Origin of the sequence: Kluyvera sp. CRP (genome assembly GCF_019930565.1) — a bacterium.
In the GTDB taxonomy this organism is placed as follows: domain Bacteria; phylum Pseudomonadota; class Gammaproteobacteria; order Enterobacterales; family Enterobacteriaceae; genus Kluyvera; species Kluyvera georgiana_A.
This window is the reverse complement of record NZ_CP082841.1, coordinates 634388-749730: the sequence shown is the minus strand read 5'-3', so window position 1 is coordinate 749730 and position 115343 is coordinate 634388. Positions and strand designations below refer to the sequence as shown.

The following is a 115343-nucleotide window of genomic DNA, read 5'->3' as shown; positions in this document are numbered from 1 at the left end:
GTGACCTGGCGGAGTGAGTGCATAGTATCCCTCTGATAAAAAACGTTCTCCTTAAGTGTAGCGCGGCAGGAAGAAGCGCTACTGATAAGCATAGAGTCGAAAAATTTCCCCTCTTTATCAGACTCATTTTTATCTGTTGCTGGGGAAAACAGCGAAAAGGTGGCGATAAAAACTAGATCTGGATCACGTTTTTGCGCTATACAGGAATCTCGGCCCAGCGAAAGAGGTGCTAGCTATGACGTCACTGACTCGCCCACGCGTAGAGTTTATCTCCACCATTTTGCAGACCGTGTTGAATTTGGGTCTGCTCAGCCTTGGTCTGATTCTGATCGTTTTTCTCGGTAAAGAGACGGTTCATCTGGCCGATGTGCTATTCGCGCCGGAACGCACCAGCAAGTATGAGTTGGTGGAGGGGCTGGTGGTTTACTTCCTCTATTTCGAATTTATCGCTCTGATTGTGAAGTACTTTCAGTCAGGCTTCCATTTTCCCCTGCGTTACTTTGTCTACATCGGCATTACTGCGATTGTGCGGTTGATTATCGTCGACCATAAGTCGCCGTTGGATGTGCTGATTTATTCTGCTGCGATTTTGCTGCTGGTGATTACGCTATGGCTGTGTAACTCCAAACGTCTGAAGCGAGAGTAGGCCTTATCAGGTCATACGGTAGGCAAAAAAAAGGGCGCTCCGTAGAGCGCCAAACAGTCACAAGTTAGGGTTCGTTCAAGTTGAGGATAATAGCAGTGGCATTGCTGATGAAACTTAGCCCTTCACGCCGCCGGCCGTGAGGCCGTTTACCAGCCAACGCTGCGCGAGCAGGAAGACCACGGTAATAGGGATGGCGGAAAGGACTGCCGCAGCGGCAAAGTCGCCCCACAGATAGTTTTGTGGGTTGAGGTATTGCTGCATACCTACGGCGAGGGTGTAGCTGTTCACATCGCGCAGCAGGAGCGATGCAACCGGTACTTCGGTAATGGCGGCGATAAACGACAGGATAAACACCACCGCCAGAATCGGTACGGACAGCGGCAACAGCACCAGGCGGAAGGCCTGCCACGGGGTCGCGCCGTCCAGCGCGGCCGCTTCTTCCAGCGAGCCGTCGATCGTTTCGAAATAGCCCTTAATCGTCCACACGTGCAGCGCGATACCGCCCAGGTAGGCAAAGATCACGCCGCCGTGGGTGTTGAGGCCGATAAACGGAATGTACTGGCCCAGACGGTCAAACAACGCGTACAGAGCAACCAGTGACAGCACCGCCGGGAACATCTGGAAAATCAGCATCCCTTTGAGCAGCGTGGCCTTGCCCGGGAAGCGCATACGGGCAAAGGCGTAGGCGCAGGTGGTGGACAGCGCCACAATGCCAATCGCGGTGATACCGGCGATTTTCACCGAGTTCCACAGCCACAGCAGCACCGGGAACGGCGGTGGAGTGACGCGGCCATCGGCGTGTTCAACGCTGAAGCCCAGCGCCAGTTTCCAGTGCTCCCAGGAGATCTGTTCCGGGATAAGACTGCCGGTGGCGAAGTTCCCTTCACGCAGCGAGATAGCGATAACCATCAGCAGCGGGAACATGATCGCCGCGATAAAAATCAGCAGCAGCAGATGCGTGGTAAAGAGACGCAGTTTCTGAGATTTGGGTTGTACCATAGCCATGTTCGTTGTCTCCCTTAATCAAACTTCATACGCGTGGCTTTCAGGTTCACGATGGCCAGTGCGCCTACCAGCAGGAAGATCAGCGTGGCAATCGCCGCCGCCAGACCGAAGTCCTGGCCGCCGCCGCCTTCAAAGGCGATGCGGTAGGTGTAGCTCACAAGCAGGTCGGTATAACCGGCTGGCGTGGTGGTGCCGAGACGGTCCGGGCCACCGTTGGTCAACAGCTGAATCAGCACGAAGTTGTTAAAGTTAAAGGCGAAGCTGGCGATCATCAGCGGCGTCAGCGGCTTAATCAGCAGCGGGAACGTAATCTTAAAGAAGTTCTGGAACGGACCGGCGCCATCCATTGCCGAGGCTTCATACAGGTCGTCCGGAATCGCCTTCAGCAGGCCCATGCACAGAATCATCATGTACGGGTAGCCCAGCCAGGTGTTGACGATAACAATCATCGAACGCGCGGTAGTCGGGTCGCTGAACCAGGCCGGTTTGATACCGAACAGGGCGCTCAGCATCATGTTGATTTCACCGAAGCTCTGGTTAAACAGCCCTTTGAAAATCAGAATCGAGATAAACGACGGCACAGCGTACGGCAGAATCAGCAGCACGCGGTAGATGGCTTTGCCCTTCAGCGCTTCCCACTGTACCAGGCAGGCCAGCACCATGCCGACGGCGACGGTCAGGATTACGGTCAGCACCGAGAAGACCACCGTCCAGACGAAGATGGCGACGAACGGCTTCTGGATGCCCTCGTCGGTAAAGACGCGGGTGAAGTTATCCCAGCCGATACCGACGGTGTAGCCTGGGCTTAACTTCTCGGTGCCCCAGCTGCCGTCGGCGTTAACGGTTTGGTAGAAACCAATGTCGTTGTTGGCGCGGTATTTCACACCAGTCTGGTTATTGGTCAGCAAGCCATCGTCGGCCAGCGTGTAGAGCGGCTGGGTGCCGGAGAACTGGCGCAGCGAGCTCATGGTGACTTTGCTTTCATCCGGCAGAACGGCGGTCAGCTGGTTCAGCGCCTGGCGGTTCTGGGTAATCACGCGCAGCTGCGCACGTTCACTGCCCGGCAGCGCTTCGGTTTCTTTTAACTGCAGTTTCTGTTCGCCGCCAAATTTAAAGGCGTCGGAGAGGTAGTTTTTCCCGCTTTCACCGTCGGTGAGGGCCAACTGCCACTCGTCGCCCGCCGGGAAGAGGCTGAAATTATAGGATTTGCCCGCCTGATAGCTGCGGTCCATCAGGACCTGCTGGGCGCGCTCAAAGGTAAGCTGGTTAGTGCTGCTGTAGTTGGTAAAGGCAATGGCGATGGTACAAATCAGCGGGAACAGGACGAACAGCCCCATCCCGGCCATGCCAGGGTAAACGTAGCGCCAGGCGTAGGTCTTACGGTTGGCGAAAATGTACAGGCCCGCTGAGCTTAAGATCAGCGTCATGATGGCAAACAGGTACTCCCCTTGTGCGTACATTAAAACTACAAGGTAACCCACCAGCAGGCCCAGCAGACCAATCACTGACCATTTCAGCGTGTCGCTTTGCCACCAATGATTCTTTTTAATGACATCCATGGGGATCTTCCTCTACAGCGATTTAAACAACCCTCACCCCGTCCCTCTCCCTGAGGGAGAGGGGGAGTGTTTCCCTCTCACCGGGAGAGGGAACGACAGGTATTACTTGGTGATACGACCCTGTGCATCTTTCAGCGCAGCATCGACGGTCTGACGACCGCTGGCGGCGTTGATCACTGCGGTACGAACGGCATACCAGAATGCAGACATCTGCGGGATGTTCGGCATGATTTCGCCTTTCTGGGCGTTATCCATGGTGGCCGCGATACGCGGGTCTTTCGCTAACTGATCCTGGAAGGATTTCAGCGCCACGGCGCCCAGCGGTTTGTCCTTGTTCACTGCATCCAGACCCTGGTCGGTCAGCAGGTAGTTTTCGAGGAACTCTTTCGCCAGCTCTTTGTTCGGGCTCGCGGCGTTGATGCCGGCGCTCAGAACGCCAACGAACGGTTTAGACGGCTTGCCTTTGAAGGTTGGCAGCAGCGTTACGCCGTAGTTCACCTTGCTCTTATCGATGTTGGACCACGCCCACGGACCGTTGATGGTCATCGCAGTGTCGCCTTTGTTGAAGGCTGCCTCAGCGATGGAGTAGTCGGTATCCGCGTTCATGTGTTTGTTTTTGATCAGGTCAACCAGGAAGGTCAGGCCCGCTTTCGCGCCAGCGCTATCAACGCCGACATCTTTCACGTCGTACTTGCCGTTTTCAAACTTGAACGCGTAACCGCCGTCGGCAGCAATCAGCGGCCAGGTGAAGTACGGTTCTTGCAGGTTGAACATCAGCGCGGATTTACCTTTCGCCTTCAGCTCTTTATCCAGCGCCGGGATTTCTTCCCAGGTTTTCGGCGGGTTCGGTACGAGGTCTTTGTTGTAAATCAGCGACAGCGCTTCGACCGCGATTGGGTAAGCAATCAGCTTGCCGTTATAGCGCACGGCATCCCAGGTGAACGGGTAGAGTTTGTCCTGGAACGCTTTGTCCGGCGTCACTTCCGCCAGCAGGCCAGACTGCGCGTAGCCGCCGAAACGGTCATGCGCCCAGAAGATGATGTCCGGGCCGTCGCCGGTTGCCGCAACCTGCGGGAATTTTTCTTCCAGCTTATCCGGGTGTTCTACGGTCACTTTAATGCCCGTATCTTTTTCAAATTTCTTACCGACCTCGGCCAGGCCGTTATAGCCCTTGTCGCCGTTAATCCAGATAACCAGTTTTCCCTCTTCGATTTTTGCCAAAGCCGAGGCGGAAAACATCATCGTAGTCAATGCGGACAGCGCGAGGATGCGAGCGCCAGTTTTGATTTTCATATATCCCGTCCTTTCCAGGTGATGTACTTGTGGATACACAGAGGTGGTTTAACATCGATGAGTTTCCTTTTTTAGCAACCCCTTTCCATCCTCCTGACCTCTACGCCCTCGGGGCTATTAGTGTGATCGCCATAACATAAATCCCAGTTATGCGTCCTGGCGCACAAAAAAAAGCGCCGTTTTTTGTCGCCCCCATCACGATTTTAGTCCTGACCCGAAGTCATCGGGGGCAGAGCGCGCCTTCTCATCCTCCCGTCTCCTCCCCCATAAAAAACAAGGGGGGTGGAGGATTCCCCTCAATGATGTGTAAGGCATAGTCAGCCCATCTTGAATGTGTCTGTTGGTGACAAGTTGTAACGAGGGAGAAGGGCATGGCGAACGTACAGCTACGCAATGTAACGAAAGCCTGGGGCGACGTGGTGGTATCAAAAGATATCAACCTTGATATCCAGGAAGGGGAGTTCGTGGTGTTTGTCGGGCCATCAGGCTGCGGTAAATCTACGCTGCTGCGTATGATCGCAGGCCTCGAAACCATCACCAGCGGCGATCTGATGATCGGCGATACCCGCATGAACGACGTACCGCCAGCCGAGCGCGGCGTGGGGATGGTGTTCCAGTCCTACGCGTTATATCCCCATCTGTCCGTTGCTGAAAATATGTCCTTTGGCCTGAAGCTGGCTGGCGCGAAAAAAGACGTGATTAACCAGCGCGTGACCCAGGTTTCCGAAGTACTGCAGTTAGCCCATCTGCTGGAACGTAAACCGAAGGCGCTGTCCGGCGGCCAGCGTCAGCGCGTGGCGATTGGTCGTACGCTGGTTGCCGAACCGCGTGTATTCCTGCTCGATGAACCCCTTTCTAACCTCGACGCTGCGCTGCGCGTACAGATGCGTATTGAAATTTCCCGCCTGCACAAACGTCTGGGCCGCACGATGATTTACGTCACCCACGATCAGGTCGAAGCGATGACGCTGGCCGACAAAATCGTGGTGCTCGACGCCGGCCGCGTGGCGCAGGTCGGTAAACCTCTCGAGCTGTACCACTACCCGGCTGACCGTTTCGTCGCGGGCTTTATCGGCTCGCCGAAGATGAACTTCCTGCCGGTGAAAGTCACTGCCACCGCCATCGATCAGGTGCAGGTCGAGCTGCCGAACCGTCAGCAGATTTGGCTGCCGGTCGAGAGTAACAACGTGCAGGTTGGCGCCAACATGTCGCTGGGCATTCGCCCGGAACACCTGATGCCGAGCCACATCGCCGATGTGACGCTGGAAGGCGTGGTGCATGTTGTCGAGCAACTGGGCAACGAAACACAAATTCATATCCAGATCCCTGCCATCCGTCAAAACCTGGTTTACCGCCAGAACGACGTGGTGTTGGTCGAAGAGGGAGCCACATTCGCCATCGGCTTGCCGCCAGAGCGCTGCCATCTGTTCCGTGAAGATGGCACCGCATGTCGTCGGCTGCATAAAGAGCTCGGCGTTTAAACGTCCCATAACAAAGCAAACAGGCAGCCCCCACGCCGCCAGCGATAAGGCGATACAGGGGCGAAATGTTGAAAAGAAAAGCAATGATCTCAGGAGATAGAATGATGATTACTCTGCGCAAACTCCCCGTGGCGGTTGCCGTCGCAGCAGGCATTATGTCTGCTCAGGCAATGGCCGTAGATTTTCATGGCTACGCGCGTTCCGGCATTGGCTGGACGGGTAGCGGTGGCGAACAACAGTGTTTCCAGGCAACCGGTGCACAAAGTAAATACCGTCTTGGTAACGAATGTGAAACCTATGCTGAAATTAAATTAGGTCAGGAAGTGTGGAAAGAGGGCGATAAGAGCTTCTACTTCGACACCAACGTGGCTTACTCCGTTGCACAGCAGAACGACTGGGAAGCAACCGACCCGGCGTTCCGTGAAGCGAACGTCCAGGGTAAAAACCTGATCGAATGGCTGCCAGGTTCCACTATCTGGGCCGGTAAGCGCTTCTATCAGCGTCATGACGTTCACATGATCGACTTCTACTACTGGGATATCTCGGGTCCTGGTGCCGGTATCGAAAACATCGATCTGGGCTTCGGTAAACTGTCTCTGGCAGCAACCCGTTCTCAGGAAGCGGGTGGTTCTTACATCTTCACCAGCAATGATATTTACAGCAAATACAAAGACACAGCGAACGACGTATTCGACGTCCGTTTAGCCGGTCTGGAAACCAACCCGGACGGCGTGCTGGAGCTGGGTGTTGACTACGGTCGTGCTAACAAAACCGACGGTTACAGCTTTGCTGACGGCGCAACCAAAGACGGCTGGATGTTCACCGCTGAACATACCCAGAGCATGTTGAAAGGCTACAACAAGTTTGTTGTTCAGTACGCCACTGACGCCATGACCACGCAGGGTAAAGGTCTGTCTCAGGGCTCTTTCACCGGCAACGACTATGACAAAGACGCAGAAATCGGTGCGGTAGATAACAAGATCAATAACAACGGCGACATGTGGCGTGTACTTGATCACGGCGCAATCTCCCTCGGTGAGAAAGTTGATCTGATGTACGTCGGTATGTACCAGAATATCGACCGCGATGATGGCAACGGCACCAAGTGGTGGACCGTCGGTGTGCGTCCTATGTACAAATGGACGCCAATCATGAGCACCCTGATGGAAGTCGGCTACGACAACGTTAAGTCGCAGAAAACCGGCGACACCAACAACCAGTACAAAATCACCCTGGCGCAACAGTGGCAGGCTGGCGACAGCATCTGGTCCCGTCCGGCCATCCGCGTATTCGCAACCTATGCGAAGTGGGATGAGAAATGGGGTTACGACAACGGTATCGCTTACAAAGATACCAGCGCGAAAACCTACAGCCGCGGCGACAACGATGAGTGGTCCTTCGGTGCCCAGATGGAAATCTGGTGGTAATTCAGCACTAACCTGACGTAACAACCGACGAGGGGCGCAAGCCCCTCTGTTCCTTGAGGTTTAGCGCGCTATTGCCTGGCTACCGCTAGAACCACGCTTTCTGAGGTCATCATAATGAAAATGAAAAAAAGTCTCGTTGCTCTCTGCTTATCCGCTGGATTAATGGCGAGCGTCCCGGGCATTAGCCTCGCTGACGTCAACTACGTGCCGCAAAACACCAGCGCCGCGCCGACCATCCCGACCGCTGCCCTCCAGCAGCTGACCTGGACGCCGGTCGATCAATCTAAAGTTCAATCCACCCAAATTTCCACCGGTGGTCAAAGCCTGAACGTTCCGGGAATCACCGGCAACGTTGTGGCCTACAGCGTTCCCGCCAATATTGGCGAGCTGACGCTGACCCTGACCAGCGAAGTGAACAAACAAACCAGCGTATTTGCGCCGAACGTGCTGATTCTTGACCAGAATATGACGCCTTCTGCGTTCTTCCCAAGCAGCTACTTCACCTACCAGGAGCCTGGCGTAATGAGCGCCGACCGTCTGGAAGGGGTGATGCGCCTGACGCCGGCGCTGGGCCAGCAAAAACTCTATGTTCTGGTGTTTACCACCGAGAAAGATCTCCAGCAAACCACGACGCTGCTGGATCCGGCAAAAGCCTACGCTAAAGGCACCGGTAACGCGGTGCCGGATATTCCTGACCCGATCGCTAAACACACCACCGACGGTCTGGTGAAGCTGAAGGTGAAAACCAACAGCAGCTCCAGCGTTCTGGTTGGCCCGCTGTTTGGCTCTTCCGGCCCGGCTCCGGTCACTGTCGGCAACACGGCGGCTCCGGTTGCCAGCGCACCCGCAGCGGCCCCGGTCGTGGCGCCAGTTGCGGCTCCGGCAGCGAAAACTGAACCGATGCTCGACGATACGGAAAGCTACTTCAACAACGGGATTAAACAGGCCGTGGCGAAAGGGGATATCGACAAAGCCCTGAAACTGATGAATGAAGCCGAACGCCTGGGATCTAAATCTGCTCGTTCCACCTTTATCGGCGCTGTAAAAGGCAAGGGGTAAGTTCTCCCCGCAGCGCCGATGTTTAGGCGAAGCCTTTCGGTGTGCCCTGTCGGGCACACCTTTTTTATACGCTTCATCCTTCAAGCTGCGATGATGAACGGCATATAGCGCAAAGCAAACTGTTGCACTGCTGTTGCGCTAATGATCGTATTTGACCATTACTGCACCCCCTCCCGCGGCTTTCTGCGATACAATGGCGAAACGCTTTGTATTGGAGAGACAGGCATGTCGCACCCTGCACTGACGCAACTGCGCGCGCTGCGCTATTTTGACGTCATTCCCCCGCTTGAACCCACTCAGCGCGACTGGCTGATGCTGGAAGATTCGATGACCAAACGGTTTGAGCAGTTTGGGAAACCGGTTAGCGTAACGCTTTTAAACGAGGCGTTTGTCAGCCGCGATGCGCTGGTAGAAGAACAACACCTGTTGCCAGAAGAGTCTCGCTATTGGTTGCGAGAAATATTATTGTGCGTCGGCGGTGAGCCGTGGCTTGCCGGGCGCACCGTGGTGCCAGAGTCGACCCTCTGTGGGCCGGAGCTGGCGCTACAAAACCTGGGGCAGACGCCGCTGGGTCGTTATCTGTTTACGTCGTCGACGCTGACGCGAGACTTTATTGAGATAGGCCGTCATGATGCGCTGTGGGGGCGTCGTTCCCGTCTCCGCCTGAGCGGTAAACCGCTGCTGTTAACCGAGCTGTTTTTACCGGCATCGCCGCTGTACTAAGAGGAAGAAGAAGAATGGAGTGGAGTCTGAAGCAGAACAAGCTACTGGCTTACCATCGACTGATGCGTACGGATAAACCGATCGGCGCGCTGCTGCTGCTGTGGCCGACGCTGTGGGCACTGTGGGTCGCCTCACCGGGCGTACCGCCGCTGTGGATCCTGGCGGTGTTTGTGGCGGGCGTCTGGCTGATGCGCGCCGCAGGCTGCGTGGTCAACGATTATGCGGATCGTAAATTCGACGGCCACGTGAAACGCACGGCCAACCGTCCGCTGCCGAGCGGCGCGGTCACGGAGAAAGAGGCCCGTACGCTGTTTATCGTGCTGGTGGCGCTCTCTTTCCTGCTGGTGCTGACGCTCAACACGATGACCATTCTGTTGTCGGTGGCGGCGCTGGCGCTGGCCTGGGTTTACCCGTTTATGAAGCGTTATACCCACCTGCCGCAGGTGGTGCTGGGGGCGGCGTTTGGCTGGTCAATTCCGATGGCCTTCGCGGCGGTCAGCGAGTCACTGCCGCTGAGCTGCTGGCTGATGCTGCTGGCGAATATTTTGTGGGCGGTGGCCTATGATACCCAGTATGCGATGGTTGACCGTGATGATGACGTGAAGATTGGCATCAAATCCACGGCGATTCTGTTCGGCGATAACGACCGTCTGATTATCGGTATCCTGCAGGCGTGCGTGCTGGCGCTGATGGCGCTTATCGGCTGGTTGAACGGCCTGAACTGGGAGTTTTACTGGTCAATCCTGATCGCCGGTGCGCTGTTCGTCTACCAACAGAAGCTGATCCGCCACCGCGAGCGTGGGCCGTGCTTCCAGGCGTTTATGAACAATAACTACGTGGGTCTGGTGCTGTTTATTGGGCTGGCGATGAGCTACTGGCAGTTCTGAGTTTGGCATGAAACTGTCGCCTGGCCGGCACCCAATAAGCGAATAAAAAAATCCCCGGTACAGACCGGGGATTTTTGTTTTTACTGTGCCGCCTCTTCCTGCGTCACGCTCTCGATCGTCAAGCGCACGTCCGAGGTAATCAGGCCCGCCATCATCTGGTAAACCTTCATCGTCTCTTCCGGCTCGGCGTCGCCGCTGTCGCTGATATAGCCCTCATCGCGGAGCGTCAGTACCAGCGACGAGAACACCGCTTTATCAAAGAACTCCGGCGAGTTGATGCCGTGCAGCACCGACAGACGCTGCGCCAGCGTACGGCTCTCTTTCTCCAGCGTACTGCGGTTCATCGACGGGTTGCCGCTCAGCAGCCAGAAGGTGATCGCGTAGCGTTGCAGTGTCTCGCGCGCCCCGGCCGCCAGCAGTTGAAGCGTGCGGGAGTGTGACGCGTTGATGCGCAGCTCGCCGTTCTGCTCGGTAATCAGCGCCTGACGCGCCATTTCGGCGATCAGCGTATCAATGACTGCCGGCAGCTCTTCACGCGTCCAGCGCAGGAACAGCTCGGCTTTCAGCATCGGATACAGCGTTTCGATCATACTCAACACCTGGTCACGGGAGATCTGGCGATGTTGAGTCATGATGGTGGCCAACAGCGACGGCATAATCAGCATGTGCGCGATGTTGTTGCGGTAGTACGTCATCAGCACCGCCTGCTCGCGCGGCAGAATGATGATGTCGCCGATGGTGTCTTTCTCGACTTCGAACTTGTTCATCTGCAGCGCGTGGTCGATAAGCTCGCTGGCGGAGGCTTTTGGCGCGGTAGCATCCGGCGCGTACGGCGCATTACGCATTAACGCCAGGTAGCATTCCAGCTGCTGCGTCAGCTGTTCGCGGGTCAGCGAACGCTGGCGAGAGGCCAGCAGCGCGGTGCAGCACAGGTTCATGGCGTTGGCGGCACCGGCGTTGTTAATGCGCACCATCAGCTCGCCCGCCAGTTTATTGACGGTCGGCGTCAGCCACGCCGGGCGTACGGCTTCGATCGGGTCGATCGACTCGCGCCACTCCGGCACGTGGTGGTTCAGGTAGGTCATCAGCGGCATGGGTTCGCCGAAGTTGACGTAGCCCTGGCCGAGATTACGCAGCTTGCTCAGACCGCGCAGCATCTGCGGCAGGCTCTCTTTCTCTTTGGTCGCGCCGCGCAGCTCTTTGGCGTAGGTACCCACTTCCATCACGTGCTCGTAGCCGATGTAAATCGGCACTAACGTAATCGGGCGAGTACCGCCGCGCAGCATTGCCTGAATGGTCATCGACAGGGTGCCGGTTTTCGGATCCAGCAGGCGGCCGGTACGGGAACGCCCGCCTTCCACGAAGTATTCAACGGAGTAGCCGCGGCTGAACAGCTCGCCGAGGTATTCGCGGAACACCGTGGAGTACAGCTTGTTGCCCTTAAAGGTACGGCGGATAAAGAACGCGCCCAGGCGGCGGAAAATCGGGCCAGCCGGCCAGAAGTTCAGGTTGATACCGGCAGCAATATGCGGCGGCACCAGCCCCTGGTGATAGAGCACGTAAGAGAGCAACAGGTAGTCCATATGGCTACGGTGGCAGGGCACGTAGACGATTTCATGGCCGTCGTGCGCCAGCTGGCGTACGCGCTCGGCGTTATGGACGTTAATCCCCTGATACAGACGGTTCCAGGTAAAGCTGAGGATACGGTCGGTGAGGCGAATCATCTCGTAGGAGAAGTTCGCCGCAATCTCTTCCATTAGCGCAATGGCGTTTTGCTGCGCCTTCTCGTGCGAGATTTTCTTGCTGCGCGCTTCGTCTTCTACCGCCTTGGCGATGGCTTTCGACGCCAGCAGCTTTTTGAACAGGTCGTGACGCGCCGGCAGACGCGGGCCAACCGCCGCCAGACGCTGACGGGCAAAGTGCATACGCGCGACGCGCGCCAGCTTCTGAGCAATGATTTTGTCCGTGCCGTGTTCGTCGGCCATGCGGCGCAGCGACACGGACGGCGAGAAGCGCACGAAGCTATCGCGGCCCAGCCAGGAGACAGCGAAGAATTTCTGGAAGCCGTTGAGCATTCGCAGCGGCGGGTTTTCCTCGCCTTTTTCGCGGCCAGGCGAACGCCCGAACATCACGGAGACCGGCACCATTTGCACATCCAGATCCGGATTGCTGCGGTGCAGATCGAGGTAGTCGTGGAACAGCTTGATCGACTCTTCTTTCGGCGTGTAGTAGGTGAACACGCGCGGGCCGCCGTGGATAAACACGTAGCGCGGCAGCAGGGTGCCGTCGATTTCCAGCGGTTCAAGCGGGTCAGGTAAATCGTGCGCCAGACATTGGGCGCGCAGCGTCAGCAGGTCGGCCTTAGAATTATAAGGCAGGACGTACATAATCGGACGCGAGGTATCAAGCCCTAATTCCTGTGCAGGCTCTGCGGGAATAGACTTGCTTTTTACCAGTACGCTTAATGGTAAATTCAGTAATTTGTAGTAAATTCGTGGCCAGCCGGACATAAACGATGTAAAGCCTCTGGTTAATCATGCAAATGCGCGGCAAGAATATCAGAAAGTCAGCAGAATTTCTGTTCTACCGCTTCATAACACGCATTGTCATTGACGTAATAACAAAAAAGGTTCTTGAGATGGCCAATAATACCACCGGGCTCACCCGAATCATCAAAGCAGCGGGCTATTCCTGGAAAGGATTTCGCGCGGCGTGGATCAACGAAGCCGCGTTCCGCCAGGAGGGTGTCGCGTCGGTGCTGGCGATTATTATCGCCTGCTGGCTGGATGTCGACGCGATTACGCGCGTGCTGCTCATCGGCTCCGTCCTGTTGGTGATGATAGTGGAAATTCTCAATAGTGCACTGGAAGCGGTGGTGGACCGCATCGGCTCCGAATACCACGAGCTGTCCGGGCGGGCAAAAGACATGGGATCGGCGGCGGTGCTGCTGGCGATTTTCGTCGCGCTCATCACCTGGGGCACGCTGCTGTGGGCGCATTTCCACTAAAGCTGTGAAAACTGCCTGATTTCGTGCGTTTTATGGTTTCAAAATAAACACTAGCTGTATATACTCACAGCATAACTGTATATACACCCAGGGGGCGGAATGAAAGCGTTAACGACCAGGCAGCAAGAGGTGTTTGATCTCATCCGGGATCACATCAGCCAGACGGGCATGCCGCCGACGCGTGCGGAAATTGCTCAGCGCTTGGGGTTCCGTTCCCCGAACGCGGCTGAAGAGCACCTGAAAGCGCTGGCGCGTAAAGGTGTCATCGAGATTGTCTCCGGCGCTTCTCGCGGTATCCGCCTGCTGGTGGAAGAAGAAGAAGGTCTGCCGCTGGTGGGCCGCGTCGCGGCGGGCGAACCGCTGCTGGCGCAGCAGCATATCGAAGGCCATTACCAGGTTGACCCGTCGCTGTTCAAACCGAGCGCCGACTTCCTGCTGCGCGTTAGCGGCATGTCGATGAAAGATATCGGGATTATGGACGGCGACCTGCTCGCGGTGCATAAGACTCAGGACGTACGTAACGGCCAGGTCGTTGTCGCGCGCATCGACGAAGAAGTCACGGTCAAACGCCTGAAAAAACAGGGTAACGTCGTCGAACTGCTGCCAGAAAACAGCGAATTTAAGCCGATCGTGGTGGATCTGCGTCAGCAGAATTTCTCCATTGAAGGGCTGGCCGTTGGCGTTATCCGCAACGGCGAATGGCTGTAAAAACTCCCCCTCTCTAATGGCTGCGATACATCCGCTATCGCAGCCTTTTTTCGTTCTGGTTGATACCCATGTCGCTACTCACTTCCGCTGATAAAGCGCTGTGGCGCCTTGCGCTACCGATGATCTTCTCCAACATTACCGTGCCTCTTCTGGGTCTGGTCGATACCGCCGTCATCGGTCACCTGGACAGCCCCGTCTATCTGGGCGGTGTCGCTATTGGGGCGACGGCGACCAGCTTCCTGTTTATGCTGCTGCTGTTTCTACGTATGAGTACAACCGGCCTGACGGCGCAGGCCTTTGGCGCGAAAAACCCGCAGGCGCTGGCACGCGCGCTGGTGCAACCGTTGATGCTGGCGCTGGGCGCCGGGTTGCTGATCATTGTGTTTAAAACCCCGCTGATTAATCTGGCGCTGTCTATCGTTGGCGGCAGCGGTGAGGTGCTAGAGCAGGCGCGTCGCTTCCTCGCCATTCGCTGGCTCAGCGCGCCTGCTTCCCTGGCGAACCTGGTCCTGCTGGGGTGGCTACTGGGCGTGCAGTATGCGCGCGCGCCGGTGGTGCTGCTCGTGGTGGGGAATGTGCTGAACATTGTGCTCGACCTGTGGCTGGTGATGGGTCTGCACATGAACGTGCAGGGCGCCGCGCTCGCTACGGCGATTGCCGAATACGCCACCCTGCTGGTCGGGCTGGGAATGGTACACAAGGTGATGGCGATGCGCGGCATCTCCTGGGCGATGCTGAAAACCGCCTGGCGCGGCAACATCCGCCGCCTGCTGGCGCTCAACCGCGACATTATGCTGCGTTCCCTGCTGTTACAGCTGTGCTTCGGCGCGGTCACCGTCTTTGGCGCGCGGCTCGGTGGTGAAGTGGTGGCGGTGAACGCGGTGCTGATGACGATGCTCACTTTCACCGCCTACGCGCTGGATGGCTTCGCTTATGCGGTGGAGGCGCACTCCGGCCAGGCGTATGGCGCGCGTGATGGCAGCAAACTGCTTGAGATCTGGCGCGCCGCGTGCCGTCAGGCGGGCGTGGTGGCGCTGGCTTTTGCGCTGGTATACGCCGTGTTTGGCGAAAATATCGTCGCCTTGCTTACCTCGCTGCCCGAACTGCAGCAACTGGCCGACCGTTACGTGCTGTGGCAGGTGGTGCTGCCGGTGATTGGCGTCTGGTGTTATCTGCTGGACGGCATGTTTATCGGCGCCACGCGAGGCGCCGAGATGCGCAACAGCATGGCGGTCGCCGCCGCCGGTTTTGCGCTGACGCTGCTGGCACTGCCGGTGCTTGGCAACCATGGGCTGTGGCTGGCGTTGGCCGTTTTCCTCGCGCTGCGCGGCCTGTCGCTGGCGTATATCTGGCGTCGCCACTGGCGAAATGACAGCTGGTTTTCCTGATGTGATGGTTAAAGATTCCGAATAGTGAATCATGCTCAGAATGACTGACTACAATTAACCTCACGCTTAGCGAAAAAGAGTTCACACTCTCTCGCTATTCATTCACTGACGATCGAGGATTCAATGATGAATAAAGACGAAGTCGGCGGTAACTGGAAGCAGCTTAAAGGTAAAGTGAAAGAGCAATGGGGCAAACTGACCGATGATGACATCACGGTGATCGAAGGTAAACGCGATCAGCTGGTCGGTAAAATCCAGGAACGTTATGGATACGCAAAAGATCAGGCGGAAAAAGAGGTGGATAGCTGGGATAAACGGCACAATCACCGCTGGTAACGCACTCCTCCTGCCCATGCGTACAAGGAGGTACGCTCCCCATCAATCCCGCGTTAGCGGGATTTCTTTTTAATATGAATCGTATGGTCGTGATGGCAATGTTCATGCGCGCGACAGGCTTCAACTTCCACGCAGGCGGAACACAGCCCGTGCGCTTCAATGACGTTGTGGCGCAGCGCAAAGCCCATCTTTGCTGCCAGCGTATGCATGATGTCCTCAACGCCTTCCGCACACTCTTCTTTCACCACGCCGCAGCGATCGCAGATAAACATTGCGGAGGTGTGGGTCGGCTGATCGAACAGGTGGCACAGGACGTAGCTGTTAGCGGACTCGACCTTGTGCACGAAGCCCTGCTCAAGCAGAAACTCCAGCGCGCGGTAGACGGTCGGCGGCTTGGCCTGCGGCTCTTTCTCGCGCAGCAGATCCAGCAGGTCATAGGCGCTGATTGCCCCTTCCTGCAGACTCATCAGGCGCAACACTTCGAGACGTTGCGGAGTCAGGCGCACGCCGCGTTGCGCGCACAGCTTTTCAGCTTGCGCTAACAGTTCTTGCGTGGTGGTCTTATCCATTGGCGTCCTCAGGTTACGGGGAAATAAACCCCTACTTTACCATGTTATGCCGGAAACGCCGAGTTTCCACAGGTGTGCTATAGCTGTGTTATAGCAGGTGCACTTCACACTCAGGATGAAAAATGATGAAAAGACCCGACTGTATTCGCCATTGGCACGATGTTGAAGGACCGGATGACTCTACCTATCCCGACAGCGATGAGCGCTTCTCCATCGGCGCGCCGCTGGCTCGTGCGCTGGGGCTGAGACATCTTGGTATTCACCACGAGCGCTTGCCGCCAGGCCGACGCACTTCCTACCCGCATGCCGAGAGCGACGAAGAGGAGTTTATCTACGTACTGGAAGGTTATCCGCAGGCGTGGATTAACGGCTATCTGTGGAAGCTGGAACCCGGTGACAGCGTGGGCTTTCCGGCAGGAACCGGCGTTTGCCATACCTTTATCAACAACACGTCAGAAGAGGTCCGGCTGCTGGTGGTGGGGGAAGCCAATAAGAAACACAACCGGATTTACTACCCGCTAAATGCCTCGTATGCCGTCACGCGCGACGATCGCTGGGTGGACCATCCGCCGCAGTTTTTTGGCCCGCACGATGGAAAACCTGGGCGAAATTAGCCTCTTCTTCTATAAAGATTAGAGCGCTTATTAAAAATAACGATAACCGAAGAAAATTTCAGTTAGGGGAACAAGACGCTTTTTCCCTCGCTATTCACAGCAACAGTTCGTCTCCATCCAGGTGATAACGGGTGGAGGGTTGTTTCATTACAGACAATAAGACGAGCATACTGTGAATAAAAAAGACAAATTTTCGCTGATGGGGGTGGCTGTCTCCTTTTTTGTGGCGGGACAGGCAGGGGCGGCAAATGGTTGGTCGGAAGCCCGTAACGACGCGATGGGCGGCACGGGCGTGGCCTCTGCGAACTATGGCAGCGGCGTGTTAATTAACCCGGCGCTACTGGCAAAGGCAAAACCGGATGACGATATCACGCTGATTGTGCCGTCAATTGGCGCGCAGATCTCCGATAAGGACGACCTGCGCAACAAAATCGACGATATCAGCGATGATGTTAACAACTATCGGCGGGTGCTGCGCACGATGAATCCCGTCGATCTTCTCAATCCCAATAGCGCGGCATCCCGGCAAGTTTCGGTCGCGGCGGGGGATTTGGCGGATCAGCTCTCCTCGTTAAAGGGCAAGACGGCGAACGCTAAAGCCGGTGCGGGGTTGGCGATCAGCATTCCAAACGATGTGCTGGACGTTGCTTTCGTCACCAAAGCCAGCGCCAGAGCGCGGGTCAGCTCCTATATCGATCAGGGTGATATCAACCTGCTGCACGGCGTTGAAGCGGTGCCGTTAAGTGCGATTGGCGTCAATCCGCAGGATTTGAAGTCTCAGGGCTATGGCCGTGCGGCTATCGTGTCCGACTATGGTGTGGCGATTGCCCGCCAGTTCGATCTCGGCGGTGTGCCGGTTTCGCTGGGCGTGACGCCAAAACTGCAGCAAACCTGGCTCTATAACTACACCGTGTCGATCTACAACTTCAGCAGCGACGACATCAACAGCAGCCGCTATCGCAACGATGATACCGGCTTTAACGTTGACGCCGGGGTGGCCGCTGATTTTGGTGATAACTGGACGGTGGGCTTAAGCGGACAAAACCTCTTCTCGCGCGATATCGACACCAAAGAGGTGGCTGGCGTACGCGATACGTATCAGATTCGCCCGCTGGTGACCGCAGGCGTAGCCTGGCATACCGATCTTGTGACCTTAAGCGCCGATGGTGATTTGACGGAAACCAAGGGCTTTAAAAGTGAAGATACGTCGCAGTACGTCGGCGTTGGCGCGGAAGTACGTCCGCTGGACTGGCTGGCGGTGCGCGCGGGTTACCGTGCTGATGTAAAAAATAACGACAGCAACGTCTTTACCGGCGGCGTCGGCTTTGCGCCCTTTAACCGGGTGCACGTCGACCTGATGGGGCTGTACGGCGAAGACCAAACCTGGGGCGCAGGGGCGCAGCTCAGCGTCACGTTCTAACCAACGACCTTGTAGGCCTGATGGCGCTGCGCGTATCAGGCCTACATCGGCTAACCGTGGGCCGCTCTGGAAAGAGTATCGTTAATCCACTGATTGACGCTCTTGCCAGAAACTTCTGCGGCGATATTGATGGCCGAATGCACTTCGGGAGAGATGCGCAGGCTGATTTTGCCACTGGCCGGACGTAAGGGTTCACGCCCTTGCTCTTTGCAGTAAGCAATATAATCATCCACCGCTTCTTCGAAGGCTTTACGCAGATCTGCTACGTTATCGGCGTGGAAACCAATGACATCTCTGATCCCCGCAACGCGACCGATAAAGCACATGTCTTCGTCACTGTAATCGATTTTTGCGGCATAGCCTTTATACGTCATGGTATTCATCATGGAGTCACTCCTACTGCGATAAGAAATGCCATTGCATCGCGAACCTGATAAACCTTGGCTTCCTTGTCAGGATGAGGGCGATGGAACGAGGCCACCACCTGATTGATTTCGAATCGTACCCGGGATCCCTGTCCTTTTGAAACTTTTGCACCTAAAGCAATAAATAATGCTTCAATTTTTCGCCACTCCAGCGTGGCTGGTGTGGGCATTGAGAAGATCATCCGTAACGTTTTTTGGTGCCTGGCGTTGAGTGATTTCATGCCAATTAATCCTTTGTCATGTTGGCCACCGGACAAGATGATGATATCACTTTTTGATATCATGGCAAGGTGGATCGTATCCCCTCTTTGTCTGTGCTATAGTGGCCGCCCCTTTTTTTCGGATGCTCAAATAATCGCCATGCTGTCAGAATCCTCGACTCCTGCTTTTGCCGCCCACCGTTTCTCCATCGCGCCGATGCTCGACTGGACCGATCGGCACTGTCGCTACTTCCTGCGTCAGCTGTCTCAGCACACGCTGCTGTACACCGAAATGGTCACCACCGGGGCGATTATTCACGGCAAGGGCGACTATCTGGCGTATAGCGAAGAAGAGCATCCGGTGGCGTTGCAGCTGGGCGGCAGCGACCCGGCGGCGCTGGCGCACTGCGCGAAGCTGGCGCAGGAGCGCGGCTACGATGAAATCAACCTTAACGTCGGTTGCCCGTCTGACCGCGTACAGAACGGCATGTTTGGCGCCTGCCTGATGGGCAATGCCCAGCTGGTTGCTGATTGCGTAAAGGCGATGCGTGACGTGGTCTCTATCCCGGTCACGGTCAAAACCCGTATTGGCATTGACGACCAGGACAGCTATGAATTCCTCTGCGACTTCATCGAGACGGTGTCCGGCCGCGGCGAGTGCGAGATGTTTATTATCCACGCCCGCAAAGCCTGGCTCTCTGGCCTGAGCCCGAAAGAGAACCGCGAAATCCCACCGCTGGACTATCCGCGCGTTTATCAACTGAAAAAAGACTTCCCGCATCTGACGATGTCCATCAACGGCGGCATTAAATCGCTGGAAGAAGCGAAAGGGCATTTGCAACATATGGATGGCGTGATGGTGGGCCGTGAAGCCTATCAGAACCCGGGCATTCTGGCCTCCGTGGATCGCGAGATCTTTGGCGCTACCGACGTGGATGCCGACCCGGTGGCGGTGGTGCGGGCAATGTACCCGTACATCGAGCGCGAGCTGAGCAACGGCACCTATCTGGGCCACATCACCCGACATATGCTGGGGCTGTTCCAGGGCATTCCGGGCGCGCGCCAGTGGCGTCGTTACCTGAGTGAAAACGCCCACAAAGCGGGCGCTGATATCAACGTGCTGGAGCACGCGCTCAAGCTGGTGGCCGATAAGCGCTAATTATTTCGCTAAAACCTGGTCAAATTCACCACGCCTCGCTCATTGTAGTGGGGCGTTTTTATTGATAATCAATAAGTTAACTTTGGCACGTTTCTTGTAATAGTCTGCTCAGAGAAAAAGTGATTTCCGGGAGAGAGCAACCATGCTGGAACTGTTATTTGTGATTGGATTTTTCGTGATGCTGTTGGTGACGGGGATTTCCCTGCTCGGCATTATCGCCGCGCTGGTGGTGGCGACGGTATTGATGTTCGTCGGTGGCCTGTTTGCTATTATGCTTAAACTACTGCCCTGGCTTATCCTGGCGGTGGCGGCGGTGTGGATCATCCGGGCGATTAATGCGCCAAAAAATCCGCCGTACCGCGGCAATTACCGGAGGTATTGAGGGGTGTGTCACAACCTCAATAATTTTGCATAAATCTCCGTAGGATTCGCGTAATAAATCTGTCACTATTGCCGCCGATAACGAATTCATCGAGCTGTACCCTACATACAGCCGAACTAAAAAAAGAAAGGGCTTCCTACGGGAAGCCCTAGTCTTTTGTGCGACCGGAACGTTATGGAATCAGCAGGCTTGAACCCTGCGTAGCCCGGCTCTCCAGAATCTCATGCGCGCGACGCGCCTCCTTCAGCGGATACTTCTGACTCTCCGCGACGTCCACCTTGATAATGCCGCTGGCGATCAGCGAGAACAGCTCGTGGCTGGCCTCTTTCAGTTCGTCGTAGGTGGTGATGTAGCCGTAGAGGGAAGGGCGCGTAACAAACAGGGAGCCTTTCTGGTTGAGGATCCCCAGATTGACGCCGGTCACCGGCCCGGACGAGTTGCCGAAGCTCACCATCAGCCCACGGCGTTGCAGGCAGTCCAGCGACGCTTCCCAGGTATCTTTGCCTACCGAGTCGTACACCACCGGCAGCTTTTTCCCACCGGTTATCTCTTTCACCCGTTCGGCGATGTTCTCTTCGCGATAGTTAATCACCTGCCATGCGCCTGCCTGTAGGGCACGCTGCGCTTTTTCTGCGCTACCGACGGTGCCAATGAGCTTCGCACCCAGCGCCTTGGCCCACTGGCAGGCAATCAGCCCTACGCCGCCCGCTGCCGCGTGGAACAGGAACGGTTCGCCGGGTTTGATTTCGTAGGTTTTGCGCAGCAGATAGTAGACGGTTAACCCCTTGAGGAAGGAGGCGGCGGCCTGCTCAAAGGAGATAGCCGCCGGGAGCAGGGCCACTTTATCCGCCGCGACGTTGTGCAACGAGCTGTAAGCGCCAAGGCCGGACTGCGCATACACCACGCGATCGCCCGCTTTAACGTGTTTAACGTTGCTGCCTACCTGGCTGACCACGCCCGCGGCTTCGGTGCCCAGGCCGCTTGGCAGCGACGGCGGCGGGTAGAGTCCGCTGCGGATGTAGGTATCGATGTAGTTGATGCCAATCGCTTTGTTTTCCACCTGCACTTCGTTCTCGGCAGGTGCATTGGGGGTGAATTCGACGGCGTTCAGCACTTCCGGGCCGCCATGTTTGCTAAACTCAATACGGGTTGCCATGCTTCCTCCTGAACAATTATGTGGTAATCTTTCGACCCACTCTTTATCTCGGTAATACCATTCACTATGGCAGCAAATAAACCCTTCAACAAACCGCAAGCCGAACCTCGCGTCCGCGATTTTCAGGTAGACGGGCTGAAAGTACCGCCGCACTCGATTGAAGCGGAACAATCGGTGTTGGGCGGTTTGATGCTGGATAACGAGCGCTGGGACGATGTCGCCGAGCGTGTTGTCGCAGAAGATTTTTATACCCGCCCGCACCGCCATATCTTTACGGAGATGGGGCGTTTGCAGGAGGGCGGCAGCCCAATTGACCTGATTACGCTCGCGGAATCGCTGGAGCGGCAGGGGCAACTGGACAGCGTGGGCGGATTCGCCTATCTGGCAGAACTGTCAAAAAACACGCCAAGTGCGGCGAACATCAGTGCCTACGCCGATATCGTGCGCGAACGTGCCGTTGTCCGCGAAATGATCGCCGTGGCCAACGAAATCGCCGAAGCGGGTTTCGATCCGCAGGGACGTACCAGCGAAGACCTGCTGGATCTCGCGGAGTCTCGCGTTTTTAAAATCGCCGAAAGCCGCGCGAATAAAGACGAAGGCCCGAAAAATATTACTGAAGTGCTCGACGCCACCGTCGCGCGTATCGAGCAATTGTTCCAGCAGCCGCACGACGGTGTGACCGGTGTGAACACCGGCTATGACGATCTCAACAAGAAAACCGCCGGTCTCCAGCCGTCGGATCTGATTATAGTCGCTGCGCGTCCGTCGATGGGTAAAACGACATTTGCGATGAACCTCGTCGAAAATGCGGCGATGTTGCAGGATAAACCGGTTCTGATCTTCAGTCTCGAAATGCCATCCGAACAGATTATGATGCGTTCCCTGGCGTCGCTGTCGCGCGTGGACCAGACCCGCATCCGTACCGGCCAGCTCGACGACGAAGACTGGGCGCGCATCTCCGGCACCATGGGGATTCTGCTGGAAAAGCGAAACATCTACATTGATGACTCCTCCGGCCTGACGCCGACGGAAGTGCGCTCCCGCGCGCGCCGTATTGCCCGTGAACACGGCGGCATTGGCCTTATCATGATCGACTACCTCCAACTGATGCGCGTGCCGTCGCTCTCTGACAACCGTACGCTGGAAATTGCCGAAATTTCCCGTTCTCTCAAAGCATTAGCTAAAGAGCTGCACGTGCCGGTGGTGGCGCTGTCGCAGCTTAACCGCTCTCTGGAACAGCGTGCGGATAAACGTCCGGTCAACTCCGACCTGCGTGAATCCGGCTCCATCGAGCAGGATGCCGACTTAATCATGTTCATCTACCGTGATGAGGTTTATCACGAAAACAGTGACTTAAAAGGCATTGCCGAGATCATTATCGGTAAACAGCGTAACGGCCCAATCGGCACGGTGCGCCTGACGTTTAACGGTCAATGGTCGCGCTTCGATAATTACGCGGGCCCGCAGTACGACGACGAATAACAACATCGATTAAGCAAACACTTATCAAGGAACACAAATGCAAGCGGCAACTGTAGTCATTAACCGCCGCGCTCTGCGACACAACCTGCAACGTCTGCGTGAACTGGCGCCTGCCAGCAAGCTGGTTGCGGTGGTGAAAGCGAACGCTTACGGACACGGCCTCCTCGAGACCGCGCGAACGCTCCCCGACGCCGATGCTTTTGGCGTTGCCCGTCTTGAAGAGGCGCTGCGCCTGCGTGAGGGCGGCATTACTCAGCCGATCCTGCTGCTGGAAGGCTTCTTCAACGCGACCGACCTGCCGACGATTGCCGGGCAGCACCTGCACACCGCCGTGCATAACATCGAACAGCTTGAAGCGCTGGAAACCGCCGTGTTGAGCGAGCCGGTGACCGTCTGGATGAAGCTCGATACCGGCATGCACCGCCTGGGCGTGCGCCCGGAACAGGCGGAAGCCTTCTATCAGCGCCTGAGCGCCTGCAAAAACGTCCGCCAGCCGGTGAACATTGTCAGCCACTTTGCCCGCGCCGATGAGCCGGACTGTGGAGCCACCGAGCGACAGCTGGATATTTTTACCACCTTTACCGAAGGCAAGCCGGGGTTGCGCTCTATCGCAGCGTCGGGCGGCATTCTGCTGTGGCCGCAGTCACATTTCGACTGGGCGCGCCCCGGCATTATCCTCTACGGCGTATCGCCGCTGGAGCAGAAGCCGTGGGGGCCGGATTTCGGCATGCAGCCGGTGATGTCGCTCACTTCCAGCCTGATTGCCGTGCGCGAACACAAAGCGGGTGAGCCGGTTGGCTACGGCGGCACCTGGGTCAGCGAACGCGATACCCGTCTGGGCGTGGTGGCGATGGGCTACGGTGACGGCTACCCGCGAGCCGCGCCGTCCGGTACGCCGGTGTTGGTGAATGGCCGCGAAGTGCCGATTGTTGGCCGCGTGGCGATGGACATGATCTGCGTCGATTTAGGCCCGCAGGCACAGGACAAAACCGGTGATACGGTCATTCTGTGGGGCGAAGGTCTGCCGGTTGAACGCATCGCGGAAATTACGAAAGTAAGTGCTTACGAACTTATTACGCGCCTGACCTCGCGGGTGGCGATGAAGTATATCGATTAAGCCTGTAGCGTGCCGGATGGCGCTTGCGCTTATCCGGCCTACATCGCGCAATGACCGTAGGCCGGATAAGGCGTTTACGCCGCCATCCGGCAATCTTTTCACCAACCGCAACAACCGCTCGATCTTCCTTCCCATCCGGTTTATTGTGTTATTTCCTGCCTTCTGTAAACCCGGAGAACCATCGCGTGTTTCAAAAAGTTGACGCCTATGCGGGCGACCCCATTCTTTCATTAATGGAACGTTTCAAAGAAGATCCGCGCAGCGACAAAGTAAACCTCAGCATCGGTCTGTTCTATGACGAAAACGGCATTGTTCCACAGCTGAAATCGGTCGCTGAAGCGGAAGCGCGCTTTAATGCGCAGCCGCACGGCGCGTCGTTGTACCTGCCGATGGAAGGGCTGAACAGCTACCGTCATACCGTGGCGCCGCTGCTGTTTGGCGCGGACCACCCGGTTCTCCAGCAGCAGCGCGTGGCCACCATTCAAACGCTTGGCGGCTCCGGCGCGCTGAAAGTGGGCGCGGATTTCCTCAAGCGCTACTTCCCGGATTCCGGCGTCTGGGTCAGCGACCCGACCTGGGAAAACCATATTGCGATCTTTGAAGGCGCAGGTTTTACCGTCGACACCTATCCATGGTTTGATAGCGAAACCAACGGCGTGCGTTACGCAGCGCTGCTGGAGAAACTGAACACGCTGCCGGCGCGCAGCATCGTGCTGTTGCACCCGTGCTGCCATAACCCAACGGGTGCCGATCTGACCAATGCCCAGTGGGACGGCGTGGTTGAGGTGCTGAAAGCGCGCGACCTGATTCCGTTCCTCGACATCGCCTATCAGGGCTTTGGCGCGGGCATGGAAGAAGACGCCTATGCGATCCGCGCGATTGCCGACGCGGGCCTGCCCGCACTGGTCAGCAACTCATTCTCCAAAATCTTCTCACTGTACGGCGAACGCGTCGGCGGCCTGTCGATTATCTGTGAAGATCATGAAACCGCGCTGCGCGTGCTGGGTCAGCTGAAGGCGACGGTACGCCGTAACTACTCCAGCCCGCCAAACTTTGGCGCGCAGATTGTGGCGGCAGTCCTCGGCGATGCTGAGCTGAAGGCGATGTGGCTGGCGGAAGTCGAAGGGATGCGTACGCGTATTCTGGAGATGCGTCATGCGCTGGTGAATGTGCTGAAAGAAGAGATGCCAGACGGCAATTTCGATTATCTGCTCAAACAGCGCGGGATGTTTAGCTACACCGGCCTGAGCGCTGCACAGGTTGATCGCCTGCGCGACGAGTTTGGCGTTTACCTGATAGCCAGCGGTCGTATGTGTGCGGCAGGGCTGAACAGTCGCAATGTTCAGCGCGTGGCAAAAGCCTTTGCTGCTGTAATGTAAGTGAGCACTCACTCTGGTCTGGAGGCCGATTCCGGGCCAGAGTCACTCTTCAACGCAAAGTGTGATCCCCCTGGTTTTTTCAGGATTAATCTTAGAAATCCCTTTCATTTGTACCCCTCAGACGGTAAGGTCGCCAGTGGCTTTCTTTGAAGTACCGCCCACTTTATTACAATAACGACTCGACGAATTAAGGGAAAATATGCGCAAGATCACGCAAGCTCTCAGTGCCGTCTGCTTGTTATTTGCACTGAATTCTACGGTGACGGCCCATGCGTCGTCGCCTTCTCCACTTTACCCCGGAACCGATGTTGCGAAGCTGGCCGAACAGGCGCCGATTCACTGGGTCTCCGTGGCGCAGATTGAAAACAGCCTGATGGGCCATCCGCCGATGGCGGTCGGTTTTGATATCGATGACACCGTGCTGTTCTCAAGCCCTGGCTTCTGGCGCGGGCAAAGAACCTACTCCCCGGACAGCCAGGACTACCTGAAAAACCCAGAGTTCTGGGAAAAAATGAACAACGGCTGGGATGCATTCAGCATCCCGAAAGAGGTCGCTCGTTCGCTGATTGCCATGCACGTTAAGCGCGGCGACAGCATTTACTTCGTGACCGGTCGCAGCCAGACTAAAACCGAAACCGTGTCGAAAACGCTGCAGGATGATTTCCTGATCCCGGGCGTTAACATGAATCCGGTGATTTTTGCCGGCGACCAACCGGGCCAGAACACCAAGACCCAGTGGCTAAAAGAGAAGAATATCAGGGTGTTCTACGGTGATTCCGATAACGACATCACCGCCGCGCGTGAAGTAGGCGCCCGTGGTATCCGCGTCCTGCGCGCGTCTAACTCGACATACCGCCCGCTACCGCAGGCCGGTGCGTTTAACGAAGAAGTGATCGTTAACTCCGAGTACTAACGGCCTACCATTCGCACCAATAAATGATGCTTTTTTAGTCAAAATCAGGCGCTGAGAGGTTTATCCTTTCGGCGTCTTGTTGCACACTGAGATGATGCTTTTCTGCACAAGGTGGCTTGCGAGACTAAGGGGTATAACAATGACCAGTTCGGATCTTCTGCTGTACTGCATGGCTAAACGTGGCGCGGAACAGAGCGTGCACAGTGACTGGAAAGCGACGCAGATTAAAGTCGCTGATGTGCTTTTTGCAATGGTAAAGGATGTGGAAGACCGCCCGGCGGTGGCGCTGAAAACCAGCCCCGAACTGGCAGAACTGCTGCGCCAGCAGCATAAAGACGTGCGCCCAAGTCGTCATCTCAACAAAGCGCACTGGAGCACCGTGTATCTCGACGGCTCGTTGCCGAATTCGCAAATTTACTATCTGGTGGACGCGTCCTATCAGCTGGCGGTGGATCTGCTGCCGGAAGCCGTCCGGCAGCAGATGTACTCGTAATTACTGCAACAGCGGTTTCAGGAAGCGCGCAGTATGTGAGGCTTCGCAGTTCGCCACCGTCTCCGGCGTACCGGAAACGAGGATTTCACCGCCGCCGCTGCCGCCTTCCGGACCGAGATCGACAATCCAGTCCGCGGTCTTAATGACGTCCAGGTTGTGTTCAATCACCACGATAGTGTTGCCCTGGTCGCGCAGCTGATGCAGCACTTCCAGCAGCTGCTGGATGTCGGCAAAGTGCAGGCCGGTGGTCGGCTCGTCGAGAATATAGAGCGTCTGACCGGTACCACGTTTTGATAGCTCGCGCGCCAGCTTCACGCGCTGGGCCTCACCGCCGGAGAGGGTGGTTGCCGACTGGCCGAGACGAATGTAGGTCAGGCCCACGTCCATCAGGGTTTGCAGCTTACGCGCCAGCGCCGGCACGGCATCGAAGAACTCACGCGCCTCTTCAATGGTCATATCCAGCACTTCGTGGATGGTCTTGCCCTTGTACTTAATCTCCAGCGTTTCGCGGTTATAGCGTTTGCCTTTGCACTGGTCGCACGGCACGTAGATATCCGGCAGGAAGTGCATTTCCACTTTGATCACGCCATCGCCCTGACAGGCTTCGCAGCGCCCGCCGCGCACGTTAAAGCTGAAACGGCCCGGCGTATAGCCGCGCGAACGGGATTCCGGCACGCCGGCAAACAGTTCACGTACCGGCGTAAACACACCGGTGTAGGTGGCCGGGTTGGAACGCGGCGTGCGGCCAATCGGGCTCTGGTCGATGTCGATGACCTTATCGAAATGCTCAAGCCCCTGGACGTCGCGGTACGGCGCGGGTTCAGCGATAGTCGCGCCATTTAGCTGCGTCTGGGCAATCGGGAACAGCGTATCGTTAATCAGCGTTGATTTACCGGAACCGGAGACGCCGGTGATGCAGGTAAACAGACCCACCGGCAGCGTCAGGGTCACGTCTTTCAGGTTGTTGCCTGATGCCCCCGTCAGCTTCAGCACTTTTTCCGGATTAGCCGGAACGCGTTGCTTCGGCACTTCGATTTTGCGTTTGCCGCTCATGAACTGGCCGGTCAACGACTCTGGCACCGCCATAATGTCGTCGAGCGTGCCTTCGGCCACCACCTGACCGCCGTGGACACCGGCGCCTGGGCCAATGTCGATGACGTGGTCGGCGGCGCGAATCGCGTCTTCATCGTGTTCGACCACGATCACCGTGTTACCGAGGTTACGCAGGTGAATCAGAGTGCCAAGCAGGCGTTCGTTATCGCGCTGGTGCAGGCCGATGGACGGCTCATCAAGCACGTACATCACGCCGACCAGCCCCGCGCCAATCTGGCTCGCCAGACGGATACGCTGGGCTTCACCGCCGGAGAGGGTTTCTGCGGAACGGGAGAGCGTCAGGTAGTTAAGGCCAACGTTCACGAGGAACTTCAGGCGATCGCCAATCTCTTTCAGCACTTTTTCAGCGATTTTCGCCCGCTGGCCGGAGAGCTTCAGGTTATTGAAGAAGTCCATCGCATGGCCGATGCTCATGTCGGAGATGGTCGGCAGCGGCGTGTTTTCTACGTAGACGTGGCGCGCTTCGCGACGCAGACGGGTCCCGTTACAGCTGGCGCACGGACGGTTGCTGATGAATTTTGCCAGCTCTTCGCGCACCGCGCTGGATTCCGTCTCTTTATAGCGGCGCTCCATGTTGTGCAGCACGCCTTCGAACGGATGGCGGCGCACGGAAGTATCGCCGCGATCGTTGATGTATTTGAACTCAATCGACTCTTTGCCGGAACCGTAGAGAATGGCTTTCTGCGCGGTGGCGCTCAGGCTTTGCCACGGCGCTTCCACGTCGAATTCGTAGTGGTCGGCCAGCGATTTCAGCATCTGGAAGTAGTAGAAGTTACGACGATCCCAGCCGCGAATCGCGCCGCCGGCCAGCGACAGCTCCGGGTTCTGGATGACGCGGTCCGGGTCGAAGTACTGTTGTACGCCCAGACCGTCACAGGTCGGGCAGGCGCCCGCCGGGTTGTTGAAGGAGAACAGGCGTGGTTCCAGCTCGCGCATGCTGTAGCCGCAAATCGGGCAGGCGAAGTTGGCGGAGAACAGCAGCTCTTCCGCTTTCGGGTCGTCCATATCGGCGACCACCGCCGTACCGCCGGAAAGCTCCAGCGCGGTTTCAAAAGACTCCGCCAGGCGCTGGGCGAGATCGTCGCGTACCTTGAAGCGGTCAATCACCACTTCAATGGTGTGTTTCTTTTGCAGCTCGAGCTTCGGCGGATCGGAGAGGTCGCAAACCTCGCCGTCGATACGCGCGCGGATATAGCCCTGGCTTGCCAGGTTCTCCAGGGTTTTGGTGTGCTCGCCCTTACGCTCTTTAATGATCGGGGCCAGCAGCATCAGGCGTTTGCCTTCCGGCTGCGACAGCACGTTATCCACCATCTGGCTGACGGTTTGCGCTGCCAGCGGCACGTCGTGATCCGGGCAGCGCGGCTCGCCGACGCGCGCATACAGCAGGCGCAGGTAGTCGTGAATTTCGGTGATGGTGCCTACCGTTGAACGCGGGTTGTGCGAGGTCGACTTCTGCTCAATAGAAATCGCCGGCGACAGCCCTTCAATATGATCGACGTCCGGCTTTTCCATCAACGACAGGAACTGGCGCGCGTAGGCAGAAAGTGATTCTACGTAGCGGCGCTGTCCCTCGGCGTAGAGGGTGTCGAATGCCAGTGAGGATTTGCCAGACCCGGACAGCCCGGTCACGACGATCAGTTTGTCGCGAGGGATGACGAGGTTGATGTTTTTGAGATTATGGGTGCGGGCGCCCCGAACTTCGATCTTATCCATTCACCTTTCCCGGTAGAAGATACACGGCTTGCCTGGTTTGTTTGAAGGACAAACGGCAGAAACGGCTAATTATGACACAACTTAACCTGAATGAATATACAGTATAGGGACGCCGATTCAGGATGCCGATGAAAATTTGCATAGCGGTAAGATGTTTACTGGAATACGCCTCGCAGCTACCAAAATACCGTCTGGAAATGGTACACTCGCGCGTTTACACTTAATCAAGAATCGTATTCAGGAGAGACAATCATGGCCAGCAGAGGCGTCAACAAGGTGATTCTCGTCGGTAATCTGGGCCAGGACCCGGAAGTGCGCTACATGCCGAATGGTGGCGCAGTCGCCAACATTACGCTGGCTACTTCCGAATCCTGGCGTGATAAAGCGACCGGTGAAATGAAAGAGCAGACCGAATGGCACCGCGTTGTGCTGTTTGGCAAACTGGCGGAAGTGGCGGGTGAATACCTGCGTAAAGGCTCTCAGGTTTATATCGAAGGTCAGCTGCGTACCCGTAAATGGACCGATCAGTCCGGCGTTGAAAAATACACCACGGAAGTGGTTGTGAACGTGGGCGGCACCATGCAGATGTTGGGTGGCCGTCAGGGCGGCGGCGCACCGGCCGGTGGCAACATGGGCGGCGGCCAGCAGCAGGGCGGTTGGGGTCAACCTCAGCAGCCGCAGGGTGGCAATCAGTTCAGCGGCGGCGCGCAGTCTCGCCCGCAGCAGCAGTCCGCTCCGGCACCGTCTAACGAACCGCCGATGGATTTCGACGACGATATCCCGTTCTGATTTGCCGCCGTTTCGACGGCGCTCATCAGCACTCTCAAACCCTGCCTCGGCGGGGTTTTTGCTTTTTTAATGCGCACCAACAGCCCACATCAGCACCGCTTCGGTGCGCGAATTGCCCCGCGTTAATCTCTGCTTTTTGAATGTTATTCACATAACCATAAGATAATTAACAAAAATAACAATTGGCACGCTTTGTGCCTACATCCGTGTATACACACATGTAGGCAAGGTGCAGACGATGACTCAAATCCAATCAGCTAAATGTATGCAGGGCATGGCCGTTGCGCCGCACTCGCTGGCCGCCGAAAGCGCGGTCGCTGTTTTGCGTGACGGCGGCAATGCGGTTGAGGCGATGGTGGCTGCGGCGGCGACCATCGCGGTGGTTTACCCACATATGAACGGCATCGGCGGCGATGGATTCTGGTTAATTTCCCGGCCCGGCGAGGAGCCAGTGGCGATTCAGGCATGTGGCTTTGCGGCGGAAAAAGCAAATATCGATTTTTATCGCCAGGCGGGCTACACGCAGGTTCCTGTGCGCGGCCCGCTGGCGGCCAATACCGTCGCGGGCACGATTGGAGGCTGGGAGCGCGCGCTGGAGTGGGCGGGAGAACATACGGATAATGCGCCGCTGCCGTTACCGCGTCTGCTGCACGATGCTATTCACTATGCGCGCGAGGGAGTGCCGGTCACCTCCGGGCTGCATAAACAAATTACCGCGCGGTTGCCGCAGCTCGGCCAGTATCCCGGATTTTGCGGCTTGTTTGCGCCGGAAGGCCAGGCGCTCACCCCTGACGATTTACTGTTTCAGCCCGCGCTTGCCAATACGCTGGAACGCCTGGCAACCCATGGGCTTGGGGATTTTTATCATGGTGAGACCGCCCGCCTGATCGCCAGCGAACTGGAATCCGCCGGGAGCTTGCTGCGGTTTAGCGATCTTGATGCTTATCGCGCGGCGCGGGTGAAGCCGCTGGCGCTGGAAACGGAGATTGGAACGGTTTACAACCTCCCGCCGCCGTCGCAGGGGCTGGTTTCGTTGCTGATTACCGGCATTATTGAGCAGCAGCGTAAAAAAGGCGCAATTGCCGACGAAACCGATTTTGTTCACCACTGTGTCGAAGCAACCAAGCTGGCGTTCACTCTACGCGATCGCCATATCACTGACCCGGCCCACATGACGCTTGACCCACAGTCGCTGCTGACGGCAGACAATATTGCTCAGCTTAGCGCGCAGATTGTGCCCGACCGGGCGCAGGTCTGGGGCAAAGGGCGCGGGCCGGCGGATACCATCTGGATGGGCGTTATCGACGGCTCTGGCACCGCGGTCAGCTTTATTCAGAGCATCTATCACGAGTTCGGCAGCGCGGTGATCCTCGCCGATAGCGGCATCATCTGGCAAAACCGCGGCAGCAGTTTTTCGCTGGACCCGAGCGCCACCAACCCGCTTCAACCGGGGCGCCTGCCGTTCCATACCCTCAACCCTGGTTTAGCGAGGCTGGCCAACGGCGATGCGCTGGTGTACGGCAGCATGGGCGGCGACGGCCAGCCGCAAACCCTGGCGGCAGTCTTTGACCGCATTCTCCATCAGAACATGACGCCTCAGGCGGCTATCGCCGCTCCGCGCTGGCTCTTAGGGCGCACCTGGGGCGAGAGCAGCGACACGCTGAAGATTGAAAGCCGCCTGAGAGCGGCGACTACCGACACCCTCAAACAGTACGGCCATGACGTCGAGATTTACCCCCCTTACGACGACCTCATGGGCCATGCCGGGGCAATCCTCCGGCATGGCAACGGCATGCTGGAAGGCGGAAGCGACCCGCGTAGCGACGGTGGCGTCGCCCGCTGGTAACCCAGCATTTTCCAACTGAAACATTCCTGGAATGACGCGGCGCGTAAAACGCGCCCGCTTTCTGGCGACATTTTTTCGTCTATTGGAGCGTAAAATGACCGTTCTCAGAGAACCTTTGGTGGCACCAAAATTTGGCAAATGGGCGCAGCTGGTGTTGGGGCTTATCTGTATGGCCTCTATCTCCAGCCCGCAGTATGTGTGGACGCTGCTGACTAAACCGCTGACCGAAAAGCTGGGCGTTGGCCTGCCGGAACTGCAGGTGACCTTTTCGCTGCTGATTATTCTGCAAACCTTCTTTTCTCCTTTCCAGGGGCGTCTGGTTGAACGGTTTGGCCCCCGATTGCTGATCTCGATTGGCACGGTAATGGCCGGGATGAGCTGGGTGCTCTCCGCGCACATTAACGGCCTGATGGCGCTGTATCTGGTCTACGGCTGTATCGGTGGTTTGGGCACCGGGATTGTGTATATCGGTGTGGTGGGGCTGATGGTGAAGTGGTTCCCGCAAAACCGGGGCTTTGCCGCCGGCGCGGTGGCGGCAGGCTACGGCATGGGGGCGATTTTGACCACCTTCCCGATCTCGATTTCGCTGGGCAACTATGGCCTGGAGCAGACCATGACCGTGTTCGGCATCGTTTTCGCGATTGTCGGTCTGCTGGCCAGTCAGGGGCTGAGTCTGCCGCCTAACTCGACCGTGCAGCCCATCAGCCGGAAAATCGTGCAGGGAACGCGTCAGTTCACCTCTCGCGAAATGTTACGCCAGCCGCTGTTCTGGCTGATGTTTGCCATGATGGCGATGATGTCCACTTCCGGGCTCATGGTGACCTCGCAAATGGCCATCTTTGCTGAGGATTTCGGCATCAGTAAAGCGGTGGTATTCGGCATGGCCGCGCTGCCGCTGGCGTTAACCATCGACCGCTTTACCAACGGTCTGACCCGCCCGCTGTTCGGTTTTATTTCCGACCGCTATGGTCGTGAAAAGACCATGTTTATCGCCTTCGCCCTTGAAGGGGTGGCGATGACGCTATGGCTGGCCTGCCGGGAAGATCCGCTGCTGTTTGTGCTGCTCTCCGGGGTGGTGTTCTTCGGCTGGGGTGAAATTTTCTCGCTGTTCCCCTCCACGCTGACCGACACGTTCGGCAGCGAGCATGCCGCCTCGAACTACGGCTGGCTGTATATCTCGCAGGGGATTGGCTCGATTTTCGGCGGGCCGCTGGCAGCGCTGCTGTATCAGCACACTCAAGGGTGGCACGTGGTCTTTGGTTGCGCGATTACCCTTGATTTCATCACGGCGGGGTTGGCACTGTGGGTGCTGAAACCCTGGCGTGCGCGCTTTATTCGTCAGCACAGTTAATCGCGGAGCTCTTTATGACGTTCACGACATCGGAACCCACGCCGCTTCTTGCGCATTCGGAACGGGTATTTCTGCAGCTGCGGCAGGAGATTTATCAGTTCGTCCTGCTGCCAGGCGATCGTTTCACGGAGGTGGACATTGCCCGCCGCCTTGGGTGCTCCCGCACGCCGGTTCGCGAAGCGCTGCTATTGCTGCAAAACGAGGGGCTGGTCAGACGCTGCCTGCGTAACGGGTGGGAAGTTTTTCCCATTGATTTCGATGTCTATGAAGACCTGTACGAGACGCGCGCGCTGATTGAAGTGAATTCGGTGCGCAGTCTGTGCAGTTCGACGTCAGCGAAGGTGAACCGGGAGGTACTGACCGGGCTGAACGCTGTCTGGCTGGTTGCGCCGCAGGAGAGGCTGGCTTGCGATGATATTGCCGCGCTGGACGAACAGTTTCACCTTGCGCTAACCGAGGCGGCGGGTAATCGGGAGTTGACGGCGATTCTGACCAATATCACCAACCGCATTCGCATTATGCGGCGGCTCGATTTTGAATATGAAACCCGTGTTAACCAGACCTACAAAGAGCACGCGGAGCTGCTGGAAGCCATTGAACAGCGTGATGAAGCGCGCGCGGTCGCGCTGATCACGGCGCATATTCAGGACGCTTATCAGGGGGCCAGCACCATTACCCTGCGACGTTTGCAGGGGGTACGGGTCAAACAAATACCGTAACCGGGGCTAGCCGTTGTTTTTATCGGAGGCGGGCAAAATCGGCGGTTTCCCCGTCGCTGCCCGCTTCCGGTTCATCTCATCGAGAATCAGCCGATAGGCGATGTAATACTTATAGATGTTGCTCACGTAGGTGACCGTTTCGGCTCCAATCTTCTCGGCGGCGAGGTTTTCCACGTTACCAAACCAGATGTTGGGGTCAAAACCGCGCTTTTTCGTTTCCGTACGCAGACGCGCAATCCGTGCCGGGCCAGCATTATAAGAGGCGAAAGAAAACAGTGCCTTATCCAGCTGCGTCATCGGTTCGTCACCGTAGTAGCGGTCGATCATCCAGCGCATATACTTCACCCCGGCGTGGATATTCGGATCCAGTTGCTTAATATCGCCCACCTTCAATTCTTTGCCGGTGCTCGGCATCACCTGCATGACACCAATTGCGCCAACGTGACTGCGCACTGACTGGTTCAGCCGCGACTCCTGATAACCCTGTGCCGCCATCAGCAGCCAGTCGACGTCATAACGGTCGCCGTATTTGCGAAAAATCTCGACCATCTTCAAAAACTTGCGCCGTTCTTTCTCCGCTGCGGCATTTTTGACGTATTTCGCGCTCTTCAGATAGCGCAGTAACAGGGTATTGCCCAGGGTGCTGCCCTGGCGGTTGTCTTTAATAAAACCGTTGAGCTTCGCCAGCAACTGCGGGTTATCTTTGCGCACCGCCCAGGCGATGTTGCCGTTATCGCGTAGCACAATATCTTCATGAACCAGGATCTTCGGGAACACCTGTTTCCAGAACAGCGCCTTATGGCGATCGACCACGATCAGCGGAATCAGCCCGGCGTTGAGCATTTCCAGCAGATCCTCGTCTTCCAGCGCTTCGGGGGCGGGCTTGATGACGACGGGTGGGAGAGAGGCTTTGGCAAAGCGCGCATTGAGGGCTTCAAGGCTCTCATAGTAGCTGGATGAACGACGGACAAAGACCGTCTTACCGGCGATATCGTCCACGTTTTTCACCTGCGGTGACGCGGGGCCGGAGATCAGCAGTTCCTGAATATCGCTGTAAATCGGGTCAGTGAAAGCCACCTGCTGCTGGCGCGTTGCGGTGATCGTAAGATTGGCAGCGGCAATATCGCCTTTACCTTCGTTCAGGGCAGTAAAGAGATTATCGCGGGTTACCGGAACGAAGATAATTCGCACCTTGAGATGGCGCTGCTTGAGCTTTTTCTCTTTGGCGAGCTGGGCATTCAGGCTGCGTTCAAATTCGGCGAAGATATCGTGGGTGGCCCCGCGCTGCTGGCCTTTATCGATAAAAAAGAAGGTCTTGCTGTAGGTGGTCAATACGCGAATGACCCGGCGGTCGAGCATGCCAGGCAGGTCGCCCTTCCAGGGCTGCATGATGCTCTCGATATTGACCTCAAGCGCGTCGGGTGAGTCCTCTGGTTGTACGGCGGCAAAAGCGGGGCCGGTCAACAGCAGGGCGCCCAGGCAGGCGGTGAGAAAACGGCGAAAAGGGATGGCGTTCATGGTGCGGCACTCCGCAGGGCGCATCCCTTTATTTTAGTCGAGCGACGCTAAAACACCCTGCAGGAGCAGGGCTTTTTCATGCGCTCAGCCACCGCGATATTCAGGCAATAAAAAACCCCGACGCGTCGGGGTTTTTCTCAATCAGTACATGGCAACCGGCCATTCCGGCGGTGCCTGGCTCATCACTTCAACCATCACATCTTTGATGTTGTTGAAAATGGTGGCGATGTCCACCATCGTGATGCCCAGTAACCCGGTCGCAAACCAGCACGCCGCTGCGACACCCAGCATACCGCTGATGACCGCGAGACCGGCGTAGTCGGATTTACGGAATTGAATTTTCAGGGTACTGGCGAGAAACATCAGTACGGCGCTGGTTAACGGCCAGCGTAACAGTGCGACGCCTGCGGTAATGGAAACCATGAGACTTCATCCTCAGAGATAAACAACAAGTTGCCCTGACAGCACTTATTGATTGAGGCGCGAGGCGCTCAGGCTATCTGAAGGCATTCACAAATTGAATGAAACAGTGTTTTTGTTTCATCTCGATGTGTGAACTATATCACGTTTGTTGTTTTATTCACCAGAGGTAAACGCAGGATTTTTTGTCAACGCCGCGGCTCAGTACAGGCCGCGGCGAAGCGATGTTACGCGGAGATCTGATGGCGATAGTCCGTCGGCGTGCGGTCAAACTCGCGGCGGAATACGCGAGAGAAGGTCTGCTGAGAGACATAACCCAGATCCATCGCGATATCGAAGATGGGGCGCTGGGTGGTGCGCAGCGCTTCCGCCGCCAGTAACAGGCGCCGCTGGCGAATGTACTCGCCCAGCGTCTGGTGCATCACGGTGCGGAACATTCTTTGCAGATACCACTTCGAGTAGCCGGATTTTCTGGCCACGATGTCGATATTAAGCGGTTGATCGATATGTTCATCTATCCATTCAGTAAGAGTATGAATAATTTCCCGATGGGACATAAGGCTCTCCCCGTTGTCTATTTTCGCGTCGATTTCTTGTCTGGCGGCGAGTATAATTCCTCAAGTTAACTTGAGGTAAAGCGTATTATGGAAAAAAAATCGACCCGCATAAAATCGCTGCTAACGCCCGGTGAGGTAGCGAAACGAACGGGGGTTGCGGTCTCTGCGCTGCATTTTTATGAGAGTAAAGGGCTGATCCACAGCACGCGCAACAGCGGTAACCAGCGGCGCTATAAGCGTGATGTGCTGCGTTACGTGGCGATCATTAAAATTGCCCAGCGTCTTGGTATTCCGCTGGCGACGATCGGCGATTCCTTTAGCGTGCTGCCGGAAAACCACACGCTGGGGCCGCGCGACTGGAAGCACCTCACGACTCAATGGCGGGAAGAGCTGGATAAGCGCATTCACGCCATGGAGGCGCTGCGCGACCAGCTCGACGGCTGTATTGGCTGCGGCTGCATGTCGTTGCGCGACTGTCCGCTGCGTAACCCGGGCGATAAGCTGGGTGAAGAGGGCACCGGCGCGCGTCTGCTGGAAGACGAATAATCCTCCGCGATCCTCTCCCCGGGATTGCGACATTTTTGCCATAGAATTGTTGCTGGATTGCGCATAAACGATAACGTTTGCGCATGGGTTGGTGAATTCTTCATCGGTAATCGTTAATTTTCATAAACCAGGGCAAACTTCTGTTGAAAAAGGGGACATAAAAGCCAGATAATCGTTTGCCTCGGATTTTCGGACGCTTCCTATGCTGAAAATCCGCAGACCAACCTCATCACGCACCCGCGCAGTTGAGGTATTCCGATTCTCGTTTTGTCTGCGCGGAGTTAATCGTTTGCTTTTTTGTGGCTCCCCTTTGCCGCGATGTAGCACATGGAGATGACGCTTAGCTGGCAGTGGATGTTCCACCACGCAGACGAACGAATGATAAAAACTCTCAGGGGATGTTTTCTATGTCTACGCCTTCAGCGCGTACCGGCGGTTCATTGGACGCCTGGTTTAAAATTTCTGCTCGTGGTAGCTCCGTTCGTCAGGAGATTGTCGCCGGTTTGACCACCTTCCTGGCGATGGTGTACTCGGTGATCGTGGTACCGGGCATGCTGGGTAAAGCCGGTTTCCCGCCGGCCGCCGTGTTCGTGGCGACCTGTCTGGTGGCCGGTGTGGGTTCTATCGTGATGGGGTTGTGGGCGAACCTGCCTTTAGCCATTGGCTGCGCCATCTCGCTGACTGCTTTTACCGCCTTCAGCCTGGTGCTGGGCCAGCACATCAGCGTGCCGGTTGCTCTGGGCGCGGTGTTCCTGATGGGCGTGCTCTTCACCATCATCTCCGCTTCCGGTATTCGTAGCTGGATCTTGCGCAATTTGCCGCAGGGTATTGCGCACGGCACCGGCATCGGTATCGGTCTGTTCCTGCTGCTGATTGCCGCCAACGGCGTCGGCATGGTGGTGAAAAACCCGCTGGACGGTCTGCCGGTCGCGCTGGGTCAGTTCGACAGCTTCCCGGTGGTGATGACGCTGGTGGGTCTGGCGATGATCATCGGCCTTGAAAAACTGAAGGTCCCGGGCGGTATTCTGCTGACCATCATCGGCGTGTCTATCGTCGGCCTGATTTTCGACCCGAACGTGCACTTCTCTGGCGTATTCGCCATGCCGTCGCTGAGCGATGACAATGGCAATTCGCTGATCGGCAGCCTGGATATCATGGGCGCGCTGAACCCAATTGTTCTGCCGAGCGTGCTGGCGCTGGTGATGACCGCCGTCTTCGATGCGACCGGTACTATCCGCGCGGTTGCGGGTCAGGCGAACCTGCTGGATAAAGATGGGCAGATCATTAACGGCGGTAAAGCGCTGACGACTGACTCCCTGAGCAGCGTGTTCTCTGCCGTGGTAGGCGCCGCGCCGGCTGCGGTGTACATCGAGTCCGCAGCGGGTACGGCGGCAGGTGGCAAAACCGGTTTAACGGCGATCACCGTTGGCGTGCTGTTCCTGCTGATCCTGTTCCTGTCTCCGCTTTCTTACCTGGTGCCTGGCTACGCGACCGCACCGGCGCTGATGTACGTGGGTCTGCTGATGCTGAGCAACGTGGCGCGTATCGACTTCAACGATTTCGTTGACGCGATGTCCGGCCTGATTACCGCCGTGATGATCGTGCTGACCTGTAACATCGTTACCGGCATTATGATCGGCTTCGCGACGCTGGTTGTGGGCCGTGTGGTTTCGGGCGAATGGCGCAAGCTGAACATCGGCACCGTCATTATCGCGGTTGCGCTGGTGGTCTTCTATGCGGGCGGCTGGGCTATCTAAGCCTGACGTTTTGCCGATAAGAAAACCCGCCAGATGGCGGGTTTTCTGTTTATTGCCCTGCAGTGCGACGGGTTCGGACTTTTTTTCCATTTTCAGCCACGTCTCGTTTCCTTTTGCGTTACTCTGGTACGCGTATGATAAGAAGCACGACGCTTCATGTTTTGAATAATAAGACAACGCTGTAAACAGGGAACGCATGGAAATATTCTTTACCATACTCATCATGACCCTCGTGGTTTCGCTGTCCGGGGTGGTTACACGCGTACTGCCCTTCCAGGTTCCACTACCTTTAATGCAAATCGCCATCGGTGCGCTGCTGGCCTGGCCTACCTTCGGTTTGCACGTTGAATTTGACCCTGAACTCTTCCTCGTGCTGTTCATCCCGCCGCTGCTGTTTGCCGATGGCTGGAAGACGCCGACTCGCGAGTTTATCGAGCACGGCAGGGAGATCCTTGGCCTGGCGCTGGCGTTAGTGCTGGTGACGGTGGTCGGGATTGGCTTCCTGATCTACTGGATTGTTCCCGGCATTCCGCTGATCCCCGCTTTTGCGCTGGCGGCGGTATTGTCGCCAACCGATGCCGTGGCGCTTTCCGGCATTGTGGGGGAAGGGCGCATTCCGAAAAAAATCATGGGCATTTTGCAGGGCGAGGCGCTGATGAACGACGCCTCCGGCCTGGTGTCGCTGAAGTTTGCCGTGGCGGTCGCGATGGGCACAATGGTGTTTACCGTTGGTGGCGCGACGGTAGAGTTCCTGAAGGTGGCAATTGGCGGCATCCTTGCGGGCTTCGTGGTGAGCTGGCTGTACGGCCGCTCAATGCGTTTCCTCAGCCGCTGGGGCGGCGATGAACCGGCTACGCAGATCGTCCTGCTGTTCCTGCTGCCGTTTGCCTCTTACCTGATTGCTGAACATATCGGCGTTTCCGGTATCCTGGCGGCGGTGGCGGCGGGGATGACCATTACGCGTTCCGGCGTGATGCGCACCGCGCCGTTGGCCATGCGCCTGCGCGCCAACAGCACCTGGGCGATGCTCGAGTTTGTGTTCAACGGCATGGTCTTCTTGCTGTTGGGCCTGCAATTGCCCGCGATTCTTGAGACGTCGTTGGTGGCGGCGGAGGCCGACCCGAACGTCGAAACCTGGATGCTGTTTACCGATATCATCCTGATTTACGCGGCGCTGATGCTGGTACGCTTCGGCTGGCTATGGACGATGCGCAAGCTCAGCCAGCGCTTCCTGAAAAAGAAACCGATGGAATTTGGCTCCTGGACGACCCGCGAGCTCTTGATTTCCTCGGTGGCGGGGGTGCGCGGTGCGATAACCCTCGCCGGTGTGCTGTCTATTCCGCTGTTGCTGCCGACGGGCGAAGCCTTCCCGGCGCGTTATGAGCTGGTGTTCCTCGCCGCAGGGGTGATTCTGTTCTCGCTATTTGTGGGCGTGGTGGCGTTGCCGATTTTACTGCGTCATATCGAATCCACCGACCACGTGCAGCAGCGTAATGAAGAGCGGCTGGCACGCGCGGCGACGGCGGATGTGGCGATTGTCGCCATCCAGAAAATGGAAGAGCGTCTGGCGGCGGATAGCAACGAGAATATCGATAACCAGCTGCTGACCGAGGTCAGTTCACGCGTCATTGGTAACCTGCGCCGTCGCGTCGACGGGCGTAACGATGTGGAAACGTCGATGCTGGAAGAGCAGCTTGAACGGCGTTTCCGCCTGGCGGCGCTGCGCTCCGAGCGCGGGGAGTTGTACCACCTGCGCGCGACCAGACAGATCAGTAATGAGACGCTGCAAAAACTGCTGCACGATCTCGACCTGCTGGAAGCGTTGTTGATCGAAGACGCGTAATACGAATAAAGCGTGTGCCGACCAGTTCCCTCTCCCCTATGGGGAGAGGGCTAGGGTGAGGGGTATGGCTCCGAGCATAAACCCTCACCCCAACCCTCTCCCTTAAAAAGGGAGAGGGTGCGCAACGTGCCTGAACTTCTACTCCGGCAGCTTAAACCCCTCACAGCACTTCAGCCATGCCTGGGCGCTGTGAGACAAATAGACCCCTTCCCGCCAAATCATCCCCAACTGCCAGCGCAGCTCGCTTTCCAGCGGTAGCCAGCGCAGCGTTTTTTCATCCAGCTTGCGGCAAATCGGCTCCGGCAGAATCGCCACGCCGACGCCCGCCTGCACCATCGCCGCCAGAAAGTCCCACTGTCCGCTGCGTACTGCAATACGCGGCTTAACGTCATGGCGAGCAAACAGCTGCATCAGCTGGCGGCTGAGGGCGAAATCTTCGTTATAAATCAGCAACGGATGTGCGGCTAACTGCGTCGGCGATACCGACGTTTGTTCCAGCCATTCGCCGGAGCGGGGCACCAGCACGCACAGCGGGTGGCTGAACAGCGGCAGGGTCGTAAGCGCGCTTTCCTCTTCAACCGGCAGCGCGGTCATTGCCAGATCCAGCTCGCCGTTCATCACCGCCTGCTGCACCGTCAGGCCGCCAAATTCGGAGATTTTCAGTTCGACGCCCGGGTAGCGCTGGCGGAACAGGCCGATCGGCCCCGCCATGAGCATGCCGACCATGGGGGGAATACCAAGGCGCAGCACGCCCTTGTTGAGGTGGTTAATATCGCTCAGCTCGGCCTCCAGCTGGCGGAATTCATCAAGAATGGCCAGCCCACGCTCAAATACCACTTGTCCGGTATCGGTCATCAACAGCTTGCGGCCGTCGCGAATCAGGAGGGTACAGTTCAGCTCATCTTCCAGGTTTTTGAGCATCTTACTGATTGTTGGTTGCGTAACGTAGAGTTTCTCCGCCGCTCGAGTAAAGCTCTGCTGGCGAACGACTTCAACAAAGTAGCGCAGCGTTCTTATGTCCATGATTATGCCTCTAAACTATGCTACCGATGAGTTTAATTCATTTCTGTCATCATCGCGGCCTCACTATACTGTGCGCCTGTGATTTTTTCTGGACATTCCTCCATGGCTGAGGCCTTAGGGCGCGTTGTGCCCTCCGTGTTAAACCGTCTGCAGGTGCCGGTGCAGGTTGTACTGTACGCCGGGCTGTTTGTTTTCGCTGAATATCTGGTGAGCTGGTGGCATTTGCCGCTGCCTGCCAATCTGGTCGGTATGGTGCTGCTGCTGGCGCTGATTGTTTGCCACGTGGTGCCGCTCAAATGGGTTCGCGCGGGCTCACGCTGGCTGCTGGCCGAGATGCTGCTGTTCTTTGTCCCGGCGGTGGTCGCGGTGGTGAATTACGCTCAATTGCTGATGGTCGACGGCTGGCGAATTTTCCTCGTTATCGCGCTGAGTACCATGATGGTGCTGGGAGCAACGGCGTGGGTGGTCGACAAAGTGTATCGCTACGAACTGAAGCGGATGCGTAATGAATAATTTTCAGCTGAGCGTCCTGTGCCTGGTGATTACCCTGGTACTCTATTTTGCCAATAAGCGCCTGTACCGCCGCTTTCGTAAGCTGCCGCTGATGCCGCTGGTGCTCACCCCGGTGCTGCTGGTGTTAATGCTGGTGTTTGGCCATATCTCCTACCAGAACTATATGGGGGAAGCCCACTGGCTGCTGTGGCTGCTTGGTCCGGCGACTATCGCCTTTGCTGTGCCGGTGTATGACAATCTGGCCATTATCAAACGCCACTGGATGTCGCTCTCTGCTGGGGTGATCACGGCGACGGTCGTGGCGGTGACCAGTTCGGTGTGGCTGGCGCGGCTGTTTACCCTGTCGGATGAAATCCAGCGCAGCCTGGCGGTGCGTTCCATCACCACGCCGTTTGCACTGGCGGCAGCGAAATCGCTTGGCGGTCAGCCGGAGCTGGTGGCGTTGTTTGTGGTGGTCACCGGCGTGTTCGGTATGGCGATTGGCGACGTGCTGTTTTTACGGCTTTCCATTCGTGAAGGGATGGCGAAGGGTGCGGGCTTTGGCGCAGCGTCGCACGGCGCGGGGACCGCGCGTTCCTACGAGCTGGGCCCGCAGGAAGGCGTGGTGGCCAGCCTGGTGATGATGCTCTCCGGGGTGGTGATGGTGCTGGTGGCCCCGTTGGTTGGCTGGATTATGTTTTAAGGCTTAACGGGTCACGCGCCGCACAATCCGTTCCACCTGCTGGCGGAAGTCGGCGGCGACCTGCGCCGGCGTTTGCTTGCCCATGTCGAGTTTTTCACGCGCTGACGTGAACTGGTCGATCACCTGCAAATCCTCAATAAACGGCGTAGCGACGACGGTGGTATGCAGCGACTGCGCCTGACGTAGCCCTGCCACCACCGGATCGTTCGGGTCAATGACTCCTTTCTCGGTTAACAGCGTTTCCGCCGCTTTATTCAGCGGAATGCCGCGCTCCAGCCCTAGTGCTTCCACCGACTGCGGATCGCTGACCAGGAAATTTAGCAGTATCGCCGCCTCTTTCGGATGCTTCGTCGATTTCGCTACTGAGAACATCTGCGACGTTTTGAAGTAGACGCCCGACTCTTCCGTCCCTGGCTGCATCACATAGTCGCCCAGCACCAGCTTCGCCGGTGGCGTCATGTTGTTGGCAAACATGCGAATGGTGATATTCCACGTGAACAGACCGCCCCATTCGCCGTTTATCCACGGCTTCATCTCATACAGATTGCCTTTGCCGTAGGAGGAGAGTCTTTTTGGCGCAGGCAGCACGTGGTCGTCGCTCAGGCGCTTGACGAAGCTGAATGCCTCACTCCACTCGGCATCGTTCCAGGTAAATTTGCCGTCGCTGTTAAACATCGGTTTCTGATGCTTCTGCATCATGTAAGCGTTGAGCAGCAGAATCACATCCTGATCGACCATGGTGTAGGGATAGTAGTTGTCGCCGAGCTTCTGCTGGAACACCTTTCCGGCGGCAAAAAACTCATCCCAGGTTTTTGGATACGCCAGCCCGGCCTTTTTCCAGGTCACGTCGTTATAGTAAAACACCGGCGCATTGACAGAAATCGGCAGGCCGTTGAGCTTGCCTTTGACGGTGGTAGATTGCAGATCTTTGGCCTGATACTGGCTGAAATCGAGCTCGTCTTTAAGCTTATTGAGGTCGTAATAGCCTTCACCGTTTTTGGAGAAGATGATCAGCCACGGCCAGTTGGTCTGCATCACGTCCGGCTCGGTGCCGCTTGCCATCTGGGTGGTCAGGCGCGAAAGGTGCCCGTCCCAGCCGGTATATTCGGCTTTCACTTTGATATCGGGATATTTTTTCTCGAAGGCTTCCAGCGCCTTGAGGGTCGCCTGGTGGCGGCTATTGCCTCCCCACCACGACATGCGCAATTCAACGGGCTGTTGCGCCCAGGCAGAGGTACAGGAAAATAACAGTGATGCGATAACACCTGATGCGATTTTATTCATTATTGTCTCCGGGACAGAGGCAGAAATCGTGTTATGAAACAGGTGAGTAACTGCAAAATACTGACCAGTCGCTTCGGCGCGGCTGTCTGCCGCGCCGGAATGCGCTTTAGCGTTTCGCCAGACGGGAAACCAGTTCAAACTCCTTAAAGTTCACCGGGCGCTGTTGCTGCATGGAGATATTGCCCGCGATACCGGTGAGAATGGACATCGCCCCCGCGCGATGGTCTGCCGCGCGCTGTAGCGGGTCGTTGCCCGGTTCGCCGAACAGGTCCGCCAGCATGGCGTTGTCGCCACCGCCGTGGCCGCCTTCGCCCAGGCTGAACTCCGCTTTCCAGGGTTCGGCGAACATCGGGAAGACGGTGATATCGCACTGCTCCAGGCTGCCTTCGTTTTCGCGCTTGCCGCCGGCGTTAACGTAGGATTTCTCGACGATTTTCATCTCCAGGCGGCCTTCGGTGCCGTTAAACACCACGTTCAGCCCTTCCCACGGCAGGTAGGCGTTCAGCGAGTAGGTGAGCTGCACCTGGTTCTGATACTTCACCAGCACCGACATGGTGTCTTCGATGGTAATACCATCGCTGAACACGCTCTGGTCACGGAAGTAGTTATCTTCATGCTCGGCGTCGAGATACAGCGCCTTCAGTTGGGCGTTGTCCGCCATATTCAGCGCGAACGGGTCGTCCTTCGCTTCGGCATAGCCGTGGGCGCGGGGGTAGAATTGAGTCACGCCGCGTTTTTCCGCGTTCTCCTTGCCGTAGAACTGCAGACTGCCCTCGGCGTAAACGCGCTCAGGGTAGCTCGCCAGCCAGAAGTTCATCAGGTCGAAATGGTGAGTCGATTTGTGCACCAGCAGGCCGCCGCTGTTGCGTTTTTCACGGTGCCAGCGACGGAAGTAGTCCGCGCCGTGCTCGGTGTTGAGCAGCCACTCGAAGTGAACGGAGGTAACGTTGCCGATCGTGCCCTGCATCAGCAGTTCGCGCACCTTACTGTGGTGCGGCGCGTAGCGGTAGTTAAAGGCCACGCGCACCGTGTGCCCGCTCTCCTCGATGGCGTCCAGAATGCGCAGCGCGCGCTTCTCGTCGATGGTCATCGGTTTTTCGGTGATCACGTCACAGCCCGCGTGCAGAGCGCGGACGATGTAATCATCGTGGGTGCGGTCCATGGTGGTGACGATGACGATATCCGGACGAGTCTCGCGGATCATCTCTTCAAACTGCGCCGCTTTCCAGGTGGAGACCGGTTCGGCTCCTTCTTTTTGCAGCAGCGTATTGGCGTAGTTCATACGAGTTTGGTTAGTGTCGCAAAAGGCGACCATCTTCGCATTCTCGCGCCATTGCCCGCCAATAGCGGAAATATATAAACCGGCACGACCACCAGTACCGACCAGCGCATATTTTTTCATGACATCCTCGATTATGATAAGCACATATTTATTTGCAGGGTGAGACGATGAAACGTATTCCACATCAATTGATGGAGCTGAATAGCACCTTTATCTGGCACTGGCCCTGGTTTATTCAGGGAGTGAAAAGTGCGAAACAGCACGGTTTCACTGGCATCATCCTGCACCAACAGGAACTGCTTTCTATTCTTGCGACACCCTCGCCGTTAAGTCTGAAACTGAACGTCGAGAACCTTATTCATCAGCAAAATTACGCGTTGCAGTATTTAAAACGCGTCGATCGTTATCTGGCAGAAAATAACCTTTCGTTCTGGCTACAGGGCGAAGCGGCTCCCTCTGACGACATTATTAAGCGCAAATTTCCCGAGCTGGCTTTTGATGAAAAAAGCGCGCCGGATTTCTGGCAACATTTCTATGCCGCGATATTTTCGCCGCTGCTTCCCGCACTGCCGCATTTAAGCGGCGTAGTGCTTGGCTTAACGACGCCCGCCTTTCAAACGGCAGGCTGGCAGCAGGGGCTGTATAGCGTATGGAGCCAGCTGCGCAGCTTTGGCAAAAAGCTGGTGCTGCGCGATTTCATTGATGACAGCTGGCCGCGCCAGCAGCTGGCGACGGTACTCTCATCTTTGCCTGATGATGTCCGCGCCGCCGTTAAAGCGACCGAAATCGACTATCATCCCGGCTTTGCCAACCATCCTCACATCGTCGCGCTGCCAGGCCATAAAAAGTGGATCGAATACGACCTTGTCGGCACGGGCTACGGCTGGACGGCGCTGCCCTGCTATCTGGCGGACGAAATCAGCGGCCGCCTGAGCTGGGCCATCAGCGCCACCGGCAACGAAGTGGAGGCGATTACTTCCCGCGTTAGCTGGCAATGGATGCCAGACAGCCGGGTGATGGATTCAGCGAATAGCATCAATCTGCTGGGCCTGATGGCGGCTAACCAGACCACCGATGGCGCTACGCTGTCGGTCTTCGATCGCTGGGCCGAGCAGCGGCAGCTGCGCTTTCGCGCCATCCAGGACCGGCAACGGCTCGCGTCGCTGTTTTACTCCAGCTACGACTGGCTGTGTAAAACGCCTAACCTGCTGGGCCGACGTCTGCATTATCAGAGCCAGGTGCCGGACAGTGTCTCTCAGGCGCAGCAGGTACTGCATATGGATACCCGCAGTGCCAACTGGCTCCAGGCCTGGCAACCGCTGATACCGGCGGACGATCCCGCGCAAGGTCAGGAGCAACGGCAGCTCATCCGTCTGGAAAAAGAGGCCGCCTGTTTCCTTGCGGCCAACGCGGTACAAACGCTGCGCGAAATCATGCCGCGTATTACCTGCCCTGACGATTCGCTGGAACTTTTGTTCGCCGCCTGGCGCAACGCGGAAGTCTATAGCCAGATGTTCTCACGGGTGACCAGCGCAATGGTCGATCTGCTATGGCGCGATCGTTACGGCGATGATTCGCTGCCTGCTGATGTGCTGATTCAACATCAGAACCAGCTTCTGCGCTATGTCGATACGCTGGAACGCTGGCTGACGTCACCGCCTGCCGGGAGCCCGCTGTTTCTGCCGCTGTTATTAAGCCCTCAACGTCTGGCCCGCTTTGCGCGCAGCCTGACCGAGTCCGAATACACTCAGCATAAAAAGTGAGGACTGAAATGTCGCGCATCGGCGGGGTACGCAGCGGCGATTCGCGATAACAGGCGGTAAAAATGAGGTGTTGGTCACGATAGGTAAAAATTTAAGGTGATCAACATCATCTTTTCCCCTTTGTTAATCGTGATAGCGGTCACCTGACTCCGATATTTTTGTGACCTTGATCAGTGCGCCGATTTCCTGAGAATGCGTTCGGCCCGGCGGACAAATTCATCTGCCGCTTGCTCCGGTGTCTGCCTGCCGTAATCCATGTTTTCGCGGGCGGCGACAAACAGCGCGAGGATCTGAAAATCCTCCATCATTGGCGTGGCGCGCTGGTGGCTACCAAGCGCGACAGCCTGATTTAGCCCGGCGACAATCGGGTCCTGCGTATTGATGGTGCCGTTATCCGTCAGCGTTTTCACGGCGATTTTGCTCAGTGGAATGCCGCGCTCCAGCGCTAACGTGGTAACGGCCTGTGGGTCATTAAGCAGGTAGTTGAGCAGCATCGCCGCCTCTTTCGGGTGCCTGGTGTGACGGCTGATGGTGAACATTTGCGACACTTTAAAGTAGATACCCGCCTCCTTTGCCCCCGGCAGCATCAGATGCGGGCCGAGCGCCAGCGTCGCGGGTGGCGTCAGGTTACTGACGTAAGCGCGAATCACAATATTCCAGGTGTAGGCGCCGGCCCACTCTCCTGCAATCCACGGTTTCATTTCATGAAAGGTGCCTTTGCCAAATGAGGCGACATATTTCGGCCCCGGAATCACGTGCTCGTCGACCAGCCGCTGAATAAAGCGGAAGGCTTCACGCCACTGCTCTTGATTCCAGGCAAAATGGTAGCCATCGTCGGTGAACATCGGCGTATTGTACTTCTGTGTCATGTAGCAGTTGATCATTAGCATGACGTCCTGGTCGACCAACACCAGCGGGTAGTAGCGGTCACCGAGCCGCTGCTGGAAGATTTTTCCGGCGGCGAAAAGGTCGTCCCAGGTTTTCGGATAGGGAAGGCCCACCTTGCGCCAGGTTTCGGTGTTGTAATAGAACACGGGGGCATTAAGCGAGATGGGCAGGCCGTTGAGTTTGCCGTTAATGGTGGTGGACTGTAAATCCTGCGCCGAAAACTGGCTGAGATCGATAACCTCTTTCAGCGCGTTGAGGTCGTAATAACCGTTCCCGTCGCGGGAAAAGAGCGACAGCCACGGCCAGTTGGTCTGCATGACGTCCGGTTCAGTGCCCCCCGACATTTGCGCTGACATTCGCGCCAGGTGCCCGTCCCAGCCGGTATTTTCCGCTTTTACCGTGATTGACGGGTAGCGTTTCTCAAACGCCTCCAGCGCGGCGTTGGTTTGCTGCTGCCGGGCTTTACCCCCCCACCATGACATGCGCAGTACAACGTTATCTGCGCAATGGACAGGGAAAACGGTGCCCAGCCCGGCGAATATAAGACATATATATAAGAGTCCTGTTTTCATTCTGTTGGGTTCCATTTAAATTGATAAAGTAATTAAATTGGATTTCATGTATTTGTTGAAAAAATAAATTTTGCAGATTTTCGTTTAGCATAAATGGTCAGTTGAAAATTAAATGGTTGGCGACGAAATAGTTATGTTCTGAGCCGGTGGGTGTTTTACTTATGGATTTATGGTCACGAAATTAAAATATTTATTGTGATGGCGCTCAGCGTGAGGCAAGAGAAAGTTGTGATATTGGTCGTTATATCGAAAATGAAATGTGACCGTTAACGACCTTTGACAATAATCACGTTATTTCTGTCGTGGCTCACAGATTTTACTATTTCAAACTTATCTACTGCATTCGATTCTCTCCCTTCTTATATAAAGGACTATCGCATGCTCAGCTTTGATGAAAAATTGCTGCGTGATATTGACTATCAGCTGCAAAAAATAAACGAGAATATCTACACGCCGCGAAGCACATTAACGGTCGAGGGCTTTATCACGCCAGAACCGGTACCTTTTACCCAGCGCCATCAGGGAGAGCCGCACGTGTTTCGCCTCGGTGAGCGCTGGGGCAAACTGTGGGACTGCGCGTGGGTGAACGTACGGGGTGTGGTACCGGAAAGGATATCGGAAGACGAGGTGGTGCTGTTGTTCGACTGCGGCGGCGAGGCGCTGGTTGTCGAAGCCGACGGCACGCCGCGCAGGGGGTTGACCAACGTGGATTCCACCTTTGAACCCAGCCTTGGACAGGCGGGGAAAGTGGTGCTGCAACTGGATGGCGCGCGCGAGATCGATCTGTGGCTGGAACTGGCCTGTAACGATCTTTTTGGATCGCTGCGTAGCGGCGTGCTGGCGCAGGCGCATATCGCAACCTGCAACGTGCCGCTGCGCGATCTGTATTACGACGCCTGGGTGCTGGCCGATCTGCTGAAGTGCCTGGAACGATCCTCCGCCCGTTTTAAGCGAGTGCTGGTGTGCCTGAGCGAAGCGCTCAACGGGCTGACTTGCTACACCGCCGATGCGGTGGCGGCCTGTCGGCAGGCGCTGGCAGTCGAACTGCTGAAGCAAGGCGGCGACCCGACGCTCAGCGTCGTCGGTATCGGTCATGCGCATATCGACCTCGCCTGGCTGTGGCCGATTCGCGAAACCAGGCGCAAAGGTGGGCGGACCTTCGCCACAGCGCTGGATCTGTTAGCGCGCTACCCGGACTATCACTTTGGCGCCAGCCAGCCGCAGCTGTTCCAGTGGGTTAAAGAGGATTACCCACAGCTCTATGCGCGGGTGAAGCGTCAGGTGCGGGAAGGGCGCTTTGAAATTCAAGGGGATATGTGGGTTGAGGCCGATACCAACGTCCCCTCCGGCGAATCACTGGTGCGGCAATTCCTTTACGGACGGCAATTCTTTCTGCGCGAATTTGGCCGCGCTACGCAGATGCTGTGGCTGCCGGACGTCTTCGGTTACAACGCCAACCTGCCACAGATTATGCAGAAGTCTGGTATTGACTACTTTATGACGCAGAAGCTGTCGTGGAACGAGCATAACGCCTTTCCCCACCATACCTTTATCTGGCACGGCATTGACGGCAGCGGCGTGCTGGCGCATATGCTCCCTGAAGAGACCTACAATGGCCCAGCGGCGCCACGCAGCATCCGGCGTATCGAAACGTCCTACCATGAAGCGGGGGTATGCGATAAGGCGCTGATGTTATTTGGTATTGGCGACGGCGGCGGCGGCCCCGGCGAAGAGCATCTGGAGCGGCTGCGGCGAATGAAAAATCTCAGCGGTATTGCGCCGGTCACACAGGGTTATGCCATCGACTTTTTCCACCATATCGCGCAGGGCCGTGAGCGTTATCCTCACTATCACGGCGAGTTGTATCTGGAAAAACATCAGGGGACGTTGACGACGCAGGCGCGAAATAAGTGGTTCAATCGTAAGCTGGAGAACGCGCTACGTGAGCTTGAGCTGGTAGCCAGTCGCCGATGGTTTCACGGTGAAGGGGACTATCCTGCTGCACGGCTTGACGCGATCTGGCGCGAAATGCTGCTGTATCAGTTCCACGATATTCTCCCAGGCTCATCCATTACGCGGGTGTATGACGAATCCGTTGACCGCTATCAAACGCTGCTGGCAGAGGTCGAACAGCTGATTCGCGCCAACCTGACGCAGCGCGGCGCGTTTGTCATTCATAATCTGAGCGGTTTCGATCGCGAGGAGTGGCTGATGCTGGCGGATACGCCGATGCGGGTGGCCGTTCCGGCATTTGGCTATCGGGTCATTGATGAAGCCGTAGCTGCGGTGTTGCCGGATATTATTGCGCAGCCGCAGCGTCTGGAGAACGACCTGCTGCGAGTCGACTTTAACACGCAGGGGCATATTGTGGCGCTGGTGGATAAACAGGCCGGGCGTTCGTTGCTGCAGCCTGACACGGTCGGCAATCGGCTGGCAGTGTATGACGATATCTGCGGCAACTGCTGGGATATCGATATCACCTATCGCCAACGTGAACCGGACTGCTTTGTACTGGTGGACACGACGGCCTATCAGGAAGGCGCGGCGGCGGTGGTTGAACAGCACTATCGCTACGGCCACTCCACCTTAACGCAGAAAATCAGCCTGTTGCCGGGCAGCAAGCGGCTGACCTTTGAGACCCGTGTCGACTGGCATGAAAGCGATAAAATGTTGCGTACCGCTTTCGCCGTCAACGTGTTGAGCGAACGCGTCAGCTGCGATATTCAGTTTGGCAAAATCCAGCGTAGTGCCCGCGTTAACAACGTCTACGATGCGGCGCAGTTTGAAATCTGCGCGCATAAATGGATTGACTATTCGCAACCGGACTACGGCGTGGCGCTGCTCAACGACAGCAAGTATGGGCATTATGCCAAAGACGGCGTGCTGGATCTGAACCTGCTGCGCTCGCAGCGTTACCCGGGGGAGAACGCTGACGCCGGCGAGCACCGTTTTTCCTACGCGCTGTTCCCGCACTACGGTGATGAAGTGGTGGGACTGGTTAACCGGGAAGCGTATCTGTTCAACAATCCGCTGCGAGTATGCACTGGCGAGAAGGGGCAGCCAGAGGCGAGCGGCGCGTCGTTTATCGCCTGTGACTCGCCGCATATCTGCCTGGAGACGGTGAAGCGCGCGGAGAACGCGGACGCGCTGGCGCTGCGCGTCTACGAGTTTGACGGCGTACAGGCGACGACGACGGTCCAACTGCCGGACGGTATTTCGCGCTGCTATATTGCCAACCTGATGGAGGTGGTAGAAGAGGAGATTGCCGTGGCGGAGGGCTGCGTGACGCTGACGTTTACGCCGTTTGAGATTAAAACGCTGCTACTGATGCGGTCGTAAGCGCGTTTAAAAATGGGGGGAGGAGTATTCGCCTTCCCCCTTAAAAGGGGGGCGCAAAACGCACGTACTCCAAACGCCCCCCCGTTTCCCTTTGAGGTGACACCAACGTCGCTAACTCCGCGCTGCAGACCGCTTCATCAATCGCTCAGCCTTGGCGACAAAGTCATCCGCCGCCTGATCCGGCGTCATCCTGCCGTAGTCCATATTCTGCCGCGCCTCCTGGAAGAAGGACTGCATTTTTTGATCTTCCATCCACGAGGTTGCCGTTGATTCCGATTTGAGCTTTTGCGCTGCATTAAACCCGGCGACGGAGGGATTTTCCTCGGTCAGGGTGCCATCGTCGGTCAGCGTTTTCACCGCCATTTTGCTCAGCGGAATGCCGTTTTCCAGCTTGATGGCGGCAATCGCCTGCGGATCGTTAAGCAGGAAATTCATCAGTTTTGCCGCCTCTTTCGGATGCTTTGTGTCTTTGCTGATGGCATAGGTCAGCGACACTTTGAAGTAGGCGCTGGCGTTGGTGGCGCCGGGGTACATCACATAATCGCCCAGCACCAGCTTCGCCGGTGGCGTCAGCTTTGGCGCGTAGTACTGGATCACCACGTTCCAGGTGTAGGTGCCTGCCCATTTGCCGTCCTGCCAGTATTTGGTGTCGATAAAGTCAAACTTGCCGAATGAGGCCAGGTATTTTGGGCCGGGGATAACGTGGTCGCTTACCAGTCGCTGAATAAAGCGGAAGGCTTCACGCCACTGCTCTTGATTCCAGGCAAAGTGATTGCCGTCGGGGGTAAACATAGGCGTATTGTATTTCTGTGACATATAGCAGTTCACCATCAGGAACGTATCCTGATCGCCAAAGATAAGCGGGTAATACTCATCGCCGAGCTTTTCTTTAAACACTTTCCCTGCGGCAAAAAGGTCATCCCAGTTTTTCGGGAAGGCCAGCCCGGCTTTTTTCCAGGTTTCGGTGTTGTAATAAAAACCCGGCACGTTGAGTGAGATCGGAATGGCGTTCAGCTTGCCGTTAATGGTGGTCGACTTTAACTCTTTGGCCGGGTATTGGCTCAAATCAAAGGTGTCGCTGAGCGTGTTGATATCGTAAAAACCGTCGCCGGTGCGGGAAAATATCGGGAACCAGGGCCAGTTAATCTGCATCACGTCCGGGGCAATACCACCGGATATTTGCGTGGTCATCCGCTCCAGATAGCCGTCCCAGCCCATATATTCGGCGTTCACTTTAATGCCTGGGTTGCGTGCTTCAAATGCCTGTAGCGCGTTAAGCATCACCTCGTGCCGTGATTTTCCGCCCCACCATGACATTCTTAGCGTGACGTCCTGCTGGGCGAAGGCGACGCTGGTCGCCAGCAGACTACTCATTCCTATTACGCTGGCACAGATTAGACGTTTCATGAATTATTGCTCCTGTAGGATAGGCGAAATGAATTAATAAGTGTTTGTTTTTGTTATTCACTAATAATATTAGCCACGGGAGCATAGAAATATTTAGCCGAGCGGCAGGGAACAATAAATGCGAATTCTGGCGGGGAAGCGGGAAATAGACGGGGATGGAATGTTCTTCACAACCTGGAAATATTTAATGTGAAGCTGGTGGCTTATTTCGCGCAGGTCGCTGTGATAGATCTCACCTCAGGGGCGATAAACTGTGATCCCCGGCCATAAGGCCGGGGAGGATGACATTAATGCGCACGGCCCTGGTCGATGCCCAGACCGGTCTGCGAACGGATGAACTGCGCGCGGAACTGCTCGCGTTCACGATTACCTTCTTCGGAGTTATCGGTGGCGGAGAAGAACCAGATACCGATAAAGGCGATGGCAATGGAGAACAGCGCCGGATACTCATACGGGAAGATCGCCTTCTCGTGGCCGAGGATCGTCACCCAAATAGTTGGGCCGAGGATCATCAGCACCACCGCTGTCAGCAGGCCCAGCCAGCCGCCGATCATGGCGCCACGAGTGGTCAGTCTTGACCAGTACATGGAGAGCAGAATGATCGGGAAGTTGCAGCTTGCCGCGATGGAGAACGCCAGACCCACCATAAACGCGATGTTCTGATTCTCGAACAGGATGCCCAGCAGAATCGCCACCACGCCCAGCACCAGTACGGTGATTTTCGAGACCTTCAGCTCTTCACGCTCGGTCGCGCCTTTCTTGAAGACGTTGGCGTACAGGTCGTGAGAGACCGCTGAAGCACCGGCCAGCGTCAGACCCGCAACCACCGCCAGAATAGTGGCGAAAGCGACCGCAGAGATAAAGCCCAGGAACAGGTTACCGCCCACGGCATCGGCCAGATGAACCGCCGCCATGTTGTTACCGCCAATCAGCGCGCCCGCCGCGTCTTTAAACGCCGGGTTTGCCCCCACCAGCATGATCGCGCCGAAGCCGATGATAAAGGTCAGGATGTAGAAGTAGCCCATAAAGCCGGTGGCGTAGAACACGCTTTTACGCGCTTCGCCCGCATCGCTCACGGTGAAGAAACGCATCAGGATGTGCGGCAGACCGGCGGTACCAAACATCAGTCCGAGGCCCAACGACAGCGCCGATATCGGGTCTTTCACCAGCCCGCCAGGGCTCATGATCGCCGCGCCTTTCGGGTGCACCGCCATCGCTTCGGTGAACAGATTATTGAAGCTGAAGCCGACGTGCTTCATCACCATAAAGGCCATAAAGCTGGCGCCGAACAGCAGCAGGACGGCTTTAATGATCTGCACCCACGTGGTGGCGAGCATGCCGCCAAACAGCACGTACATCACCATCAACACGCCGACCAGCACCACGGCGACGTGGTAGTTGAGGCCGAACAGCAGTTCGATAAGCTTACCCGCGCCCACCATCTGAGCAATCAGGTACAGCGCGACGACCACCAGCGAGCCGCAGGCGGAGAGCATGCGGATTGGCCCCTGCTTCAGTCGGTAGGAGGCCACATCGGCAAAGGTATAGCGGCCGAGGTTACGCAGGCGTTCGGCAATCAGGAACAGGATGATCGGCCAACCGACGAGGAAGCCGAGCGAGTAGATCAGCCCGTCGTAGCCGGAGGTGTAGACCAGCGCGGAGATGCCGAGGAACGACGCCGCCGACATAAAGTCACCGGCAATCGCCAGCCCGTTCTGGAAGCCGGTAATGTTGCCGCCGGCGGTGTAGTAATCGTTACGCGAACGTACGCGCTTCGACGCCCACCAGGTGATATACAGCGTCAGGACGACGAAAATCAGGAACATGATAATCGCCTGCCAGTTGGTCGGCTGGCGTTCGACCGGGCCGCTCAGGGCATCCGCCGCGCTGGCCGCAAAAGGAAGTGTGGCGGCTAGCGCCGTCAGGACTTTCTTCATGATGCTTTTACCTCGCGCAGGACGGCCTTGTTCAGGCGATCGAATTCATTGTTAGCCCGCCAGACGTATATGCCGGTCAGAACAAAAGAAATCACAATAATGCCGATACCAATCGGAATGCCGCGGGTGACGCTGGTACCCGCGTGCAGCGGCGTGCCAAGCCAGCCTGGCGCGAAGGCGATGAGTAAAATAAAACCGACGTACACCACTAACATAATCAGCGATAAGAAGGTGGCAAACCGTTGCCGTTTTTCGACGAGCTCCCTGAAATGCGCACTACCTTCTATCTGCTGACAAATTTGATCATTCATCACAGAGTCTCCAGAGGTTTTTGAGTCGTGTTTTTTGTTGTGCAAATCAGAACACCGTACTGTTCCTTCTTCCGCAGGAAGAAGGAAAGGGCGAGGGGCGGTGTACGGCGATGACACCCTCACCCCGGCCCTCTCCCGGTGACAGGAGAGGGGAAAGCCTGCTCTTATGACGGCATCGTGATGGCCTGCTTCTCTTCCAGCAGTTTTTCCACCACGCCCGGATCGGCGAGCGTTGAGGTATCGCCCAGGTTGCTGGTGTCGCCAGCGGCGATCTTGCGCAGAATGCGGCGCATGATCTTGCCTGAACGGGTTTTCGGCAGCGAGTCGGTCCAGTGCAGGACGTCCGGCGTCGCCAGCGGGCCAATTTCTTTACGCACCCAGTTACGCACTTCGGTGTACAGCGCTGGCGTTGGCTCTTCGCCGTGGTTCAGCGTAACGTAGGCATAAATCGCTTGGCCTTTAATGCTGTGTGGAATACCCACCACCGCCGCTTCGGCAATTTTCGGATGTGACACCAGCGCCGATTCGATTTCCGCGGTACCCAGACGGTGGCCGGAGACGTTCAGTACGTCGTCGACGCGACCGGTGATCCAGTAGTAACCGTCTTCATCACGACGCGCGCCGTCGCCGCTGAAGTACATGTTTTTGAAGGTGGAGAAGTAGGTCTGTTCGAAGCGTTCGTGGTCACCGAACAGAGTACGCGCCTGGCCCGGCCAGGAGTCGGTGATCACCAGGTTGCCCTCGGTGGCGCCTTCTTGTGGATGACCTTCGTTATCCACCAGCGCTGGCTGCACGCCAAAGAACGGACGGCTGGCGGAACCGGCCTTCAGCTCGGTTGCACCCGGAAGCGGGGTAATCATGAAGCCGCCGGTTTCGGTCTGCCACCAGGTGTCCATCACCGGGCATTTCTCGTTGCCGATCTGCTTCCAGTACCACTCCCAGGCTTCCGGGTTAATCGGCTCGCCGACGGAGCCCAGAATGCGCAGGGAAGAGCGGTCGGTGCCCGCGGTGGCTTTGTCGCCTTCCGCCATCAGCGCACGAATCGCCGTCGGCGCGGTATAGAGAATATTAACCTTGTGCTTATCCACCACCTGGCACATACGTGCCGGCGTTGGCCAGTTTGGCACGCCCTCGAACATCAGCGTGGTTGCACCGCAGGCCAGTGGCCCGTACAGCAGGTAGCTGTGACCGGTGACCCAGCCCACGTCGGCAGTACACCAGTAGATGTCGCCCTGATGGTAGTCGAAGACATATTTAAAGGTGGTTGCGGCGTACACCAGATAGCCGCCGGTGGTGTGCAGAACGCCCTTTGGCTTGCCGGTGGAGCCGGAGGTATAGAGGATAAACAGCGGATCTTCCGCATTCATCTCTTCAGGCTGGTGCTGGTCGCTGGCTTTCTCCTGCAGGTCGTGCCACCACAGGTCGCGGCCTTCATGCCAGTCGATATTGCCGCCGGTGCGCTTCAGCACCACGACATTTCTGATGGTTTTGACGTTCGGGTTTTTCAGCGCGTCGTCGACGTTCTTTTTTAGCGGTACGTTGCGCCCGGCGCGAACGCCTTCATCGGAAGTGATCACCAGGCAAGCGCTGGAGTCGATGATACGACCGGCGACGGCCTCCGGCGAGAAGCCGCCGAAAATCACCGAGTGGATCGCGCCAATACGAGCGCAGGCCAGCATCGCCACCGCGGCTTCCGGCACCATCGGCATATAGATAGCCACCACGTCGCCTTTTTTCACGCCCAGAGAGAGCAGGGTGTTGGCGAAGCGGCAGACGTCGCGATGCAGCTCGCGATAAGTAATGTGTTTGCTCTGAGTGGCGTCGTCGCCTTCCCAGATGATGGCGGTCTGGTCGCCACGTGTCGCCAGATGGCGGTCAAGGCAGTTCGCCGCCAGGTTCAGCGTGCCGTCTTCATACCACTTGATAGAGACGTTACCAGGCGCAAAGGAGGTGTTTTTGACTTTAGTGTAAGGGCGCATCCAGTCGAGGATTTTGCCCTCTTCACCCCAGAACGCATCCGGGTTCGTGACTGACTGGTGGTATTTGGTCTGGTATTGCTCCGGGTTAATCAGGCAGCGGTCTGCAATATTTGCAGGAATAGGGTGTTTGTGAATTTGGCTCATGCTTTTTTTCTCCTTGTAAGATGTTAATAATATGTCTCATAAAAGTTAATAACAGAGGTGTATGGCGCTTTGTTTACTATTTGCGCGGCAGATCACGCAATAATGGAATTGTTCAAATAACGTTCATTTGATTCTTTGAACAAAAATAATTACGGAAGGGGATTTATAGAAAAGTCGCTAATTTTTTTGTTTTTATAACAAAAACTTATAAATAATTATTGGTAGAAATTAGCGGTAATATAGATTTGGCTGGTGAAAAGCTCTGAACTGAAAGGGTTGCATGAGACGCCATGCAGATGATACTGATATTGCGCGTTAAAAACCTCTAAAAGTAAACGCAACACAAATCACCCCCTTTCAAGTGGATACCATTCCCGTATGGCATGGTATTTTTCATTGAGGAAGTTTGCCGTTATGAAGAAAGCACGTGTCAGCTTAGCCTGGCAAATTCTTATTGCCCTGATTCTGGGTATTATTCTGGGTAGTTATCTGCATTATCATAGCGATAGCCGCGACTGGCTGGTTATGAATCTGCTGTCCCCTGCTGGCGATATTTTCATCCATCTGATTAAAATGATTGTTGTGCCGATTGTTATTTCGACGCTGATTGTCGGAATAGCCGGTGTTGGCGATGCAAAACAGTTGGGGAGAATTGGCGCCAAAACCATCATCTATTTCGAAGTGATCACCACGATTGCGATCATTATCGGTATCACCATGGCGAACGTGTTCCAGCCGGGTGCCGGTATCGATATGTCGCAACTGGCAACGGTGGATATTTCGAAATACCAAAGTACCACCGCAGAGGTGCAGAGCCACGCGCACGGCCTGATGGGAACCATCCTGTCGCTGGTGCCGACCAACATCATCGCCTCGATGGCGAAAGGCGACATGCTGCCGATCATCTTCTTCTCGGTGCTGTTCGGCCTGGGTCTCTCCTCGCTGCCGGCGACGCACCGTGAGCCGCTGGTGACGGTATTCCGCTCTATCTCGGAAACCATGTTTAAAGTCACCCACATGGTGATGCGCTATGCCCCTGTCGGTGTTTTCGCGCTGATCGCCGTGACGGTGGCTAACTTTGGTTTCGCCTCGCTGTGGCCGCTGGCCAAACTGGTGCTGCTGGTACACTTCGCGATTCTGTTCTTCGCGCTGGTGGTGCTGGGCATCGTGGCGCGCATTTGCGGGCTGAGCATCTGGATCCTGATTCGCATCCTGAAGGACGAGCTGATTCTGGCGTACTCCACCGCCAGCTCTGAGAGCGTTCTGCCGCGTATTATCGAGAAGATGGAAGCCTACGGCGCACCGGCGTCGATCACCAGTTTCGTGGTGCCGACCGGCTACTCCTTTAACCTTGACGGTTCCACGCTGTACCAGAGCATCGCGGCTATCTTTATCGCCCAGTTGTACGGTATCGACCTGTCTATCTGGCAGGAAATCGTGCTGGTGCTGACGCTGATGGTGACCTCGAAAGGGATCGCAGGCGTACCGGGCGTTTCCTTCGTGGTGCTACTGGCGACGCTGGGCAGCGTTGGGATTCCGCTGGAAGGCCTGGCGTTTATTGCCGGTGTGGACCGTATCCTCGATATGGCGCGTACCGCGCTGAACGTGGTGGGTAACGCACTGGCGGTGCTGGTGATTGCCAAGTGGGAACACAAATTTGACCGCAAGAAAGCGCTGGCGTATGAGCGCGAGATGTTGGGCAAGTTTGATAAAACCGCTGACCAGTAAATAGAGAAAAAGATAACGCCGGGCTTGCCCGGCGTTATTGTTTTTGGGATGGAAGTTGATGAACGTTTTGGTGGGCACGATGTGCCCCCTCTCCCTTTTTAAGGGAGAGGGCTGGGGTGAGGGTTTAACGCCGAATCGACATGCCCCTCACCCTAACCCTCTCCCCAAAGGGGCGAGGGGACCGGTCGATGCAATGTCGTTACTCCGCACTCACCTTATCAAACTCTTCACACCCGGTATCAAACCCTTCCGTACAGCTCAAATTCAGCCACTGTAGCGCCTTCTGTTTGTTTGGCGTAATGAAGCCTTTCTCACCGCTGAGGAACATCATTCCGGCCCAGTATTCTGAGTAGCCAGTGCGCGAGAGCGACGAGCTGTTTTTGAAGTAGTCCGTCGCCTTCTCATCATCTTCTTTCACGCCGACACCGTTGGCGTAAATCAGCCCCAACAGCATTTGTGCGTCAACGGCGAAATCGCTCTCGGCGTTCATCGACGCCTGCTGGAGCAGGGTAATCGCCCGTGGATAGTCGGTTTGCCCTGCCTGGCTGTTGATAAGAATGCGCGCCAGGATAACGTCACCGGCACGGCTGCCCGCTTTGACGGCTTTCTCCGCCAGCGCTTTGGCTTCGGGATAGTCGAGGCTCACGGGATTAGTAATTTTGATCTGCGCCAGCAGGGCGCTGGCATCGGCATCGCCGCCGTCAGCGGCTTTTTGCGCCCAGAATTCGGCTTTACTCAGGTCGCCAGAGCTAAACCAGGTATCGGCCAGATAGTACTGCGCACGCGCATCTCCGGCCTCCGCGGCCTGCTGATACTGGCTGCCCGGCTCTTCCGCGTGGACCGCCAGCGCGGCTAGCCACAACAATGCTAAAAGTCGTTTCATCTTATTATGTAGGTAGTCGAGGAAGTGGGCAGTATAAAGAGATTGGCAGGATAAAAAAACGCCCCCGAATGGGGGCGTTGAAACGAGTCCGCTTAGCCCATTGCGCTTTCGCGCAGGCGAGCCTTCAGCTTATTGTACTCATCAATCACATACTGCTCGGCGGCACGCTGGTCGGCAATCGGCTCAACGTTAACGGCGCAGTACTTATACTCAGGCGTTTTGGTAATCGGGCTTAAGTTCTCGGTTACCAGCTCATTACAGGCCCCAATCCACCACTGGTAGGTCATGTAAATCGCGCCCTTGTTCGGACGATCGCTGACCGCCGCGCGGGTGATGATGCGGCCTTTGCGGGAGTTAACCCACACCAGCGCTTCATCTTCGATACCTAAACGCGCCGCATCGGCGGTGTTGATCTGGGCATAGCCCGGTTCATCCGCCAGCGCCGCCAGCGCCGCACAGTTGCCGGTCATCGAACGGCAAGAGTAGTGGCCGACTTCACGCACCGTAGAGAGCACCATCGGATACTCGTCGGTGAGTTTATCGATTGGCGCTACCCAGTCGCAGGTAAAGAACTGCGCCAGGCCGTTCGGGGTGTCGAACTTCTCTTTGAAGAGATAGGTCGTGCCCTGGTCGGCATCGGAGGTATCGCGGCAAGGCCACTGGATAAAGCCCAGTTCGCCCATTTTCTCGTAGGTGGCACCGTAGAAGTCCGGGCACAGATGACGCAACTCGTCCCAGATTTCCTGGGTGTTGTTGTAGTGCATCGGATAGCCCATACGGGTGGCGATTTCACTGATAATCTGCCAGTCCGTTTTCAGGTCCCACTTCGGTTCTACCGCTTTAAAGAAGCGCTGGAAGCCACGGTCCGCCGCGGTAAAGACGCCTTCATGCTCGCCCCATGACGTAGACGGTAAAATCACATCCGCCGCCGCCGCGGTTTTGGTCATAAAGATATCCTGGACGATAACCAGTTCCAGATCTTCGAACCCTTTGCGCACCGCAGAGAGTTCAGCATCGGTCTGTAACGGGTCTTCACCCATGATGTACGCCGCGCGCACTTCGCCATGCGCCGCACGGTGCGGCAGCTCGCTGATGCGATAGCCGGTGTGCGCAGGCAGGCTGTCCACGCCCCAGGCCTTGGCGAATTTCTCACGGTTAGCCGGATCTTTCACGTACTGATAGCCCGGATAGGTATCCGGCAGCGCGCCCATGTCACAGGCGCCCTGAACGTTGTTCTGGCCGCGAACCGGGTTAACGCCCACGCTAGGCTTACCGAGGTTGCCGGTTAGCATCGCGAGGCTGGTCAGTGAACGTACGGTTTCCACGCCCTGATAGAACTGGGTCACACCCATGCCCCACAGGATGGCCGCGCTTTTCGCACTGGCGTACATGCGTGCGCACTGACGAATTTCCTGCGCGCTGACGCCGGTGATGTCTTCGACAGACTCTGGCGTGTAGCCTTCAACAATCTTGCGGTACTCTTCAAAACCTTCAGTACGGCTGGCGACAAACGCCTGGTCGTACAGGTTTTCTTCAATAATGACATGGCCCATAGCGTTGAGCAGCGCGATATTCGAGCCGTTTTTCAACGCGATATGCATGTCAGCAATGCGCGCGGTTTCAATTTTGCGCGGATCGCAAACGATGATTTTCGCCCCTTTACGTTTGGCGTTAATCACGTGATTCGCCACGATAGGGTGGGAATCTGCCGGGTTGTACCCGAAGATAAAGACTAAGTCAGTGTCATCAATTTCGTTGATGCCGTTACTCATTGCGCCGTTACCGACCGATTGGTGCAGACCTGCAACCGAAGGGCCGTGTCAGACACGAGCGCAGCAGTCGACGTTATTGGTACCAATAACGGCGCGCGCGAATTTTTGCATGACGTAGTTAGTTTCGTTACCCGTCCCGCGTGAGGAACCGGTAGTCTGAATGGCATCCGGGCCGTATTTCGCTTTGATCGCGCTCAGGCGATCGGCCACGTAATTCAGCGCTTCGTCCCAGGAGACGGATTCCAGCTTGCCGCCACGCTGGCGACGAATCATTGGGGTTTTCAGACGTGGCGTCAGGATCTGGGTATCGTTAATAAAATCCCAGCCGTAATAGCCTTTCAGACACAGGGTACCCTGGTTGGTTTTCCCCTGAGCCGCCTCCGCCCGGACGATTTTTCCGTTATCGACCACCAGGTTGATTTTGCAACCTGATGCGCAATACGGGCAAACCGTGACGACTTTTTTCATCGGTCTCGCTCCAGTTAATCAAATCGCGCATACGCGCTGTCGCCCTCAGTATGCATCTTTTATGCCACTTTTTTATTGTGGGCATTCCCTGATATTACGGGTGATTTTTGGTCAAAACCCTGACGAAAAACAGGCTGTCGTCATATTTGACGTGTCGAAAGAAAAAGCCGCGTGACGTTCATCACGCGGCGAGCTGGCGTGGCGTCGACGCTACTGCGGCTTGGCCGGGCTGCTTTGATAGCCGCCGCCGAGGGATTTAATCAGCTGTAGGCTCTGAATCACCCGCTGGGTGTCGAGCATCAGCAGCGACATTTGCTCGGCGAGTACCGGCAGGCGCGCTTCGGTAGCCTGTAACCGACTGCCAAGACCGCGGTTAAAGGCGGCTTCGGCGGCGCTTTGACCATAGCGCATCGCCTCGACGCGCTCTGCTTGCATCTGCCGTTCATCGCTCAGTGTTTGCAGGCGCGTACCGCCGATCGCTACGTCGCGCACCGCGTTGAGCACCGACTGGTTGTAGCGCTCAATCAGCATGTTGCTGCTGGCGCGCGTGTTTTGCAGGTTGGCGTTCAGGCGACCGCCGTCGAACAGCGGCAGGCGCAGGCCAGGGATGAAGTTAATTTGCCGACTGGTCCCCTTGAACAGATCGTCGATATGAATCGCATCAAGGCCAAAGAACATTTTGATATCGAAGCTCGGATAGAACAGCGCTCGCGCCGCGTCGACCTGGTCGAGCGAGGCCTGCACGTACCAGCGCATGGCCTGAAGATCCGGGCGACGGGCGAGCAGATCGTAGGAGAGCGTAGCGGGAACGCCCGCTTGTACCTGCGGCAGTGCTACGGGCTTAATCTCCGGTAACCCGTCGGCACCCGCGCCCATCAACGCGCGCAGCGATTCGCGAGTTTCTTTGATTTGCCCTTTGGTGGCCGCAATTTGTTTCTCTACCGCCAGGATCTGCGCCCGTGCGCCGTGGTACGGCACTTTGGCTTCCAGGCCCTGCGCGACTTTGCTCTGATGCGCCTGCACCGCGTAGTCAATGACGCTGCGGGTTTGCTCCAGCAGGTCGAGCATCTGATAGCTGGCCTGAATGCTGTAATACAGCTGCGCGACGGCGACGGAGAGCGACAGTTCTACCGCCGCGGTTTCTGCGAGGCTGGCGTTCTGCGCGCCAATGGCCGCTGAAACGGCGGAGCGGTGCGCGCCCCACAGGTCGGGATCAAACCCGGCAACTAAGCCGACGGTGGCTTCCGTGTAGTACGGACCATCCATCCCCAGCCGCGGGGCGTCCAGCGCGTAGGGGCCAAGGAAGCCATTGGCGGAGGCGCGCTGGCGGTTAATCATGCCTAAGGCTGCCATTTGCAGCTGTGAACCGGCTTCCAGCAGGTCGGCCTGCGCTTGCGCTTTGTCTTCACGCAGCTTTGCCTCGGCCAGCGTATGCGAACCGGCGAGCGTCTTATCAATCAGCGCTGTGAGCTGCGGATCGTTAAACTGCCGCCACCACTGCGCCTGTGGCCAGCCCTGGCTCGCCAGATGGATATCATCGGCCAGCTTGATTTGCTCTGGCTGAAGCTGCGCATGCGGGGCAGAATCTTTACGGATTAACGCGCAGCCGGAGAGCGCCGTGGCGCCGGTAAGCAGGCCGCATAGCAATAAACGAGAAAAGTGACGGGTCATTGTGATAGGGCTCCTTGCGCCTGTTTCCCGGCGAGCGTTGGTGCCGGACGAGTCCAGTCGGGTAAACGGGCTATCTGCTGCATCACGCGTTGCGCCTGTTCGGATGAGGTAGATGATGTATCGATGTCGGAAGACGGTGGCGTACTGGTGCCCGTAGCCAGGCTCGCCGCATAGTGCTCCAGCGCGTCCGCCAGACGCGGGTCTGGAGCCGGCGCGTTGTCCCAGGCATAGAGAATTTTACGTCCCTGGCGAATAACGCTTCGGCTATGGTTTAGCAACTGCAGACGCGTTTCGTCGGGCAATTGACGTTCCAGCGCCACGCGATCGCACATTTCCTCACAGCTATTGAGAGCCGCATGGCAGCCAATGCGCAACTGTAGCCAACTGCGCTGAGTGGTGGGATCCTGCTGTGGGACGCGCAGCATTTTGCTGAGCATACCTAATGCCGTCGACAGTTTTTTGGGTAGCGCGCCAGCTTCGCTTTCCGGCCAGATAAAGGTGTAGATCACCGCCGAAACGGCGGTGCCGACCAGAATACCGACCGCGCGATCGCGGATCTCGACCAGATCGTAAACCGGGCCAAAAACGTTCTCGAGGGTGGCTAAGGCGAAGGTGACGATTATCTGGGTGCCGATGTAGGACGACCGTTCGGAGCCGGTGGCAATCCACGAGGCAATCAGCAGTATTGGCGCCAACAGGCACAGCAGTTCTACGATATTGTCCAGCCACGGCATGATGAATATCGTCACCAGCAGTGCCAGCACCGCGCCGCACAGCGCCCCGCCAAAGCGCAGCGCCATTTTCTGATATGACGAACCGATGCTGGGGTTGGCGACAATAATGCAGGTGAGCATGCAGGTATGGATGCCTTCCCAATCGACGCCGGAATAGAAGACATAGCAAATCATACAGGCCAATAACGTTTTCAGCGCATAGCGAATGTAGGCGGGGTTGCTGAATGCGTCAGCCGCCATTGACGGCTCTTTAGCCGAGGGGGTCGCTGGCGTGTCAGGATCCAGACGACCCAGTTCAAGAAGCTGGTGACAAACGTTTTCCAGCCCGCACTCGCGCGCGGCTTTGCGTTCTTCTGCGCTTAATACCCAGCGACTTTGCCAGACTTCACCCTGCGAGATGGCCTGCTGCAGCGCAGTGATTTCGCCGCTCAGTTTGTGCATTAGCGCTGGATGCTGTTCCGCCGCATCACCGTGAAAGCGGTTGAGCGTGCTGTACAGATAGGTCACAGTCGCGACGCAGCTTTGCCACCAGGCGCTACGTTTTCGCCATTCAGCGTCATCGGCCATACAGAACACGTTGAGCTTTTGCAGCGCCAGCGCTTCTCGCTCAACGTACTTTTCCGCCAGCGGCGCTGCGCCCGCCGTCAGATGACGGAGCGCATCGGCAAGCCTGGCATGCAGCGCTTCGCGCATCTGGTTTCCGGCGCGGCTCGGAAACCAGAGGACTCCCAGCAGAACCATCAGCAACGTGGGATAGAGACCGACCACAATGCACCATAGCGTCAGCCGCACGACGATCTCAGGATAGTCAAGCATGCCGGGGAAAGTCTGGCCATATACCGCGATAATGGCGACGGCGAAAAATAGCAGCCCCAACTTGTGGGTGCGCATCATAAACATGCTGCCCAGCACCACCAGACTGGCGACGATCATGCGGATCAAGGGGTAGCTGTACGCCCATTTGTAGATCAAAAACAGGCTGGCGATTTCCATGACGGTAGCCACGACGAACAGGATCGCCACAAATTTGGTGTAAAACGCGTTGGACTGCACGCCGTAAAACAGCACCGCCAGCGAGATCGCCAGAAATGGGATCTGGAAGGTCATTGAGATCAGCACGACCAGCAGGCAGCCTGTCCACAGCTGGATCGTTTGCGGCAACCGCCCTGGCCGCCGCTCGCTGAGCTCTTCATGGAAAAATGCCAGCAGCCTGACCAGCGGCAGAGGCAGATAATGGAATATATTCATTATTGCGGCTCAAGGCTGGCAACCGCCGATGCGCCGATGCGAAACAGCTCCGCATCCGGTTTATCGACCATGATTTTGACCGGAAAACGCTGGGCTACGCGTACCCAGTTGATTGAACGGGAGACGCGAGGCAGCCCGCCCAGCACGATGCCGCCGTCGTCCGGCAGCACGCCGAAGCCAATGGAGTCGACTTTGCCGCTGAAGGTTTTACCGCTGTCGCTCATCAGGCGTAGCGTTGCTGGCGTACCGGAGTGAATGTTTTTCAGCTCGGTTTCGCGGAAGTTGGCGATTACGTACCAGTGGCGCGTGTCGATCAGGGTGAAAATGGGCTTCATTGCGGAGGCGAACTGGCCGATGGACGTTTTCAGCGACACCACGCGGCCATCAAACGGCGCGCGTACCGTCGCCATTTCAAGATGCAGTTTGGTTAACGCAATATCGGCTTGGACGGCAACGCGCTGGGCGACCAGCGCATCCACGCCGCTGACTGCGCTGGCGGCTTGCTGTGCCTGTAGCAACACCGCATTGAGGTCAGCTTCGCTGGCACGCTGCGCCGTTCTGGCGCGGTCAACATCTTCGGCGGAGACAAAACCCTGCGCTAACAGCGGTTCGGTGCGCTTAAGTGTATCACTGGCCTGTTTGGCGGCAGCGCGGGCTTTACTCACCGTCGCCTCGACGGAGCTGGCGGCAAATTTCTGCGCATCCACGCTGCGTTGAGTCAGCATGATCTGTTTATCCAGCGCCGCTAGCGAGGCTTCCGCTTTGGCCAGGCTGGCTTCATAAGGGCGAGGGTCGATGCGGAACAGCAGGTCGCCCTGTTTCACCTGTTGGTTATCAACCACCGCCAGTTCCACAATACGTCCGCTGACTTCCGGAACTACGTCGATCGTGTCGGCGGAAACGTAGGCATCGTCGGTAGCCGGTTTGCTATCGACCCGCCAGATGACGAAAATCAGGACGACCAGTGCAAGCAGGGCTAACAGCAGGGCCGGAAGTTTATTGCGTGGAGCTTTTTTCAGCGAGCTTTCCATGAGCGCATCTCAACGTAAATTAGAAAAAAACCAGCCAGAACAGCATGGAGTAGAGGACAAAAAGGGCGGTGTAGATAACCGCAGGAAATGCCAGCGTTGAACCTGTTTTGCTGACGATAACTCGCCGGGTGATCAGCGTGAGAATAACGCCGGCTAAAATACAGAACAGCCAGTCAGGGTAATAAGCGCCAATAACGGGAATGGATGGTGACAATGAACACCCTGTTAATAAGAGAGCTGAACCGAGACCACTTATTCCTTTTAGCCTCGTCACGACGCGGGACTTTGCTGTTTGCATAATGAAATACGATCCTGTGTATATCGAATAATATTTTGAGTGAATGTTTATGAATAAATAAATCTTAGTATGGCGATTTGTTTATTAAGACGGCAGTGATTTGTCACTGAACCGCATTAATAACTTATTCACAAATTAAAGATGAGCTTTATATATATTTATTTTGTGAATCTAACATGTCCAGGGGGCAAGGCCCCTGGACTATTCCTCGATTAATTCGGCGTCACGATATTGACCCAGAAATCAAATTTGTCCATACAGGACAGAATCTCGTCGAGCTTTTTGGCGTTGCCAATCACGTTGACTTTTTTCTGTTTGATTAAATCACTCATTTTCACCTGGCCCAGCAGCACGGCATGCAGATCGTTCCGGCTCATATAGAACGACGCATCGGCATTGCTGCGCAGCGTTTTACGATAGTTAAGTACGCTATCGTTTAACGCGAGGTTCAGATTATCGTTGTTGTCGAGGTTAAAGTTGATATTAATGTTTTTTCCGTCGGCTTTGCGGCTGTCGAGGCTAACCGCAAGATAGTCCATCAGCATTTCGACGGTCATCCCCTTCAGGGTATCCGGCGACGCGGTAGCGCCCACCGGCAGTTTAGCGACGCCGTCGCGCAACTCTTTTGCACCGGTCAGATAGAAGCCGCGCCAGGTGGCGGATTCCGCCTGATAGCCCAGCTGTTCGAAGGCGTCAGCCTGCAGGTTTCTGGCGGTTTTATTGGTTGGATCGGCGGCGATGACCTGTTTTAACAGCTCTGAGGTCCAGCGATAGTCGCCCTTGTCGAAGGCTTCACGCGCCAGCTGAATCGCGTGCTCCTCGCCGCCCAGCGCTTTCACATAGCGTTTGCCCATCTCAACCTGGCCGTAAGGGTTCAGGTTGGCGGGGTTACCGTCGAAGTAGCCGAGATAGTAGTTATAGACCGCACGAGCATTATGGCTAACCGAGCCGTAATAGCCGCGGCTGGCCCAGTTATCTTCCAGGTTTTTCGGCAACTTAATCATGTTGCCGATCTCATTCATCGTATAGCCCTGGTTTGCCAGGTGCAGCGTCTGGTCGTGAATATACTTAATGGTGTCGCGATATTTGCCAATATAGTCGTTAATCTGTTTATTTCCCCACACCGGCCAGGTGTGCGGCATAAACAGTACGTCGGCCTGACTGCCCCACATATCCAGCGTCTGATTTAAATACTCGGACCACTTCGCGGTATCGCGAGTTTTCGCGCCACGCAGGGTATAGAAGTTGTGCAGCGTGTGGGTGGTGTTTTCCGCCGTGCACAGCGCTTTCAGCGCCGGAATATAGAAGTGCATCTCCGCCGGGGCTTCGCTGCCTGGCGCCATCAGGAAATCAAACTCCAGACCGTCGATGGTCAGCTTTTCGCCCGTTTTGGTGATGCTTTTTGTCGGCGCGATAATCGTTGGATAGCCGCCCGTTACGGCAACGCCGAGACCATTGCCAATATTACCGCTGGCGTTCTTAGGCAGCAGCAGGCCGTAGGAGTATGTGGCGCGTCGACCCATGATGTTGCCTGCCATCACGTTCTCGCTGATCGCTTCCTCCATAAAGCCCGCGGGGGCGATGATCTGCACCTTACCGGATTTCACGTCATCTTCCGAGACGAGCCCTTTTACGCCGCCATAATGGTCAACGTGGCTATGGGTATAAATGATGGCGACAATCGGCTTGTGCGGACGGTGTTGGAAGTAGAGGTCGAGGCTGGCTTTAGCGGCTGGCGCGGAGACCAGCGGGTCGATAACAATAATCCCCGTATCACCTTCGATAAAGGTGATATTCGAGATGTCCTGACTGCGCACCTGGTACATGCGGTCGGTCACTTTAAACAGCCCGGAAATACCGTTTATTTGCGTTTGACGCCACAGGCTCGGGTTAATGGTATCCGGCGCTGGCGCATTGATATCGAATTTATAATCATAGGCGCGGTAGTAGGTTTTACCCTCGTCGTTTTTTAGCACCCCTTCATTCAACAGCGGCGCGATAAACCCGCGCTGGGCATCTTCAAAATCCTGACGATTGCTAAAGGGTAAGGATTTAGCATACTGCTGATTAATTTCATGGGTATATTGCGTGGCTTCTTTCGGCATTTCGGCTGCGAAGGCGTTATTTATCAACAGGCCACTGGCGACACCAACGGCAATAAACACGTTGCTGAAACGGAATAACCTAGAGTTATTCATATAAAACTCCCTTTCATTATTAATGTTATGAATTATTCGGCAAACAACCAGCGCCTGAGATATGGCGATCTATACTAGTGGCTATTTTGATAATTTGAGAGGTTTGTTTGTGAGGGCGATCGTTATTTTTATAAGGTATTTGTGCTTAAAACTGAATGAATAAAATACCCATATATTTTATGGAATTTAATATTTAATTGTTATCGTTATGCACGCTGTAGAATTGAGATTCCTCCGCTACTCCGCCAGCCGCGGCTTGCCTACTCTACAGGCAGCTCCCCCGATGAGACCGTCCCTATGAAACGTTATCTAACCGCAGTGATGCTTTGTTCGCTCTCGCTGACCAGCCAGCTGGCGCGCGCGGATATTATCGACGATGCCATTGGCAATATTCAGCAGGCGATCAACGATGCGTACAACCCCAGCAGCGATCGCTCAAGCCGTGATGACGACGATGACCGATCTTATGACGATCGCGGCAGTCGTTCCCAAAGCAGCCAGCAATATAACGATCGTCGCCGCCAGCTGGACGATCGCCGACGTCAGTTAGATGACCGCCAGCGACAGCTCGATCAGGAACGTCGTCAGCTGTCAGACGATGAGCGGCGTCTTGATGACGATTACGATCGCTAGGCGAGGCGAATTTCCATGCCGTCGTAGCCTGCTTCAATGCCTGGCGGCAGCAGGTGCGTCATCATCCATTCATCAAACTGGTGGCTGATATGGGTGAGTACCACGCGCGGGCAACGGATCGATTCATTTAACGCCACGATCGTCGCTAAATCGCTGTGGTTACGCGGCATCTGCTCGCGGGGCGCATGGCTGCAATCAATGACCATCACCTGCGGCTGGTTATTGCTTAGGAAAGTGAGCGTCTTATCGGGCAGCCCGGCGCTATCTGAAAGCCAGGCGACACGGCTGTGTGGCGTCTCCAGCAGATAGCCGAAGGTCAGCTTCGAGTGTTCCAGCGGTACTGGCGTAATTTGCAATCCCTGCAAGTCAAACACCACGAACGGCTCCACGGTATGGCTGAAATCCAGCAGGCCGGGATGTTTGAACAGATCGTCACAGCCCTGCTCATCCGGTGGGCCGTACACCGGCACCGTCTCGCCTACGCCCCAGCGCAGCGGAAACAACCCCTGAACGTGATCCATATGATAGTGGGTGAGTAAAAACTGCTGGAAAGAGCCGGCGGGCCAACGTTCGGCGAGGTCGGGCAGGCCGGCATCTATTAACGTGACCGCATCGTTGAAGCGGACAACGCCGCTGCAGGCTTTACGGCGATACTGCGGCGCGCGATGGGCGCGCACGCAGGCCGGACAATGGCAGCCCCAGGCGGGCACACCCTGCGCGCCGCCGGTACCGCTGAGGGTGAGGGTTAAACTCATACAACATCCTCATAGCGCTTTGGTGAATCGAATGTGGCTGGGGGCATAGCCCTCACGTTGATAAAAACGATGGGCGTCGAGTCGCCTGGTACTGGTGGACAACTCGGTCATCTCCGCGCCTGCCTCACGCGCAGTCTCTTCAGCCCAGCTCAGCAGTTGGCTGCCGACACCTGAACCGCGCGCGCATGGCATGACGACCAGCTCCTGAATCTCGCCAATCCAGTTGGCATGATGCAGATGAAACTGCAAATGCAGACTGATGATGCCGACGACCTCGCCGCGCAGCAGAGCCAACTGATAGTGCAGATGCGGGTCCTGAAGATTGGCGGCGAAACCGGTGTAAAAGGCGTCTTTGTCGAATTCGGCTTGCTTTAGTTCGCACATCAGCGCGTAAACGTCATCAATATCCTCGAACGTCGCATGGCGCAGCTCACAGACAGGCATGGTCTTTCTCCTTGCGTCCCATCAGGGTCAGTAAAATATCCACTGACTGTAGCAAACTTCCGTCGTTATTGAGCGTATGGCAGTTTTCTGGCGCATAGCGGGCGGCACGCTCCAGCCGGGCGGCAATCTCCATACCGTTCTCGCGCCCACGGGCCTGAAGACGTTCGCGCAGAATCGGCGGCGAAACCTGCAAGCACACTGGCAGCAGGGCGTTGCCGTAGCGCGCTTTGGCCTGCGCCAGATGCGCGCGCGAGCCGTTGACGATGACATCGAACCCGGCGTGCAGCCACAGATCGATCTCCACGCCCACGCCGTAATACAGGCCGTTAGCATGCCAGCTCAGGGCCAGCAGGTTGTGTCCGGCACGGGTAAAAAATTCCTGCTCACTCAATGCGATGTGGTTTTCGCAGCCGGCGTTGGCCGGACGGGTTATGTAGCGATGGGCAACCAACAGCTGCGCATGTTCCTGCTGACGAAGCACTTCCAGCAGGCTGTCTTTGCCGGAGCCGGAGGGCCCCATTAACCAGATCAGTTTTCCTTTCATCAGAATACCCTTTTACCCTGACGCCAGACGTGGTCGATATGGATGTGCTCGCCTTTGCGATGCGCCAACACCAGATCGGCGCGTTTACCTTCGCCAATCACACCGCGGTCGTGCAGGTTCAGCGCGCGCGCCGGGTTTTGCGTCACCAGATTGATGGCCTGCGACAGGGTAAAGGCATTTTGCTGGTCATCGGCAACGCGGAAGGCGGCGTCCAGCAAGCTGGCCGGATAGTAGTCGGAAGAGAGGATATCCAGCAGCCCCAGTTCCGCCAGCTTATGCGCCGCGACGTTGCCGGAGTGCGAACCGCCGCGCACGATATTTGGCGCGCCCATCAGCACGTTCAGGCCGTGGCGGCGTGATGACTCGGCGGCTTCAAAGGTGGTGGGGAATTCGGCGATAACGCTGCCTAGCTGATGCGATTCCACCACGTGTTCATGAGTCGCATCGTCATGGCTGGCCAGCGCGATGTTGCGGTCACGGCACATGCCGGCAATGGCGGTACGGTTAGGCTGCGACCAACGTGCGGCAAGCTGTAGCTGTTCTTCTTCGTACTGATGCATCTGCTGGTCAGTCAGTGAGTACTTACCTTGATAGTATTCCCGGTATTTCTCACGATTGGCGAACTGGCGCTGGCCGGGAGAGTGGTCCATTAACGACACCAGCGTCACCGGCTCGCGACCGACCAGTTTTTCAAACAGCGGCAGCGTGGTGTGGTGCGGCAGTTCGCAGCGCAGATGCAGACGATGCTCGGCACGGTTGAGACCGCGTTTCTGCGTCTCTTCCACCGCGTTAATCATCTTCTCGAGGTTCTCCAGACGGTCACCGCCGTCGCGCACGTCGCCAATGGCTACCGCATCCAGCACGGTGGTAATGCCGCTGGCGACCATCAGCGCGTCGTGGCTGCTCATGGCGGAATGGGCGGGCCAGTCCACCTTCGGGCGTGGGGTGAAGAATTTATCCAGATTATCGGTATGCAGCTCGATCAGCCCCGGCAGCAGCCAGCCGCCTTCACCGTCGAAGGCTTCCGGCAGACGGCTCTGGGTTTCGGCGAAGGCGCGGATTTCCCCGTCATGTACCTCCAGCGAACCGTGGACCACATCATTCTCAAGCACCAGTTTTACGTTATTGATAATCATGCAGGTGTACCCATTGGGTGGAGGCGGTCAGCGACCTGATTGCGGACGGTTTCGTCATGGAAAATACCGACGATGGCCGCACCGCGCGATTTGGCTTCTTCGATAAGGCTCACCACCGCGGCGCTATTTTTGGCGTCCAGCGAGGCGGTAGGTTCGTCGAGCAGCAGAATCGGGTAGTCGACGATAAAACCGCGGGCGATGTTGACGCGCTGCTGCTCGCCGCCGGAGAAGGTCGACGGCGCGAGATGCCACAGACGCTCTGGTACGTTCAGGCGGCTTAGCAACTGGGCGGCTTTGGCGGCACAGGTTTCGCGCGGTACGCCAGTATTGAGCAGCGGTTGCATCACTACTTCCAGCGTGGAAATTCGCGGGATCACCCGCAGAAACTGGCTGACCCAGCCGACAGTGGTTTTGCGCACTTCCACCACCTTGCGCGCCGGAGCGCTCACCAGGTCGACCCATTCGTCGCCGTGTTTAATATGAATATGGCCTTCATCCGGCAGATAGTTGGCGTACAGCGAGCGCAGCAGGGTGGATTTACCGCTGCCGGAGTGGCCGTGCAGCACCACGCACTCGCCGGCGTTGACGGTGAGCGAGGCGTTGCGCAGCACTGGAAGCTGGACGCCGTTTTGCTGGTGCAGAACAAAGGTTTTACTGACATTTTCGACGCGGATCGCGTTCATTTTTGGCCTCTTTAAGCATTTGTGCGTTCGATTGCCTGATGGATCAGGCCTACAACCGTTTTAGGATGCTGACAAACTTAAAAAAGAGCACGGACAGTCCCCTCGCCCCTTTGGGGAGAGGGTTAGGGTGAGGGGAAGCCGCTGTTTTATCCGTGCGTTATTACCCTCACCCCGGCCCTCTCCCTGAAAGGGAGAGGGAGAAAATCCGCCGCGCGATGGTTAATTCTGCAACACCGACGACACCAACAGCTGGGTGTACGGATGATGCGGATCGTCGAGCACCCGATCGGTCAGCCCACTTTCCACCACCTGGCCCTGCTTCATCACCAGCAAGCGGTCGGCGAGCAGCCGCGCGACGCCCAAATCATGGGTGACAATCACCACCGCCAGGTTCAGCTCTACCACCAGGCCGCGCAGCAGGTCGAGCAGGCGCGCCTGCACCGACACGTCCAGCCCACCGGTGGGTTCATCCATAAACACCAGCTTTGGGTGGGTGACGAGGTTGCGGGCAATCTGCAAACGCTGCTGCATCCCGCCGGAGAAGGTGGTCGGCAGGTCATCGATGCGCGACGCCGGGATCTCTACTTCCTCCAGCCAGCGCTGGGCGGTGGCGCGGATATCGCCGTAATGGCGCGCGCCGGTGGCCATCAGCCGTTCGCCGATATTGCCGCCCGCCGACACCTGACGACGCAGGCCGTCCATCGCGTGCTGGTGCACCACGCCCCATTCGGTGCGCAGCAGACGGCGGCGGTCGGCCTCGGTCATCGCGTACAGCGAACGGTCCCGGTAGCGAATTTCCCCTTCCTGCGGCGTCAGACGCGCCGAAATGGATTTCAGCAGCGTGGTTTTACCGGAGCCGGATTCGCCGACGATGCCCAGCACTTCGCCCGGCCACAGATCAAAGGAGACGTTGCTGAAGCCCTTGCCCGGCGCGTAGAGATGGGTCAGGCGGTCAACGGAGAGTAATGGTTGCGTCATGCGTTTTTCGCCTCGCTCTGTTGGCGGCAGTAGTCGGTGTCGGAGCAGACAAACATGCGCTTGCCGCTGTCGTCGAGCACCACTTCATCGAGATAGCTGTGCTGCGAACCGCAGATGGCGCACGGCTCGTCCCAGCTCTGGATGGTGAACGGATGGTCGTCAAAATCGAGGCTTTCAACGCGGGTAAACGGCGGCACGGCGTAGATACGCTTCTCGCGCCCGGCGCCAAACAGCTGTAGCGCAGGCATCATGTCCATCTTCGGGTTATCGAATTTGGGGATTGGCGATGGGTCCATGACGTAGCGGCCATTGACCTTCACCGGGTAGGCATAGGTGGTCGCGATATGGCCGAAGCGGGCGATATCTTCATACAGCTTCACCTGCATCACGCCGTACTCTTCCAGCGCGTGCATGGTGCGGGTCTCGGTTTCGCGCGGTTCGATAAAGCGTAGCGGCTCGGGGATCGGCACCTGGAAGATCAGGATCTGATCCTCCGCCAGCGGCGTTTCCGGGATCCGGTGGCGCGTCTGGATCAAGGTGGCGTCTTCGGTGCGCTCGGTGGTGTTCACCCCGGTCACACGCTGGAAAAACTGGCGGATGGAGACGGCGTTGGTGGTGTCATCCGCGCCCTGGTCAATCACTTTCAGCACATCCGCTTCACCAATCACGCTGGCGGTGATCTGAATGCCGCCGGTGCCCCAGCCGTACGGCATCGGCATTTCGCGGCCGCCGAACGGCACCTGATAGCCGGGGATCGCCACCGCTTTGAGGATAGCGCGGCGGATCATGCGCTTGGTCTGTTCATCAAGGTAGGCAAAGTTATAGCCGCTGAGATTAGCCATTTTTCTGCTCCCGTTGCAGGCGTTTCAACAGTTCCAGTTCGGCCTGGAAATCGACGTAGTGGGGGAGTTTGAGGTGCGAGACGAAACCGGCGGCTTCGACGTTATCGGCGTGGGCGAGGACAAACTCTTCATCCTGCGCCGGGCCGACGGCGTGCTCGTCATACTCCGGGGCCTGCAATGCGCGGTCGACCAGCGCCATCGCCATCGCTTTGCGCTCGCTCATGCCAAACACCAGGCCATAGCCGCGGGTGAAGTGCGGCGGTTCGTCAGCCGGGTCGACGAAGCCGTTGACCATTTCGCATTCCGTCATCAACAGTTCGCCGACGTTCACCGCAAAACCCAACTCTTCAGGCACGATTGAAACGTCGATATAGCCGCTGCGGATCTCGCCAGCAAACGGGTGGTTGCGCCCGTAGCCGCGTTGGGTGGAGTAGGCCAGCGCCAGCAGATAGCCTTCGTCGCCTCGCATGAGCTGCTGGAGACGTGAGGAGCGCGAGCACGGGTAGACCGGCGGCGTGCGGGTGATATCGTCGGGCGTTGCGCCGCTGTCCTCTTCCGTCTTTGCCAGTCCCTGGCTTGCCAGCAGGCTGAAGACATGCGGGGCGGGCGTCGGCTCGCCATCATCTGTTTGCAGGGGCGGGGCTTCGCCGTTCGCCAGCAGGGTAAAGTCCAGCAGACGGTGGGTGTAGTCGTAAGTCGGGCCGAGCAGCTGGCCGCCCGGCACGTCTTTATAGACGGCGGAAATACGGCGTTCCAGGCGCATATTGCCCGTCTCCAGCGGCTCGCTCACCGCCAGTTTCGCCAGCGTGGTGCGATAGGCGCGCAGCAAAAAAATGGCTTCAACGTTGTCGCCGCTGGCCTGCTTTAGCGCCAGCGCCGCCAGCTCGCGGTCGGCGATGCCGCCTTCGGTCATCACCCGGTCTACCGCCAGGTTAAGCTGCTGTTCAATCTGAGCGACGCTGAGTTCCGGCTGCGCGGTGTCGCCCCGGCGTCGATGTTCCTGTAGCGCGTGGGCGGCGGCTATCGCCTTCTCGCCCCCTTTGACGGCAACGTACATATCAGCAAACCTCGACGTGAGTAGTGCGTGGAATGGCCAGCAGACGCTCGCCGCAGGTGAGGATCAGATCCACGCCGAGCGGGAACGGGTGCGGACGTTCGGTCAGTTCATGCAGAATGCAGTTCGGCAGCTGCGGGGCGATCATCCGTTCTTCGGCGATGCCCGCACCGGTCAGGCGCAGCATGCGCCCGCCGCTGAGACTGGGGACCTGCACAATCAGCGTGGCGCTGGTTTCCGGCGCCACCGCGCTGCCTTCACACAGGGCGTTTAGCTGCTCGCTGCTGATGGTGTCGCTTGAGACGGCGAAAGTCGCCTGCTGCGGCTGCTCAACCAGCGGCGCGTTGGTGTGAAAACGCAGGCTCTGGCTGACGATATCGTTATGCAGCGTGTTGGACAGCCACACCGGCGTGTCATTGTCGGCCAGGGTCAGCAGCACGCTGGTGGTGGCAATATTCAGCGGCTGCCAGCCGTGCTTGAGCTGATGCAGCGCGACGATTACGCCCGGCTCGCTCATGGCTTTTAACAGGCGACGAAAGCTGTGCTGGGCATCCTGCACGGGAAGGGTAAAAGCGGTTTCCAGGGTCATGCGTTATCTCCGCGAACCAGCGTAAAGAAGTCGACCCGGCTGGCGTTAATTTCAGCCTGACGTGCGGCAATACGCGCGGTACGGTCGGCTTCCAGCGGGGTAATCAGGGTTTCTGATAAGGTTTGAAAGTGGCTGGGCTGCTGCATCAGCGCATCAATCAGCGCGCAGCGCTCGGCGTGGGCTTTATCGCGCCCCAGCACCCAGCTGTAGCCCACGGTCCCGTTGCTCAAGCGCACGGCAGCGCGGGTTAGCGTGGCGTCACCGGCAAAGAAGCGTTCGCCGGTGCCGCCCATGCGTCCCTGTAGCTGGACCAGGCCGGTTTCCGGGGCGCGGAGGGTTTCGTAGTCGGCACGGATATTCAGGGCAACCATTTTTGCCGCCAGACTCTCGGGCTTACTGTGAGACAGCACCGACATCCAGTGCTGACGGGTTGCGGTATCGAGGTGCATTCAGTGCTCCATAATAAATTCGATCATGTCGGCGCGGGTCAGGCTGACGGAGTACTCCATCACCTGGTCGTTGCCTTCACGATGGTTCAGGGTGCGCACGCACAACAGGGGCGCCATGTTGGGAATTTCTAAGCGCTGGCTCTCTTTGGCCTGCGCCCGACGTGCGCTGATGCGGGTCTGGCTACGTTTGAGCGCAATACCGGTTTGCTCGCGCAGAAAGTCGTGCAGCGAACCGTTGCTGAAGCTTTGCAGCGTGGGCCACAGCGTGAGGTCAGCAAAATAGTGGTCGATCAGACACAGCGCCACGCCGTTGACCCGGCGCAGCGTGCGCAGGTGAATAACGTTGTCGCCTTCGGGGATTCCCAGCGCTTCGGCGATATGGCCGGAGGCCGGACGCAGTACCGACAGGAGCTTTTCGCTGGTGGGGTGGCTGCCCTGGTCGAGCAGGTTCTGGCTAAAACGCGCCTGAGCGTTCAGCGGGTAGTCAAACGGGCGCATCAGCACCAGCACGCCAATGCCCTGACGGCGCTGAACCCAGCCTTTCTCCACCAGTTGGTCGATGGCGCGACGCAGGGTGTGACGATTCACGGCAAAGCGCGCCGCCAGCTGGTGCTCGGCGGGCAGGTAGTCGCCGCAGCGGTAGTTCTGGCGCAGCTCTTGCTCCAGGCGAGCGGCAATCTCTTGATAACGCGTTGGATAACTGGTCGGATGTGTAGACAGGTGCATAGTCAACAAGACCTCGCTAATCAGATGAAGTGCTTACGCAAACGCTGGGAGAGGAAATCCAGCAGGCTGACGGTGACGATGATCAGCACCATCAAGGCGCAGGTTTGCTGGAACTGAAAGCCGCGAATCGCCTCCCATAATGTGACGCCGATACCGCCTGCACCCACCATCCCGACCACCGTGGCGGAACGGACGTTGGACTCGAAGCGGTACAGCGAGTAGGAGATGAGCAGCGGCATCACCTGCGGCAGCACGCCGTAGAGGATCTCTTCGATTTTGTTGGCGCCGGTGGCGCGGATGCCTTCAACCGGGCCGGGTTCAATGGCTTCCACCGCTTCGGAAAGCAGCTTGGAGAGTACGCCGGTGGTGTGAATAAACAGCGCCAGCACGCCAGCAAAGGGGCCTAAGCCGACGGCAACGACGAACAGCATGGCGAAGACCATTTCGTTGATCGCGCGGCAGGCGTCCATCAGCCGACGCATCGGCTGGTAAACCCACCACGGCACGAGGTTTTCGGCGCTCATCAGGCCGCAGGGGATGGAGAGCACCACCGCCAGCGCGGTGCCCCAGACGGCGATTTGCAGGGTGACGGCCATTTCGGTGAGGTAGTCCTGCCACTGGCTGAAATCCGGCGGGAAGAAGTCGGCGGCGAAAGTCGCCATGTTGCCCGCGTCGGTGAATAGGGTCACCGGGTTCATTTCCGCCCCTTTCCAGGAGACGACGAGCACCGCCAGCAGGATGGCCCAACTGATCAGCGAGAACCAGCTGCGCTTGGGTGGGGGGATGGTGATGGTGTGTTGCATGGTTGAGCTCCGTGGTTAGTTCTCCCTCTCCCTGTGGGAGAGGGCCGGGGTGAGGGCATCAGCGTGCGCCGTTGCCCCCTCACCCTAACCCTCTCCCCACGGGGGAGAGGGGATCGATCACTGCACCGCTTTAGTCACCGACGTCATCGCGCCAATCGCCGCCGTGGTACGGTCAAGGTCGTTCAGCCGCGCCTGAATCTCGGCGGTCTTCGCGGCTTTATCCGCGGCGTTCAGCGTGTCGTTGCCCTTCACCGTCTGCATCTCTTTAAACAGGGTCAACTGGCGAATCGGCAGCAGCTGGAGATCGCTGGAAGCGCGGAACGGCGCCCAGCCCAGACGTTCCAGCACCGCTTTCTGTTCCGGCGTTTTGCCGTAGTTCATAAAGAAGCTGTAGATCTTGTCTTTGGTGGATTCAGAGAGGTTTTTGCGCCACACAATCGGGTCGCCTGGGATCAGCGGTGATTTCCAGATAACCTTCAGCTCTTTCAGTTTGTCCGGCGCGGAGACCTTCAGCTTGTCGAGGTTTTCGGTGTTGTTGGTGGCCACATCCACCTGCTTGTTGGCGACGGCCAGGGCGTTGGTTTCATGGCTGGCGTTGACCGTGCGCTTGAAGTCGCTGGCGGAGGCGTTGTTTTTGGCGAAGACGTAGTAGCCAGGGACGAGGAAGCCGGAGGTGGAGTTCGGGTCACCGTTGCCGAAGGTCAGCTCTTTGCGTTTGGCGAGCAGGTCGTTGAGGTTGTTGATCGGGCTGTCTTTGTTGACGATCAGCACGCTCCAGTAGCCCGGCGAGCCGTCGGCGGCGACGGTCTGGGCGAACACCTGGCCGTTGGCGCGGTCCACCGCTTCCATCGCGGAGAGGTTACCGTACCAGGCGATATCCACTTTATTGAAGCGCATGCCCTGAATGATGCCCGCATAGTCTGGGGCGAAGAAAGCGTTCACCTTTACGCCCAGCGATTTTTCCATGTCCTTCAGGAACGGTTCCCACTGTGGCTTTAAGTTCTGCTGTGATTCCGTCGAAATAATGCCGAAGTTCAGCGCTTTTTCCTGTTCTTCCGCATGCACGGGGCTGAGCAGGGTGCTGAGGCTAAACATGCTGGTGAAGGCCAGCGCGGCAACCGCTTTATAACTCATTTCCATTCCTCATTGTGGGGACGTTAAGCAGCCTGCGCGTTCTGTTCGACGCGGTTTATGCTGCGGTAGAGATGGTCAAAACGTTCGTTATCAAACTGCTGGCTGCTGCCGTCGTAGAACACCTGTCCCTGGCGCAGCGCGACGATGCGTTCGCAGTAGCGCAGCGCATAGTCGACCTGATGCAGCGTCACCACCACGGTGATGCCGTCGGTCTGGTTAATGTCGCGCAGCGTGTCCATGACGATGCGCGCCGATTCCGGGTCCAGCGAGGCGATAGGTTCGTCGGCGAGGATCACTTTCGCCTGCTGCATCAGCGCACGGGCAATGGCCACGCGCTGCTGCTGGCCGCCGGACAGCGTTGATACACGCTGGTGGGCCATATGCGCCATGCCGACGCGGGTTAATGCCTGTAAAGCGCGCTGTTTCTGCTCGCGGGTGAACCAGCCCAAGCAGGTGCGCCAGAAAGGCGTGCTGCCGAGCGCGCCAATCAGCACGTTCTCCAGAACGCTCAGGCGGTTAACGAGGTTGAACTGCTGGAAGATATAGCCGGTGTGGGCGCGGCTCTTACGGATGTCGCGCGCCAAACGGCCCGCCTGCTGTACGGTTTTGCCCAGCAACTCAATGCGGCACTCCGGCGTTTTATCGCCGACGATGAGGCCGCTCAGATGACGTAAAAGGGTGGATTTGCCAGAACCGGACGGGCCAAGCAGAGCCACCATCTCACCGGCGTGAACGTTCAAATCAATAGCGTGTAGTACCTGGTGCTGGTTGAACGTCTTGTTGAGTTTTTCAACGCGAATCATGGTTTGCATATTGGGACCCTCAAAAAAGGTGGCCCCATCGTGGCGAACTCATGTGACATTTGGGTTAAGGCGGGATGACTCGATGATGAATAATTGACGGGAATTCGATGACAGGAAGGGAGGCCGCCGCCTCCCGCGTTGTCAGAGCGTCGGCTCTTGTTGTTTGACCACGTTAATCATCCACGGTACGCCGTACCGGTCGATTACACGGCCAAACCCGTGTGCCCAGAAGGTCTCTTGCCACGGCATTTCTACCTTGCCGTTGGCGGCGAGATTATCGAACCAGCGTTTACCTTCTTTAACGTCCTGAGTGTCGAGCACCAGCGTGAAGCCCGCGTAGTGGGCGTCGTCCGGGGAGATACCGTCGCTCATCATGATATCGCTGCCGGCGATGTGGACGTTGGCGTGGGCAATGGCGCTGTCGGGGAATTTCAGGCCGGAGGGGCATCCACCTTCATCATCCATCGATGAGGGCGGCATTTCGCCGAAGGTGATTTTGTAGCGCAGTTCCGCACCCAGCGCCTGCTGATAGTAGGCAATGGCATCGGCGCAGTTTCCGGAAAAGGCGAGATAGGGACTTAACGGCATAATCGTTACCTCAGGTAAGAGTCGCTCATTAAGTCTAGGTGCTGCTGAGGCAAAGTAACCAGGCGGGAAAGTGCTTTCCCGCCTGTAGGGATCAGTTCTTTTTCACAAACTCAGATTTCAGCTTCATTGGGCCAAAGCCGTCAATTTTGCAATCGATGTTGTGGTCGCCTTCGACCAGGCGGATGTTCTTCACTTTGGTGCCGATCTTCAACATGGAAGAGCTGCCCTTGACCTTCAGGTCTTTGACGACGGTGACGCTGTCGCCGTCGGCCAGCAGGTTGCCGTTAGCGTCTTTGACGATCAGCGCGTCGCTGTCTTGTGCGGGTTCAGCATCGTTCCACTCGTGTGCGCATTCCGGGCAGATGAACATGCCGTTGTCTTCGTAGGTGTATTCGGAGTTGCATTGTGGGCAGTGGGGTAATGACATGGAGTGTTTCCTCAAAAGTGCAGTGCGAAAGGCAAGGGCCTGAAAAAACGGCAAATCGCCGAAAATAGCCCTGATTATACAATAAAACCCTGCATTTGTCGGTGTTATCCCGGACGGGATGAGGAATGGCGGGGAAATTCACCCTCTCCCCCGCGGGGAGAGGGAACCGATTAGTGGTGCGCGGACTCCGGTATTACCTGCGTTTCGGCGTCTGCTGGTTTTGGTGCGCCGTAACGTTTCGCATACAGCGCGGTAATAATCGGCACCAGAATCGCGGTGACAATTACGCTGGCGGCAACCAGCGCCGTCGCGGAGGCGGCGACCGGGGCGAACGATGGGTTAATCTGCGCAATAATCACCGGGTTTGCCACGGCAGCGCCCGCTGCGGAGGAGGCGGCGACACCTGCGGTGCCGTTACCGCCACCGATGACGCGGTCAGCAATAATCAGCGGAATACCGGTGATAACGATAACGGCAACACCCAGTACGATACCCAGCAGGCCAGTGTCGAGAATCACGCTCAGGTTGATGGTATTACCCAGCGCAAAGCCGAAGAACGGAATCAGTACCGGCGTTGCTTTGCTGAAGAATGCACGCAGGTCGTGGTCCAGGTTGCCGAGGGTGAAACCAATCAGGAACGGCAGTACGGCGCCGATAAAGTGGTGCGGCTCGAAAGAAGCAAGACCAGCAGAACCGAGGATAACCATCGTCATCAGCGGGCCGGATTCCAGCGACATCAGGACGAAAGCGCCTGACTCTTCTTTCGTACCATACTGATTCATCAGGCTGGCATACAGGCCGCCGTTGGTCATATCCATTGCTGAGACAATCGCCAGAACGGAAAGTCCGGCGAAGAAACCGGTCTGAATACCCGTATCCGGAATGAACATGGCCGCAATCATTGCCACAACCCAGGCAACGGCGATTTTGGTCAGTACCAGGGTGCCGGATTTACGTAATACCGTCCCGGTGGCACGTAAATCAATGGATGCCCCAATGCAGAAGAACCAGACGGCCAGAATAGGCACCGTTCCGCCGATCATGCCTTTGGTGAAAGATCCGAAATATTCGCCGGTGCTCGGTGCGAAGGTATTTAATACCGCGCCTAACAGTAACGGGATAAGCATCATCCCGCCTGGGATTCGTTCCATTGTTGCTTTAATTTTCATCTGGCATCCTCGCCTCGTACCGTCCTCTGACGGCAGAAGAGATTAAGTATAATAATTTCAGTTGTTTATGTTGCTATCATCTGGTGTTTTCATGCCAGCGCACTCCGGTTAAGAAGAAATTTTCTGGCATGTTTAAAGCTGTTTCGGACGCTATAATGCATTTACTGGAATGCTGATTCAATGAAAATAAAACGATGTTTTAGTTATATAGATCACACATTTCATAAATGAGAAATGCGCTATGGTGAAATTGAATTGAGCTGTGAATTCTTTGTGAAAGATTCTGAAATATTTTTTTTCTTAAATGAGGGGGGAAAGGAGGTGATTTGCCCGGTTTTTCCACTGGTGAAGCGGCATTCGATAGGGGGAAAGTGAGCGAAATATTTCGGCGCTGTGGCGAGTGTCACTCTTTTGTTAAGTTGATCACAATATTAATCGCTGTTAGGGTAAATAGGATTGCCTCTCTGCGGGATATTTTTCGAGAGGCACCTTATTAACTGACAGACTCGCCATCAGGCCCAACAGGTTTGATTGTCGGAGAACATACTCCAACGCCGACATGCAAACCTGCTACGCTTGGATAAACGGAACCAGACTTGCCACGGTTCCCTTTACGCACCTTCGCAAACGCCTTGCCGTTTGCCCCCACTGGGTGTGCGTTCAAGGCGAAATTGAACGAGGAAAACCATGCTTAGAAGGAAAAAAGTAAAACCGATCACGCTACGTGACGTCACCATTATCGACGATGCCAAACTACGCAAAGCAATCACCGCAGCCTCGTTGGGCAACGCGATGGAGTGGTTCGATTTCGGGGTCTATGGATTTGTGGCCTACGCGCTGGGTAAAGTCTTCTTCCCGGACGCTGACCCAAGCGTGCAGATGATTGCCGCGCTGGGGACCTTCTCTGTTCCCTTCCTGATACGTCCGTTGGGCGGTTTGTTCTTCGGGATGCTAGGGGATAAATACGGTCGACAGAAGATTCTGTCTATCACCATCATTATTATGTCGCTCAGTACATTCTGTATCGGCCTTATTCCGTCGTATGAGTCCATTGGTATTTGGGCGCCGGTGTTGCTGCTGCTGTGTAAAATGGCGCAGGGCTTCTCGGTCGGCGGCGAATATACCGGAGCGTCGATCTTCGTAGCGGAATACTCGCCGGACCGTAAGCGCGGCTTTATGGGCAGCTGGCTGGACTTTGGTTCTATCGCCGGGTTTGTGATGGGCGCAGGGCTGGTGGTTCTGCTCTCGACGGCAGTGGGTGAGGCGAACTTCCTCGAGTGGGGCTGGCGTATTCCGTTCTTCGTCGCGCTGCCGCTGGGGATTATCGGTCTTTACCTGCGTCATGCGCTGGAAGAGACGCCAGCGTTCCAGCAGCACGTGGATAAACTCGAGCAGGGCGACCGTCAGGGTTTACAGGACGGGCCGAAAGTCTCGTTTAAAGAAATTGCGACCAAGCACTGGCGTAGCCTGCTGGCCTGTATCGGTCTGGTTATCTCGACCAACGTCACCTACTACATGTTGCTGACCTACATGCCGAGCTACCTGTCACATAACCTGCACTACTCCGAAGACCACGGGGTGCTGATCATCATCGCCATTATGATCGGTATGCTGTTTGTGCAGCCGGTGATGGGGCTGCTGAGCGACCGCTTTGGCCGTCGCCCATTTGTCGTGGTGGGTAGCGTGGCGTTGCTGGTGTTGTCGATTCCGGCATTTATCCTGATTAACAGTAACTCCATTGGTCTGATTTTCTCCGGCCTGCTGCTGCTCGCGGTGATCCTGAACTGCTTCACCGGGGTGATGGCGTCGTCGTTACCGGCGATGTTCCCAACCCACATTCGCTACAGCGCGCTGGCCAGCGCCTTTAACATCTCGGTGCTGGTGGCTGGTCTGACGCCTACGCTGGCGGCCTGGCTGGTGGAGTCGACGCAGAACCTGATGATGCCGGCTTACTATCTGATGGTGATTGCGGTGATTGGCCTGATTACCGGCGTGATGATGAAAGAGACCGCCAACCGTCCGCTGAAGGGCGCGACGCCTGCGGCCTCGGACATTGAGGAAGCGCGTGAGATTCTTCAGGAACATCACGACCATATTGAGCACAAGATTGAAGATATCGATGCGGAAATTGCCGCGCTGCAGGAGAAACGCTCGCAGCTGGTAATGCAGCATCCGAAGATTAACGAGTAACGTCTTCCGCGCTGCCGGACGACAGCGCCGACCGACATAACGAGCGATAACCCGGACGTACAGCAGTACGCCGGGTTTTTTTATGCTTAACGTTCGCGGAACGCTTCTGCTTTCGCGCGCAGAATCGGCTTCAGCAGGTAGGAGAGAATGGTTTTCTTACCAGTGATGATATCCACCGACGCCACCATCCCCGGGATAATAATCAGCGGTTTCTCGTCGCTGCCCAGGTGGTTTTTTTCGGTGCGCAGACGGATGACATAGAAACTCTTACCGTCTTTGTCGGTGACCGTATCGGGGCTTATCTGTTCCAGCTTAGCCTTCAGCCCGCCATAGATGGTGTAGTCATAGGCGGTGAATTTGACCATCGCTTCCTGCCCAGGGCGTAAGAACGCGATGTCCTGTGGGCGGATTTTCGCTTCGACCAGCAGCGTGTCGTCCAGCGGCACGATCTCCACCAGGTCGTTCCCCGGCTGGATAACGCCGCCGATGGTGTTGACCATCAGCTGCTGCACGATGCCGCGCACCGGCGAAGTCACCAGAGTACGGTTGACACGGTCTTCAATCGCCTTGCCGGAAGCTTCGGTTTTACTGAGATCGGTACGGGCTTCATTGAGCTGAGACAGCGCTTCGCTGCGATAGCGGCCACGCGTCTCGCTGATTTTGCTCTCAATCTCTTTGATCGCCGCTTCGGCTCTGGGGACGGCCAGCGTCACGGACTCAAGCTGTCCGCGGGTTTCGACTTCAGAACGACGCAGACGCAGAACTTCCACTTTGGAAATCGCCCCCTTGGCGACCAGTGGCTCAGACATGCTGATTTCCTGCTGTAACAGGCCCAGGCTGCGGCGGTACTGTGCGCCTTTTGCCTGATAGTCCAGCAGCTCCTGTTTCTTCTGCACCAGCTGTTCGTTCAGCCCGGACAGTTCGCTCTGAATGCGCTTGTTGACGCTGGCGAACAGTTCCATTTCACCGTTGGCGATATCCGGCGTTTTATTCAGAATTTCGGGTGAGAGCGTCAGGGTTTCTTTATTATCCAACTGGGCGGTCAGACGTTGAATACGGGCCTCCAGCGCCAGACGATCGGCCTCGGACTCGCCAGCGTTAGAGCGAAAACGGGTATCGTCCAGACGCAGCAGCGGCGCGCCGGCTTTGACCACTTCACCTTCGTGCACGAAGACCTCGGCGACAATACCGCCCTCCAGGTTCTGGATTTTTTGCAGGCGCGAGGAGGGAATCGCTTTGCCGTCACCACGCGTGACTTCATCAATATCGGCCAGTGATGCCCAGGCAATCATGATGATAAAGAAGCCGAGAATGGCCCACAGGGTGATTCGCACCACGCGTGGGGAATCATCAATGAGCGCCTTATTCACCTCGTTAGCAGTGAGCGTTGACGCGTTTTTGTCGCCAAACAACCACTTCATAAAGCGGGTAAGTCGGTTAGCGTTGCGCATGAATTTGTCCTTTCTTCAGTGCGTTCATCACGCTTTCTTTCGGACCATCGGCGATGATTTTGCCATTGTCGAGGATGATCAGTCGGTCGACCAGCGTGAGCAACGAGGCGCGGTGGGTGACCAGCAGCAGCGTTTTATTGCTGACCATGGGGGCTAGCGACTTCTTAATCAGATCTTCGCTGGTGTTATCCATGGAGCTGGTCGGCTCATCCATCAGCAGCACCGGTGGGTCGAGCAGCAGCGCGCGAGCCAGGGCCACGGCCTGTCGCTGGCCGCCGGAAAGATTCATCCCGCGCTCACCGACCTGCATGTTATAGCCGGACGGGTGACGGCGAGCGAATTCATGCACCCCCGCCAGCGTGGCGGCGCGCAGCATGGTCTCTTCATCCACGTAGCTGGCGCCGCTTAACAGGTTGTCGCGCAGCGTGCCGCTGAACAGGTGAATATCCTGCGGCGCGTAGCCGATATTATGGCGGACGTCATTGACGTCGAGTTGACGAGCGTCGATGCCGTCAATCAGAATGGTGCCGCCGTCAGGTTGGTAGAAGCCAACCAGCAGCTTGGCCAGCGAGCTTTTGCCGGAGCCGCTACGGCCAATAATCCCGACCTTCTCACCCGGCTCAATTTTCAACGAAATACCGTTGAGTGACAGGTACTGGTTTTGCGGATAGTGGAAGCTGACGTCGCGAAATTCGATGGCGCCAGTCAGCGTCTCGCGCTTCAACGGCACTTCATTTTCTTCGACCTCTTGCTCCAGATCCATCATGCGGTCGATGGTCGCTTTGGTCATTTTGGCGCGCTGGTAGCGGGTGATCAGGCTACACAGCTGGCCAATCGGCATCATTGCGCGACGGTTGAGCAGGTAGCAGGCGATGAGCCCCCCCATACTGAGATTACCGGCGATAATGCTGTAAACCCCAACGATAATCATCGCCACGCCAGCAATTTTTTGGACCCAGGCGGTAAAGTTGACAGCAATATAGGAGAGCGATTTTACCCGCAGCTCCAGCTTGCTCAATTGGCCGATAATTTGTTCCCACTGGTACTGACGCTCGCTTTGCGCATTGTTGACCTTGATGGCATCCAGACCCGTTAGCGTCTCAACCAGCATGGCCTGTCGCTCTGTCGACAAGCGATATGTTTTCTGAACCTGTGTTTGTAAAGGCTTCTGGATCAGCCAGTTCACAACCAATGCGATGGGATAGCACAGCAGAGGAATGAACGCGAGCGGACCGCCGACAATGGCAATAACCAGCAGCACCAACAGCGTGAACGGGAAGTCGATGAGCATGGTGAGCGTTAGCGATGAAAGAAAATCCCGAATGGATTGGTATTCCTGGAATTGCTGTGTGAAGCCGCCGACGCGTTGAGGGCGCTGCTTCATCTTCATTCCGAGCAGGCGTTCAAACAGCGCTGCCGAGACAATCAGATCGGTCTTTTTTCCCGCGATATCGAGACAGACACCGCGTAAAATTTTAAGAATGAAATCAAAAACAAAGGCGATCGAAATGCCGATAGCCAGTACCCAGAGGGTGGCGGTCGCCTGATTGGGCACCACGCGGTCATAGACGTTCATCACGAACAGCGGCGTGGCAATGGCGATCACGTTGATGATAAAACTGGCGACGATCGAATCAAGATAGAGGAATTTCGATAGTTTTAACGTGTCTTTAAACCAGGATTTGGTGCGAGGAATGGTCGCCGTAGGTTGACTGCCGAACTCATGTCCCGGCTGAATAAAAATCGTTTTCCCGCTGTAGTTCTCCGCCAGCGTTTCGCGCTCAAGCACCTTTTCGCCACCTTCGGTTTCGGCGGATAGCAGGCGGGCGCGCTGTTGATCATCCCAGCCGATCAGCACCGCGGCCTGATCGTTTTTGAGCAGCACGATGGCCGGCAGTGAGAGGGCGGTAATTTTTTCCAGCGGCCTCTGCAGCACACGCGCTTTTAACCCCGCGCGCTGAGCGGCTCGCGGAAATGCGCTCAGGGTCAGTCGGTGTGCTTCAAGCGGTAAACCGGCGGTTAATACATTTCGGCTGGTGATGACGTTGTGCAGTTTGCACACAATCATTAGCGAATCGAGTAAGGGATCATCATGGTTTTGACGTGGGTCGAGTCTGATGTGGTCATCAGTAGAGGTATTTGCTTGCTCAAGTGGATCAGTATAAGACGCCATAATCCGACCTTATATACCAGCGAAAAAATCGCTAAGGCTAAAGAATATAATGGGTTATCCCATCGTGAGATGAGATAACCCGCAGGTCCAAAATCAGTTACTTCAGGTCAGGTAAATTACTGTGTGCCGTTTGCTGTACCTCGACCGGCTGCGCGGCAGACGGTGCCTGAATATTCAGCTGTTTTAACAGATCGCCGATGCGTGCGTTGATACGGTAGGTGGTGAACATCTCCGTGAACTGCATCTCAACGTAACGGCGCTGGGCGTTGAACACTTCGTTTTCGCTGTCCAGCATATCCAGCAGGCTACGTTCACCGATGCTGAACTGCTCCTGGTACGCGGTACGTACGACGGCGCTGCGATCGGCATAATCTTTGGCGATCGGCACCTGTTGTTTAGCGTTCTGCCAGGCGTTCCACGACAGCCGCAGCTCTTCATCCAGCTGGCGAAGGGCGTTACGCTTCACGTCCTGCGCTTCCTGCATTTTATAAGCATAGGATGACAACTGCGCCTGATCGCTGCCGCCGTTAAACAGGTTATAGTTCATACGAACCATGGCCTGCCACTCCTGGTCGTGACCACGCGTGCCGTCAACGTTGTTATCCATACGGCGGCCAACGTCGATATTGACGCTCGGATAGAAGCGGGATTTCGCCGCTTCGTACTGCTGACGGGTGGCTTCAACGTCTGAGTCCGCCTGTTTCAGCAGTGGGCTGTTTTCCAGCATCAGCTTGCGCGCTTCGGCCTGCGAGGCCGGGATCTTTGTGGTCATCGGCATTGACAGACCGGTGGCTTCTTTCCCGACGACGCTGTAGTAGTTGGCCTGCGCGTCCTCTAGGTTGGTTTGCTCGGTCAGTAGGTTGTTTTTCGCCTGCGCAAGACGAGCCTGCGCCTGCTCATAGTCGGCGGTACGGCCTACGCCCTGCTCGGTGCGTAAACGAATCTGATCGAAAATACGTTCGTGGCTTTTCAGGTTATCCTGCGCCAGTTTCACCATCTTTTGCCGCATCAGCACGTCGAGATAGCTCTGGATCGCATCCAGTGCCGTCACTTCGCTGGTGTTCATTACCGAGAACGCCCGCGAGTTAACGGTGGCTTTCTGGCGCGCGACTTCGCTGGAGGTGGCGAAGCCGTTAAACACGTTCTGCCGCAGGTTGATGCTGGACTCACTGCGGTGCAGGTTACGGCGATGATCGTCCGCCGCGCGAGTCGATGAGTTGTCGGTTTGTTCCCAACCGGTGCCGGCAGACAGATCCAGGGTCGGCAGATACCCGCCCTTGGCCGCGCGCAAATCCTGGTCTGCAGAATAGCGACTGTTGACCGACGCGCTCACCTGCGGATGCCACAGTAAACTGTCTTTGACCGCTTGCTCAAGCGTTGCTGCGCTAACCGTGTTGGCAAACAGTAATGGCAGAGAGATGCCTGTTAATATCCGAATGTGTTTGTTCATCATGACGTCCTTTCCTTACGTTCATTTCCCTGACTCGTGGCTTAATCCACCAGAGGTCATGTCATTAGACAAAAAGTCAACCAGGTGTTGACGTGCATGGGGCTGATAACAGCCCCATGACGTTATGCATCAGGCTTCGACTTCTGGCTTCGCAATCAAATCATCAGGGTCATTGCTGGCCCAGGTTTGATTGTCATCCGTATCGCCGCCTTCCGCTGGAACATGTTCAACGTCATTCGGTGTTTCTGCCGTTTCCGTTGTCTCCGTTGTTTGAATGAGGCTGGAGAGATCCTTATTATCACCGTCGTGAATCATATCACTGAATGACAATGGTTCATCCTGACTAATAATGGTGGCTTCTTGTCCAGACTCATTGCTTTCGCTATTGAGGCTAGTTTCCTCGCTGGCGGTTTCTGTTTCATGAAGAGAATCGTCCTCGGTACCGCCTAACAGCGTGCTGAGCGAGGACTCTTCCGTTTCAGCGTTCGTATCGTGCACAAGATCGCTGTCGGTTGTGGAGCGATCGGACTCGTCATCGATGTTATCGAGGTCCAGTGGGTCGTTATCAACCAGCAGATTCTCGCTCTTATCTGCGTCGGTATCCTGCGTATCAGAAGTATTGTCCGCCGTATCCAGCGAAACGTCGTCCATATTATCGACGGTGTGCTCTTCCGTGTGGTCGAGGTTATCCGCCGTCTGCAGCGCATGCTCTTCATCCTGGTTTGCATCCAGGGAGGCATCGTCCTGGTGATCGCTATCCATGGCCATCATGACACTTTCTTCCCCCAGCCCATCGGTCAGGTCGGCGATTTGTAACTCTGAGTTGTCGGCGCTATCGTCGTAGTCATATTCAACGGTATCGCTGAACGCCTCTTCGCCGTTGATACCGTCAAACGTATGGTCGCCTGCAGAGGTTTCCACGTTCATGACAATATCGCCGATGACCTGTTCACCATCCGGGAGGGTAATCGTCATTTTCCCTTCGTAATGCGTGGTTCCCGTCTCAAAGGTGAGCGTATAAACGCCATTGTCATAGGTATAGTGGGCTAGCCCATTACCTTTAAATTCGGCGCCTTCGGGGATCCCCTTCAGCGTTATGTGGGTTAAGGTCTGTTCGCCGCTGCTGCTTTCCAACTGGATGTCCAGGTTTAGGGTCACGGTCCACGTGGCCGTGGTATCGCCCGGATGTACGGAAAGACCATCGCCGTAGATGATGCCTTCAATAAAGTTACAGGTGCCGAGAATCGGTTTTCCATCAGCATTCAGCACGGTGATAGCAGTAAGTTCGTTGGTTCGGCCCGTATTAGGGTCACTGGCCTCCATTTTATAATCGTCACCGGCGCCCTGTAGGAATATGTAATCCTTATATTCCGAACCGCCGTTCATCTTGTTGCCTTGAATTTTATTGATGGCTTCGATTTTGCCCCCTTTTTCGAAGCCACTTCCTTCATGGATAATGAAAATATCGCTGTATTTTTCGCCACCGTCGGCGCTGGTGTTATTACCGTTGTAATACATGATCTGCTTCGCAGGATCAGAGCACTCAGGAATATCATCACCTGGTGTTATCCATACGCGCACGTTATCGCCAATGGCGACAATTTTCCCATCCACAACGTCAAAACCGAGCCCGCTTGGATCGTCTGCTCCGCCGTTGATATGAAGAACCTTATCTTCTACTGGCTCACCTGGGTTCTCTGATTTCCCGCCAGGAGATATATCAACGGAAATCTTAATTTTATCGGTATCCGCATCGGCGTCGGAATCAGCGTCGGCATCGGCATCTGCATCTGTGTCGGCATCGGCGTCCGCATCGGCGTCCGCATCAGCATCAGCATCAGCATCAGCGTCCGCATCAGCGTCGGCATCCGCATCAGCGTCGGCATCCGCATCAGCGTCGGCATCGGCATCGGCATCGGCGTCCGCATCGGCATCGGCGTCCGCATCGGCATCAGCATCAGCGTCGGCATCAGCATCAGCGTCGGCATCAGCGTCCGCGTCGGCATCAGCGTCCGCGTCGGCATCGGCATCAGCGTCCGCATCAGCGTCCGCATCCGCGTCGGCATCGGCATCAGCGTCCGCATCAGCGTCGGCATCAGCGTCGGCATCCGCATCAGCGTCGGCGTCGGCATCGGCATCGGCGTCGGCATCGGCGTCGGCGTCCGCATCAGCATCGGCATCGGCATCCGCGTCGGCATCGGCGTCGGCGTCGGCGTCCGCATCAGCATCGGCATCCGCGTCGGCATCGGCGTCCGCATCGGCATCCGCATCGGCATCCGCGTCGGCATCGGCATCGGCGTCGGCATCGGCATCGGCGTCGGCATCAGCATCGGCGTCGGCATCGGCATCGGCATCGGCATCAGCGTCGGCATCGGCATCAGCATCGGCATCAGCATCGGCATCGGCATCGGCATCGGCATCGGCATCAGCATCGGCATCGGCGTCTGTATCATCTCCGGTGGCGATATTTTCATCCGGATTAAGAATGGTCTGTTCTTCTACAATATCCGTATCGGGAAAATCCAGGCCTTCCGTAGGGTAGCCAGCAGTAGGGTCGACCACTTCACCGGTCAGATCCAGTATCACATGCGTGTGTGAGCCGCCGACGCCAGGTGCGCCACCGCTTTCAACGATGGTTTGCGGGCCAGCTGCGGTGGCTTCAAGTATTTGGGTCGGGTCCTGACCATCGGCAATAGCCTGCTGTATGGCTGCGACGTCAGTAGGAGTGGTTTCAGGAGTCGTAGTAGGGGAGATGCTTGCGCTGTCCCAGAGGCTATCGCGCCCAAGATCGAGATTTTTGCCATTTGCCAGGCTTACCGTGACTGCGCCATCGGCACCTGTTTCAATTTGTTCGCCGGCAAAAATTTTATCCCCTTCCACCAGTAAGCGTCTGCTTCCGTCAGGTGAAATAGCGAAGGCCTGTCCTATAATCGCTTTTATTATTCCGGTTACATCAGCCATATCTTACTCCTCTTAATCTTACGTGAACGGTTCCATTTGTTCATGGCTCATAGAGTTGTGGTGTATTACGTTGCTCCATGACAGCACCTGCGACACAAAACACTACAGCTAATACTTTTTGTGAGTGTGCTGATAGTATTCCAGCCCCTCATGGAGATGAGGTCTGGTAAATAAAAGCTGGCTATAGTGGTAAGGTAATATGCAAAAAAAACGCTTTCTTTGATTTTAATGTCGTTTTGGTAAGAATTTTCTGTAAAGAAATTAGGATGTGATTATTTTCCGTAGGTGAGTAAGTTGCATATGGAGATTGTTATTGATGCTATTGCATGTAACTTATTGATACTTAATTAAGTTAATTATCTTTATGTATTTTTTTAGCCACGTTCAGCAATGTTTTTGCATTATAAGGTTATAACTTTTTGATAATAAATGAGGTGTTCTGATACTTGATTCCTGGCTGGTTTTTATTCCAGTGTTACCTCTAATACATAAGATTATCTTGTTGTAAGAAAAGGATATATCATTTGGAATGTTTTAGTTTTATTCATATGATTGATTAATTAATTTAACCTGTTAACGTATTGGGTAACGCATATTGGTTAGAATAACGTGATTTCGTATCTATAATTGTTTTGTTGTAGGTATTTTATGGTGGTAATACGTAATATCAGACCATCTGGTATAAAAAAATAGATAAGAAAGATTGGTTTATATACTTAGGGTTTTTGAATGTATTCGACAGTGGAAAAGAAAAGGGCTAGCCTGCGCTAGCCCTTTTGTATTAGACATCCGTATCTGGTTGCGCGATAAGACTATCAAGTTCGGCAGCCTCATGAACACCCCAGTGTTCCCCACCGTCGCTATCCGAGCTTTCAGCTGGCACGTCCTGAATGTGTCCTGCCGCCGGGTCGTTATCAGTAGGATCAGCAACCTGAATCAGTGAGCTGAGATCTTTGGCGTCATCATCATGGATAATGTCGCTGAGATCGATAACCTTCACCTGATTCGACTCGCTGTTTTCGACCGTTGCTGAGTTGTCCGTCGGTGTTACCTCACTCTGCGCGGTATCAGCGCTGTTCAACTGGCTATCGATATCATCGAGCAAGAGAGTGAGCGATGTTTCCGGGCTTTCTTCAGCAGTTTGCGTCAGCGACGCATCCTGATCGACATTGCTCAGGTCGAGATCATCGTGGTCAACCAGCAGGGTCGAGGTATCCTGTTCCGCGCCTGTTGTTTCCGCGTTATCCGTTCCGTCCACGTCTGCGTCAACGCTGTGGTCAGCGACGCTATCGCCTTCAATCTGATCCGCTGTTGACGCTTCTTCCGACTGCTCTGCTGAACCTGTCTCTTGCGTTTGATCTGTGCTGGCACTGTCATCGGTTGTATCCGTTGACGCAGTCGTCTCCGTATGATCGTCCGATGTATGCTCCGGCGAACTATCGGTGCTATCCGCAGTATCGACGTGATCGGCAGTCGCGTGGTGCACATCGTCATCTGCGCTCATCAGAGTAGCCGAGTCGCTATCCGCGTGATGATCTTCGTCGCCAGTGATGGCGATCGCGTGATCGCCACTGTTGGCATCGATATCGCCTGACGAGTGCGACGAACCATCAACCTCAGTGGTGATTTCCACTTTGATCGACCCAAGATCGTCTATCTGGGTCGATGAGGTAAAGGTGAGATCCATATCCAGGTTGCTATCACCGGTGATATCGATAACCACATTTCCATGCGCATCAACCGTATAGTCTTCGCCGTTGTAGCTGATTGTTGTCCCCGGCGGCAACCCGGTGAGTTTGATCGACGAGATATGGTCATTACCCGCCGCACCATCGAGGTTCGCATCAATGTTCAGCTCATACTGCCAGGTGGTATGGGTATCCGGATGTGAAGGATCCAGACCTTCTTTCCCGTCACCGGAAATAACTTCACTCACCCGGTTGTTGCCGCCATACGTTTTACCGTTAATGGTGACGTTTACACTTTCGTAATAGTTGATGCTGTTATTGACGTTGGCTGAGCCCGCAGACGAGCTCCAGCTTGATGAACCCGGAACAAAGATGTAGTCGTTGGCGTTACTCGACGTCGGCTCTCGATTCCCGTTCACCGCGTTCATTGAGTGCTGTGTGCCATCACCTTGGGTATAGGTACTGTCTTCATGGAGTACGAAGATATCTGTTTTACCCTCGTTACCCTGCGCATTACCCTGGTCGTAAACGTGAATATTTTCAGCAGGAATATCGCTGGAAACGTATTTTCCAATATCCCCTGCCGAAACCCAGACCACCACGTTGGCGCCAACCGCGACGATCATTCCGTTGCTATCGACGTCAAAACCATTTCCGCTTGGATCTTTACTGCCGCCGTTTACCTGCGTGACTTTCGATGACTCCGTCGCGGTCACATTGACGTTGAGGGTGACGTTGGAGTCAGAGTCAGAGTCGGAATCGGAGTCGCTGTCGGAATCGGAGTCGCTGTCGGAATCCGAATCGCTGTCCGAGTCCGAGTCGCTGTCAGAATCGGAGTCACTGTCGGAGTCCGAGTCACTGTCGGAGTCCGAGTCACTGTCGGAGTCCGAATCGCTGTCAGAATCCGAGTCGCTATCGGAATCGGAGTCGCTGTCGGAATCCGAATCGCTGTCCGAGTCGGAGTCACTGTCGGAGTCCGAGTCACTGTCAGCATCCGAGTCACTGTCGGAATCGGAGTCACTGTCGGAGTCCGAGTCGCTGTCAGAATCCGAATCGCTGTCAGAGTCCGAGTCACTGTCAGCATCCGAGTCACTGTCGGAATCGGAGTCACTGTCGGAGTCCGAGTCGCTGTCAGAATCCGAATCGCTGTCAGAGTCCGAGTCACTGTCAGAATCGGAATCGCTGTCGGAATCGGAGTCGCTGTCAGAATCGGAGTCGCTGTCAGAATCGGAGTCGCTGTCAGAATCGGAGTCGCTGTCAGAATCGGAGTCGCTGTCAGAGTCCGAGTCGCTGTCAGAATCGGAGTCGCTGTCAGAGTCCGAGTCACTGTCAGAATCGGAGTCACTGTCGGAATCGGAGTCGCTGTCAGAATCGGAGTCACTGTCAGAATCGGAGTCGCTGTCTGAATCGGAGTCGCTGTCGGAATCCGAATCGCTGTCCGAGTCGGAGTCACTGTCGGAGTCCGAATCGCTGTCAGAATCGGAATCGCTGTCGGAATCCGAGTCACTGTCGGCATCGGAGTCGCTGTCAGAATCGGAGTCGCTATCGGAATCGGAATCGGAATCGCTGTCAGAGTCCGAGTCGCTGTCGGAATCGGAGTCGCTGTCGGAATCGGAGTCGCTGTCGGAATCGGAGTCGCTGTCGGAATCGGAGTCACTGTCAGAATCGGAGTCACTGTCGGAGTCCGAGTCACTGTCGGCATCGGAGTCGCTGTCAGAATCGGAGTCGCTATCGGAATCCGAATCGCTATCGGAATCCGAATCGCTATCCGAGTCGGAGTCACTGTCGGAGTCCGAGTCGCTATCAGAATCGGAGTCGCTATCGGAATCTGAATCGCTGTCCGAGTCGGAGTCACTGTCTGAATCGGAGTCACTGTCTGAATCTGAGTCACTGTCGGCATCCGAGTCACTGTCGGCATCCGAGTCACTGTCGGCATCCGAGTCGCTGTCGGAATCGGAGTCGCTGTCAGAATCGGAGTCGCTGTCAGAATCGGAGTCGCTGTCAGAATCGGAGTCGCTGTCAGAATCGGAGTCGCTGTCAGAATCGGAGTCACTGTCGGCATCCGAGTCACTGTCAGAATCGGAGTCACTGTCGGCATCCGAGTCGCTGTCGGAATCGGAGTCGCTATCGGAATCCGAATCGCTGTCCGAGTCGGAGTCACTGTCAGAATCCGAATCGCTGTCGGCGTCCGAATCACTCTCATCCTCAGTATCCGATCGATCCAGAACCGTCAGTTCCTCTTCTATCGGCGTATTGGGGAAATCGAGACCTTCAGTCGGATATCCGGCTGTAGGGTCGACTCTTTCGCCGGTGAGATCCAGGATAACGTGAGTATGGGCACCGCCTGCGCCGGGCTCGCCACTGCCGGTCGTGGTTTGTGGGCCTGCGGCGGTGGCCTCAAGAATTTGTGTCGGGTCCTGACCATCCGCAATCGCCTGCTGAATGGCGGCAATATCCGTGGTGTCGGTTGCGTCAGGTGTGGTGGCGATGCCGTGGCCGCCATCCCAGTGGCTGTCGCGGCCCAGATCTAACGTTTTCCCGTCAGGGAGAGCGAGGGTGACGGCACCGTTGGCGCCGGTTTCAATTTGCTCGCCGTCGAGGAGTTTATCGCCCTCAACGAGCAGGCGCCGGGTTCCGTCAGGTGAAATTGCGAAGACCTGACCGATAATCGCTTTAATTGTGCCGGCTATACCGTTCATCTTGCTCTCCCATTGGTCTTGCGCGGTGTTTTCCGTTTCCGCTGGAATATTTTTATCGTTATGTTATCGCGGATCTAAGAGGTGATTGCCGTTAGATTGATTAATGGTGCTGATATTTCGAACGCTGCAATGCACCCGGGATCGGCGATAAGTCGTATCTTAAGCCAAGAATATGACGAAGTGAGAATTTATTCTTTGATTTTAAGGTTGTTTTAATCCGCCAGAATGGCTAGCGGCTGCTAAAAATAGGGGGGAATAACGATCGTTAGAGCACTAATGATATTTAAGGCACATTATTCATGCACCTTAAATAATCAGCTTTATTATTGGGTTATATCAACCTTTCTTCGTCATCGCCGATCAGACCTTCCAATCCGCTCAGCGCCTGTCGCGCCTGGGCGCGGTTTAACAGCTTATTTTGTGCCGCTGGCGGCAGGTCGGTAATGCTGATAACCCCTTTGCTCATCAGTACTTCAATGAGATCTTCCAGCACGCGAACCATTTCCAGGTCGCTCTGTTGCAGTCTTTGTAGCGTGGCCGCGCGAAGGTTTTCCACTTTCAACCACTCGCTAATCTCTGCGGTTGTCTCCGCACTTTGCTCAGTCATCCCGCTGAATTCCGCGGCTTCAACCCGAACGATCCGTCCTTCACCATCGCGCTCAATAAAATGCATGGCTGCTCTCCTGAAAATTATTGTAGTGTGCTGGCATCGCTAAAATAGCGGCCCATTGCGCCATACAGGCCAATTTTTTCCAGCACGGCCAGCTCGCCTTCGGTTTCCACTCGTTCAGCGATAAGGGGGACGTTGATCTGGCGTGTCGCCCAGTAAATCGCCTCTATAAAGAGTTTTTTATCTTCTTCTTCATTGATGTGGTGAATATAGCCGCCGTCGACCTTAATCCACGCCAGCCCCCACTGCGGCAGGTTACCAATCAGGTGGAAGCGACCGCCAAAGTGTTGAATGCCCAGGCCGCAGCCCAATTCCTGTAGTTTTTTCACCAGCACGGTGACACGTTCTGGCTCCGGTAGTTCGTTCTCATCCAGCTCGAGCGTCAGTCGCGATGCCAGGTGGCGCGCCGCTTTCAGCGGCTGGAGCAGGGCGTTCAACCCCTCGTCGTCCGCGACGCTTTCACCGCTAATACTGAGTGCAAAAGCGTGGGTGGTGCTTTCCATCGCGCGCAGCGTCTGTTTGAGCATGACGACGTCCATACGGCGGCCCAGAGCCAGGCGGCGAACCCACGGGATGAAACGGCCTGCTGGGATAATTTCGCCATCGGTGGTTTTAATACGCGCCAGAATTTTACGATGGAGAACAACGTGTTTGCTATTGCACTCGTACACGGGCTGCGAATAAAGCTCAAACGCTTCCTTATCCAGAATCTCCGTCAGGCGCTGATGCCAGTGGTGGTGGTCCTCATCCGGCGTTTGCTGCGCGGCCAATGCCGGGTCGACGAAGGTGCGCATATCGGCTTCGGCGGCCACCAGGATCTGGTCCGCCTGACGCAGCAGGTTCTGTGGCGTGTCACCATAGTGGAAAGCAACTTCGGCAAAATGCGCCACCGGGTTGACGTCGCTCAGGCCTGTTTCATACAACGCTTTGAGCTGTGTGTTCAGTGAGTTAGCGAAGCTCTCCATCTCCGTCGGAAGGACGGGGGCGGTGATAATGGCGAACTCGCCACCGCGTACGCGGGCGACAAAACCTTCACTATGGAAGTAGCGCTGCTGGAGGCTGCTGAGGATATCGGCAACCGCTTTAAGCAGTTTATCGGTGTTGGCACCGCCAAGGCGCTGGTTGAGGCCCATCAGATCCTGCACGCGCAGGAGGATCAGGTTGCCGTCGGCGTGGTCTTCATCGCTCAGGCGGGTCTGGAATTTGATGTCGAAAGCGCGGCGGTTGTTCAGTCCGGTGAGGCTGTCGTTATAGGCTTCCTGCCGCAGTGCCTCGGTGCGCTGGGCCTGCTCGCTAAACAGTGCTTTCAGCTGGGTAACCATCATGTTTGTGGCTTCGACAACCCGACGCAGCTCCGGCGTTTTCGGCAGTGCTGGCAGGCTCAGGAACTCGCGGCGGCTGATGGCGGTAGCTTGTTCGACGATGTAGTTCAGCGGGCGCAGACGGTGGCGCAACAGGAACATCGCGCCCAGGATACACAACACGCTACAGCCGGTTAGCCACAGGAAGCTGGCGACCAGACTGCTCCACAGGCGCGACAGCGCAAACATCGGGTGGCTGACCACCTCCACGCGCGCGGCCTGCGTCCAGCCGCGCATGACGATAGCTTCGCCCTGGCCGGGGTTCAGGTGCACGATGCGGGCAAACCAGCCAGGCACGTTGGCGCTGGGCGGGATGTTCTGACGCTCAATAATGGGCTTGCCGGTTTTGATATCCACGACCTGAATGCGGTAGAAGTAGCCGCTGTCGAAAATGGAGTTCACCATCAGCTCGGTCATGACCGGGTCATCGATATGCGCGGTTAACGAGAGGCCGAGCGCCGTGGCGGCATCTTGGGCATGCGCACTCAGCTGGTTGTGATACTGCTCGCGTGAGCTTTCCAGCGTGGCAAAAAAGTTGCCGCAGAATATCGTCAGCGTAAACAGGCAGATGCCAATCAGTAGCTGTTTATAAAGGGACATGACCGCTTCCTATTCATTAATTACAAACCCTTCTGCACGCATCCTGGTGAGAAGATCCTGCCAACGTGAAAGTCGTTTACTGTCGCCAACGCGCTTGCTGCCGCTGGCCTGCGGGATCCATAAACCTTCCCCATTAAAGGAATAAACAGGGAGCAGATCGCTGCGGGCGGTGGCGGGTAATATGGCGGGCTTCAGATTATCGAGGACCAGCGGAATAGCGTCCGGCGTCGAATACCATGTCACAACCATATGTGCCTGATTTAATTGTAATGCTTTAACGTAGGTGATTCGCAGTTGGCTTGCCGGAACACCTAATTCACGTAGGGTAAAATATTTGGCCAGCGCGTAGTCTTCGCAATCTCCCGCGCCTTTACGTAATGCTTCCACCGGGGTCGCCCAATAATCCTCTTGCCCCCACACCGTTATATCGTCCACAAAGCGGATGCGCGAATTAAAAAATTGGTTCACGCGGTTCAGGGTGGCCTGAATGTTGCCCTGCGTCGGCTGTTTAAGCAACGCCTCCCAGGCATCAATATTGCGCTGGGCAGTGGGCGTCGCGGGGCCATAGAGCCGTTGCGTCCGCTCGTTGATGGTATTGAAATTCCATCCCGCGCCCAGTTCGGGCGGCACCAATAGCAGCAGCGCCAGAAACAACGACAGCCAGCGTTTCCAGATAAATGGACGTACGATATCCCGCAGGCGCTTCATTCAGCAAACGCTCATCATTAAGGGATTATGTCGTCTTGTCATGCTGATGACGCCAGTGTTTTCGGTAAGCAACATAGCCGGAAAGGTAGTGTTCGACATCATCAATGCGCACCCGGAAACTGTGGTGACGAATGAAAAAACTGCCCACGATCCGGGGCGGATTTTTGAAGAACATTGCCAGTTCCGGCCAGAAAAAACCGTTCGCGAGGTACCGCGCCCGCGTCTCCAGCGCCAGGTTGAACTTCTCCAGATCGAACCCGTCCAGCAGGTGACGATGCTCGGAAGTGGCCAGACGGCTTAGCATGCGCGACGCCGCCATCATCAGTTCGAGCAGCGTCGGGTAGGTGGTGACCCGGTTGATCACGAAGTCCAGGTGATCGCGCACGTTGTCCAGGCCAAACTGATAATAACGCTCAAGCGGACGGTACAGCGTTAACTCGTTTACACAGTAGCTTAGCCAGTGGTCGTGAGCCTGCCAGTGCTTCTGCGCGATAAAGTGATCCATCGCGCGTTCAACGATTTCCAGCCAGCGCGGCGTTTTGGTCAGCCCGTACAAACGCATCAGCGCGAATGCCGCCTCGCCGTCGTAATAGATAATTCGGTGTTCGGCCTTCAGCGACAGATCGGCGGCGTTCAGTACGTGATTAAAGCCGCCGGTATCGGTTTTTTGCATAAAGCTGATGCCGTTTGCCAGACGCTGCATCTGTGGCAGATAGCGTTGGTCGCCGGTGAGCTCGGTGTATTTGGCCATTGCCAGTATACAAACTGCATTCCCGCCGAGCTTAATTTCGCCGCCAGTGTCGATAAGAAAATCGGCGTTGCTGCCGTCGGGCAGACGGCGCGTTTCGATAAGCTCGTTCGACAGGTCGCCAAGTGCGCGTTCAATGGCGGCAAAGTGCGCGGGCTCCTGCGTCACTTCCCAGCCTTCCAATAGCGCGTAGGTGGAGCTGGCGTGACGCAGCGCATTGTAAGTAGGGATGGCACGATCGAAACAGGGGAACCAGCCATAGTGATAGCGGCCCGAGTTTTTCACCTGGCGTGCCAGATAATCGGTGGCAGAAACGATCATCGGGTCGAGCGTTTCTTCTTGCCAGTGATGGAGTTGGCGGTAACCGGAGTTTCGGCCTTTGGATTCAATGGGGTAGACTTGCTCGCCGTCGCAAAATACGCTGCGGGTCGTAAAGCGCCAGATCAGCTGCTCGGGATTCTCTGGCCAGCGCAATTCGCAGCCGAAGCGCCAACGAGAGAAATGCGATAAATTAGGCGTATTGGGCGTCGCGATCCCCTCTTTACTGTGATACAGCAGGGCGTTAGCGTTAATTTCCTGCTCGAGTATCGGCCTTTGGAAGTCGGGCGTAAAGCTCAGACCAAAGCGGAAATAGTTACGCTTGGTCTTCTCCAGTTTCTCTTGCAGAGCATCCCAGCGCAGGGTCTGGATTTTATCGACCAGATCGGCGCGCAGCCAGATAAGCGGCGCAGACTGTTGCTGCTCCCAGCACTGTAAATCGTCCACGGCACATTGCCAGGCTTCCTCCAATGTGCTGCCGCAGGCATAGGCCGTATAAGCGCGTTCCTGACCGCTACATGTGCTGAGAAACAGGATGTAGGCAGGAAAGGGCGCAGGCTGCGCAGCAGCATTAAGCGTATCGAGTCCGGGGCGCACATGCGCAAGTAATTGGCTCAGTGACATTGAAGCTCCTTGTCATGTGGTGACACCCTGTCTGAGATGAATCGCATCAAAATAGCATTACGTATTGCGATTTATGTATTCTACATTTCTACTATATTGCCCTGAGAATAGAAAATTACCCTATCGGGATCAAATAATTTGGCGGCTAAATAGTTGAATAATCCCGTCCGTACCATTGCAGGCTCGGCTGCATCAGCATTCAATTTTTCAGGAGAAAAAATGAGTCAGAAAAAAGAAAAAGGATTTTTGGCAGGGGCCTGCTGGACAGTTGAATCTTTAATGCAAGCCGCGCCTGGTCGTTGGCTAACCCCTCCGCCGGAAGACTGGTGCGCGACGGGGGTATCGATTTTTTCACCCGCCATGCAGCCCGGCAATATGGTTTGTGTGCGTGCAGAAAATGAAGATGGCGGCGTGCTAGCAGAGCGACTCGATAAACTTCCGTATCCACCCGCTGCGCTTATTGTCGATGATGCAGAACGGGTTACCGGGAGCAATATTCCCGTTTATCTGGTCGAGGACCGGAACGAAGCGTTGTTGAATATGGGGCGATATGCCCGTAACAAAATGGTCGGCAACGTGATTGGCGTCACGGGGAGCGCCGGGAAAACCACTTGCGTCGCCATGCTCACCGCCGCGCTGGCGGAGTGGGGGCCGGCACTCGGCAGCGCGCAAAATGCCAACCTGCCGCGCGGCGTCGCGTGGAATATTGCTTCGATGCCGTGGGATACCCCGCAGGTGGTGCTGGAAATCGCCATTGGCCGTATGGATATCAGTACGCGGATGGCACGGCCAAACGTCGCTGTTGTGACGAATATTCAGGCGGTTCATCTGAAAGAAAACCAGTCGCTACGCGATATTGCGCGCACCAAAGCGATGATTTTTCTGGGCATGAAACCTGGCGATGTGGCTGTGCTCAACCGTGATATGCAGGAATGGGACTGCATTTATGCGGCAGCGGTGAAGCAGGGGTTACGGATAGTCACCTATGGTCAACAGGAAGTCTGTGATTGCCGCCTGTTAGCGTACGACGCGGCGACGAACGGTGTTAAGGCGGAGATTTTTGGCCAGACCCTCAGCTATACGATGCAGGCGGAAGGCGTTCATATGGCGCTAAACAGCGTCGCCACGCTAGCTGTTGTTTCGTCGCTAGGCTATGCCCCTGAGGCGGCGCTACCGAGGTTGACGCGCTTCCAGGCATTGCCGGGAAGAGGTGAAGTGAATCGTCTGGTCGTCGACGCACACCCGCTAACTGTCATTGATGACGCCTATAACGCTAACCCTGGTTCAATGATGATGGCGATATCGCAACTGAGCGAGTCAGTCTCTCCGGGACGTAAAGTGCTTGTTTTGGGGGAGATGGCCGAGCTCGGCGATCGTTATGAGCAGTATTATCGCGCCCTGATTGAGAGCATCAACCGTAGTCAGATTGATACAATTTACCTCATTGGCAATAGTTATAAAGTTTATGACAGCATAATTGATGCGGGTAAGCGATACATTTTCCTGGATGAAGTCGATGCGTTTAAAGCGGCTTATCTGGAGGATATTCAGGATGACGATATTGTTCTATTTAAGGGCTCGCATTCAACCCAGGTGTGGAAATTAGTGAACTGGCTGAAGTTACGGGCCTCTCGTTAGGCTACATCGGAAGGGCTAACCTTCCTGATGGTATACCTGGCCAAACTCCCGCTTAATCCTCTGGGTGACCTGATCGTTGAAGCCGGCTTTGTTCTTTGTGAGTGTCCCCTCCTCCTTAAAAAAAGAGAAGGGGGCACCACGTTACGACTGTGGTTGAAGTTCCTCGGACCTGCAGGCCATCTGATGCTCTTCATGAAGGTACTGTTTATCTAAAATCTTCACGAACGGTAGATAAATCGCGGTGGCGATAGCCAGATTCACCGCTTGTAAAATTACGCCGGAAATCCCGGTGGTTAAAAACCCGGATACAAAGATCGGTGTCGTCCACGGAATTGCAACCCCGGACGTTGGCGGCACCCAGCCGAGTGCTATCACCACGTAGGTTATCGTGCAGAGCACCATTGGCGTTAGCAGAAATGGGATAAGCATCAGTGGATTGAGTACGATCGGCAGACCAAAAATCACCGGTTCGTTAATATTAAAAATGGCAGCCGGGGCCGCCAGTTTTGAAAGCTGCTTTAGGCGAGTGCTTTTCGCGACCATAAAGATGCTGATGAGCAGCGCGCCGGTAAAACCGGTGCCGCCGGCAATCAAATACACATCCCTGAACTGCTGAGTGATGATGTTGGTCGCCGCCAGACCTTCCTGGGTTTGCGCCAGATTCTGCGCGCTAAGCGTCTGCCAGATTGGCCCCATCACCGATGAGACAATAGAGTCGCCGTGAATACCGAAGAACCAGAACAGGCTGATCATCATTTCAGCAATAAGCTGCGAAAAGATGGAGTTGCCTAAATAGAGCAGCGGCTGTTGCAGCGCGACGCTGATAAATTTCCCCGGGGTGCCGAAATGGGTATTTTCAAACAGCACCTTCACGATTATCCAGAACAGTAGCACCACAAGAATGGGGACCAGCGATTTAAACGACCTGGCAATTTCGGGTGGCACACTGTCTGGCATCTTGATGGTAAAGGCTCTGTGCTCCAGGAACTCAATCATCTTGATGGTGACCAGGGTGACAATGATCCCTAAAAACATCGACTCCGAACTAAAGTCCAGCAGCGCATAAGCCCCATCAACAAGAGTGCCAGACTCGGTAGTGATACTTCCAGGCAGCATTAAGAAGAAGATCGCTACCGGTAAAATAGCGGCACTCTGGCTGAGGTTGAGCTTTTCGACTAACTCCTTTGAAAAGGTGATAATCACAAGCAGGGTCATTAATCCGTAGCTGGCGTTAATCCCGTAGTTGAGCTTATCCAGCGTGCCTTTTCCGAGCAGCGAGGTCATAAACTCGTTGTAGCCGCTAATCGGAAAGTTGGTGAGCAGCAGGAAAAAGGAGCCGACGATTAAAAAAGGAATCAGGGCAATAAAGGCATTTTTGAGGGCGGTTAAATAGATGTTTGACGAGATTTTCTCGGCCAACGGCAACATCTTTTGTTCGAGTAGAGAGGTTATGCTCATTTCCGCTTACCCTTGAAGGTTTTTGGTAATGTAGTAATTAACGTGCGGGAATTGCTTAATATAAATGGCCGGGATTTCGGTGTGATGGGCATCACCGTTCACGATCTCCTGATAAATCCCTTTTTTATCCTCGTGGTTAATAATGACGATCACTTTGCCGGCCTTAATGATTTTGTTCAGCCCCACGGTAATGCCTTCGTTGAGTGTGACGTCGCCGGAAAAGTATTTGTGGCTGGCGACGTTAATGGTGACGTCATCCAGTTGGGTTTGCAGGTAATCCTCAGCAAAAGAAACGCCCGGTTCGTTTAAGCCGATATGTCCATTCATCCCGACACCCAGAATCACATAATCAAACTCTGCGCCGTTGAGCGCGGCGTTGTAATGGGCAATGTTCTGCGCCGTCGAGGCGTAAGGATCAAAATGGATTAACTGCACCGGATGCGCGCATTTATGCACAAAGTCCTGATTAATCATACTCAGGCAGCTGCCATCGGACTCGCTGGGCACGTTAACCCATTCATCCAGCGCAAAGAAGGTGAGATGTTCGGCAACCTTCGTTGTCGCCAGCAGGTCGTAAACCCAGCGCGGTGTGCTCCCCGAAGGGATTAACACGCGGGAATGCGGCTTAAGCGCTGAGAGTTCGCTGACCACCTGCTCGGCCAGCGCGGCGTTGGTATCAAAAGCTGTACATTTCATCGGTGTCTTCCCGCGATTAGAGTGATTCAATTTTGTTGGCGAACAGCGGCAGATACTTTTTATTGGCCCGCAGCATCTCTTTCACCAGCTCAACGCCCTTATTGTCGCTTGAACATAATGGATTGAAGAGGAAGCCTGCGATCAGTGCCTGATAGTTGCCGGTGGCGGCGGCTTTGACGATCTGCGCTTCATAGTCCTTCATCATCGACACAATACCTTTGGCGGGAGACGGAATTTCGCCGGTGCAAATTGGCATTGGGCCATTACGGGTGAGGACGCAGTTCACTTCCACTACCGCATCTTCCGGTAAATTGGTAATCGCGCCGCCGTTGCGAACGTTGACGGTTTGAATACTCTTATCGTCGAGGTAAATGGCACGAATGACGTTCAGCGCCGCAGCGGAATAGAGCGCGCCGCCGCGGGCCTCCAGCTCTTTAGGCTTATCCTGAAGCGTGACGTCGCTGTATTTTTTAAACAGCTCGGCTTCGATATTTTTGACGATTTCACCACGTGATAGCTCGGCGGCCTCCTGCTCTGCCAACATCTCGGTGGTTTTGAGGTAGTACTTTAAATACGAGGATGGGATCAGGTTGGTGGCGGCCAGCAGCTCTTTATTAAACTGCTCGTTGCTGACGTTTTTAAAGCTCAGTTGGTCGACATCGGCTGCGTTGATTATCTCGATGGTTTCCCGGGTGCGGTCTACGCCGTTGTGCAGAATTTTGGTAATAAAGTTCATGTGGTTGGAGCCTTTGAACTCAACGAACAAATCGGCAACGTCAACATTTAGCAGGCCGGCAACCTGATGGGTCATATTGATCGGGCCATTGCACAGGCCAATCACCCGGTTGTTACTGCTGTATTTGAGAACCGCTTCGGTCACCATGGAAGCCGGGTTGGTGAAGTTGATCAGCCACGCGTTAGGGCAAATCTCTTTCATTTCATTGGCAATGTCGATAATCACCGGAATGGTGCGCAACGCTTTAAACATCCCGCCCGCGCCGTTGGTTTCCTGGCCAATAAAACCGTATGATTTCGGTAGTTTTTCATCGACGATACGAGCGTCAATACCGCCGACACGCAGCTGCGTCACCACGAAATCCGCCTCCTGTAGCGCTGTTTTTCGGTCGAAGGTTTGGCTGACATCAATCGGTAAGCCTGCTTTGGCCAGCATTCTTTTGGTGAGCTCGAAAATGATGTTCATTTTCTCTTTGCCCATTTCGATGTCGACAAAAGCAATATGGGATATCGGCAGCTGATGATGATTAATAATAACCCCTTCAATCAGTTCAGGGGTATAGCTGCTGCCAGCGCCAATCACAACGAGTTTAAGTTGGGTCATGAGTCTTCTACCTTTGAATTAAATTTCAGTGATACTTTTCTGACATTGGATAAATGAAAAAGCATGATGTCGATGATGGCTATCTGAATCGGATAGCTAATATTTTCAAATGCCGTGTTTTTAATAATGGCGTTTTTATAGATCAGGGCGGCATCGGCCTTAAGCGCCAGCGTCGAATTTTCCCGGCTGGTGATGGCGGCAACTTTGATGCCGTTTTTCCGCGCATTGGTGATGATTTCTTCCAGCATTTCCGACTCGCCGCTGTTGGATACAATCAACACGCAGTCATCGGCGGTCAGAAAGCGGCTACGCACATTACAGTTGGTATAGTCCGTTTCATTGAGGATATTAAAGCCCAGCACCATCAGGTTATAGCTGACATAATTTGCCACGCTGTCCGAAGTACCGTATCCCCAGGTAATAATCGTGTTACATGTGGATAAAAAATCACAAAAGGCTTTTATTTTACTCTCGGAAACCTTAGTTAAGGCATCCTGCATTTCCTGGAGATACTCGCTCACGAAGGCATTATGATGCTGTGAGTTTTGCGACATGGAGAATACGTCGCGAACATCGACCTTAAACTCCTGAAAATTATTAAAGCCTAATTTCTTAACCAGTTTCGAAATAGACGGTGCGGTGGTATAAACGCGCTCGGCCAGTTCATGAATTTTCATTTTATAAACGTCGGCCGGGTGCTCCTGGCAGAATTTATAAATTCTCAGCTCGTTACTGGTTAAATCTTTACGCATGGAGTGCACCTCTTATTATGCGGCGCTGAGGCCGCAGTGGCTCTCGGGAGGGATCTTAACAAGGGGAGGACGGAAATAGGTTTTATGATTTAGAAATTAATTTCCGTGATCTGGATTATAAATTTCCATGAGGGGACTTTCTCTGAAGTAGGAAGGCGTAAAGTATCAGGTCGCCCGGATGAGGCGCATTGCACCGATGCCGGGCGGGCGGGATCTATGCTCCCTCAACCTCATCAAGCCGCTGCTGCAGCGCATCCAACTGAAACTCGCTAAACACCTCAACCCCATGCTGGCGCAACAGCGCCGCCGCGACCCCTTCGCCCGGCACCTTCATGCCGCGAAACGAGCCGTCGTAAACGTGCAGGCTGCCGCAGGTGGGGCTGCCGTCGGTCATAATCGCAAACCGACAGCCGTGTTGCTGCGCGGTTTGCAGCGCCAGCCAGGCGGCCAGCACGTAGGGTTGTGTAACATTGCGCCCGTCGCTTTCCAGCACCTGCGCACGCCCGTTCAGCACCTCGATACCCTGACCGTTAACCATCTCCGCCGACAGTCGCGGCGTCTCAAGCCCCGCCGCCAGCTCCGGGCAGTGAATAACCAGACGGCCCTCCTCACGCCATTGTTGCAGCAGGTTTGCGGTGCAGGATTTATCGGTACCGTTGTAACGCACGCGGTGCCCGGCCAGGCAGGCGCTGAGGAGGATTTTGTTTTTGGCGGTCATGGAGAACCTTGAGGATGCGTGGCAAGGCGGTTGTCGCGATGCCTGCGGCTATAGGGTAACGGAAACCAGTTGAGGTGAAAATGGGGGAAGGGGCGGATTCTGCGGCGGACGTTTGATAAGGCTTGAAAGGTAGCATGGTTCCAAAAAGCAAAAACCCAGCCATAGGCTGGGTTTTCTGAATAAGTGGTGCCCGGACTCGGAATCGAACCAAGGACACGGGGATTTTCAATCCCCTGCTCTACCGACTGAGCTATCCGGGCAACGGAGCGCATTAAACCGTAGTCGCTCACTCGCGTCAACCAAAATCAGCGAAAAGCTGTTCAACTGCTTACTATTGCGGCAATCTACGCGTTTACGCCGCGCGTTTGCACAAATCGCGCTGCCACAGGCCGGTCATCCGCGTGGGTGGGATGCTGGCCTAGGTCAGCGCGCCGTTCTGCCGGCACTGGGCGAAGCGCAGAATGTCTTCGGCCAGGCGGTACGCGGTGTCTACATCAACCTGGCTGCGATTGACCAGCATGCGGCTCAGGCAGCCTTCCAGCACCAGCTCCATCTGTTTCGCGACCATCGTGGGGTCATCCACTTCCAGTTGGGTCAGCAGCTCATGAGTGAAGTGGAACGCGTCCAGCTTCTGCTGGTTGGCGAGCTGATGAATCGGGTGCTCGGCGTCCGGGTAGAAGGTGCAGGCAGCGATAAACAGGCAGCCGGGGTAGCGGTTTTTGGTCACGCAGTTGGTCAATGCCGGATAGCGAGCCAGTAGCTTCTCTTCGGCTGTCATCTCTTCGTTGAGCATCAACTGGCGACGCCAGGTCTCTACCTGCTGGCTTAAATAGCGCAGCGCGTCATACAGCAGCGCTTCGCTGTCCGGCCAGAAGCGGCGCAGTTCATCGAGCGGACGGTCCACGCGCTCGGCCACCATTTCCAGCGTGGTGCTTGCAATCCCTTCTTGCTCCAGGAGCTGTAGGGCTTCTCCCAATACGTCTTCGCGTTGCACGGTATTCTCCTCCGTTCCCGACGGCTATCCGTCTCAAAGTGTTGTCTACGGTTGGCGATCGCGCAAATGCGCGCGAAATGCGGCGGCGTCCATAAAGCCGGTTACCCGTAGGGCGGGCTGCTCGTTGCCGTCTTCATCAAAGAAGAGGATGGTCGGCAGGCCCAGTACCTGTAAATGTTTTAGCAGCGCTACGTCCTGCGCGCTGTTAGCCGTTACGTCCGCCTGTAGCAGTACCGTATTTTGCAGTGCCTGCTGCACCTGCGGGTCGCTGAAAGTGTACTTCTCAAACTCTTTGCAGGCCACGCACCAGTCGGCGTACAGGTCGAGCATCACCGGTTTACCGCGGGCGTTAGCCAGCGCGGCGTTCAGAGACTCGACGTTGCTGATGCGGGTAAAGTTGAGATGCGCCTGACTCTGCGTGGCCGTCTGGCCAAAGACCCAATCCTGAAGCGGGCGCACGCTGATAAGCGCCGCGGCCAGCAGGATGATTTGCCCAATGCGCTGCCACGGTTTGTTCAGCCCGAGGCTGGTGATAAATGCCCAGCCGAAGAACGCCACGCCGAGCATCGACCACAGCCGCAATCCCCATACGTCGCCGATAATCCGTTCCAGCAGGAACACCGGCAGCGCGAGGATCATAAAGCCAAAGGCGGTTTTGACATGCGCCATCCACGGCCCGCTTTTTGGCAGCAGGCGGTTGCCGAATACAGTGACCAGAATCAGCGGCAGCCCCATACCCAGCGCGTACAGGTACAGCGTACCGCCGCCAAGCCACAGGTTACCGCTCTGGGCGATATACAGCAGAATGGCGCTCAGCGGCGCGGTGGTGCACGGCGAGCAAATCAGCCCGGCAATCGCCCCCATGGTGAACACGCCGCCGAGGGAGCCGCCCTGCTGGCGGTTGCTCATCAGGGTGAGACGGGTCTGCAAGGAAGATGGCAACTGAAGCGAGAAAGCGCCAAACATCGACAGCGCCAGCAGGATAAACACCGCCGACAGGCCGATCAGCACGTACGGATGTTGCAACGCGGCCTGGAACTGCATCCCGGCGGCGGCCACCACCAGGCCGAGGGCGGTGTAGGTCAGCGCCATCCCCTGCACGTAGATAAAGGCCAGCAGCAGCGCGCGAGCGGTAGAGAGGCGCTGTTTACCGCCGAGGACGATGCCGGAGATCAGCGGATACATCGGCAGCACGCAGGGGGTGAAGGCGATGCCGATGCCGATTAATAGGGCCCAGAGGGCGGAGAACGGTAAGTCCGCGCTGGTTTCGCCCCTCTCCCCGGCCCTCTCCCCGGAGGGGGGAAGGGCAGAGACCGCGTTCAGCGGCACGGTTCGGGTTTCCGGCGGGTAGCAGAACCCCGCGTCGGCGCAGCCCTGATAGGTCACCGTCAGCGTCGCGCCATGGCTGGCCTGTGTCAGCGTCACCGGCACGACCAGGTGTTGGCGGTAGATTTCGCTTTTGCCATAGAACTCGTCGTTATGCGGTTCGCCTTTGGGGAGCTGTAGCGGAGCAATGCTGGCATTAGCCGGATTAATTTTGATCTGCTGGCGATAGAGGTAGTAGCCCTCTTTCACCTGCCAGCTCAGGTTTACGTCATGCTGGTTCTGCTGAAAATCAAAGGCAAAGGCTTGATCAGCAGGAATAAAATTGCTGCGGCCGGGTCCGTCAAATAACCCGGCGGCGAAGGCTGAGGTGCTGCAAAGCAGCAGGATCAGCGTAAGGATGCGTTGAGCCATGAGAGATAATCAACATCTGCGTGAGTAACGGGTAACACTAACAATTCTGGCGTTTGATACGGGTGATGCGCTTTCAGGCAGTCCAGCAACGCCTGCTGGTGGGCAAGATCGGTTTTTAGCAGCATTTGCACTTCATACTCCTGCTCGAGCTTCCCCTCCCAATAGTATAGCGAGGTCGCGCCGGGTAGCAGGGTGGCGCAGGCCGCTAATTTCTCTGCCAGCACTTTGGCTGCCAGGTCCTGGGCGGTGGCTTCATCCGGAGCAGTACAGAGGACCACTACAGCGTCGGGAGTGCTCATTGTAAACCTCGTTATCGATGAAAAGAGGCACTATAGCACGGCACCTGGAGAGGGTTGAGTGAATCGGGCCGCAGAGCGGCCCGACCTTAACGATTTTTACACAGCGTCACAGGGTTAGAGCATTAACCCGCCGAAGATGAAGCCGAGGATGACGCAGAGGGCAATGGCAATCACCCCCGGGATCAGAAACGCGTGGTTAAATACGTATTTGCCGATCCGAGTGGAGCCGGTGTCGTCCATCTCTACCGCCGCCAGCAGCGTTGGGTAGGTCGGCAATACGAACAGCGCGGAGACGGCGGCGAAAGACGCAATTGCCGTCAGCGGGGTGACGCCAAGCATCAGCGCCGCAGGCATCAGCGCTTTCGTGGTCGCCGCCTGGGAGTAGAGCAGCGTTGCGGCAAAGAACAGCACCACCGCCAGCAGCCACGGGTAGTTGTGCAGCAGATCGCCCGCTACCGCCTGAATGTCGGCGATGTGCGCTTTCACGAAGGTATCACCCAGCCACGCGACGCCCAGCACGCACACGCAGGCGCTCATCCCGGATTTAAAGGTGCTGGCGTTGAGGATTTCACCGGTGTCGACTTTACAGGTGATGCAGATCAGCGTGGCGATGGTCAGCATAAACACCACGATCGCTTCGTTACGCGGCAGCACCGGATTCTGAATCAGCCCGACGGTGTCGCTGATGGCGGTAGCGTAGAACATCACCGCCACGATGCCGACCAGGAACAGCAGCACCGAGCGCTTAGCGTGCGGCTTCAGCTCAAAGACCTTGCTGCCGCGCAGGCGTACTTCCCCTTTGGCCAGACGCTCCTGGTACACCGGGTCGTCCTTCAGTTCGCAGCCGAGGAAGTTACAGACGATGGAGGTCAGCAGGACGGCTATCAGCGTTACCGGAATACAGATAGCCAGCAGCGTCAGGTAGCTCACGCCCATCGGTTCAAGGATACCGGCGAAGAACACCACCGCCGCGGAAATCGGCGAGGCGGTAATCGCAATCTGCGAGGCCACCACGGCGATGGAGAGCGGGCGGGAAGGGCGGATGCCCTGTTCTTTCGCCACTTCGGTAATCACCGGTAGCGTGGAGAACGCGGTGTGCCCGGTCCCCGCGAGGATGGTCATAAACCAGGTGACCAGCGGAGCGAGGAAAGTGATGTATTTGGGGTGCCGACGCAGCAGTCGTTCGGCGAGGCTGACAAGATAATCCATCCCGCCGGCGATTTGCATGGCGGCAATCGCGGCGATAACCGCCATAATGATTTCAATGACGTCAAACGGTATGGCACCGGGTTTAATTTGAAAAATCAGCGTTAGCACCAGCACGCCGAAGCCGCCGGCAAAGCCGATGCCTATCCCCCCGAGTCTTGCCCCCAGGTAGATGGCAAGAAGCACAATGACCAGTTCTGCTCCAAACATATTAGCCTTCCTTGTTTACCAAGTTGATATGTAATTGTTGTGTTTTCGTGAATTATAGAAACAAAAAAGGCATGTCATCATGACATGCCTCAGTTTATTAGTCAGAAAGACTATTGTTCGCTTTCATCGGTATAACGCTTCGCTTTGTAGGCCGGGTGCATCAGGTTCTGTGGCGAGAAGATGTCGTCCAGCTCCGCTTCCGTCAGCAGGCCGCGCTCCAGTACCACTTCACGCACGCTCTTACCGGTTTCGGCACAGATTTTCCCGACGATATCGCCGTTGTGGTGGCCGATGAACGGGTTCAGGTAGGTGACGATACCAATAGAGTTGTAGACGTAGCTTTCGCACACTTCTTTGTTCGCGGTGATGCCGTCGACGCATTTTTCCAGCAGGTTGTAGCAGGCGTTAGTCAGGATGTGGATAGACTCAAACAGCGCCTGGCCAATCACCGGCTCCATCACGTTCAGCTGCAGCTGGCCTGCTTCGGAGGCCATGGTGACGGTGGTGTCGTTGCCGATAACCTTGAAGCACACCTGGTTCACGACTTCTGGAACGACCGGGTTCACTTTGGCTGGCATGATAGAAGAACCGGCCTGCAGCTCCGGCAGGTTGATTTCATTCAGGCCTGCGCGCGGGCCGGAGGAGAGCAGGCGAAGGTCGTTGCAGATCTTCGACATTTTCACCGCCAGGCGTTTCAGCGAACTGTGGACCATGACGTATGCGCCGCAGTCGGAGGTCGCTTC

General features: G+C 56.2%; 98 protein-coding genes and 1 tRNA gene (2 of these 99 running past the window's edge). 34 read left to right on the top strand and 65 right to left on the bottom strand.

Translation table 11 applies throughout. The features are described from left to right. Positions 1-23, bottom strand: the beginning of a protein-coding gene (locus K7B04_RS03435; protein WP_223803490.1) for an acyltransferase. Its footprint begins 433 nt before the window's first position; 23 of the gene's 456 nt are visible here — the first part of the coding sequence; it begins with the start codon at positions 21-23; the stop codon falls past the left edge of the window. Positions 24-235: 212 nt separating this feature from the next. Between K7B04_RS03435 and psiE the strand changes: the two genes are divergently transcribed. Next, on the top strand, positions 236-646 hold the full coding sequence (gene psiE, locus K7B04_RS03430) for a phosphate-starvation-inducible protein PsiE (protein WP_064546622.1): 411 nt from the start codon (positions 236-238) through the stop codon (positions 644-646). A 114-nt stretch (positions 647-760) separates the two neighbouring features. Here the strand turns inward: psiE and malG are convergent, their stop codons facing one another. The 3 genes from malG to malE form a co-directional block, all read right to left on the bottom strand. Further along, the gene (gene malG / locus K7B04_RS03425) at positions 761-1651 is read right to left on the bottom strand and encodes a maltose ABC transporter permease MalG (protein WP_064546624.1); all 891 of its coding nucleotides are present in this window, start codon (positions 1649-1651) and stop codon (positions 761-763) included. 14 nt (positions 1652-1665) lie between these two features. Continuing rightward, a complete protein-coding gene (malF, locus tag K7B04_RS03420; protein ID WP_163447550.1) occupies positions 1666-3210 on the bottom strand; it encodes a maltose ABC transporter permease MalF in 1545 nt (514 codons plus the stop codon). A 102-nt stretch (positions 3211-3312) separates the two neighbouring features. Continuing rightward, on the bottom strand, positions 3313-4503 hold the full coding sequence (malE, locus tag K7B04_RS03415; protein WP_163447549.1) for a maltose/maltodextrin ABC transporter substrate-binding protein MalE: 1191 nt from the start codon (positions 4501-4503) through the stop codon (positions 3313-3315). A gap of 371 nt (positions 4504-4874) precedes the next feature. Between malE and malK the strand changes: the two genes are divergently transcribed. The 5 genes from malK (at position 4875) to ubiA (ending at position 10080) form a co-directional block, all read left to right on the top strand. Then, positions 4875-5984 (top strand): maltose/maltodextrin ABC transporter ATP-binding protein MalK, encoded by a 1110-nt coding sequence (gene malK / locus K7B04_RS03410; RefSeq protein ID WP_167577122.1) that lies wholly within the window; start codon positions 4875-4877, stop codon positions 5982-5984. 101 nt (positions 5985-6085) lie between these two features. Then, complete coding sequence (locus tag K7B04_RS03405; protein ID WP_163447548.1) at positions 6086-7411, top strand: maltoporin; 1326 nt, start codon at positions 6086-6088, stop codon at positions 7409-7411. 114 nt (positions 7412-7525) lie between these two features. Continuing rightward, positions 7526-8470, top strand: coding sequence for a maltose operon protein MalM (gene malM / locus K7B04_RS03400; RefSeq protein ID WP_167577121.1), 945 nt, complete (start codon positions 7526-7528; stop codon positions 8468-8470). A gap of 225 nt (positions 8471-8695) precedes the next feature. Next, positions 8696-9193 (top strand): chorismate lyase, encoded by a 498-nt coding sequence (gene ubiC / locus K7B04_RS03395; RefSeq protein WP_223803489.1) that lies wholly within the window; start codon positions 8696-8698, stop codon positions 9191-9193. Positions 9194-9207: 14 nt separating this feature from the next. After that, complete coding sequence (ubiA, locus tag K7B04_RS03390; RefSeq protein ID WP_163447545.1) at positions 9208-10080, top strand: 4-hydroxybenzoate octaprenyltransferase; 873 nt, start codon at positions 9208-9210, stop codon at positions 10078-10080. 80 nt (positions 10081-10160) lie between these two features. Here the strand turns inward: ubiA and plsB are convergent, their stop codons facing one another. Further along, the gene (gene plsB / locus K7B04_RS03385) at positions 10161-12590 is read right to left on the bottom strand and encodes a glycerol-3-phosphate 1-O-acyltransferase PlsB (RefSeq protein ID WP_167577118.1); all 2430 of its coding nucleotides are present in this window, start codon (positions 12588-12590) and stop codon (positions 10161-10163) included. Between the two features lie 128 nt (positions 12591-12718). Here plsB and K7B04_RS03380 point away from each other — a divergent pair, with 128 nt between their 5' ends. The 4 genes from K7B04_RS03380 (at position 12719) to K7B04_RS03365 (ending at position 15519) form a co-directional block, all read left to right on the top strand. Beyond that, positions 12719-13087 (top strand): diacylglycerol kinase, encoded by a 369-nt coding sequence (locus K7B04_RS03380; RefSeq protein WP_064546644.1) that lies wholly within the window; start codon positions 12719-12721, stop codon positions 13085-13087. Positions 13088-13186: 99 nt separating this feature from the next. Next, a complete protein-coding gene (gene lexA / locus K7B04_RS03375; RefSeq protein ID WP_064546646.1) occupies positions 13187-13795 on the top strand; it encodes a transcriptional repressor LexA in 609 nt (202 codons plus the stop codon). Between the two features lie 68 nt (positions 13796-13863). Further along, a complete protein-coding gene (dinF, locus tag K7B04_RS03370) occupies positions 13864-15183 on the top strand; it encodes an MATE family efflux transporter DinF (protein WP_163447543.1) in 1320 nt (439 codons plus the stop codon). A gap of 126 nt (positions 15184-15309) precedes the next feature. Continuing rightward, a complete protein-coding gene (locus K7B04_RS03365) occupies positions 15310-15519 on the top strand; it encodes a CsbD family protein (protein ID WP_064546650.1) in 210 nt (69 codons plus the stop codon). Between the two features lie 53 nt (positions 15520-15572). Here K7B04_RS03365 and zur read toward each other — a convergent pair whose 3' ends face one another. Beyond that, positions 15573-16088, bottom strand: coding sequence for a zinc uptake transcriptional repressor Zur (gene zur / locus K7B04_RS03360; protein WP_163447542.1), 516 nt, complete (start codon positions 16086-16088; stop codon positions 15573-15575). A gap of 125 nt (positions 16089-16213) precedes the next feature. On the opposite strand from zur, the gene K7B04_RS03355 reads away from it, so the two are divergent. Beyond that, positions 16214-16702 (top strand): cupin domain-containing protein, encoded by a 489-nt coding sequence (locus K7B04_RS03355; protein WP_064546654.1) that lies wholly within the window; start codon positions 16214-16216, stop codon positions 16700-16702. Between the two features lie 172 nt (positions 16703-16874). Next, positions 16875-18122 (top strand): conjugal transfer protein TraF, encoded by a 1248-nt coding sequence (locus K7B04_RS03350; protein ID WP_223803488.1) that lies wholly within the window; start codon positions 16875-16877, stop codon positions 18120-18122. A gap of 50 nt (positions 18123-18172) precedes the next feature. Here K7B04_RS03350 and K7B04_RS03345 read toward each other — a convergent pair whose 3' ends face one another. After that, positions 18173-18508, bottom strand: coding sequence for a type II toxin-antitoxin system HicB family antitoxin (locus K7B04_RS03345; protein WP_223803487.1), 336 nt, complete (start codon positions 18506-18508; stop codon positions 18173-18175). After that, entirely contained in the window at positions 18505-18768 is a 264-nt protein-coding gene (locus K7B04_RS03340) for a type II toxin-antitoxin system HicA family toxin (RefSeq protein ID WP_223803486.1), read from the bottom strand. Before K7B04_RS03340 ends, K7B04_RS03345 begins: the two co-directional genes overlap by 4 nt. Before the next feature lie 139 nt (positions 18769-18907). On the opposite strand from K7B04_RS03340, the gene dusA reads away from it, so the two are divergent. Together dusA and pspG are read left to right on the top strand one after the other, a co-directional pair. After that, positions 18908-19906, top strand: a complete 999-nt coding sequence (gene dusA, locus K7B04_RS03335; protein WP_223803485.1) for a tRNA dihydrouridine(20/20a) synthase DusA — start codon at positions 18908-18910, stop codon at positions 19904-19906. Between the two features lie 142 nt (positions 19907-20048). Further along, positions 20049-20288, top strand: a complete 240-nt coding sequence (gene pspG / locus K7B04_RS03330; RefSeq protein WP_163447538.1) for an envelope stress response protein PspG — start codon at positions 20049-20051, stop codon at positions 20286-20288. A 172-nt stretch (positions 20289-20460) separates the two neighbouring features. Here pspG and K7B04_RS03325 read toward each other — a convergent pair whose 3' ends face one another. Next, entirely contained in the window at positions 20461-21444 is a 984-nt protein-coding gene (locus tag K7B04_RS03325) for a quinone oxidoreductase (RefSeq protein ID WP_223803484.1), read from the bottom strand. 66 nt (positions 21445-21510) lie between these two features. Here K7B04_RS03325 and dnaB point away from each other — a divergent pair, with 66 nt between their 5' ends. The 5 genes from dnaB to K7B04_RS03300 all read left to right on the top strand — a co-directional run bounded on the left by dnaB (position 21511) and on the right by K7B04_RS03300 (position 26828). Beyond that, complete coding sequence (dnaB, locus tag K7B04_RS03320) at positions 21511-22926, top strand: replicative DNA helicase (RefSeq protein ID WP_064546665.1); 1416 nt, start codon at positions 21511-21513, stop codon at positions 22924-22926. Between the two features lie 37 nt (positions 22927-22963). Continuing rightward, positions 22964-24043, top strand: coding sequence for an alanine racemase (gene alr / locus K7B04_RS03315; protein WP_223803483.1), 1080 nt, complete (start codon positions 22964-22966; stop codon positions 24041-24043). Between the two features lie 185 nt (positions 24044-24228). Further along, positions 24229-25422 carry an aromatic amino acid transaminase gene (gene tyrB / locus K7B04_RS03310; protein ID WP_223803482.1) on the top strand — a complete coding sequence of 398 codons (1194 nt, stop codon included), beginning with the start codon at positions 24229-24231 and terminating at the stop codon, positions 25420-25422. Between the two features lie 199 nt (positions 25423-25621). Next, positions 25622-26335 carry an acid phosphatase AphA gene (gene aphA / locus K7B04_RS03305; protein ID WP_064546671.1) on the top strand — a complete coding sequence of 238 codons (714 nt, stop codon included), beginning with the start codon at positions 25622-25624 and terminating at the stop codon, positions 26333-26335. Between the two features lie 139 nt (positions 26336-26474). Next, positions 26475-26828, top strand: coding sequence for an MmcQ/YjbR family DNA-binding protein (locus K7B04_RS03300; RefSeq protein ID WP_065357794.1), 354 nt, complete (start codon positions 26475-26477; stop codon positions 26826-26828). On the opposite strand, the gene uvrA is transcribed toward K7B04_RS03300, so the two are convergent. Beyond that, positions 26829-29654 carry an excinuclease ABC subunit UvrA gene (uvrA, locus tag K7B04_RS03295; protein ID WP_163447534.1) on the bottom strand — a complete coding sequence of 942 codons (2826 nt, stop codon included), beginning with the start codon at positions 29652-29654 and terminating at the stop codon, positions 26829-26831. A 252-nt stretch (positions 29655-29906) separates the two neighbouring features. On the opposite strand from uvrA, the gene ssb1 reads away from it, so the two are divergent. From ssb1 to K7B04_RS03275, 4 genes are all read left to right on the top strand, one after another. Next, entirely contained in the window at positions 29907-30443 is a 537-nt protein-coding gene (gene ssb1, locus K7B04_RS03290) for a single-stranded DNA-binding protein SSB1 (RefSeq protein ID WP_064546676.1), read from the top strand. Positions 30444-30681: 238 nt separating this feature from the next. After that, positions 30682-32289, top strand: coding sequence for a gamma-glutamyltransferase family protein (locus tag K7B04_RS03285; RefSeq protein WP_223803481.1), 1608 nt, complete (start codon positions 30682-30684; stop codon positions 32287-32289). A gap of 94 nt (positions 32290-32383) precedes the next feature. Continuing rightward, positions 32384-33640, top strand: a complete 1257-nt coding sequence (oxlT, locus tag K7B04_RS03280) for an oxalate/formate MFS antiporter (RefSeq protein WP_163447533.1) — start codon at positions 32384-32386, stop codon at positions 33638-33640. 14 nt (positions 33641-33654) lie between these two features. After that, complete coding sequence (locus K7B04_RS03275) at positions 33655-34359, top strand: GntR family transcriptional regulator (RefSeq protein WP_223803480.1); 705 nt, start codon at positions 33655-33657, stop codon at positions 34357-34359. Positions 34360-34365: 6 nt separating this feature from the next. Here the strand turns inward: K7B04_RS03275 and K7B04_RS03270 are convergent, their stop codons facing one another. The 3 genes from K7B04_RS03270 to soxS form a co-directional block, all read right to left on the bottom strand. After that, a complete protein-coding gene (locus K7B04_RS03270; RefSeq protein ID WP_223803479.1) occupies positions 34366-35877 on the bottom strand; it encodes a lytic transglycosylase F in 1512 nt (503 codons plus the stop codon). Between the two features lie 141 nt (positions 35878-36018). Continuing rightward, a complete protein-coding gene (locus tag K7B04_RS03265; RefSeq protein ID WP_064546682.1) occupies positions 36019-36300 on the bottom strand; it encodes a YjcB family protein in 282 nt (93 codons plus the stop codon). A 224-nt stretch (positions 36301-36524) separates the two neighbouring features. Beyond that, a complete protein-coding gene (gene soxS, locus K7B04_RS03260) occupies positions 36525-36854 on the bottom strand; it encodes a superoxide response transcriptional regulator SoxS (protein ID WP_064546684.1) in 330 nt (109 codons plus the stop codon). An 87-nt stretch (positions 36855-36941) separates the two neighbouring features. Here soxS and soxR point away from each other — a divergent pair, with 87 nt between their 5' ends. From soxR to K7B04_RS03245, 3 genes are all read left to right on the top strand, one after another. Further along, positions 36942-37400 carry a redox-sensitive transcriptional activator SoxR gene (gene soxR / locus K7B04_RS03255; protein WP_064546686.1) on the top strand — a complete coding sequence of 153 codons (459 nt, stop codon included), beginning with the start codon at positions 36942-36944 and terminating at the stop codon, positions 37398-37400. 407 nt (positions 37401-37807) lie between these two features. Further along, the gene (locus K7B04_RS03250) at positions 37808-39157 is read left to right on the top strand and encodes an NCS2 family permease (protein WP_065357798.1); all 1350 of its coding nucleotides are present in this window, start codon (positions 37808-37810) and stop codon (positions 39155-39157) included. A 196-nt stretch (positions 39158-39353) separates the two neighbouring features. Beyond that, on the top strand, positions 39354-41000 hold the full coding sequence (locus K7B04_RS03245; RefSeq protein ID WP_064546690.1) for a Na+/H+ antiporter: 1647 nt from the start codon (positions 39354-39356) through the stop codon (positions 40998-41000). Positions 41001-41138: 138 nt separating this feature from the next. Here the strand turns inward: K7B04_RS03245 and K7B04_RS03240 are convergent, their stop codons facing one another. Further along, entirely contained in the window at positions 41139-42023 is an 885-nt protein-coding gene (locus tag K7B04_RS03240; protein WP_064546692.1) for a LysR family transcriptional regulator, read from the bottom strand. 102 nt (positions 42024-42125) lie between these two features. Here K7B04_RS03240 and K7B04_RS03235 point away from each other — a divergent pair, with 102 nt between their 5' ends. Both K7B04_RS03235 and K7B04_RS03230 read left to right on the top strand, forming a co-directional pair. Further along, positions 42126-42536, top strand: a complete 411-nt coding sequence (locus K7B04_RS03235) for a CidA/LrgA family protein (RefSeq protein WP_163447530.1) — start codon at positions 42126-42128, stop codon at positions 42534-42536. Then, the gene (locus K7B04_RS03230; RefSeq protein WP_065356578.1) at positions 42529-43218 is read left to right on the top strand and encodes an LrgB family protein; all 690 of its coding nucleotides are present in this window, start codon (positions 42529-42531) and stop codon (positions 43216-43218) included. The genes K7B04_RS03235 and K7B04_RS03230 overlap by 8 nt, the downstream gene beginning before the upstream one ends. A 3-nt stretch (positions 43219-43221) precedes the next feature. On the opposite strand, the gene K7B04_RS03225 is transcribed toward K7B04_RS03230, so the two are convergent. Together K7B04_RS03225 and K7B04_RS03220 are read right to left on the bottom strand one after the other, a co-directional pair. Continuing rightward, positions 43222-44502 carry an ABC transporter substrate-binding protein gene (locus K7B04_RS03225; RefSeq protein WP_167577108.1) on the bottom strand — a complete coding sequence of 427 codons (1281 nt, stop codon included), beginning with the start codon at positions 44500-44502 and terminating at the stop codon, positions 43222-43224. A 106-nt stretch (positions 44503-44608) separates the two neighbouring features. Next, positions 44609-45904 (bottom strand): Gfo/Idh/MocA family oxidoreductase, encoded by a 1296-nt coding sequence (locus K7B04_RS03220; protein ID WP_167577107.1) that lies wholly within the window; start codon positions 45902-45904, stop codon positions 44609-44611. Between the two features lie 47 nt (positions 45905-45951). Between K7B04_RS03220 and K7B04_RS03215 the strand changes: the two genes are divergently transcribed. Continuing rightward, complete coding sequence (locus tag K7B04_RS03215) at positions 45952-47547, top strand: hypothetical protein (RefSeq protein WP_223803478.1); 1596 nt, start codon at positions 45952-45954, stop codon at positions 47545-47547. Positions 47548-47717: 170 nt separating this feature from the next. Here the strand turns inward: K7B04_RS03215 and K7B04_RS03210 are convergent, their stop codons facing one another. After that, complete coding sequence (locus tag K7B04_RS03210; RefSeq protein ID WP_223803477.1) at positions 47718-49007, bottom strand: ABC transporter substrate-binding protein; 1290 nt, start codon at positions 49005-49007, stop codon at positions 47718-47720. Positions 49008-49385: 378 nt separating this feature from the next. Here K7B04_RS03210 and K7B04_RS03205 point away from each other — a divergent pair, with 378 nt between their 5' ends. Beyond that, positions 49386-52346, top strand: coding sequence for a glycoside hydrolase family 38 C-terminal domain-containing protein (locus tag K7B04_RS03205; protein WP_223803476.1), 2961 nt, complete (start codon positions 49386-49388; stop codon positions 52344-52346). A 111-nt stretch (positions 52347-52457) separates the two neighbouring features. On the opposite strand, the gene K7B04_RS03200 is transcribed toward K7B04_RS03205, so the two are convergent. The 4 genes from K7B04_RS03200 to acs all read right to left on the bottom strand — a co-directional run bounded on the left by K7B04_RS03200 (position 52458) and on the right by acs (position 58124). Continuing rightward, positions 52458-53753, bottom strand: a complete 1296-nt coding sequence (locus K7B04_RS03200) for an ABC transporter substrate-binding protein (protein ID WP_163447524.1) — start codon at positions 53751-53753, stop codon at positions 52458-52460. Positions 53754-54040: 287 nt separating this feature from the next. Next, positions 54041-55690, bottom strand: coding sequence for a cation/acetate symporter ActP (actP, locus tag K7B04_RS03195; protein WP_163447523.1), 1650 nt, complete (start codon positions 55688-55690; stop codon positions 54041-54043). Next, positions 55687-56001, bottom strand: coding sequence for a DUF485 domain-containing protein (locus tag K7B04_RS03190; RefSeq protein WP_064546705.1), 315 nt, complete (start codon positions 55999-56001; stop codon positions 55687-55689). Before K7B04_RS03190 ends, actP begins: the two co-directional genes overlap by 4 nt. 164 nt (positions 56002-56165) lie before the next feature. Then, a complete protein-coding gene (gene acs, locus K7B04_RS03185; RefSeq protein WP_167577102.1) occupies positions 56166-58124 on the bottom strand; it encodes an acetate--CoA ligase in 1959 nt (652 codons plus the stop codon). Between the two features lie 414 nt (positions 58125-58538). Here acs and gltP point away from each other — a divergent pair, with 414 nt between their 5' ends. Further along, a complete protein-coding gene (gltP, locus tag K7B04_RS03180; RefSeq protein WP_064546709.1) occupies positions 58539-59852 on the top strand; it encodes a glutamate/aspartate:proton symporter GltP in 1314 nt (437 codons plus the stop codon). 199 nt (positions 59853-60051) lie between these two features. On the opposite strand, the gene K7B04_RS03175 is transcribed toward gltP, so the two are convergent. The 7 genes from K7B04_RS03175 to K7B04_RS03145 all read right to left on the bottom strand — a co-directional run bounded on the left by K7B04_RS03175 (position 60052) and on the right by K7B04_RS03145 (position 70155). Beyond that, a complete protein-coding gene (locus K7B04_RS03175; protein ID WP_223803475.1) occupies positions 60052-60735 on the bottom strand; it encodes a tetratricopeptide repeat protein in 684 nt (227 codons plus the stop codon). A gap of 92 nt (positions 60736-60827) precedes the next feature. Continuing rightward, on the bottom strand, positions 60828-62975 hold the full coding sequence (gene fdhF, locus K7B04_RS03170; RefSeq protein ID WP_077625465.1) for a formate dehydrogenase subunit alpha: 2148 nt from the start codon (positions 62973-62975) through the stop codon (positions 60828-60830). A 210-nt stretch (positions 62976-63185) separates the two neighbouring features. Then, entirely contained in the window at positions 63186-64646 is a 1461-nt protein-coding gene (locus K7B04_RS03165; protein ID WP_163447519.1) for an MdtP family multidrug efflux transporter outer membrane subunit, read from the bottom strand. Next, positions 64643-66628: a multidrug efflux transporter permease subunit MdtO gene (mdtO, locus tag K7B04_RS03160; protein ID WP_223803474.1), complete on the bottom strand. Its 1986-nt coding sequence runs from the start codon at positions 66626-66628 to the stop codon at positions 64643-64645. The genes K7B04_RS03165 and mdtO overlap by 4 nt, the downstream gene beginning before the upstream one ends. Further along, entirely contained in the window at positions 66628-67659 is a 1032-nt protein-coding gene (gene mdtN, locus K7B04_RS03155) for a multidrug transporter subunit MdtN (protein WP_223803473.1), read from the bottom strand. The genes mdtO and mdtN overlap by 1 nt, the downstream gene beginning before the upstream one ends. Before the next feature lie 19 nt (positions 67660-67678). Further along, positions 67679-67957, bottom strand: a complete 279-nt coding sequence (locus K7B04_RS03150) for a YtcA family lipoprotein (protein WP_163447516.1) — start codon at positions 67955-67957, stop codon at positions 67679-67681. Positions 67958-68169: 212 nt separating this feature from the next. Beyond that, on the bottom strand, positions 68170-70155 hold the full coding sequence (locus K7B04_RS03145) for an alkyl sulfatase dimerization domain-containing protein (protein WP_223803472.1): 1986 nt from the start codon (positions 70153-70155) through the stop codon (positions 68170-68172). Between the two features lie 297 nt (positions 70156-70452). On the opposite strand from K7B04_RS03145, the gene yjdP reads away from it, so the two are divergent. Continuing rightward, positions 70453-70788, top strand: a complete 336-nt coding sequence (gene yjdP, locus K7B04_RS03140; protein WP_163447514.1) for a DDRRRQL repeat protein YjdP — start codon at positions 70453-70455, stop codon at positions 70786-70788. Here the strand turns inward: yjdP and phnP are convergent. The 17 genes from phnP to kdgT all read right to left on the bottom strand — a co-directional run bounded on the left by phnP (position 70785) and on the right by kdgT (position 83912). Further along, positions 70785-71543, bottom strand: coding sequence for a phosphonate metabolism protein PhnP (gene phnP / locus K7B04_RS03135; RefSeq protein ID WP_163447513.1), 759 nt, complete (start codon positions 71541-71543; stop codon positions 70785-70787). The two genes, yjdP and phnP, sit on opposite strands and share 4 nt — an antisense overlap. Before the next feature lie 9 nt (positions 71544-71552). Then, positions 71553-71987 (bottom strand): aminoalkylphosphonate N-acetyltransferase, encoded by a 435-nt coding sequence (gene phnO, locus K7B04_RS03130; protein ID WP_163447512.1) that lies wholly within the window; start codon positions 71985-71987, stop codon positions 71553-71555. Further along, complete coding sequence (phnN, locus tag K7B04_RS03125; RefSeq protein WP_163447511.1) at positions 71974-72531, bottom strand: ribose 1,5-bisphosphokinase; 558 nt, start codon at positions 72529-72531, stop codon at positions 71974-71976. Before phnN ends, phnO begins: the two co-directional genes overlap by 14 nt. Continuing rightward, positions 72531-73667, bottom strand: coding sequence for an alpha-D-ribose 1-methylphosphonate 5-triphosphate diphosphatase (phnM, locus tag K7B04_RS03120; RefSeq protein WP_223803471.1), 1137 nt, complete (start codon positions 73665-73667; stop codon positions 72531-72533). The genes phnN and phnM overlap by 1 nt, the downstream gene beginning before the upstream one ends. Beyond that, entirely contained in the window at positions 73664-74350 is a 687-nt protein-coding gene (gene phnL / locus K7B04_RS03115; RefSeq protein ID WP_064546764.1) for a phosphonate C-P lyase system protein PhnL, read from the bottom strand. Before phnL ends, phnM begins: the two co-directional genes overlap by 4 nt. 219 nt (positions 74351-74569) lie before the next feature. After that, entirely contained in the window at positions 74570-75328 is a 759-nt protein-coding gene (gene phnK, locus K7B04_RS03110) for a phosphonate C-P lyase system protein PhnK (protein ID WP_167577093.1), read from the bottom strand. Next, positions 75325-76170 (bottom strand): alpha-D-ribose 1-methylphosphonate 5-phosphate C-P-lyase PhnJ, encoded by an 846-nt coding sequence (gene phnJ, locus K7B04_RS03105; RefSeq protein ID WP_163447508.1) that lies wholly within the window; start codon positions 76168-76170, stop codon positions 75325-75327. Before phnJ ends, phnK begins: the two co-directional genes overlap by 4 nt. Next, the gene (locus tag K7B04_RS03100) at positions 76163-77227 is read right to left on the bottom strand and encodes a carbon-phosphorus lyase complex subunit PhnI (RefSeq protein ID WP_163447507.1); all 1065 of its coding nucleotides are present in this window, start codon (positions 77225-77227) and stop codon (positions 76163-76165) included. The genes phnJ and K7B04_RS03100 overlap by 8 nt, the downstream gene beginning before the upstream one ends. Before the next feature lies 1 nt (position 77228). After that, complete coding sequence (gene phnH, locus K7B04_RS03095) at positions 77229-77813, bottom strand: phosphonate C-P lyase system protein PhnH (RefSeq protein WP_163447506.1); 585 nt, start codon at positions 77811-77813, stop codon at positions 77229-77231. Continuing rightward, a complete protein-coding gene (gene phnG, locus K7B04_RS03090) occupies positions 77810-78262 on the bottom strand; it encodes a phosphonate C-P lyase system protein PhnG (RefSeq protein WP_163447505.1) in 453 nt (150 codons plus the stop codon). The genes phnH and phnG overlap by 4 nt, the downstream gene beginning before the upstream one ends. Beyond that, entirely contained in the window at positions 78263-78988 is a 726-nt protein-coding gene (gene phnF / locus K7B04_RS03085; RefSeq protein WP_223803470.1) for a phosphonate metabolism transcriptional regulator PhnF, read from the bottom strand. Positions 78989-79008: 20 nt separating this feature from the next. Then, positions 79009-79791, bottom strand: coding sequence for a phosphonate ABC transporter, permease protein PhnE (gene phnE / locus K7B04_RS03080; RefSeq protein ID WP_223803469.1), 783 nt, complete (start codon positions 79789-79791; stop codon positions 79009-79011). A gap of 117 nt (positions 79792-79908) precedes the next feature. Further along, positions 79909-80925: a phosphonate ABC transporter substrate-binding protein gene (phnD, locus tag K7B04_RS03075; RefSeq protein WP_223803468.1), complete on the bottom strand. Its 1017-nt coding sequence runs from the start codon at positions 80923-80925 to the stop codon at positions 79909-79911. A gap of 23 nt (positions 80926-80948) precedes the next feature. Beyond that, on the bottom strand, positions 80949-81737 hold the full coding sequence (phnC, locus tag K7B04_RS03070) for a phosphonate ABC transporter ATP-binding protein (RefSeq protein ID WP_167577088.1): 789 nt from the start codon (positions 81735-81737) through the stop codon (positions 80949-80951). Between the two features lie 132 nt (positions 81738-81869). Further along, on the bottom strand, positions 81870-82316 hold the full coding sequence (gene yjdN / locus K7B04_RS03065; protein WP_163447500.1) for a VOC family metalloprotein YjdN: 447 nt from the start codon (positions 82314-82316) through the stop codon (positions 81870-81872). Between the two features lie 91 nt (positions 82317-82407). Then, positions 82408-82743 (bottom strand): zinc ribbon domain-containing protein YjdM, encoded by a 336-nt coding sequence (locus K7B04_RS03060; protein ID WP_064546752.1) that lies wholly within the window; start codon positions 82741-82743, stop codon positions 82408-82410. A gap of 170 nt (positions 82744-82913) precedes the next feature. Further along, positions 82914-83912 (bottom strand): 2-keto-3-deoxygluconate transporter, encoded by a 999-nt coding sequence (gene kdgT / locus K7B04_RS03055; RefSeq protein ID WP_163447499.1) that lies wholly within the window; start codon positions 83910-83912, stop codon positions 82914-82916. 687 nt (positions 83913-84599) lie between these two features. Here kdgT and proP point away from each other — a divergent pair. Further along, positions 84600-86102 (top strand): glycine betaine/L-proline transporter ProP, encoded by a 1503-nt coding sequence (gene proP, locus K7B04_RS03050; RefSeq protein ID WP_223803467.1) that lies wholly within the window; start codon positions 84600-84602, stop codon positions 86100-86102. An 86-nt stretch (positions 86103-86188) separates the two neighbouring features. Here the strand turns inward: proP and K7B04_RS03045 are convergent, their stop codons facing one another. From K7B04_RS03045 to K7B04_RS03000, 9 genes are all read right to left on the bottom strand, one after another. Further along, complete coding sequence (locus K7B04_RS03045; protein ID WP_223804113.1) at positions 86189-87523, bottom strand: HlyD family type I secretion periplasmic adaptor subunit; 1335 nt, start codon at positions 87521-87523, stop codon at positions 86189-86191. A gap of 16 nt (positions 87524-87539) precedes the next feature. Next, positions 87540-89726: a type I secretion system permease/ATPase gene (locus K7B04_RS03040; RefSeq protein WP_163447497.1), complete on the bottom strand. Its 2187-nt coding sequence runs from the start codon at positions 89724-89726 to the stop codon at positions 87540-87542. A 97-nt stretch (positions 89727-89823) separates the two neighbouring features. Beyond that, positions 89824-91176: a TolC family outer membrane protein gene (locus tag K7B04_RS03035; protein WP_167577359.1), complete on the bottom strand. Its 1353-nt coding sequence runs from the start codon at positions 91174-91176 to the stop codon at positions 89824-89826. 129 nt (positions 91177-91305) lie between these two features. Further along, on the bottom strand, positions 91306-94137 hold the full coding sequence (locus K7B04_RS03030; protein WP_223803466.1) for a retention module-containing protein: 2832 nt from the start codon (positions 94135-94137) through the stop codon (positions 91306-91308). A gap of 781 nt (positions 94138-94918) precedes the next feature. Next, on the bottom strand, positions 94919-98524 hold the full coding sequence (locus K7B04_RS24515; protein WP_275957283.1) for a retention module-containing protein: 3606 nt from the start codon (positions 98522-98524) through the stop codon (positions 94919-94921). Between the two features lie 331 nt (positions 98525-98855). Further along, positions 98856-99197: a tryptophan synthase subunit beta gene (locus K7B04_RS03015; RefSeq protein WP_163448675.1), complete on the bottom strand. Its 342-nt coding sequence runs from the start codon at positions 99195-99197 to the stop codon at positions 98856-98858. Positions 99198-99214: 17 nt separating this feature from the next. Then, positions 99215-101155 carry a cyclic di-GMP receptor LapD gene (gene lapD / locus K7B04_RS03010; protein ID WP_163448676.1) on the bottom strand — a complete coding sequence of 647 codons (1941 nt, stop codon included), beginning with the start codon at positions 101153-101155 and terminating at the stop codon, positions 99215-99217. Between the two features lie 9 nt (positions 101156-101164). Further along, positions 101165-101863 (bottom strand): cysteine protease LapG, encoded by a 699-nt coding sequence (gene lapG / locus K7B04_RS03005; protein WP_163448677.1) that lies wholly within the window; start codon positions 101861-101863, stop codon positions 101165-101167. 25 nt (positions 101864-101888) lie between these two features. Beyond that, the gene (locus K7B04_RS03000; RefSeq protein ID WP_163448678.1) at positions 101889-103553 is read right to left on the bottom strand and encodes a Mur ligase; all 1665 of its coding nucleotides are present in this window, start codon (positions 103551-103553) and stop codon (positions 101889-101891) included. A gap of 219 nt (positions 103554-103772) precedes the next feature. Between K7B04_RS03000 and murF the strand changes: the two genes are divergently transcribed. Continuing rightward, a complete protein-coding gene (murF, locus tag K7B04_RS02995) occupies positions 103773-105191 on the top strand; it encodes a UDP-N-acetylmuramoyl-tripeptide--D-alanyl-D-alanine ligase (protein ID WP_163448679.1) in 1419 nt (472 codons plus the stop codon). Between the two features lie 141 nt (positions 105192-105332). Here murF and K7B04_RS02990 read toward each other — a convergent pair whose 3' ends face one another. The 11 genes from K7B04_RS02990 to aspA all read right to left on the bottom strand — a co-directional run. Beyond that, positions 105333-106649: a PTS transporter subunit EIIC gene (locus tag K7B04_RS02990; protein WP_223803465.1), complete on the bottom strand. Its 1317-nt coding sequence runs from the start codon at positions 106647-106649 to the stop codon at positions 105333-105335. Between the two features lie 6 nt (positions 106650-106655). Beyond that, positions 106656-107345 carry a 6-phosphogluconolactonase gene (locus tag K7B04_RS02985; protein WP_223803464.1) on the bottom strand — a complete coding sequence of 230 codons (690 nt, stop codon included), beginning with the start codon at positions 107343-107345 and terminating at the stop codon, positions 106656-106658. 16 nt (positions 107346-107361) lie between these two features. Then, entirely contained in the window at positions 107362-108684 is a 1323-nt protein-coding gene (locus K7B04_RS02980; protein WP_223803463.1) for a 6-phospho-beta-glucosidase, read from the bottom strand. After that, positions 108681-109436: a MurR/RpiR family transcriptional regulator gene (locus K7B04_RS02975; RefSeq protein WP_163448683.1), complete on the bottom strand. Its 756-nt coding sequence runs from the start codon at positions 109434-109436 to the stop codon at positions 108681-108683. The genes K7B04_RS02980 and K7B04_RS02975 overlap by 4 nt, the downstream gene beginning before the upstream one ends. Positions 109437-109650: 214 nt before the next feature. Then, the gene (locus tag K7B04_RS02970; RefSeq protein WP_223803462.1) at positions 109651-110154 is read right to left on the bottom strand and encodes a DUF523 domain-containing protein; all 504 of its coding nucleotides are present in this window, start codon (positions 110152-110154) and stop codon (positions 109651-109653) included. Between the two features lie 184 nt (positions 110155-110338). Beyond that, positions 110339-110414, bottom strand: a tRNA-Phe gene (locus K7B04_RS02965). 158 nt (positions 110415-110572) lie between these two features. Beyond that, complete coding sequence (locus tag K7B04_RS02960) at positions 110573-111148, bottom strand: transcriptional regulator (RefSeq protein WP_223803461.1); 576 nt, start codon at positions 111146-111148, stop codon at positions 110573-110575. A gap of 45 nt (positions 111149-111193) precedes the next feature. Continuing rightward, a complete protein-coding gene (locus tag K7B04_RS02955) occupies positions 111194-112885 on the bottom strand; it encodes a protein-disulfide reductase DsbD (RefSeq protein ID WP_223803460.1) in 1692 nt (563 codons plus the stop codon). Next, on the bottom strand, positions 112861-113184 hold the full coding sequence (gene cutA, locus K7B04_RS02950; protein ID WP_064546792.1) for a divalent cation tolerance protein CutA: 324 nt from the start codon (positions 113182-113184) through the stop codon (positions 112861-112863). Before cutA ends, K7B04_RS02955 begins: the two co-directional genes overlap by 25 nt. 114 nt (positions 113185-113298) lie before the next feature. Next, on the bottom strand, positions 113299-114600 hold the full coding sequence (locus K7B04_RS02945) for an anaerobic C4-dicarboxylate transporter (RefSeq protein ID WP_163447342.1): 1302 nt from the start codon (positions 114598-114600) through the stop codon (positions 113299-113301). 110 nt (positions 114601-114710) lie between these two features. Further along, a protein-coding gene (aspA, locus tag K7B04_RS02940; RefSeq protein WP_163447343.1) for an aspartate ammonia-lyase crosses the window boundary here: on the bottom strand, positions 114711-115343 show its 3' end. Its footprint extends 804 nt past the window's final position; the window shows 633 of its 1437 coding nt (coding positions 805-1437); its start codon lies off the right edge, out of view; its stop codon occupies positions 114711-114713.

Coding starts and splice junctions, on each gene's coding strand:
- phnJ (WP_163447508.1), bottom strand. CDS start 76,170: ATGGCTAATCTCAGCGGCTATAACTTTGCCTACCTTGATGAACAGACC.
- K7B04_RS03275 (WP_223803480.1), top strand. CDS start 33,655: ATGACGTTCACGACATCGGAACCCACGCCGCTTCTTGCGCATTCGGAA.
- K7B04_RS03215 (WP_223803478.1), top strand. CDS start 45,952: ATGAAACGTATTCCACATCAATTGATGGAGCTGAATAGCACCTTTATC.
- K7B04_RS03015 (WP_163448675.1), bottom strand. CDS start 99,197: ATGCATTTTATTGAGCGCGATGGTGAAGGACGGATCGTTCGGGTTGAA.
- phnG (WP_163447505.1), bottom strand. CDS start 78,262: ATGCACCTCGATACCGCAACCCGTCAGCACTGGATGTCGGTGCTGTCT.
- K7B04_RS03265 (WP_064546682.1), bottom strand. CDS start 36,300: ATGGTTTCCATTACCGCAGGCGTCGCACTGTTACGCTGGCCGTTAACC.
- acs (WP_167577102.1), bottom strand. CDS start 58,124: ATGAGCCAAATTCACAAACACCCTATTCCTGCAAATATTGCAGACCGC.
- mdtO (WP_223803474.1), bottom strand. CDS start 66,628: ATGAATATATTCCATTATCTGCCTCTGCCGCTGGTCAGGCTGCTGGCA.
- cutA (WP_064546792.1), bottom strand. CDS start 113,184: ATGAGCACTCCCGACGCTGTAGTGGTCCTCTGTACTGCTCCGGATGAA.
- K7B04_RS02990 (WP_223803465.1), bottom strand. CDS start 106,649: ATGAGCATAACCTCTCTACTCGAACAAAAGATGTTGCCGTTGGCCGAG.
- malE (WP_163447549.1), bottom strand. CDS start 4,503: ATGAAAATCAAAACTGGCGCTCGCATCCTCGCGCTGTCCGCATTGACT.
- malG (WP_064546624.1), bottom strand. CDS start 1,651: ATGGCTATGGTACAACCCAAATCTCAGAAACTGCGTCTCTTTACCACG.
- mdtN (WP_223803473.1), bottom strand. CDS start 67,659: ATGGAAAGCTCGCTGAAAAAAGCTCCACGCAATAAACTTCCGGCCCTG.
- K7B04_RS02985 (WP_223803464.1), bottom strand. CDS start 107,345: ATGAAATGTACAGCTTTTGATACCAACGCCGCGCTGGCCGAGCAGGTG.
- dusA (WP_223803485.1), top strand. CDS start 18,908: ATGCTGTCAGAATCCTCGACTCCTGCTTTTGCCGCCCACCGTTTCTCC.
- K7B04_RS03235 (WP_163447530.1), top strand. CDS start 42,126: ATGGCTGAGGCCTTAGGGCGCGTTGTGCCCTCCGTGTTAAACCGTCTG.
- yjdN (WP_163447500.1), bottom strand. CDS start 82,316: ATGCCGTTAAGTCCCTATCTCGCCTTTTCCGGAAACTGCGCCGATGCC.
- K7B04_RS03365 (WP_064546650.1), top strand. CDS start 15,310: ATGAATAAAGACGAAGTCGGCGGTAACTGGAAGCAGCTTAAAGGTAAA.
- proP (WP_223803467.1), top strand. CDS start 84,600: ATGCTTAGAAGGAAAAAAGTAAAACCGATCACGCTACGTGACGTCACC.
- K7B04_RS03035 (WP_167577359.1), bottom strand. CDS start 91,176: ATGAACAAACACATTCGGATATTAACAGGCATCTCTCTGCCATTACTG.
- actP (WP_163447523.1), bottom strand. CDS start 55,690: ATGAAGAAAGTCCTGACGGCGCTAGCCGCCACACTTCCTTTTGCGGCC.
- malM (WP_167577121.1), top strand. CDS start 7,526: ATGAAAATGAAAAAAAGTCTCGTTGCTCTCTGCTTATCCGCTGGATTA.
- K7B04_RS02980 (WP_223803463.1), bottom strand. CDS start 108,684: ATGACCCAACTTAAACTCGTTGTGATTGGCGCTGGCAGCAGCTATACC.
- K7B04_RS03220 (WP_167577107.1), bottom strand. CDS start 45,904: ATGAAAAAATATGCGCTGGTCGGTACTGGTGGTCGTGCCGGTTTATAT.
- phnC (WP_167577088.1), bottom strand. CDS start 81,737: ATGCAAACCATGATTCGCGTTGAAAAACTCAACAAGACGTTCAACCAG.
- ssb1 (WP_064546676.1), top strand. CDS start 29,907: ATGGCCAGCAGAGGCGTCAACAAGGTGATTCTCGTCGGTAATCTGGGC.
- phnH (WP_163447506.1), bottom strand. CDS start 77,813: ATGACCCTGGAAACCGCTTTTACCCTTCCCGTGCAGGATGCCCAGCAC.
- phnF (WP_223803470.1), bottom strand. CDS start 78,988: ATGCACCTGTCTACACATCCGACCAGTTATCCAACGCGTTATCAAGAG.
- K7B04_RS03030 (WP_223803466.1), bottom strand. CDS start 94,137: ATGGCTGATGTAACCGGAATAATAAAAGCGATTATAGGACAGGCCTTC.
- K7B04_RS03040 (WP_163447497.1), bottom strand. CDS start 89,726: ATGGCGTCTTATACTGATCCACTTGAGCAAGCAAATACCTCTACTGAT.
- K7B04_RS03100 (WP_163447507.1), bottom strand. CDS start 77,227: ATGTACGTTGCCGTCAAAGGGGGCGAGAAGGCGATAGCCGCCGCCCAC.
- murF (WP_163448679.1), top strand. CDS start 103,773: ATGAGTCAGAAAAAAGAAAAAGGATTTTTGGCAGGGGCCTGCTGGACA.
- dnaB (WP_064546665.1), top strand. CDS start 21,511: ATGGCAGCAAATAAACCCTTCAACAAACCGCAAGCCGAACCTCGCGTC.
- phnN (WP_163447511.1), bottom strand. CDS start 72,531: ATGAAAGGAAAACTGATCTGGTTAATGGGGCCCTCCGGCTCCGGCAAA.
- phnL (WP_064546764.1), bottom strand. CDS start 74,350: ATGAACGCGATCCGCGTCGAAAATGTCAGTAAAACCTTTGTTCTGCAC.
- K7B04_RS03210 (WP_223803477.1), bottom strand. CDS start 49,007: ATGAAAACAGGACTCTTATATATATGTCTTATATTCGCCGGGCTGGGC.
- K7B04_RS03405 (WP_163447548.1), top strand. CDS start 6,086: ATGATGATTACTCTGCGCAAACTCCCCGTGGCGGTTGCCGTCGCAGCA.
- uvrA (WP_163447534.1), bottom strand. CDS start 29,654: ATGGATAAGATCGAAGTTCGGGGCGCCCGCACCCATAATCTCAAAAAC.
- K7B04_RS02970 (WP_223803462.1), bottom strand. CDS start 110,154: ATGACCGCCAAAAACAAAATCCTCCTCAGCGCCTGCCTGGCCGGGCAC.
- K7B04_RS03245 (WP_064546690.1), top strand. CDS start 39,354: ATGGAAATATTCTTTACCATACTCATCATGACCCTCGTGGTTTCGCTG.
- K7B04_RS03165 (WP_163447519.1), bottom strand. CDS start 64,646: ATGACCCGTCACTTTTCTCGTTTATTGCTATGCGGCCTGCTTACCGGC.
- K7B04_RS03200 (WP_163447524.1), bottom strand. CDS start 53,753: ATGAAACGTCTAATCTGTGCCAGCGTAATAGGAATGAGTAGTCTGCTG.
- plsB (WP_167577118.1), bottom strand. CDS start 12,590: ATGTCCGGCTGGCCACGAATTTACTACAAATTACTGAATTTACCATTA.
- K7B04_RS03205 (WP_223803476.1), top strand. CDS start 49,386: ATGCTCAGCTTTGATGAAAAATTGCTGCGTGATATTGACTATCAGCTG.
- K7B04_RS03250 (WP_065357798.1), top strand. CDS start 37,808: ATGTCTACGCCTTCAGCGCGTACCGGCGGTTCATTGGACGCCTGGTTT.
- phnM (WP_223803471.1), bottom strand. CDS start 73,667: ATGATTATCAATAACGTAAAACTGGTGCTTGAGAATGATGTGGTCCAC.
- oxlT (WP_163447533.1), top strand. CDS start 32,384: ATGACCGTTCTCAGAGAACCTTTGGTGGCACCAAAATTTGGCAAATGG.
- soxS (WP_064546684.1), bottom strand. CDS start 36,854: ATGTCCCATCGGGAAATTATTCATACTCTTACTGAATGGATAGATGAA.
- K7B04_RS03300 (WP_065357794.1), top strand. CDS start 26,475: ATGACCAGTTCGGATCTTCTGCTGTACTGCATGGCTAAACGTGGCGCG.
- K7B04_RS03380 (WP_064546644.1), top strand. CDS start 12,719: ATGGCCAATAATACCACCGGGCTCACCCGAATCATCAAAGCAGCGGGC.
- K7B04_RS02955 (WP_223803460.1), bottom strand. CDS start 112,885: ATGGCTCAACGCATCCTTACGCTGATCCTGCTGCTTTGCAGCACCTCA.
- K7B04_RS03175 (WP_223803475.1), bottom strand. CDS start 60,735: ATGAAACGACTTTTAGCATTGTTGTGGCTAGCCGCGCTGGCGGTCCAC.
- aphA (WP_064546671.1), top strand. CDS start 25,622: ATGCGCAAGATCACGCAAGCTCTCAGTGCCGTCTGCTTGTTATTTGCA.
- K7B04_RS03150 (WP_163447516.1), bottom strand. CDS start 67,957: ATGCAAACAGCAAAGTCCCGCGTCGTGACGAGGCTAAAAGGAATAAGT.
- lexA (WP_064546646.1), top strand. CDS start 13,187: ATGAAAGCGTTAACGACCAGGCAGCAAGAGGTGTTTGATCTCATCCGG.
- K7B04_RS03355 (WP_064546654.1), top strand. CDS start 16,214: ATGAAAAGACCCGACTGTATTCGCCATTGGCACGATGTTGAAGGACCG.
- K7B04_RS03285 (WP_223803481.1), top strand. CDS start 30,682: ATGACTCAAATCCAATCAGCTAAATGTATGCAGGGCATGGCCGTTGCG.
- yjdP (WP_163447514.1), top strand. CDS start 70,453: ATGAAACGTTATCTAACCGCAGTGATGCTTTGTTCGCTCTCGCTGACC.
- K7B04_RS03225 (WP_167577108.1), bottom strand. CDS start 44,502: ATGAATAAAATCGCATCAGGTGTTATCGCATCACTGTTATTTTCCTGT.
- pspG (WP_163447538.1), top strand. CDS start 20,049: ATGCTGGAACTGTTATTTGTGATTGGATTTTTCGTGATGCTGTTGGTG.
- kdgT (WP_163447499.1), bottom strand. CDS start 83,912: ATGAAAATTAAAGCAACAATGGAACGAATCCCAGGCGGGATGATGCTT.
- alr (WP_223803483.1), top strand. CDS start 22,964: ATGCAAGCGGCAACTGTAGTCATTAACCGCCGCGCTCTGCGACACAAC.
- K7B04_RS03145 (WP_223803472.1), bottom strand. CDS start 70,155: ATGAATAACTCTAGGTTATTCCGTTTCAGCAACGTGTTTATTGCCGTT.
- K7B04_RS02945 (WP_163447342.1), bottom strand. CDS start 114,600: ATGTTTGGAGCAGAACTGGTCATTGTGCTTCTTGCCATCTACCTGGGG.
- phnP (WP_163447513.1), bottom strand. CDS start 71,543: ATGAGTTTAACCCTCACCCTCAGCGGTACCGGCGGCGCGCAGGGTGTG.
- zur (WP_163447542.1), bottom strand. CDS start 16,088: ATGGATAAGACCACCACGCAAGAACTGTTAGCGCAAGCTGAAAAGCTG.
- K7B04_RS03045 (WP_223804113.1), bottom strand. CDS start 87,523: ATGAAGTGGTTGTTTGGCGACAAAAACGCGTCAACGCTCACTGCTAAC.
- K7B04_RS03190 (WP_064546705.1), bottom strand. CDS start 56,001: ATGAATGATCAAATTTGTCAGCAGATAGAAGGTAGTGCGCATTTCAGG.
- gltP (WP_064546709.1), top strand. CDS start 58,539: ATGAAGAAAGCACGTGTCAGCTTAGCCTGGCAAATTCTTATTGCCCTG.
- phnE (WP_223803469.1), bottom strand. CDS start 79,791: ATGCAACACACCATCACCATCCCCCCACCCAAGCGCAGCTGGTTCTCG.
- ubiA (WP_163447545.1), top strand. CDS start 9,208: ATGGAGTGGAGTCTGAAGCAGAACAAGCTACTGGCTTACCATCGACTG.
- K7B04_RS24515 (WP_275957283.1), bottom strand. CDS start 98,524: ATGAACGGTATAGCCGGCACAATTAAAGCGATTATCGGTCAGGTCTTC.
- ubiC (WP_223803489.1), top strand. CDS start 8,696: ATGTCGCACCCTGCACTGACGCAACTGCGCGCGCTGCGCTATTTTGAC.
- K7B04_RS03345 (WP_223803487.1), bottom strand. CDS start 18,508: ATGATGAATACCATGACGTATAAAGGCTATGCCGCAAAAATCGATTAC.
- K7B04_RS03060 (WP_064546752.1), bottom strand. CDS start 82,743: ATGTCATTACCCCACTGCCCACAATGCAACTCCGAATACACCTACGAA.
- dinF (WP_163447543.1), top strand. CDS start 13,864: ATGTCGCTACTCACTTCCGCTGATAAAGCGCTGTGGCGCCTTGCGCTA.
- K7B04_RS03340 (WP_223803486.1), bottom strand. CDS start 18,768: ATGAAATCACTCAACGCCAGGCACCAAAAAACGTTACGGATGATCTTC.
- malK (WP_167577122.1), top strand. CDS start 4,875: ATGGCGAACGTACAGCTACGCAATGTAACGAAAGCCTGGGGCGACGTG.
- psiE (WP_064546622.1), top strand. CDS start 236: ATGACGTCACTGACTCGCCCACGCGTAGAGTTTATCTCCACCATTTTG.
- K7B04_RS03230 (WP_065356578.1), top strand. CDS start 42,529: ATGAATAATTTTCAGCTGAGCGTCCTGTGCCTGGTGATTACCCTGGTA.
- malF (WP_163447550.1), bottom strand. CDS start 3,210: ATGGATGTCATTAAAAAGAATCATTGGTGGCAAAGCGACACGCTGAAA.
- soxR (WP_064546686.1), top strand. CDS start 36,942: ATGGAAAAAAAATCGACCCGCATAAAATCGCTGCTAACGCCCGGTGAG.
- phnK (WP_167577093.1), bottom strand. CDS start 75,328: ATGACGCAACCATTACTCTCCGTTGACCGCCTGACCCATCTCTACGCG.
- phnD (WP_223803468.1), bottom strand. CDS start 80,925: ATGAGTTATAAAGCGGTTGCCGCGCTGGCCTTCACCAGCATGTTTAGC.
- K7B04_RS03000 (WP_163448678.1), bottom strand. CDS start 103,553: ATGTCACTGAGCCAATTACTTGCGCATGTGCGCCCCGGACTCGATACG.
- lapG (WP_163448677.1), bottom strand. CDS start 101,863: ATGAAGCGCCTGCGGGATATCGTACGTCCATTTATCTGGAAACGCTGG.
- lapD (WP_163448676.1), bottom strand. CDS start 101,155: ATGTCCCTTTATAAACAGCTACTGATTGGCATCTGCCTGTTTACGCTG.
- K7B04_RS03270 (WP_223803479.1), bottom strand. CDS start 35,877: ATGAACGCCATCCCTTTTCGCCGTTTTCTCACCGCCTGCCTGGGCGCC.
- K7B04_RS02975 (WP_163448683.1), bottom strand. CDS start 109,436: ATGCGTAAAGATTTAACCAGTAACGAGCTGAGAATTTATAAATTCTGC.
- K7B04_RS03325 (WP_223803484.1), bottom strand. CDS start 21,444: ATGGCAACCCGTATTGAGTTTAGCAAACATGGCGGCCCGGAAGTGCTG.
- phnO (WP_163447512.1), bottom strand. CDS start 71,987: ATGCCTGTCTGTGAGCTGCGCCATGCGACGTTCGAGGATATTGATGAC.
- K7B04_RS03240 (WP_064546692.1), bottom strand. CDS start 42,023: ATGGACATAAGAACGCTGCGCTACTTTGTTGAAGTCGTTCGCCAGCAG.